This is a genomic window from Pseudoroseicyclus sp. CXY001 (assembly GCF_041714655.1).
Classification (GTDB): domain Bacteria; phylum Pseudomonadota; class Alphaproteobacteria; order Rhodobacterales; family Rhodobacteraceae; genus Pseudoroseicyclus_A.
On sequence record NZ_CP168219.1, the window covers coordinates 2145569 to 2255182 of the forward strand.

The following is a 109614-nucleotide window of genomic DNA, read 5'->3' on the forward strand; positions in this document are numbered from 1 at the left end:
CGATGCGCTGATGCTGCGCCCCTCGGTCATGGCGGTGCTCGACGGGGTGAAGGGCGACGTGATCCTCGTGGCGCCGGCCTGGGCGAATTCCGGGCTGAACGCCCGCGCCGCCTATGCCCAGGCGGCGGAGCGCGTGGCCGACGCCCGCGCCGCGCTGGACCGGCCGCTGCCGGCGGAGAGCCGCAGCCTTTCGGAAGGCAACCCGGCGCCGGAGCCGCACTCGAACTTCACGCCCGAGGGCTACAAGGCCGCGGTCGAGACGGCGAAGGACTACATCCGCGCCGGCGACATCTTCCAGGTCGTGCCCTCGCAGCGCTGGGCGCAGGAGTTCCGCGAGCCGCCCTTCGCGCTCTACCGTAGCCTGCGGCGCACCAACCCCTCGCCCTTCATGTTCTACTTCCATTTCGGCGGCTTCCAGGTGATCGGCGCCAGCCCCGAGATCCTCGTGCGCGTCTTCGGGCGCGAAATCACCATCCGCCCCATCGCCGGCACGCGGCCGCGCGGCGCCACGCCGGAGGCCGACAAGGCCAACGAGCTGTCGCTGATGGCCGACGAGAAGGAGCTGGCGGAGCATCTGATGCTCCTCGACCTCGGCCGCAACGACGTCGGCCGGGTGGCGAAGATCGGCAGCGTGCGGCCGACCGAGGAATTCATCGTCGAGCGCTACAGCCACGTGATGCACATCGTCTCGAATGTCGTCGGCGAGCTCGCCGAGGGCGAGGATGCGCTCTCGGCCTTCTTCGCGGGGATGCCGGCGGGCACCGTCTCGGGCGCGCCCAAGGTCCGCGCGATGGAGATCATCGACGAGCTGGAGCCCGAAAAGCGCGGCGTCTACGGCGGCGGCGTCGGCTACTTCAGCGCCAACGGCGACATGGACATGTGCATCGCGCTCCGCACCGCGATCCTGAAGGACGAGGTGCTCTATATCCAGGCCGGCGGCGGGGTGGTCTACGACAGCGACCCCGAGGCGGAGTTCATGGAGACGGTGCACAAGTCCAACGCCATCCGCCGCGCCGCCGAGGACGCCACCCGCTTCCGGCCAGACGGCAACCGCTAGGCGGTTGCACGCCCCCCCGGGGGGCGTCGATTTCCATATGGAAATCGAAGGCGGAAACCACATGGTTTCCGCCCCGGGCGGGTCCGTCAGTAGTGGTTCCCCGCCGCCTGCCAGCCGGTGACCTCGCCCGCCTCCTCCTTGCCGCCCGCGGCCCAGAGGAGCCCGCGGCGCAGCATCTCGAAGGCCGGGCCGTGCTCGATGACCGAAGCCTTGTGGCCGAGCGAGTTGTAATAGACCCGCCCGTGACCCCAGCGCCGCACCCAGGCGACGGGCATCTCCACCGGGCCGTTGGCGGCGTGATACCAGTTCACGGTCGGGAAATCGGTCACCGCCAGCACCTCGTTGGCGGGATCGACATGCAGGTAATATTGCTCCGACTCGACATCGAAATCCTCGATGCCCTCGGTCAGCTCGTGATCCTCGACCATCCGCACCCGGTAGCGCACCCCGTCGCCGCCCGGATGCGCCACCCAGTTGGCGCCGGTCATGAATTGCCACAGGACGTTGGAGCGGAAGGCATCGCACATCCCCCCGTGACAGCCGGCAAGCCCCGTGCCGCGGGCGACAGCTTCGGAGACGCTCTGCGCCGCCTCCTTCGAGAGCTCCGACATCGTCCAGACGGGGACGATCAGGTCGAGATCGCGCAGCGCCTCGGCATCGTCGAAACAGGCGAGGCTGTCGGTGACCTCCACCTCGGCGCCGGCCTCCGCGAGGATGCCGCGGAAGAGCTCCGCCACCTTGTCGGGCTCGTGACCCTCCCAGCCGCCCCAGGTGATCAGTGCTTTCATCTCAGGTCCCCCCTTTTCCGGCGCGAGATTAGCGAGGGGCGAGGGAGGTGCAAGGTCGGGTGCAGGATCAGGCGCGCATCCGGCGGGAGGACGACGCGCCGCGGGCGCGGCGGATCGGCCAAAGGATCAGCGTGACGAGCCCGGCGAGGATCAGCCAGCCGAGCGCATAGCCGATCCCGGCGGAGACGGCGCCGGCCGTCGTGGTGGGCACCGCGGGGGCGTAGTCGGCGAAGGTATCCTCGAGGAGGTCCCGGTCGGCGAAGCGATGCGGCATCGTCAGCCGCTCGAGCGGCGTCGCGGCGCGCAGGAGCGCAAGGTTGCCCGAGAGGCGCTCGTAGCGGGTGAAGGTCGCCTCCATGTCGTCATGGCGGCCGTCGAGGAAGGGCGTGCCCCGATACTCGGCCATCGCCTCGTCGCGGGTGAGGCCGGCCTCGGCGGCGCTCTCGTCGAAATCCGCGACGACAACGGAAAGCGCGTCGACCTGACCTGCCAGACGCTGCAGATATTGCTGCGAGAATTCGGGGAATTGCGACAGGGTCACCGCCCCGGCGAGGCCGCCCGCGAGATAGATCACCTTCAGCATCGGCCCGGCCCTCCCTCCCCCATTAGCTGGGCGCCGGCGCGCCGGCGTCAAGGGGGCTTCAGATCCCGGCGGCCTTGCGCAGCATGTTGGCCGCAACGAGGAAGAGGAAGACGCCGAAGATGCGCTTGAGGCGCGCCGCATCCGTCCGATGCGCGAGCGCGGCGCCCCAGGGCGTGGTGACGAAGGTCGTGGCGATGACGAGCACGAAGGCCGGCAGGTTGACGGCGCCCAACGTCCAGGGAGGCGGGGCGGCGATGTCGGTGAAGAGGAAGATGGCGACCGAGGGCAGCGCGATGGTCAGCCCGAAGCCGGAGGCGGTGGCGACGGCGCGATGGATCGGCAGGCCGTAGAGCGTCATCACCGGCACCCCGAAGGAGCCGCCGCCGATGCCCATGAGCACGGAGAGGAAGCCGATCAGCGGCGAGAGCACCAGCCGCGCCGGCCCGCGCGGCATGCCCTCCCCCAGCCGCCAGGAGCTGCGCCCGAAGACCATGTAGAGCGCCACGATCATGGCGAGCACGCCGAAGATCGCTTGCAGGATCTGCGTGCGCAGCGCCGTCGCCACCAGCCCGCCGAGTACGGCGCCGAGCGCGATGCCGATGGCCCAGCCCTTGAGGATATCCCAGTCCACCGCGCCGCGCTTGTGGTGGGAAAGGACGGAGCGGATGGAGGTGACGATGATCGTCGCCAGCGAGGTGCCGAGGCAGACCTGCATCAGCTCCTCCGAGCCGTAGCCGAGCGCCGTGAAGGCGTAGAAGAAGGCCGGCACCAGCACGATGCCGCCGCCCACCCCGAGCAGCCCCGCCAGCACGCCCGCGAAGGCGCCGATGACGAGGAGAAGCGCCCCCATGGCGAGGAGAAGACCGATGTCCATGTGCCTGTCATGACGGGAACGGCGGGTGCCGTCCAGATCGGGCGTGGAGGTGGGGTCGGTGGCGCGGTCTCGGCAGGCCCGCGCGGCACCCTAGTCAGGCGGCGCGCGCCGTGACCTCGGATAGCGCCGTCTCCACGAGCTCCGGCCCCGCCCCCTCGCGGGAGGCGCCTTCGGAGAGCATCCGCCGCCAGGCCCGCGCCCCCGGCCGGCCCTGAAAGAGGCCGAGCATGTGGCGCGTCACCTGGTGAAGCCGCCCGCCCGCCGCGAGATGGTCCTCGATATAGGGCAGCATGGCGAGCGCGGCCGCCACCGGGTCCACCCCCTCGCCCTCCCCCCAGATTGCCGGATCGGCGGGGGCGAGGACGCTGCCCGGGTCATGGTAGGCCGCCCTGCCGATCATGGCGCCGTCGAGCCCTCGGGCGAGCGCCGCCTTGGCGTCGGCCAAGGTGGCGAGCCCGCCGTTGAGCGAGATGTGGAGCCCCGGGAAGGCGCGCTTCATCTCGTCCACCAGATCGTAATCGAGCGGCGGGATGTCGCGGTTCTCCTTGGGGCTGAGGCCCTGAAGCCAGGCCTTGCGGGCATGGATCGCGAAGCGCGTGACCCCGGCGGCGGAGACCTTTTCAAGGAAGTCCGGCAGCACCTCCCGCGGCTCCTGCTCGTCGACGCCGACGCGGCATTTCACCGTGATCTCGGCGCCGGGGGCGGCGGCGATCATCGCGGCGGCGCAATCGGCGACGAGATCGGGCGAGAGCATCAGCACCGCCCCGAAGGCACCGGACTGGACCCGGTCCGACGGGCAGCCGCAGTTGAGGTTCACCTCCGGATAGCCCCGCTCGGCGCCGATCCGCACCGCCTCGGCGAGCTTGGCCGGCTCGGAGCCGCCGAGCTGCAGCGCCACCGGCATCTCGGCCGGGTGAAAGCCGATGAGCCGCTCCCGGTCACCGTGGATGACGGCATCGGCGGTCACCATCTCGGTATAGAGCAGCGCGCGGGCGGTGAGCTTGCGATGGAAGAACCGGCAATGCCGGTCCGTCCAGTCCATCATCGGCGCGACGGACAGGCGGGCGGCGTGGCTGAGGGGCGCGGCGGTCACAAAAGGCTCTTCCGGGGCTTTGGTAATCCCGGGGGATATAGGCGCAAGGACGCCGGCTGGCCAGCCGGAGCGCCCGGCCGAAAGCTCAGGGACGGGGCTCGTCGTCCCAGCGGTCGTCGAGGATCCGGGCGCGGGCGCCTTCGGGGTCGTCATATTGCCGGGCGCGGAGGCTCCAGACGAAGGCGGCCAGCCCGGCGAGGCCGAGCCCGACGGAGATCGGGATGAGGAGGACGAGCACGTTCATCGGCGCACCGCATTGAGAGAGACCGTCAGCGACGACGACGACATGGCGAGCGCCGCGAGGAGCGGCGTCGCCTGGCCCGCGAGCGCCAGCGGGATGGCGACCATGTTGTAGGCGAGAGCGAGGCCGATGTTCTGGCGCATCCGCGCCACCGCCCCCCGCGCCGCGCTCAGCATCGGCGCGATGGCGTCGAGCCGGCCGGAGAGGAGCACGACATCCGCCGCGCTCCGCGCCGCATCGAGCGCCGAGGCGGGCGCCAGCGAGGCATGGGCGACCGCGAGGGCGCCGGTGTCGTTGAGCCCGTCGCCGACCATCAGCGTGCGCAGCCCCTCGGCGGCGCGCGCCTCGAGCCAGGCGGCCTTGTCCTCCGGCGAGAGCGCCGCCTCGGCGGTCTCGATGCCGAGCGCCCCGGCGATGCGGGCGACGGAGGCCGGCGCGTCGCCGGAGAGGAGCGCGATGTCATGCCCGGCGGCGCGGAGCGCGGCGACGGCCTCCACCGCTTCGGGGCGAAGCGTCTCCTCGAAGGCGAAGAGGACGGGCGCGCCCTCCGCGCCCTCCCCCGCGAGCGCCACGCCGTCCCCCTCGAGCCCGAGCCAGGCGGGCCGGCCGAGGCGGAGGCGCTGTCCGCCCAGCCGTCCTTCAACGCCGGAGCCGGGGATCTCGGTGATCTCTTCCACCGGGGCGGGGGCGATGCCCCGCGCTTCGGCGGCGGCCACGATGGCGCGCGAATAGGGATGGGCGGAGCCCCGGGCGAGGCCGGCGGCCCTCGCCAGCGCCTCGGGCGCGGGCTCGCCCGTCAGCCGGGCGGCGCCGGTGGTGAGCGTGCCGGTCTTGTCGAAGACGACGAGGTCCACCTCCGCCAGGCGCTCCAGCGCCGTGCGCGACTTGACGAGCAGCCCCCGGCGGAAGAGCCGCGCCGTGGTGACGGTCGAGACGGCCGGCACGGCGAGCCCGAGCGCGCAGGGGCAGGTGATGACGAGAACGGAGATGGCGACGTCGAGCGCGCGCATCCCGTCGGCCGTCGCCCAGAACCAGGCGACGAAGGCCGCGGCCCCGAGGATATGGACGAGCGGCGCATAGATCGCCGCCGCCCGGTCGGCGAGGCCGGAATAGCGCGAGCGCTGCGTCTCGGCCGTGGCCACCAGCTCCGCCAGGCGGGCGAGAGCCGTGTCGCGCCCAGCGCGGGCGACGCGGACGAGGAGCTGGCCGGTCAGCGTCACCTCCCCCGCCGCGACGGCGCCGCCGGGGGCGACGGGCTCGGGCCGTGTCTCGCCGGTGAGCGCGGAGCGGTCGAGCTCGCTCACCCCCTCCTCCACCACGCCGTCGGCCGGCAGCCGGTCGCCGGGCCGGAGCCGGATGAGATCGCCCGCCGAGAGGGCGCGGGCCGCGACGATCTCTTCCCGGCCGTCGGCGCCGACCCGCAGCGCCTGCGGCGCCTCGAGCGCCGCGAGGTCGGCGGCGGCGGAGCGGGCGGCGCGGCGCCCGGCATGGTCGAGATAGCGGCCGATGAGCAGGAAGAAGGTCAGCGCCAGGGCGGCGTCGAACCACCCTGCCCGCTCTGCGCCGACGAGCGCGCCGAAGAACGAGGCGCCGGCGGCGAGGAGGATCGCCAGCGAGATCGGCACATCCATGTTGAGCCGGCGGGCCCTCAGCGCCCCGAGCGCCGAGCTGAAGAAGGGCCGCCCGGAGAAGGCCACGGCCGGTAGGGCGATGGCCGCCGAGATGAGGTGGAAGAGCCGCGCCGTCGTCGCCTCGGCGCCCGACCAGACGGCGACGGAGAGGAGCATGACGTTCATCATCGCGAACCCGGCCACGCCGATGCGCATCAGAAGGTCCCGCCCGGGCGCATCGCGCTCCGCCGCGCCATCGAGCCGCTGGGCGCGGTGGCCCGCGGCGGCTAGGGCCGCGATCAGCGTAGTCGTCAGCGCCTCGGGCTCCGGCCCGGCGGCGGTGACGAAGACCCGGCGGAGCGACAGGTTCACCCTTGCTGCACTGACCCCCGGCTCGGCGGCGAGCGTGCGCTCGACCGAGGCGATGCAGGCCGCGCAATGGATGTCGGGCAGGTGCAGCACCAGATCCGCCCGCGCCGGCGTCGGCGCCGCGGCGGCGCGCGCGGCGCTCTCCGGCAGCGGCGCGCAGGCCGGGCAGGCGGCGGTCACTCGGCCACCCGGATGACGAGATACCGCTCGAAGGGCGTGCCGTCCGGCGCCTCGGCGGTGATGTCGAGCCGCCAGCGACCGGGCGCGAGATCGAGCGCCAGGGGCTCGCCGGGGGTCACGTCATAGGCGTTATCGTCCTGCTGCTCCGTCGGGCGGCCGACGACCAGCGCCAGCGGCGTCGTCACGGGCTGGCCCTCGGCATCGGCGAGGTCGAGCCGGAGGCTGCCCGGCTCGTATGCGGCCGTCAGCTCCCAGCCGAGCGCCTCCTGTGCGGCGCGGCGGGCGTCGAAGCTCTGGCTCGCGACATAGCTGTTCGGCACCTCGAGCCCCGGGAAGGTGCGCACCGCATTGGTGGCGAGCGCGACATTCACGGCGATGATGATCGAGAAGCCGCCGGCGAAGATGGCGAAGACCTTGGGGCCGGTCAGCGGCCGGCCGGCGGCGGGGACGTCCTCAGTCATTGCAGGTCCTTCCCGTTGAAGGTGGTCTGGGTTTCGGCGCTGTCCCCGGTTGCGGGATCGCGCGCGATGATGGTGATGTCGGTGGCCCCGGCGTCGGCCGCGGCACTGCCCTGCGGCGCCGTGACATAGACGCGGTGGAGGCCCTGGGCATCCGTCGGCACGGTGACGAGGCGGCCCTCGGCCCCCTCGATGGTCAGCACGAGCCCGGGCGCATCCAGCGCCAGCTCGATCTCGCGCGGCGCCGAGGTCATGTTGCGCAGACGCACGTCATAGGTGTTGCGGACAGCGCCGTCGGAGAGCACGACATGCGTCGGGTTGCGGATCGGCGCCACGGTCATGTCCAGATCGTCGCGCATCAGAAGCGCCACGAGCATGGCCACGCCGAAGGCGACCCAGAGGCCCGTGTAGATGATGTTCCGCAGCCTCAGCGCATGGCGCCAGGGCGCCTTCGGCTCGGCGCCGGCGCGCTCGGCCGGGGCATCCGACAGCGCCACGTAATCGATCAGCCCGCGCGGCTGGCCGATCTTGCCCATCACCTCGTCGCAGGCGTCGATGCACAGCGCGCAGGTGATGCAGGCGAGCTGCTGGCCGTCGCGGATGTCGATGCCCATCGGGCAGACGTTCACGCAGGCATTGCAGTCGATGCAATCGCCGGCGACGCCGGGCAGCGGCGGCTCGGCCGTGCGCTCGGCGGGCTGCAGACGGGCGGTGACGCCGCGCAGCTGCATGGGGATCACCGGCGAGCGGCCGCCGATCTGCGGCCCGGCGGCGCGGACGGAGGCGACGGCCGCCTCGGCGCGGGCGCGGCGGCGCAGGCCCTTGCCGCGCGGCTCGCCCCGCCAGTCGCGATAGGCGACGGTCAGCGTCTCCTCGTCCATCATGGCGCCCTGGATGCGCGGCCAGGGGCAGGCATAGATGCAGATCTGCTCGCGCATGAAGCCGCCGAAGATGAAGGTCGTGGCGGTGAGGATGCCGATGGTCGTCCAGGCCACGGCCGGGGCGGAGAAGGTCACAAGATCGCGCAGCAGCGTCGGCGCATCGGTGAAGTAGAAGACCCAGGCGCCGCCGGTGCCGAGCGCGATGAGCAGCCACAGCGCCCATTTGGTGAAGCGCAGCCGCGCCTTGCGGGCGCCCCAGGGCGCCTCGTGCAGGCGCAGGCGCGCATTGCGGTCGCCCTCGACCCAGCGCTCGACGAGCAGGAAGAGATCGGTCCAGACCGTCTGCGGGCAGGCATAGCCGCACCAGACCCGCCCGAGCGCCGCCGTGAAGAGGAAGAGCCCGAGCCCCGCCATGACGAGCAGGCCGGCGACGAAGTAGAATTCATGCGGCCAGATCTCGATCCAGAAGAAGTAGAACCGCCGGTGCGCCAGATCGACGAGCACCGCCTGGTTCGGCATCTCGGGGCCCCTGTCCCAGCGGATCCAGGGGGTGAGGTAGTAGATGCCGAGGGTCAGCGCCATCAGCTGCCATTTCAGGCGCCGGTAGAAGCCGGAGACCCGGCGGGGAAAGATCGGCACGCGCGCGGCGTAGAGGGAGGAGGAGCTCATGGGTCATTGTCCTGTTCGCGGGGCCGTTCTGGCAGGCCGGCGCCCGCGCCGCCTTGAGATGGATCAAGACCGGCCCGAGGGCCGGCCCGAATGACGGTCGCGGGCGGCAGGAGGGAGGCCCCCGCCGCCCGCGCCTGGAGCGCGCCGCCCCGCCGGCCGGGAGTGGCCGACGGAGCGCCGGAGCGCGCGCTCAGTCCGCGGCCTCCTCCGCCGCGGGCTCTTCGGCCGGGGCGTCCTCGGCGGGGATTTCCTCCGCCGGAACGGCATCCTCGTCCGGAAGCTCCTCTGCCGCAGGGTCTTCTGCCGCCGGATCCTCTGCCGCCGGCTCTTCCGCGGCAGGCTCTTCGGCTGCGGGCTCCGCCGCCGGGGCGTCTTCGGCCACCGGCTCTTCAGCCATCGGCTCTTCAGCCACCTGCTCTTCCGCCGCGGTCTCGTCGGCCTCTGCGGCCGCCGTCACCGGGCCGATCTCCTCGATGGCGAAGTCGTAGGGGTCGCGGTCCGGGTCTTCCGGCTCGCCGCCGCCGAGCGCGTGGACATAGAGCGCCAGCGCCCGCACCTCCGGCTCGCCGAGCCGCTCGCCCCAGGCCGGCATGACGCCATAGGGCCCTTCGGAGATCGTCTTGGTCAGCCGCTCGGTGCTGCCCCCGTAGAGCCAGATGGCATCCGTGAGGTCCGGGGCCCCGAAGCTGCGGTCGCCCTTCGCGTCATCGCCGTGGCACGAGGCGCAATTGTCGGCGAAGAGCTGGCCGCCGTCCCCGCCGAGCGGGTCGGCCCCCTCCGGCAGCGATTGCACATGCGCGACCAGCGTCGCCACCTCGCCGCGGCTGAGGAAGTCGCCGAAGGCCGGCATCTGCGAGAAGCGGGCGTCGGGATCCTCTTCGTTGCGCACGCCGTGCCGGATCGAGAAGGCGATATCGGCAATCGAGCCGCCCCAGAGCCAGTCGTCGTCGAGGAGGTTGGGATAGCCCACCGCCCCCGCCGCGCCCGAGCCGTGGCAGGTCGAGCAATTGTTGCGGAAGAGCGCGCCGCCGGCATGGAGCGCGAAGGAGTTGAGCTCCTCGTTCTGCGGCACCTCACGGAGATCCGCCGCCAGAAGCTGCTCGTAGAAGGTCGCCTGGGCGGCATCCACCGCCGCGACCTCCTCGGCCACCTGGGCGCGGGTCGACCAGCCGAAGACCCCGGCCGTGGCGCCGGACACGAGCGGCCAGGCGGGGAAGAGGATCGTGTAGATCAGCCCCCAGACCACGGTCGCGTAGAAGGTCCAGAGCCACCAGCGCGGCAGGGGATTGTTCAGCTCCTCGATCCCGTCCCATTCATGGCCGGTCGTCTCGACGCCCGTGGCGTCGTCGATGCGTCGGTTGCTCATTCCTCGTCCTCCCGCTCGCGGAAGATCGAGGCGGCGGCGTCGGCGTGAAGCGTCCGCGCGCCGGGGCGCAGCGCCCAGAGGATGCAGCCGGCGAAGAAGCCGAACATGGCGATGAGGAACCAGCTGTCGGCGAAGTGCCTCAGGAAGGAATAGGTGTCGTGCATCTTGAGAACCTCAGCGGCTGGCATCGGCAGAGAAGGTCGAGAAATCGACCAGCGTGCCGAGCATCTGCAGATAGGCGATCAGCGCATCCATCTCGGTCAGCTCGGGCTGGCCGTCGAAATTGCGGACCTGGGCGCCCGGATAGCGCGCGAGCAACCCCTCCGTATCGCCGAAGGGATCGGTCTGGACCGTGAAGTCCGCCGCCGCCTCGGCGATCATCTCGTCGGTATAGGGCACGCCCACCAGCCGGTGGGTGGCCATCAGATCGGCGATGTGATCGGGCTGGATCTCGGCGCGCAGGAGCTGGTCGTAGCGCGGCATGATGCTTTCGGGCACGACGGCCTGCGGGTTGACCAGGTGGTCGACATGCCATTCGTCCGAATAGCGGCCGCCGACGCGGGCGAGGTCTGGCCCCGTCCGCTTCGAGCCCCATTGGAACGGATGGTCATACATCGATTCCGCCGCGAGGCTGTAATGGCCGTAGCGCTCCACCTCGTCGCGCATCGGGCGGATCATCTGGCTGTGGCAGACGTAGCAGCCCTCGCGCAGATAGATGTCGCGCCCCGCCAGTTCGAGCGGCGAATAGGGGCGGACGCCCTCCACCTCCTCGATCGTGTTCTCGAGCCAGAAGAGCGGCGCGATCTCGACGATGCCGCCGATGGTGACGACGAGGAACGAGGCGACGAGCAGCAGCGTGGCATTGCGTTCCAGCACGCCGTGCTTGTCGATCAGCGAGGTCTCGGGCGGCAGCTCGTTGGGGATCTCGCCGTCCTTGAGGTCGGCGAGGGTCTTCGTCTTGGGGTCGTCCTTCGGATCGGGGACGCTGTCATTGTGCTCGGTCATCGGATCACTCTGCGGGAATGGGGGCGCGCTGCCCGTTGCGGGCCGGGGCATGGCGGATGGTCATCCACATGTTCCAGACCATCAGCAGCGCACCGCCGAGGTAGAGCCCACCGCCCGCGGCGCGGACGACATACATCGGGAACTTGGCGGCAACGGTGTCGGCGAAGGAGTTCACGAGGAAGCCCTGCGCATCGACTTCGCGCCACATCAGGCCTTCCATGATCCCCGAGACCCACATCGAGGCCGCGTAGAGAACGATCCCGAGCGTGGCGAGCCAGAAGTGCCAGTTGATGGCGGCGACGGAATACATCCGCTCGCGGCCCCAGAGCTTCGGCGTCAGGAAGTAGAGGCAGCCGAAGGTGATCAGCCCGTTCCAGCCGAGCGCGCCCGAATGCACGTGGCCGATCGTCCAGTCCGTATAGTGGCTGAGCGAGTTGACGGCCCGGACCGACATCATCGGCCCCTCGAAGGTGGACATGCCGTAGAAGGCCAGCGAGGCCACGAACATGCGGATGATCGGGTCGGTGCGGATCTTGTCCCAGGCGCCCTCGAGCGTCATCAGGCCGTTGATCATTCCGCCCCAGCTCGGCATCCACAGGATGACCGAGAACACCATGCCGAGCGTCGAGGCCCAGTCGGGCAGCGCGGTATAGTGCAGGTGGTGCGGACCCGCCCAGATATAGAGGAAGATCAGCGCCCAGAAGTGGATGATCGAGAGCTTGTAGGAATAGATCGGCCGGCCGGCCTGCTTGGGCACGAAGTAGTACATCATGCCGAGGAAGCCCGCGGTCAGGAAGAAGCCCACGGCGTTGTGGCCGTACCACCATTGCGTCATCGCATCCTGGACGCCGGCGAAGACAATCACCGACTTAGAGCCGAAGAGCGACACCGGGATCGAGATGTTGTTGACGACGTGCAGGAGCGCGACGGTCACGATGAAGGCGAGGTAGAACCAGTTCGCCACATAGATGTGGGGTTCCTTCCGCTTCACGATCGTGCCGAGATAGACGGCCAGATAGGCGACCCAGACGATGGTCAGCCACCAGTCGACGTACCATTCCGGCTCGGCATATTCCTTCGACTGCGTGGCGCCGAGGAGGTAGCCGGTCGCCGCCAGCACGATGAAGAGCTGGTAGCCCCAGAAGACGAACCACACGAGGTTGCCGCCCCAGAGCCGCGTCGCGCCCGTGCGCTGCACGACGTAGAACGATGTGGCCAGAAGCGCGTTGCCCCCGAAGGCGAAGATGACCGCCGACGTGTGGAGCGGCCGCAGCCGGCCGAAGTTGGCATAGCCCTCCGCCCAGTCGAAGTTCAGCACCGGGAAGGCGAGCTGCAGGGCGATGAGCACGCCCACGAAAAAGCCGGCGATGCCCCAGAAGGCCGTGGCGATGACCCCGGCGCGGATCGGCCCGTCCATATAGACGGATGTGTCAATCGCCGGTCTGGGCTCGTCCGTGCGCCGCAGCGTCCACAGAAAGAGCCCGCCGGCGACCAGCATGATGATGATGGCGTGAACGGTGTAGGCGAGGTCTCGCCCGAAGTTCGCCGCCATCGCGGCCAGGAGCGTGATCGCCCCCAGAGCCGCCAGTTTGAGATAATCCATGTCGCTCCGCTCCGAATGGCAAGCCGGCCGTCAGATGCGGCCTTGCGCGGAGCTCTCGCGCATGCCCGCGCCGGGTGCCTTGATTTGGATCAAGACCCGGTGAACGGATGATTACCGCGACAGGAAATATCTGGAATTTCGGCGGGGGCGTTCCTAAGGGGCCGCCTGCCCCCTCAGATCGCGCCGTCAGATCGCCGTCAGATCGCGCCTCAGATGATGAGGCCGCCGTCGTCGTCCTCGCCCGCTTCGAGGGCGAGAAGCGCGAAATCGGGGATATGGACGGTGCGGGCCGAGGGCGTGTCGATCAGCCCGTCCTTCCGCAGCGCCGTGATCTGGCGGCTGGTCGTTTCGATCGTCAGGCCGAGGTGATCGGCGATGGCCTCGCGCGAGAGCGGCAGGTGCAGCGTCACCTCCCCCTCCTCTTGCGACCGCCCGCCGGTCACCGCGTCGCGCCGCGCCAGGCTGACGAGGAAGGTGGCGATCTTCTCGCGCGCCGTCATCCGGCCGAGCACCACGGCCCAGTCCCGCGCCGCGTCGAGCTCGTCGAGCGTCATCGTCAGAAGCCGCGTCGCCACATGCGGCGTGGTGCGCACCAGCTCCTCGAACTTCCGCCGGTCGAAACGGCAGAGCGTCACCTCGGCCACCGCCTCGATATCGTAGCCCGAGGTCGCCCGCCCGGGCCGGCCGATATAGTCGGACGGCAGGAGCAGCCCGACCGTCTGGCGCCGCCCGTCCTCCAGCGTGCGCGACAGCGTCGCGCAGCCCGAGACGATGGTCGAGAAATACTCGAGCGGCTCCCCCGCCTCCGCCAGACGCGCCCCGACCGGGAAGGTCTTGTAGGACTTGGCAGATTCGAGAATCGCCAGTTCCTCGGCGTCGCAATCGGCGCAGACGGCGTTGTGGCGGATCGGGCAATTGCCGCAGGCGATGATGGGGGTGAGCTTTACCATGCTCCCTCTCTAGACGGCGCCTTGATTTGCATCAATGCCGCCTGCCCGATTCCGCGGCAATGAGCGGACATGACCCAGGATGCCCTTCGCAGCGCGTTGCTCGACGCCCGTGTGCCCCGCTACACATCTTACCCGCCTGCCAACCGTTTTTCGGGCGCCGTCGGCCCCGAAACGGTCGAGGCCTGGATGGCGGACCTGCCGGCCTGCGCCGATGTGTCGCTCTATGTTCATGTCCCCTTCTGCCGCCGGCTCTGCTGGTTCTGCGCCTGCCGGACACAAGGCACGCGCACCGTCGCGCCGCTCGCCGCCTGGCTCGACACGCTCGAGGCAGAGGTCGCGCTGGTGGCCGAGCGGCTGCCGGCCGGGCTGCGGACCTCGGCGCTGCATCTCGGCGGCGGCACGCCCACGCTGCTGTCCTCGGAGCAGATCACCCGGCTCGGGTCGGTTCTGGCGCCGATCCTCAACGCCGATGCCGAGACCGAGGTCGCCGTCGAGATCGACCCCTGCGAGCTCGACGAGGCGCGGCTCGATGCGCTGAAAGCGCTCGGGCTCAGCCGCGCCTCCATCGGCGTGCAGGATTTCGACCCCGTCGTGCAGGCCGCCATCGGCCGCGAGCAGAGCGCCGAGGTCACCGGCCAGGCGGTGCGCTGGCTGCGCGAGCGCGGCATCGGCGGCATCAACTTCGACCTGCTCTACGGCCTGCCGCACCAGACAGAGGCGCGGCTCGCGGCGACGCTGGACGAGGCGCTCCGCCACCGCCCCGACCGGGTGGCGCTCTTCGGCTATGCGCATGTCCCTTGGGTCTCGCGCCGTCAGCGGCTGATCCCGGAAGAGGCGCTGCCGGGCGCCGAAGAGCGGCTGGCGCTGTCCGCCCTCGCCCGGGCGCGGCTGCTGGAGGCGGGCTATGTCGCCATCGGCATCGACCATTTCGCCCTGCCGGAGGATTCGCTCGCCGTGGCCGCCCGCGAACGGCGGCTGCACCGCAATTTCCAGGGCTACACGACCGACGGTGCCCTGGCGCTCATCGGGCTCGGCCCCTCGGCCATCTCGCGCTACCCGGGCGGCCATGCACAGAACGCCCCCGCCACCGGCGCCTGGACGGAGGCGATCCGCGCCGGCCGTCTGGCGACGCTGCGCGGCCATGCGATCAGCCCGCGCGAGGCCATGATCGGCGATGTGATCGAGCGGCTGATGTGCGACGGCCGCGTCGACCTCGCCGCGCTCGCCCGGCGGCACGACGCGCCGCTCGAGCGGCTGCTCCTGCCCGCCGAAGAGGCGATGGCCCGCCTGCCCGGCGTCGCCCGGATCGAGGGCACGGAGCTGGTGGTGGCGGATTTCGCCTATGCGCGGCTCCTCGCCGCCGCCTATGACGGCGGACTGCCGGGCGACAGCGGCCGCTTCAGCCTCGCGAGCTGAGCGCCCGCCGCGGCGCCCCTCAGACCTGGCGGAACCGGATGCGGATCCGCTGCCGCCAGGTCTCGCCAGGGGCAAGCCGCACCGAGGGATACTCCGCATGGTTCGGAGCATCGGGCCACATCTGCGGCTCGAGCGCCACCCCGGCGCGCGAGCCGTAGGGGGCGCCGGTCAGGCCGAGGTGCGGCGCCGTGTCGAGCAGGTAGCCGTCGTAGATCTGCAGGCCCGGCATGTCGGAGCTCATCTCCATCAGGAGCCCGCCCGCTTCCAGCGTGCAGACGGTCCGCAGCCCCTCGCCGTCGACGCAGAGGTTGTGATCGAGGATCGCATCCCCCGTCTCATGCACCGCCCGCCCCGCCCGGAAGTCGAAGCGCGTGCCCGCCACGGGCTCGGGCGGCCCGAGCGGGATCAGGTGATCGTCCACCGGCAGGTAGCGGTCTGCCGGCACTATCAGGATGTGCCCGGATAGGTCCGGCCCGCCGGTGAGGTTCCAGTAGCTGTGATGCGCGAAGGCGCAGAAGGTCTCGGCATCGCTCTCGGCCTCAAGGTCCAGCGACAGCCCGTCCGGCCCGAGCCGGTAATGCGCGCGCACCTCGAGCGTGCCGGGGAAGCCGCCCTCCCCGTCGGGCATCGTCAGAGCCAGCGTCACCGCATCCTGCGTGAGCGCCTCGATCCGCCAGTTCTTCTCGCCCGCCCCCTGCGGCCCGCCGTGCAGCGTCGCATGAGGCTCGTTCCGGTCGAGGAGGATCAGCTCGCCGCCGAGCTCCGCCTCGCCCCGGTCGATCCGGTTGGAGACGCGCCCGACCAGCGCGCCGAAATAGAGCATCGGGCCCAGATAGGCGGCGAGGTCCTCGCTGCCGAGGACGAGCGGGTGCTCCACGCCGTCCAGCCGCAGGTCCTGCAAGGTGGCGCCCCAGGTGAGGAAGCGCGCCGTCAGCCCGCCGCCCCGCAGAGTCACCCTCGTGACATCCTCGCCGGCCGGTCCCCGGCCGAAGTGCTCTTTCGTCATGCGCTGCCCCTGCTCTTCCCCTGCTTTGACCTTGCTCCCGCCGCCCGGCGACCTACGCTTCGGCAAAATCAGCAGAAGGATACCCCATGCTTGATCTGAAAATCGTTATCGGCAGCACCCGCCCCAGCCGCAAGGGCCCCGCCGTCGCCGACTGGGTCCACCGGATCGCGTCGAGCCATGCCGGCGTCACGGCCGAGCTGGTCGATCTCGCCAGCTTCGACCTGCCGCTCCTCGACGAGCCGAACCACCCGGCGATGCAGAAATACGAGCACGCCCATACCAAGGCCTGGTCGGCGAAGATGGCCGAGGGCGACGCCTATGTCTTCGTGACACCGGAATACGATTACTTCGCCCCAGCGAGCCTCGTAAACGCGCTGCAATGCCTGTCGAAGGAATGGGACCGCAAGGTCGCGGGCGTCGTCTGCTACGGCGGCGTCTCCGGCGGCCTCCGCTCGGCGCAGGAGCTGCGGCTCCTCATCGCCAATCAGGGGATGATGCCGCTGAAGCAGACCGTCCCCGTGCCGTTCTTCTCCGGCAAGATCGAGGAGGGCACGCTTGAGACCAACGAGGAGATGGAGAAGGGCCTGAACGGCATGCTGGACGAGCTCGTCCTCTGGGGCGAGGCGCTGAAGCCGCTGCGGGGCTGAGGCGCTAGGCGCGCCCGCCGTAGCTGGCTCGCGGGAACGAATCGCCCGCGCCGCGCCTTGCCTCTGCCCCTTTGCAAATACCTTCGGGGGGTGCGGGGAGCAGACAGCCCCCCGCACCTGCCCTCACGGCTCAGAGATACGAGTTGACCAGGTTCTCCAGCCGCTCCTGCCGGCCCGAGCGCGGCTCGGGGCTCAGCCCGTCTTCCGCGACCTTGGCGGCGATCGCTTCCAGATCCATGTCGAGCCAGGGAGCGCCCTTCCAGCCGGCGTAGCGGGCGGCGCGGGCCTCTTCGAGCTTGCCGTCCTCCAGCATCGCCGCGGCGGCCTTGAGGCCCCGGGCACAGACGTCCATCGCGCCGACATGGCCGAGGATCAGATCCTCGGGGTCGAGCGACTGGCGGCGGAGCTTCGCGTCGAAATTGGTGCCGCCGGTGGTGAAGCCGCCGTCCTTCAGCACCTCGTAATAGGCGAGCGCCACTTCGGGGACGTTGGTCGGGAACTGGTCGGTATCCCAGCCCGACTGGTAGTCGTTCTTGTTCATGTCGATCGAGCCGAGGATGCCGAGGCTAGCCGCCATGGCCAGCTCGTGCTCGAAGCTGTGCCCCGCGAGGATCGCATGGCCCTGCTCGATGTTCATCTTCACCTCGCCCTCGAGGCCGAATTCCTTGAGGAAGCCGTAGACCGTCGCCACGTCGTAATCGTACTGGTGCTTCGACGGCTCCTGCGGCTTCGGCTCGACGAGGATGGTCCCCTCAAAGCCGATCTTGTGCTTGTAGTCGACGACCTTCTGCAGCATCCGGCCGGCCTGCATCCGCTCCTGCGCGAGGTCGGTGTTGAGGAGGGTCTCATAGCCCTCGCGGCCGCCCCAGAGCACGTAGTTCTGCCCGCCGAGGCGGTGGGTCACGTCCATGCAGCCCTTGATGGTCGCGGCCGACCAGGCGAAGACCTCCGGGTCGGGGTTGGTCGCGGCGCCCGACATGAAGCGGCGGTGGGTGAAGAGATTGGCCGTGCCCCAGAGAAGCTTGGTGCCCGTCTCTTCCATCTTGCCGGCGAAGACATCGGCGATCTCGTCGAGGCGCGACTGGTTCTCGGCGAAGCTGTCGCCCTCGGGCCGCACGTCGAGGTCATGGAAGCAGTAGAACGGCGCGCCGAGGATGCGGAACATCTCGAAGGCGACCTCGGCCTTCATCTTCGCCGCATCCATCGAGGAGCCGAACCACGGCCGGTCGAAGGTGCGCCCGCCGAAGGGGTCGCCCCCCTCCCAGGCGAAGGAATGCCAGTAGGCGATGGAGAAGCGGAGGTGATCCTCCATCCGCTTGCCCATGACCACCTCGTCGGGGTCGTAATGCTTGAAGGCAAATTCGTTGCTGCTGTCCGGGCCCTCGAACTTGATCTCGGGGATGCCCTTGAAGAAATCGCTCATGTCGGTCCTCGTCACTCGGGATGGGGTCAGGCGCCGCGGATCGCGCCATAGGCGGCGCGGTAGCGGGCGTGGGAATCCTCGAAGGCGCGGGTCAGCCCGGCCTCGGGGTCGATGGTGCGGGCAATGGCGGGCGGGGTCGCGACTTCGGCCCCGGCGCCGGTGGCGGCCATGAGCCCGAGCCGCGCCGCGCCATAGGCGCCGCCGAAATCGCCGGCCTCCGGCAGCTCGATCGGCATGTTCAGCGCCGTGGCGATGGCCTTCAGCCAGTAGTCCGAGCGCGAGCCGCCGCCGACGGCGATCAGCCGCTCGATCTTGGTGCCCGTGCCGGTCAGCGCATCGAAGCAATCGGCGAGCGCGAAGGTCACGCCTTCCAGCACGGCGCGGGTCAGCGCGGCGCGGTCCGCCGCGTGATCGAGGCCGAGGAAGGCGCCGCGCACCTTGGCGTCGTTATGCGGCGTCCGCTCGCCGCCCAGATAGGGCAGGAAGAGCGTGCGGCCGGGCGCCTCGAGCGGCCCGAGCGCGCCGGTGAGCTCGGAGGCCGGGGCGCCGGCGATGCCGGCATACCAGTTGAGCGCATCGGCGGCGGCGAGGATCACCCCCATCTGGTGCCAGGTGCCCGGCAGGGCGTGGCAGAAGGTGTGCACGGCGCTCGCCGCATCGGGCTGATAGGCGTCGGAGGCGGCGAAGAGCACGCCGGAGGTGCCGAGCGAGACGAAGGCCTGCCCCGCCTTCACCACGCCGACGCCGACGGCCGAGGCCGCATTGTCACCGCCGCCGCCCGCGACCGGCACGCCGGCGGGGATGCCGTAGCGGCTCGCAAGCTCGGGGCGGAGCTGGCCGGAGACCTCCGAGCCCTCGACCAGTCGCGGCATGTGGGCGCGGCTGAGATCGGTGGCTGCGAGGAGCTCGTCGGCCCAGTCGCGCTTCGCCACGTCGAGCCAGGCGGTGCCGGCGGCGTCGGACATCTCGGCGACATGCTCGCCGGTCAGCCAGAGGCGGAGGTAATCCTTCGGCAGGAGCACCTTGGCGACCTTAGCGAAGATCTCCGGCTCGTGCCGCTTCACCCAGGCGAGCTTCGGCGCGGTGAAGCCGGGGAAGACGATGTTGCCGGTGAGCTTGCGGAAGGCGGGCTGGCCGTCGAGCGCCGCCGCCTCCTCCGCCGAGCGGGTGTCGTTCCACAGGATGCAGGGGCGGAGCACGGCATCGCCGGCATCGAGCAGCGTCGCGCCATGCATCTGGCCGGAGAGCCCGATGCCCTTCAGCCCACCGAGATCGGCCTTGGCGGCGAGCGCCGCGAAGACCTCCTCCGCCGCGAGGATCCAGCTTGCCGGGTCCTGCTCCGACCAGCCGTCATGCGGGCGCTGCACGGTGAGGGGCGCTGTGGCTTCGGCGATGACCTCCTGGCCCTCGCCGATGAGGATACCCTTGAGGCCGGACGTACCGAGATCGAGGCCGAGGAACATGGCAACCCTTCCTGAACTGTCGTTGCGATGGCTCTGGCGGCTCAGGCCGCCAGATGCTCCGGCTTCTTGCCGAGGATGATCATGGCGAGGAGATCGTCTTCCGACACCTTGTCGACATCGACGGTGCCGACGAGCTCGCCGTTCTTCATGACGCTCGCGCGGTCGCAGAGCTGCTTCACGGCATGGACGTCATGGTCGATGAGGAAGATGCCGAGCCCCTCCTTCTTGAGCTCCTGGATGAGCTCGGCGACCATCTGCGTCTCCTGCGGGCCGAGCGCGGCGGTCGGCTCGTCCATGATGAGGATGCGCGCGTTGAAATAGACGGCCCGGGCGATGGCGACCGACTGGCGCTGCCCGCCCGAGAGCGCCGAGACCGGGTCCTTGAACTTGCGGAAGTTCGGGTTGAGCCGGCCCATGATCTTGCGCGTCTCGGATTCCATCCGCGCATCGTCCACGAGGCCGAGCCCGGTGGTCAGCTCGCGGCCGAGGAAGAGGTTCGAGGCGGCATCGAGATTGTCGGCCAGCGCGAGGGTCTGGTAGATCGTCTCGATGTTGTAGCCGCGCGCGTCGCGCGGGTTGTTGATCACCGCCTTCTGGCCCTCCACGAACACGTCGCCGGAATCCTGCCGGTAGGCGCCCGAGAGGCATTTGATCAGCGTCGACTTGCCGGCGCCGTTGTGGCCGAGAAGGCCATGGACCTCGCCGGGGTAGAGATCGACGCTCACATCGTCGACGGCATGGATGCCGCCGAAGGAGATGCGGATGTTCTTCAGCTCGACGAGCGGGGTGCCGGAACGGTCGATCACGCGAGTCCCCTCCCTTGCCGGGAGCGCGCCATGGCCCGCTCCACGATGATTGCGACGATGGCAGCTAGGATGGCGGCGACGATCCCCGTCAGCAGGATGGACCAGAGCCCCCAGCCGACCATGAGGCCAAGCGAGACGGCCGTCTGCCGCAGGATCGTGTAGAGCACGATCAGAAGCGCAGCGCGGCTCAACGTCCGGATCAGCATGCCCGGTGCGGTGCGGTACTGGGTGTCGATCCAGACCGCGAAGACGAGCACCGCGCCGACGACGATGTTCTGGAAGGGCGCATCGACGCCCACCATGCCCATGCCCGATTGCAGCGACTGCATGATCAGCGCGCCGAGGATGGCGCCGTAGATCGTGCCGATGCCGCCGGCGAGCGCCGTGCCGCCGATGACGGCGGCGGCGATGACGCGCAGCTCGTCCAGCGTGCCGATGTCATTGGTGTGGAACGTGAGGCGCGCCGAGGCGACGACGGCCGAGAGGCCGCAGAGAAAGCCCATGATCGCGAAGACCTTCACGGTCAGCAGCTTGGTGTTGATGCCCGACAGCTCCGCCGCGTCCGGGTTGCCGCCGGTCGCGAAGATGTAGCGGCCGAGCCGCGTCTTGCGGGCGACCAGCGTCATGACGATGGCGACGAGGATAAGGACGAGCACCGAATAGGGCAGCCCGTGCCCCTCGACATAGCCCTCCGGCATCACCTCGCCCCGCGCCTCGAAGACCCGCTCCAGCCGGCCGGAGGGGATGAGATAGGCGTTGAGGATGGCGACGAAGCCGACGATGGCGCCCATGAAGATGAGCCCGAGCGCGATCTCGGCCCAGACTGGCTTCACCGGGAATTCGTGGGAGATCTTGTTCCGCCGCGCCGACCAGAGCGCCCAGGCGGTGGCGACGCAGGCAATCACGGCGGCGACCCAGCTCAGCGCCGTGCCCATCGTGCCCTCGGCGCCGCCGAAGATCAGGAAGGTCGGGTCGAGCGGCCCGATCGTCTGCCCGCCGGTGGTGTACCAGGCGACGTTGCGCCAGACGAGAAGGCCGCCGAGCGTGACGATGAAGGCCGGAATGCCCTGATAACCGACCAGCCAGCCGTTGAAGGCGCCGATCAGCGTGCCGACGGCGAGGCCGACGAGGATGGTGACCGGCGCGATCCAGAAGGAGCCGAAGCCCAGAAGCTCCGGCAGCCAGCGCGCCTGGGTCATCCCCATGACGGCCGAGCAGAGCGCGAGGAGCGCGCCGACCGACAGGTCGATGTGGCGGGTGACGATGATGAAGACCATGCCGGTCGCCATGATGGCGACGGAGACGGTCTGGATCGTCAGGTTGAAGATGTTCCGGGCCGAGAGGAACCGGCCGTCGGTGAAGATCGAGAAGGCGATGCAGATCAGGACGAAGGCCCCGATCATGCCGAGAAGCCGCGTGTCGATCTCGAGGGTCTGGATGAGGCTCCGCCGGCTCTTGGCGGGGGCGCTGGCGCCCGATGTCGTGTCGCTCATGGAAAGGCGGGCCCTGGCAGTGTGGGGGGCGCCCCGGCTTCAAGGCCGGAGCGCCCGGATCTTCGCGGGATCGTCAGATCAGTTGCAGGGCGACGGGCCGTCCGTCACGCCCTGGCAGAGCGCTTCCTGGGTGATCCAGCCGGCATCGACGACGACATCGAGGTTGTCGGCGGTGATCGGCACGGGCTCGAGGAACATGGCGGTCATCGTGGTGCCACCCGGGGAGGTCCACTCCTCGGAGCCCTCGACGGAGCCCATCTCGGTGCCACCGGCCAGCTCGACGGCGATCTCGGCAGCGGCGCGGCCGAGCTCACGGGCGTCTTTCCAGACGGAGACGGTCTGCGTGCCCTGGGCGATGCGGTTGAGGGCGGCGTGGTCGCCGTCCTGGCCCGAGACGGGGATGCCGTCCATGCCCTGCGCGGCCAGAGCCGCCACGGCGCCGCCGGCGGTGCCGTCGTTGGAGGCCACGACCGCGTCGACCATGTTGTCGTTCTCGGTCAGGATCTGCTCCATGTTGCGCTGGGCGTTCGCCGGGACCCAGCCATCGGTATAGGCTTCACCGACGATGGTGATGGCGCCGGAATCGATGGCCTCCTGCAGGACCTCCTGCTGACCGCCGCGGAGGAAGTCCGCGTTCGGGTCGGTCGGCGAGCCCTTGATCATGACGTAGTTGCCTTCCGGCTGGGCTTCCAGCACGGCGCGGGCCTGCATCCGGCCGACCTCGACGTTGTCGAAGGTCAGGTAGAAGGCGCGCGGGTCCTCGATCAGGCGGTCATAGGCGATGACCGGAATGCCCTCGTCGGCGGCGGCCTGCACGGCGGGGATGACCGCCTGCGTGTCCTGCGCCAGCACGATCAGCGCGTCAACGCCCTGGGCCATCAGGCTCTCGATGTCGGAGAGCTGCTTGGACGAGGACGATTGCGCGTCGGTGGAGACATAGGTGGCGCCGGCGGCTTCGAGCGCGGCGACGATCGCGGCCTCGTCCGTTTTCCAGCGCTCTTCCTGGAAGTTCGACCAGCTGACGCCGACCGTCAGATCCTGGGCAAGTGCGGACGTCGAGAAACCAACCGTCGCGGCGACGGCGGCGAGAAATGCGTTACGCATAGAATCCTCCCTTTCGTGCGCCCCTGCCGTTCTCAGCGGAGCGGCGAGCCTTGCGACTCTGCTCGCACAGCATGACTCTATTTGTTCGGCTGTCAAAGAATATTTCTCCGCTCAGCGAACAGATTTTGCCCCTTCACATCAGGGAGATGCCTTCTAAGATGCATCAAGGGTAGGAGACCGGCCCCCGGGGGCCATTAAATCACGCGAGTAAAGAATATGGAGGAGGTCATCGCCGCCGGCGAGGGGTCAGGGTCAGCCGTACCGGCGGGCTGCGGACCACTGGTCAGCATGTCCGGCCCGGCCGAGACCAAGGCGCTGCGCCAGCTCGTCTTCGAGCATGTGCGCGCCTCGGGCCGGGCGGCGCGGGCCGATGTCGTGCGCGCGCTCGGCATCTCCGCCGGCTCGGTGACGACCCTCACCTCGGACCTCATCGCCCAGGGCCATCTGCGCGAGGTGACGGACGCCCCCCGGGACCGGCTGGAGATCGGCCGTGGCCGCCCGCCGGTGGCGCTCGAGGTGGTGGGCGAGTCCCAGGCCGTCATCGGCATCAAGCTCTCCGACGAGCGGCATACGGCCGTGCTTGCCGATTTCGCCGGCACGATCCGCGCCCATGCCGCCGTCCCCGCCGAGACCGGCCGCAAGTCGATGACCGCGATGCTGGGCGAGATCGCCCGGCTCATCGAGCGGCTGCTGAAGGAGGCCAACCTGACGCTGGCCGATATCGCCGCCGCCGGCATCGGCATGCCGGGGATGATCGATCATCACGCCGGCACCGTGCCCTGGTCGCCCGTCCTCACCCGCCGCAACCTGGCGCTCGCCGAGGCCTTCGAGGAGCGCTTCGGCGTGCCGGCCTATCTCGACAATGATGCCAACATGCTGACCCTCGCCGAGCTCTGGTTCGGGGCCGGCCGCTCGACGGCCGATTTCCTCGTCGTGACCATCGAGGGCGGCGTCGGCATGGGCGCCGTCATCGGCGGCAAGCTCTGGCGCGGCACGCGCGGCATGGGGCTGGAACTCGGCCACACCAAGATCCAGATCGACGGCGCGCTCTGCCGCTGCGGAAAACGCGGCTGCCTCGAAGCCTATGTCGCCGATTACGCCCTCGCCCGCGAGGCGCGCACGGCGCTCGGCATGTCGACCCGCGATCCGGTGGATGTCCACCGGCTCCTCGCCGATCTCTTCGCCGAGGCCAAGGCGGGCAATGCCGCCGCCCGCTCGATCTTCGACCGGGCCGGCCGCATCCTGTCGCTGGGGCTCAGCAACATCGTTCAGATCTTCGATCCCGAGCTGCTGATCCTCTCCGGCGAGCGGATGCAATACGATTATCTCTATGCCGATGCAGTGCTGGCGGGGATGCACGAGCAGGTGCTCGATTCCGGCCGGTCGCCGGCGGATGTGCAGATCCACGCCTGGGGCGATCTCGTCTGGGCCCGCGGCGCCACCGCGCTCGCCCTCGACAAGGTGACCGACCGCGCGCTCGGCGCCGCCGCCGCGGCATGAGCCTGCCGCCACGCGCCGCGCGCCTCACAGGCCACCGCCGCGCCCCCCTCCTCGCTTTTCTCCTTGCCCTGGCCTCCCTTTCGCTGAGTTCCCCTGCCCTCGCGGACCCGCTCTTCGAGGACCGCTCCGCCACCATCCCCGAGCACATCTACGAAGGCGGCTGGGAGCATTTCGTCGGCGGCGGCGCCGCGGTCTTCGATTGCGACGGCGATGCGCGGCCCGAGATCCTCGCCGCCGGCGGCACCGCGCCGATGCTGCTCCTGCACAACGACGGCGATTTCCGCTTCTCGACCGCGAGCTTTCCGGAGGTCACCGGGGCAACGGGCGCCTATCCGCTCGACGTCGATGCCGACGGTCACATGGACCTCTTCATCCTCCGTGTCGGGCCCGATCACCTCTTCCTCGGCGACGGCGCCTGCGGCTTCACGCCGGCGGAGGGCGCACTGGCGATCCCGGAGGAAGACCGCTGGTCCACCGCGTTCAGCGCCTGGTGGGAGGACGAGACCGGCCCGCCCACCCTCGCCATCGGCCATTACGTCGACCGGGCGGATCCCGAAGGCCCCTTCGAGGCCTGCGACGGCAACGTGATCCTGCGCCCCTCGGCCGAGGGCTATGTCTCCGAGCCGCTGGAACCCGGCTTCTGCGCCCTCTCGATCCTCGCCGCCCGCGACGCACGGGGCCGGCTGGCGCTCCGCCTCTCCAACGACCGGCACTATTACGTGCGCGGCGGCTTCGAGCAGATGTGGGATATCGCCGAGCGGCGCTTCCTGGCGGAGGAGGACGGCTGGCCGCGGGTCTCCCTTTGGGGCATGGGCATCGCGTCGCGCGATCTCGACGGCGACGGGCGCGACGAGGTGATGCTCACCTCGATGGGCGACCAGCTCCTGCAGCTCGCCGGGCCTGATGGCGCCTATCGCGCCGCGCCCTTCGAGATCGGCACCTATGCCCAGCGCCCCTATATCGGCGACGACGGGCGGCCCTCGACCGGCTGGCATGCCGAATGGGGCGATGTCGACAATGACGGGCGCGACGATCTCTTCATCGCCAAGGGCAATGTCGACCAGATGCCGACCAACGCCATCCACGACCCCAACAACCTGCTGATGCAGGGGGTGGACGGCCGCTTCACCGAAGCCGGCCTCGGGGCCGGCCTCGCCACCACCGCCCGCTCCCGCGGCGCGGCGCTGGCGGATCTTGACGGCGACGGCCGGCTTGACCTCGTGGTCGTCAACCGCCGCGCGCCGATGGAGCTCTACCGGAACGTGACCGAGGGCACCGGCCACTGGCTGGGCCTCAGCCTCTCGCAGCCGGGCGGCAACCGCGCCACCATCGGCGCGGAGATCGTGGTGGAAACCGCCGACGGCCAGCGCCACACCCGCCAGCTCACCATCGGCGGTGGCCATGCCGGCGGCGAGGCCGGGCCGGAGCATTTCGGCCTTGGGCCGGCGGAGACGGCGACCGTCACGGTGACCTGGCCGGACGGGGTGGTGAGTGAGGCGGAGGTCGGGGTCGATCAGGTGGTGGAGCTGGCGCATCCGTGACGCGGACGGTGGGTTGAAAACCCACCCTACCCAAGAGGCCGACCGGTCGCCGCATCCGTAGGGTGGGTTTCCAACCCACCACTCCCCCTCAACCCTCCTGACCGTGCCGCGCAGGGCGAGCGCCGGCCCGTGGGTTGGCGCTCCTGCCGGTGAGGCGGCGCGCTTTATGGTGCAGCCGCTCCCCCGCTCACCGTCGTGCCCAGCCCCACCAGAGCGCCGACCCGCGGGACGGGCCGGCGCTCGCCCTGCGCTTGCAGCGCGCACCGGGCGGGGAAGACTTACAGACGTTGCGCAAACGGTGGGTTTAAAACCCACCATACGAGGGCGACCCGGCGTAGGGCGGGCTTCAGCCCGCCACCTCTGCCACCCCCGACCCGCGAGCCCGCCCGGCAGGGCGGGCCGAGCCCCTCAGCCGGCCCGGTAGTTCGGGCTCTCCCGGGTGATCTGCACGTCGTGCACATGGCTCTCCTTGAGCCCCGCCCCGGTGATCTTCACGAAGCTCGCGCCGCCGCGCATCTCCTCCACCGTCGCGCAGCCGGTGTAGCCCATAGCTGCCCGGAGACCGCCGACGAGCTGGTGCACCACCGCCGCCGCCGCGCCCTTGTAGGGCACCTGGCCCTCGATCCCCTCGGGGACGAGCTTGTCCGAGGCCGCGTCCTTCTGGAAATACCGGTCCGCCGAGCCGCGGGCCATGGCGCCGAGAGACCCCATGCCCCGGTAGCTCTTGAAGCTCCGGCCCTGGTAGAGGATCACCTCGCCCGGGCTCTCGTCCGTCCCCGCGATCATCGAGCCGATCATCGCGACGGAGGCGCCCGCCGCGATGGCCTTGGCGAAATCGCCGGAGAACTTGATGCCGCCATCGGCGATCACCGGGGTCTCCCCGGCCGCCCCGGCACAATCCATGATCGCGGTGAGCTGCGGCACGCCGACGCCGGCGACCATCCGCGTCGTGCAGATCGAGCCCGGCCCGATGCCGACCTTCACGGCATCCGCCCCCGCGCCGATCAGCGCCTTCGTGCCCTCGGCGGTCGCCACGTTCCCCGCGATCACCTGCACCTCGTTGGAGAGGCGCTTCAGCCGCTCCACTGCCTCGCCGACGCCCTTGGAATGCCCATGCGCCGTGTCGATCACCACGACATCGACGCCCGCGTCGATCAGCGCCTCGCTCCGCTCGAAGCCGGCATCGCCGACGGTCGAGGCCGCCGCGACGCGGAGCCGGCCGAGACCGTCCTTCGCCGCCGCGGGGTTGAGCACGGCCTGCTCGCTGTCCTTCAGCGTCAGAAGCCCGGTGAGCTTGCCCGCGCCATCGGTCACCAGAAGCTTCTCGATCCGCCGGGCCTTCATGAGGCTGCGCGCCTCGTCGAGATCGGCCGGCTCCTGCAGGATCGCCAGATCGTCGGAGGTCATCATGACGCTGACCGGCGTCGCATCGTCGGCCGCGAAGCGCATGTCGCGGTTGGTGACGATGCCGATCACCCGCCCGCCCTCGCCCACGACCGGAAAGCCGGTCACGGCATAGCGCGCCATCAGCGCCTTGGCATCGGCGAGCGTCTGGTCGGCGGTCAGCGTGATCGGATTGTAGACGATGCCGGAGACGAAGCGCTTCACCCGCGCCACCTCCGCCGCCTGCTCCTCGACGCCGAGGTTGCGATGGATGACCCCGAGGCCGCCCGCCTGGGCCATGGCGATGGCCATGCGGCTCTCGGTGACGGTATCCATCGCCGAGGAGACGAGCGGGATGTTGAGCGCGATGCTCTTGGTCAGCTTCGTGCGCGTATCCGCCGTCGACGGCAGGACGGAGCTCGCCGCCGGCACCAGAAGCACATCGTCAAAGGTGAGAGCCTCACGAATCTCCATGCTCGCCTCCTTGGAGTTCATCGTTTGGCGGCTCCCTATTGCACGGATGCGGCGGGGGGGAAAGGGGCCGCGGCGGCGCGCATCGCCGCATTGGCGCAAGGTGGGTTTGTAACCCACCACCCCCCCGCACCCTTTCCAAACGGTGCCGCGCAGGGGGAGCGCCGGCCCGTGGGTTGGCGCTCCGGCCGGTGGTGCGGCGCGCTTTATGGTGCAACCGATCCCCGCCCAGAGGCCGGGCCAGGCCCCACCGGAGCGCCGACCCGCGGGACGGGCCGGCGCTCGCCCTGCGCCGTGCCGGCGCGTACCGGGCGGGGAAAACAGCCCGACCGTCGGACAACCCTTAGGGTGGGTTTCCAACCCACCGCCCCCATGCCACCGGCCGCAACCATCTCCCGCAAGGCGCCCCGGCCACCCCCGCCCCCAACCGCGCCCCCGCGCCCCGATGACGCCTTCGGCGCAGGCGGCGCCGCTCCCAAGCGATTGCGCCCCGGCGGAGCCCTATTTAGTGAGGGCGCACCAGCCGCCCGAAGGACGCCCACCCGTGAGCCAGGATCCCCTTGTCGTCTTCATGCCCTCCGGCAAGCGCGGCCGCGTGCCCGCCGGCACCAAGGTGCTCGCCGCGGCGCGCCAGCTCGGGGTCGATCTCGATTCCGTCTGCGGCGGGCGGGGCATCTGCTCCAAATGCCAGGTCTCGCCCTCCTTCGGCGACTTCCCCAAGCTCGGGCTGACCGCCCGGCCGGACGGGCTCAGCGCCATCAACGCCGTCGAGGAGCGCTACGACCGCATCCGCGGCCTCAAGGAGGGCCGGCGGCTCGGCTGCCAGGCGGAGGTGCAGGGCGACATGGTGATCGACGTGCCGGCCGAGAGCCAGGTGCATCGCCAGGTCGTCCGCAAGGAGGCGGATGCGCGGCCCATCGTCATGGATCCCGCGACCAAGCTCGCCTATGTCGAGGTCGAAGAGCCCGACATGCACGAGCCCTCGGGCGATTTCCAGCGGCTGGTCGCGGCGCTGCAGGCCGAATGGGGCGTGGGCGCGGTCACCGCCCCCCTGCCCCTCATGGGCCGGCTGCAGACGGCGCTGCGCAAGGGCGAGTGGAAGGTCACCGTGGCGCTGCACAAGGGCCACCGCGACGAGGCGCACCGGATCATCGACATCTGGCCGGGCTTCCACGAGGGGCGGCTCTACGGGCTGGCCATCGACCTCGGCTCCACGACCATCGCCGCGCATCTGACCGACCTGCGGGAGGGCACAGTCAAGGCGTCGGCCGGGGTCATGAACCCGCAGATCCGCTTCGGCGAGGATCTGATGAGCCGCGTCAGCTACTCCATGATGACCCCCGGCGGCGCGGCGGAGATGACGCGCGTCGTGCGCGCCGCGCTCTCCGAGCTGGCGGCGGCTCTGGCGAAAGACGGCGGCGTCGCGCCCCGCGACATCGTCGAGGCGGTGATCGTCTGCAATCCGGTGATGCATCACCTGCTGCTGGGGATCGACCCGGTGGAGCTCGGTCAGGCGCCTTTTGCCCTCGCCACATCCGAGTCGCTCTCGCTCGATGCCGCCGAGCTCGGGCTGACCGGGCTTGCCGAGGCGGCGCGGCTCTTCCTCCTGCCCTGCATCGCCGGCCATGTCGGCGCCGATGCCGCGGGCGTGGCGCTGGCCGAGCGGCCGGACAGGGCCGAGGAGCTGACGCTGATCGTCGATGTCGGCACCAATGCCGAGATCCTCCTCGGCGACAGGACCGGCGTCCTCGCCTGCTCCTCCCCCACCGGGCCGGCCTTCGAGGGGGCGCAGATCTCCTCCGGCCAGCGGGCGGCGCCGGGGGCCATCGAGCGGGTCGAGATCGACGCCGAGACCAAGGAGCCGCGCTTCCGCGTCATCGGCTCCGACCTCTGGTCGGACGAGCCGGGCTTCGCCGAGGCCGTGGCGGCGACCGGCGTCACCGGCATCTGCGGCTCGGGGATCATCGAGGCGGTGGCGGAGATGCGCATGGCGGGCCTTCTGGATTCCCGGGGGCTGATCGGCTCGGCCGAGGCGACGGGCACGCCGCGGTCGGAGCCGACGGGGCGGACGCATGGCTACCTCCTCTACGACGGCTCGGCCGACGGCGGGGCGCGGGTCATGGTCACCCAGGGCGATATCCGCGCCATCCAGCTCGCGAAATCCGCGCTCTATGCTGGCGCGCGGCTCCTGATGGACGAGCGCGGGGTGGACGAGGTCGACAAGGTCGTGCTCGCCGGGGCCTTCGGGGCGCATATCTCGCCGAAACACGCGATGGTGCTGGGGATGATCCCCGACGTGCCGCTGGAAAAGGTCGTGAGCGCCGGCAACGCCGCCGGCACCGGCGCGCGGATCGCGCTCTGCAATGTCGGCGCGCGGGCCGAAATCGAGCTGCTGGCGCGGCAGATCGTGAAGGTCGAGACGGCCATCGCCCCGAGGTTCCAGGAGCATTTCGTCAATGCCAACGCCATCCCCCATGCGGTGGACCCCTTCGCGCGGCTCCGCGCCATCGCGCCCCTGCCGGACGTGAATTTCAACGCCGAGGGCGGCGGCGGCCGGCGCCGGGGCCGGCGGTAGGGCCTGCCATCGCCACCGGGCTCACGGAAATCGCGCGATTTCCGTGCACGATTTTCGCGCGAAGATCGTGGGTCCCTGCCTTTGAGGCCCGGCGCGGGGATGGTGGGTGAAGACCCCAGCCTGGACGCCGACCTACCGGCCCCACGCGCAATCTTGACGGCGCCCCGGTGGCGCTTTAGGTCGGCAGCCGCGGCGGGTATGATGTAATGGTAGCCTGTCAGCTTCCCAAGCTGAACGCGCGGGTTCGATTCCCGCTACCCGCTCCAGCGTCCTTTCTGATCCTTGCGACCGAAGCACGCGGGCGCCCCTGCCGGCGCCTTGGGGAATTGCATTTTCTGGCCGGCGTTGATTAACGTTTCCTGAACGGCCCCGAAGGACTCATGAAGATGACCGACGTTCAGGAAGCCCAGGAAAAGGCGCTGCGCGAGTTTACCCGGCTCTGGTGCAGGAAGGACAACCGCCTGGCGGCGCTGTCCTATTTCCTAACCTTCGGGATCTATCTGGCCACCTTTTTCGCCGCGCTCGCCGCCGTGAAGGCCGAGCTCTGGCTGCTCGCCGCGGTGATCGTCGTCGTCAATTCCTTCGCCGCCGTCCGCGCCTATGTGCTCGAGCACGATTGCGGGCATTACTCGCTCTTTCAGACGCGGCGGCAGAACGACTGGGCGGGCATCGCGCTCAGTTTCTTCACGCTGACGCCCTACCGGGCCATGCAGTACAACCATAACCGCCACCACGGCCATCTCGGCGATCTCGACATGCGGGACACCGGCGAGATCTACACGATGACCGTCGCGGAATGGGAGAAGGCCGGGCCGCTCAAGCGCACCGCCTACCGGATCCTGCGGAACCCGCTGTTCCTGCTGCCCATCGGCGGCACATTGACCTACGCGATCCGCTACCGCTGGCCGAAGAACACCATGAAGGTCGGCTGGAAGGGCGTGATGGTGCAGAACCTCGGGCTCGCCGTATGGCTTGGCGTCATCTGGCTGGCCGGCGGCTGGGCGGGGCTGGCGCTTTATGGGGTGACCATCGTCGTCTCCGCCATTCTCGGCGTCGCGCAGGTGTATCTGCAGCACAATTTCGAGCACACCTACTGGGATAGGAAGCCCACGCTGAAGCCGCGGATCGCGGCGCTCAAGGGCTCCTCGGCGCTCAACTTCGGCCATTGGTGGGATATCGCGACGGGCAATATCGCCTATCACGACCTCCACCATTTCAACGCCAACATCCCCTCCTACCGCCTGCGCAAATGCCATCAGGCGGCGCGCGAGCAGTTCCATCTGCCGATGATCGAGCCGCGGGAGGCGCTCTATTGCTTCTCGCTGAAGCTCTGGGACGAGGAGAAGAAGGCGCTGGTGCCCTTCCCCAATGCCGTCTGGGAGCGGGCGCGGCCCGTGGGCGGCGCGACCGCCTGAGGCGCCGTGACTTTTGGGGGGGTGGCCGCCTTTGGCGGCCAGTGGAGGCTCTGCCTCCACACCTCCGAGGTATTTTTGGCCAGATGAAAGGGGATCCGGGGAGGCTGGTCAGGCCCCGTTCGCCTTCAGGAAGGTGACGAGGGCGGCGGTGGAGCCGTCCTTGCCGGTGGCATCTTCCTTGCCCTCGACGATGGGTTGCAGGGCCGTGGCGAGCTCCTTGCCGAGCTCGACGCCCCATTGGTCGTAGGAATTGATGCCGAGAACGGCGCCTTCGACGAAGACCCGGTGCTCGTAGAGCGCCACGATCTGGCCGAGCATCTCGGGCGTGAGCTTCGGATAGGCGAGCGTGACAGAGGGGCGGTTGCCGGGGAAGACGCGGTGGGCGGCCTGGCGCTCGAGCTCGTCGCCCTCGAACTTGTCCGCGACCTTTTCGCGGGCCTCGTCCAGCGAGCGGCCCTTCATCAGCGCCTCGGACTGGGCGAGGCAATTGGCGATGAGGAGCTGGTGCTGGTGGTGGAGCTCGGGCTCATGCCCCTCCGCCGCGATCATGAACTCGCAAGGCACCACCCGGGTGCCCTGGTGGATGAGCTGGTAGAAGGCGTGCTGGCCGTTGGTGCCGGGCTCGCCCCAGACAACGGGGCCGGAGTCCTGCGTGAGCGCGTGGCCATCCATCGAAACGCGCTTGCCGTTCGATTCCATCTCGAGCTGCTGCAGGTAGGCCGGCAGGCGGCCGAGGCGGTTGTCGTAGGGCAGGACGGCGCGGGTGGCGTAGCCGCAGATCTGGTTGTGCCAGAGCCCGGTGAGGGCGAGGAGCGCCGGCATGTTCTCGGACCACTCCGCCGCGCGGAAGTGCCTGTCCATCGCCTGGCCGCCGCGGAGGAACGCCCGGAAGGCCTCCGGCCCGATGGCGATCATGAGCGAGAGGCCGATCGGCCCCCACATGGAGTAGCGCCCGCCGACCCAATCCTCGAAACCGAAGACCCGGTCCTCGGCGATGCCGAACGCGCCGGTCTTGTCGGTGGCGGAGGAGAGGGCGGCGAACTGGCGGGCCGGCTCGTCCACCGCCTCGCTCATCCAGGCCTTCGCGGTGCGGGCGTTCGTCATCGTCTCGATGGTGGTGAAGGTCTTGGAGGCGACGATCACCAGCGTCGTCTTGGGGTCGCAGGTGCGGAGCACCTCGGCAATGTCGCCGGGGTCGACGTTGGAGACGAAATGGCAGCGGGGGCCGTCGGCATAGGGGCTGAGCGCCCGGTAGCCCATGGCGGGGCCGAGGTCGGAGCCGCCGATGCCGATGTTGATGACATCGGTGATCGCGCCGCCCGCCCCCCGGAAGGCGCCGGAGCGGACATCGGCGGCGAAGGCCTCCATCCGCGAGAGGCCCTCGTGAACGCCGGGCATGACATCGGTGCCGGCCACATGGACCGGCCCGCCGTCGAGATTGCGGAGCGCGGTGTGGAGGACGGCGCGGCCCTCGGTCTCGTTGATCGGCTCGCCGGTGAACATCGCCTCGCGGCGGGCGGCGACGCCGGTCTCGTCCAGAAGCTCGATGAGGAGGCCGAGGCCAGCCGCGTCGATGTTGGTCTTGGAGAAGTCGAAGCGCATGGACAGCGCCTCGACGGAGAAGGCCTCGGCGCGGGTGTCATCGGCCTCAAAGAGGCTCTCGATCCGGCGGGTGGCCACCGCCTCGTGATGGGCCTTCAGCTTGTCCCACATGGCTCGTCTCTCCTCGGTTGCCGGTAGCCGGCCCTAGTCTTCGGCCCAGTGCACGATGGCGCCGCGGAGCACCGCGGCCACCGGCGCCTCGTCGGGCGACAGGTGCCGGGCCCGCTCCAGCGCCTCGCGCTTGGCGGCGCCCTTGATCAGGATGTGGCGGTTCATCGCGTCGTTCAGCACCCAGGCCGAGAGCGTGATCCGCGGCTCCGGCGCGCGGGGGGCCCGCATCGGCACCAGCACCTCGCGGCCGTGGAGCGCGTCGGCCAGCCGGTCGGCGCCGTGGAAGAGCGAGGCGGTGTGCATGTCCTCGCCCATGCCGAGGACGACGGAGGTGAGCGGCAGCGCCGCCTGCACGGCCTCGATGAGGGCCGGGAGCCCCTCCTCCGGCGTCTCTGTATCGGCGCGAAGCTGCACGAGGTTCGCCGCGGCCGCATGGCCCGTCAGCAGCCGCTCGCGGAGGAGCCGCGTGTTGGAGCGGGGGGAGTCTTCCGCCACCCAGCGCTCGTCGGTGAGCATCACGTCGACGCGCGCCCAGTCGAGCTGCGTGTCGGAGAGCGCATCGAAGGCCGGCCCGGGCGTGGTGCCGCCGGGGACGGCGATCGACACGCGGTCGTTCTGCTCGAGCGCCCGGCGCAGCTCGCTCGCGAGCCGGTCCGCCAGGTCGATCATCATGATCTCGGCGTCGGGATAGGTGACGAGTTCCATGGGTGCGTCCTCAGGCCTTGATGTCGCGCCAGCGGCGGTTGTCGCGATGCAGGAGCATAGCGGAATCGTCCGGGCCGGCGGTGCCGGGCTCGTAGAGCTTCGGCACGTCGCCGCGCGCCTCCCAGCCCGCGATGATCGGATCGGTCCAGGCCCAGGCGGCCTCGACCTCGTCGCCGCGCATGAAGAGCGTCTGGTTGCCGCGGAAGACATCCATGATCAGCCGCTCATAGGCGTCGGGCACGTCCTCCGCCTCGGGCCCCAGGGCATCCGCAAAGGTCATGTCGAGCGGCACGTCGATCAGCCGCATGCCGCCCGGGCCCGGCTCCTTGATCGTCACCTGCAGGTCGATCCCCTCGTTGGGCTGCAGGCGGATGGCGAGGATGTTGCGGTGCCGCTTCTCGTCGCCCTCGAAGATCGAATGGCCGAGGTCCTGAAAGACCACGGCGATCTCGGACGAGCGCGCCTTCAGCTTCTTGCCGGTGCGCAGGTAGAAGGGCACGCCGGCCCAGCGCCAGTTGGCGATATGGCAGCGCAGCGCAATGAAGCTCTCGGTGAAGCTGCGCGGATCCTCGGCATCCTCGCGGTAGCTCGGCTGGTCGCCCTCGGCATCGTACTGGCCGCGGACGAGGTGGTGGTAATCGACGGGCTGGAGCGCCCGGATCACCTTCAGCTTCTCGTCGCGGACGGCATCGGCGTCGAACTGGCTCGGCGCCTCCATGGCGATGAGGCAGAGAAGCTGCATCAGGTGGTTCTGCACCATGTCCCGCATGGCGCCCGACTTGTCGTAATAGGCGCCGCGCCCGCCCACGCCCACCGTCTCGGCGACGGTGATCTGGATGTGGTCGATGTAGTGGTTGTTCCACAGGGGCTCGAAGAGGACGTTGCCGAAGCGGATCGCCATCAGGTTCTGCACCGTCTCCTTCCCGAGGTAGTGGTCGATCCGGTAGATCTGATCCTCGCGGAAGTGGCTGCGCAGCGTGGCGTTGAGCTCCTTGGCGGACTGCAGGTCGCGGCCGAAGGGCTTTTCGACCACGATGCGGCTCTTGTCGTCGGCCACGTCGAAGCGGTTCAGCCGCTCGGCGATATCGCCGAAGAGCGAGGGCCCGACCGAGAAGTAGAAGGCGCGGATGATGCCGTCGCGCATCATGCCGGCGAGCTCTTTCCAGCCGTCGTCGCCCTTGGCATCGACGCGGACGTAGTGGAGCCGCTCGACGAAGGCGTCGATCCCGGCCTTGTCCTCCTTCTCGTCGCCGCCGAATTCGCCGATCGCGTCGCGGACGATCTGGCGGTATTCGGCATCGTCATGCTCGGAGCGGGCCGAGCCGATGATGCGCGATTCTTCCGGCATCGTGCCGGCGCGGAAGCGGCGGAAGAGGCCGGGGAGGATCTTGCGGCGGGCGAGATCGCCTGTGCCACCGAAGATGACGAGGTCGAACGGGTCGACGGGAATGACGCGCGATACCATGATCTCTCCATGTCTCGCCGCGGGGCCCCGGGGACGTCCCTGAGGCGGGCTGCGGCGCGTTAGCGCTAACTGCCCCGCACTTACCCACCGGGCGAGCGGGAGTCTAGCAGGCCAGCCTCTGGCCACAATCCCCCGGGCGCCTGGCCGCTGCCCGGGCCGTTGCGGCAGGGGGCGGTCGAAGGCTAGGCTGGGCGGGTCACGCCCAAGGAGCCCCGATGCACCGCCCTGCCCTCGCCCTTGTCCTAATGGCCAGCGCCGCCAACGCGCAGACGCCGGAGCTGATCTCCGCCGACGATCCGGAGGGGTTGGTCGCCTATCTCGAGGCGGAGGGGTATTCCGCCGAGATCCTGTCCGGCGTCGACGGCAACCCGAGGATCCTCACCGAGGCCCGGGGCCTTCGGTTCAACATCTTCCTGCGGCTGTGCGTGGATCACGCCAATTGCCAGGCGATGCAGTTCGACACCTCCTTCCATCTCTCCGCGCCCTTGCCGCTCGAGCAGCTCAACGAGTGGAACGGCAAGCAGATGATGGGCCTCGCGGCGGTGACGGACGACAATTGGGCCCTTCTGTCTCACCCGCTCATCACCACGGGCGGCCTTCCGGAGCCGATCTTCGCCGCGACCCTCGGCTGGTGGATGTACCAGATGGAGGAATACGGCCGCTATATCGGCTACATCACCGAGGACGAGGCCGGTCAGGCCTCCAGCTCGGCGTCCCAGTAGAGGAAGTCGAGCCAGCTCTCGTGCAGCCAGCCGGGCGGGAACTTCCGCCCCTGGTTCCGCAGCTCCTCCGCCCCGGGCTGGCGCGGCGGCTTGCGGAGCGCGAGGCCGGACTGGCGGAGGCTCTTGGAGCCCTTGCGCAGGTTGCACGAGCCGCAGGCGGCGACGACATTCTCCCAGCTCGTGACGCCGCCGCGGGCGCGCGGCACGACGTGATCGAAGGTCAGATCGCCGCGCGAGCCGCAGTACTGGCAGCGGAATTCGTCCCTCAGAAAAAGATTGAAGCGCGTGAAGGCCACGCGCTTCTGGGGTTTGACGAAGTCTTTCAGAACGACGACGGACGGCATCTTGAAGCTGGTCGAGGGACTTCGCACCCGCTCGTCATATTCGGCGACGATGTCGACCCGGTCGAGCCAGACCGCCTTCACCGCCTCCTGCCAGGGCCAGAGCGACAGCGGGTAGTAGGAGAGCGGGCGATAATCGGCATTGAGGACGAGCGCGGGGTTCTGGCGAAGCGCGCCGGGGCTGCGGACGAAACTGGTCCTGAACTCGGCTTCCATCACGGCACGTCTCCCCGCTGGTCTCACCACGGGCCGCCCGGATGCCCCGGGGGCATGAGCCAACTATATCTGGCGTCAGGGCCTCTGCAAGCCCAACATGTCGCGGGGCCCGCCCGTCTCTTGCCATGTGGATATGTCGCCGAAATGACAGGCGCCGGGCCGCCGGTCGAGGCGGCCGGTGGGGCGGCCGATCAGTTGCGGATCAGGCTGCCGGCACCGGGGATTCGGCGACGGCGAAGACGAGCCGGGCCCTGCCCTGCTCCTTGGCGCGGTAGAGCGCGCTGTCGGCGGCGCGCAGCACCTCGGCAATGGTGGCGCCCGGCCAGGCCTCGGCGGCGCCGGCAGAGGCGGTGAGCACGATCTGCGCGGCGAGATCCGTCTCGACCGGCAACTCGGCGACGACGCGGCGGCCGATGCTCTCGGCAAGGCCGAGGTTGGCGCCGTCGAGATAGACGGCGAATTCCTCGCCGCCGATCCGCGCGACCAGATCGTGCTCGCGCACGGTCGCGCGCAGATGCCGGCCGACGGCCAGAAGGCAGAGATCCCCCACCTCGTGGCCATAGGTGTCGTTGATGCGCTTGAAGTGATCGACATCGACGAGAATCAGCGTGCCGGGCCGCAATTCGCCCTCTCGCGCCGCCTGCTCGAAGAACTGCCGGCGATTGGCGAGCCCGGTGAGCATGTCGGTGCCGGCGAGATCGGATAGCCGGATCTGCAGCTTGTAGAGATGCTGCACCAGTGCCAGCGCGAAAATCGTGAAGGGCGTCGCCACCAGCGCCGTCAGGATGATGTCGTTGAAGAGCGAGAAGCTCTCGCCGCCCGAGAGCACCAGATCAAGGAACACGTTGAAAGAGACGATCGCGGCTACGAACGTCACGAACCTGCCTGCAAACCCGAGTCGACTTTGCGGCGCGAATACTCTTATCAACTTGTTCAACAGTGCACCCCTGCGCCCGAACGCTACACCATGGTCACGCGCCTGTGTAGCGCGAAGTCGCATGAGGGCCCTGCATTTTTGCGCGCGTGGTCAATGGCGCGCCCGGCAAGCGTCAGACCGCGATCGCGCTGGCGGCCGGCTGGGCCGTCTCGGCGTCGCCGTCGAGGACCATCTGCGCCCTGCCCCGCGCCTTGGCGCGGTAGAGCGCCCGGTCGGCATCGGCGACGAGCTCGCAGATCTTGCTGCTCCCCTTGGCGAAGGCGACACCGCAGGACAGCGTCAGCTCCAGAGCGATATCGTCCCGCCCGAGGTCGATGGCGAAGGGATGGACGAGCCGCGCCGCGATGGTCTCGAGCCGCTTCTGGGCGGCGGCGCGGCCGGAGCCGCCGGTCAGCGGCCCTCCGGCGGCCTTCGCCGTGATGACGATGCCGAATTCCTCGCCCCCGAGCCGCGCGGCGAATTCGCCGGGCCGCAGCGTCGTGCGGATCCGCTCGGCCACCTGCCGCAGGCTGCTGTCGCCGGCGGCATGGCCGTAGCTGTCGTTCACCCGCTTGAAATTGTCGATATCGGCGACGAGGACGGCGCTGACCTTCTGGTCCGCCGCCGCCGCCTCGAAGCCGCGCCGGTTGGGCAGGCCGGTGAGGACATCCGTCATCGCCAGCCGCGCGAGTCGCGCCTGCATGTGGCGCTGCCGCTGCAGAAGCGCGAGCGCGAGGATGACGAAGGGCAGGCTCACGGTCGTCGCGATCACGAATTCGACCGGGGGCACGGAATCCAGCCCCTTGATCCAGATATTCACGAAGACGTTGAAACTGTTGACGAAAATGACGATGCCGATGGCACGCAGGATGAAGTCCCACGCCCGGCGCGGGGCAACAAGATCGACCAGATCATCCATACTCATACCAACCTTTTCCCCAGCCCGGCATCATCACACCATCTGTGACCTGCTATCAGCGAAACAATGGCACGATCCGGCCCAATGCCGACAATTCGAACGGTCTGAAACCGGCCGGAGGCTGGGCGATCAACGTCTTGGTGGGGGAGCCCCGGAGGGCAGCGGCGGCGGGTCAGCCGCCGGCGGTGTAGCCCAACCGCTCGCGCAGGAAGGCGAGCGCGATGGACAGGCCCTGCGGCGCGATGCCATGGCCCATACCCTTGTCGACATGGGCATAGACCTCGCGCCAGCCGGCGCCCTGCAGCGCCTCGGCGGCGAGCTGCAGGTTTTCCGGCGCCACCACCTCGTCGGCATCGCCATGGACGAGCAGCACCGGCGGGCGGCTGACCACCTCGTCTTCCAGAAGATCAGGCTGCAGGAGCCGGCCGGAGAAGGCGGCGACGGCGGCCACGGGATCCTCCCGGCGGGGCAGGACATGAAGCGCCATCATCGCGCCCTGGCTGAAGCCGAGCACGGCCACCTGCTCGGGCAGGAGGTCTTCATCCACCATCAGCCCGTCGAGAAAGGCATCGAGATCGGCGGCGGCGCGGGCGAGGCCCTGGGCGGCCTCTTCCTCCGAGGAGCCGTCCATCCAGGGGATCGGGAACCATTGCAGGCCCATCGGCGCGGCGGCGCAGGCCTCGGGCGCGTCGGGGGCGAGGAAGAGCGTGTCGGGCATGTGCTCGGCCATGGGCTCGGCGAGGCCGATGAGGTCGGCGCCATTGGCCCCGTAGCCATGGAGGAAGACGAGCGCCGAGCGGAGGTCTCCGCTGAGGGGCTCCACCCGTTCGGCCTGCAACGCACGTGTCATGTCACCCCCGCCCGCTTCCTGAAGTGAGCGTAATAGGCCCAGAGCAGCCGTGCCGCAACCGCGCGCCAGGGCGACCAGGGGGCGGCGAGCTCGGTGAAGGCCCTGGGCGAAGGGCGAGAGGGCAGTTCGAAGAGCAGCCGCGCGCCCTCCTGCAGGGCGAGATCGCCGGCGGGCAGGATGTCGGGGCGGCCCTCAGCGGTGAGCGCATAGAGCTCCGCCGTCCAGCGGCCGATGCCGGGGAGCGCGGTGAGAGTCTTGAGGAGCTCTGCGTCCGGCAGGGCCTCAAGCGCGGCAAAGTCGAGATCGGCAGCGGCGAGAGCACGGGCCGTCCTCGCCTTGGCGCGGGAGAAGCCGAGGGCGCGGAGCGCCTCCTCCTCCACCCGGGCGATGGCGGCGGGATCGTGGAGCCCGGCGGCCTCGATCCGCGCCCAGATCGCCGCGGCGGCGGCGGTGGAGAGCATCTGGCCGTTGACGATGTGCAGGAGCGTCGCGAAGCCGCGCGGCCGGCAGCGGAGCGGCGGGTCGCCGGTGAGCGCATGGGCTGCCGCGAAGCGCGGCTCGAGGGCGACCAGAGCGCGGATGCCGGCGCGGAGGTCGTCTTCCGTGGCGAGAATCATCGCTCATCGCCCCCTTGCGGGAGCGCCTCGCGGGCCCAGGCGAGGGCGGCCTCCGGGGTCGTGACGAGATCGGAGGGGTAGCCCTGCGGCCGGCGCTGGAGCAGCACCGGCAGGCCGAGCGCCCGGGCGGCGGCGAGCTTGCCGTAGCCCGCCGCGCCGCCCGAGTCCTTGGCGATAACATGAGTCACGCCGTGGCGGGCCATGAGGGCGGCCTCCGCCTCTGGGTCCGCCGAGGGGCGGCCGATGACCCACTGGCCGTTCGGCCAGGGGAAGGGCTCGTCGGTCGGGTCGATGCGGCGGACAATGCAGCGGCGGGGGGCGAGCCCCTCGAAGCCGCCGAGGCTGCGCGGGCCGACGGCGAGCCAGATCGTGGCGTCGACGGGGAGGAGCGGCGCGGCCTCCTCCGGCCGGTCGAAGAACCGCCAGTCATCCCCTGGCCCCGGTCGCCAGCCGGGGCGGAGGAGGCGCAGGTAGGGCAGCCCGGCCTCGTCGCAGAGCGCCTTGCTGCGCGGCCCGATGCGGGCGGCGAAGGGGTGCGTCGCGTCGATGACGGCGGTGATGCCGTGCTCGGCGAGCGCGGCACGAAAGCCCTCCGCCCCGCTAAACCCGCCGCTTCGGGTCGGGAGCCCGAGGTCACGCGGCCGCGCCGTGGCGCCGGCGAAGGAGGCCATGGCGGGCAGCCCTGCGTCTGCGAGGAGACGCGCGAGGGCCAGCGCCTCCTCCGTGCCGGCGAGGAGGAGGATCATGCGATGGCCATGATGGCACCGTCGCGGCTGACCAGCACGACCTCAACCTCGACCGGCGCGCCGCCCAGGAGCGCCAGCGCGGCGTCGCGGGCGCGGGCGGCGATGGCATCGGCCAGATGCGGGGCGCGGGTGACGGCCTCGAGCACCGTGTTGGCGCTGGCGAGCGCGGGGTCGCCCGCCCAGTCGGCCAGCGCCGCCATATCGGCCTCGGAGCGCGAGGAATGCAGGTCCACCGCGCCCTGCGCCAGCTTGGCGAGCTTGCCGGGGCCGCCGCCGACGGTGAGGCGGGGCACCGGATGGCGCCGGAGGTACTTCAGCAGCCCGCCGGCGAAATCGCCCATGTCGAGCATGGCATGATCCGGCAGGCCATAATGCGCCTGCACCGCCCGCTCGCTCGTCGCCCCGGTGCAGCCGGCGACATGGGGCGTGCCGGTCGCCCGCGCCACATCGACGCCGCGGTGGATCGAGGCGATCCAGGCGGCGCAGGAGAAGGGGCGGACGACGCCGGTCGTGCCGAGGATCGACAGCCCGCCCTCGATGCCGAGCCGGCCGTTCCAGGTGCGTTTGGCGATCTCCGCCCCGCCGGGGATGGAGATGGTGATGGCCACGTCGGGGGCGCGGCCGTGATGGGCGGCGGTCTCCGCCACCGCCTCCTCCATCATCTTGCGGGGGACGGGGTTGATCGCCGGCTCTCCCGGCGGGATCGGCAGGCCGGGTTTGGTGACCATGCCCACCCCCTCGCCCGCCGCGAAGGTCACGCCGCCGGTGGAGGCCGCGACCCGGGCGACGATGAGGGCGCCGTGGGTGACATCAGGGTCGTCGCCGGCATCCTTGACGATGCCCGCCTCGGCCCAGCCCTCCCCCGCCGCGCAATGGGCGAGCGCGAAGCGAGGGGTCTCGCCGCGGGGCAGAACGAGGGAGACCTCCTCCGGGAAGGCGCCGCCCCAGAGCCGGGCAAGCGCCGCCTTGACCGCCGCCGTGGCGCAGGCGCCGGTCGTCCAGCCGCGGCGGAGGGGGGGCTCGCTCATGGGGCGGATCATATCGGGCGGCGCGGCGGGGCCAAGGGCGAAGGCGCGGGCCCGGGCGGCAGGCGACGTCGCGCCCGGGCACCGGGATGCCGCCCGGGGGGCTTTCACAAAGCGCCCGGAGGGGCGATATAGCGGCCCATGAAGCTGCCCGCGCATCACTGGCCGGAGTTCCAGCCCGGATGGGTCTGGCTCTGCGGCGCCGGGCCCGGCGATGCCGGGCTGCTGACACTCCATGCCCTCAACGGCCTCTCCCAGGCCGATGTGGTGGTGCATGACGCGCTGGTGGGGCCGGAGATCCTCGCCATGGCGCCGCAGGCCGAGCTGATCCATGCCGGCAAGCGGGGCGGCAAGCCCTCGGCCAAGCAGACCGACATCTCGCTGAAGCTCGTCGAGCTGGCGCGGGAGGGCAAGCGGGTGCTGCGGCTCAAGGGGGGGGATCCCTTCGTCTTCGGGCGGGGCGGCGAGGAGGGCGCGGCGCTGAAGGCGGCCGGCGTGCCGATGCGCATCATCCCCGGCATCTCTGCGGGAATCGGCGGGCTGGCCTATGCCGGCATCCCGGTCACGCATCGCGACGTCAACCAGTCGGTGACCTTCATCACCGGCCACGACCAGACGGCCGAGACGCCGCAGACACTGGATTGGCAGGCGATATCAAAGGCCTCCGAGGTGCTCGTCATCTACATGGGCATGAAGCATATCGGCCAGATCGCCGGGGCGCTGCTGGCGGCCGGGCGGCCCGCGGGCGAGCCGGTGGCCGTGGTGACCGACGCGACGCTCCCCAGCCAGCGGGTGCTGGAGACGACGCTCGGCGCGCTCGAGGCGGATATCGCCGCGGCCGGCATGACGCCGCCGGCGATCATCTGCATCGGCCGGGTGGTGGAGAAGCGGGCGGTGCTGAACTGGCTGGGGACGTGAAGGTTTCCGGCGTCGCGGGGGGCGCTGCCCCCCCCGGTCGCCCGAGGGGCGACTCCCCCCGCGGGTATTTGGAGAAAAGCGAGAGATGAGCCGGGGGCTCGTCATCGCGGCGCCCTCCTCCGGGGCCGGCAAGACCACGGTGACGCTAGGGCTCCTCCGGGCGCTGCGGCGGGCCGGAGTGGCCGTGAGGGGCGCGAAATCGGGCCCGGATTACATCGACCCGCGCTTCCATGAGGCGGCGACGGGGGTGCCCTGCGGCAATCTCGACGCCTGGGCGATGCGGCCGGAGCGGCTGCGGGCGCTGGCCGGGGGCGCGGGGCTGCTGATCGTCGAGGGGGCCATGGGGCTGTTCGACGGGGCGCCGCCGGACGGCGCCGGCTCGGCGGCGGAGCTCGCCAAGGTGCTGGGCGCGCCGGTGGTGCTGGTGGTCGATGCCGGGCGGATGGCCGGCTCGGTGGCGGCGCTGGTGGCGGGATTTGCGGGTTTCGACAAGGGGTTGCGGGTCGCCGGGGTGATCCTCAACCGGGTCGGGTCGGAGCGGCACGAGGCGATGCTGAGGCGGGCGCTGGCGCCGCTGGGCCTGCCGGTGCTGGGCGCCGTGCGGCGGGACGCCGGGCTCGCCCATCCATCGCGGCATCTGGGGCTCGTGCAGGCGGAGGAGCGGCAGGATCTGGAGGCCTTCTTGGACCGGGCCGCCGATGCCATGGCCGAGTTGGACCTCGCGGCGCTGGACGCGCTGGCGGCGGAGCTGACCCCAGGCGCGGCGCCGCTGCCCCGGCCCCCCGCCCAGCGGATCGCCGTGGCGCGTGATGCCGCCTTCGCCTTCGCCTATCCGCATCTGCTGGACGGCTGGCGAGCAGCGGGGGCGGAGGTGCGGCTCTTCTCGCCGCTCGCCGACGAACCGGCGCCGGCGGCGGATCTGATCTACCTGCCGGGCGGCTATCCGGAGCTGCATGCCGGGCGGCTGGCCGGGGCGGGCCGCTTCCTCCAGAGCCTGAGGAACGCGACGGAAGGCACGGAAATTCATGGAGAATGCGGCGGCTACATGGTGCTGGGGGACGGGCTGGTCGATGCTGACGGGCAGCGACATGCCATGGCCGGGCTCCTGCGGCTCGAGACCTCCTTCGCCAGCCGACGCCTGCATCTGGGCTACAGGGAGGTCACGGCCGAGGCCGGGCCCTTCGCCGGCCCATGGGCCGCACATGAATTCCACTACGCAACTACGCTTTCTGAAAGGGGAAATCCCCTCCTCACAGCGCGTGATGCCGAAGGCACCGCCCTGCCCGCCATGGGCCTCCGCGAGGGCCGCGTGCAGGGCTCCTTCGCGCATCTGATCGAGCCACGGTGATGCGCCGCCATGCGCTCCACCAACTGCGGCCTTCCGCGATCTTGCGGCGGCGGCGCGGCGGGGATACCGGAACGCCATGAGTATCGAGACCGAAAGCGCCCTCACCGACGACCGTGCCGCACGGCGCAATGTCGCCGTCCTCGTCGCCGCCCAGGCGGTGATCGGCTCGCAGATGCCGATGCTCTTCACCATCGGCGGGCTCGCCGGGCAGATGCTGGCGCCGAATGCCTGCCTCGCCACCCTGCCGATCTCGCTTATTGTCTTCGGCTCGATGACCACGGCACCCTGGATCTCGCCCTTCATGGCCCACTCGGGCCGCCGCGCCGGCTTCGTCGCCGGCTGCCTCGGCGGCGCCGCGGGCGCCCTGATCGGCGCCTGGGCCATTGCCATCGGCTCCTTCCCGCTCCTGCTCGTCGGCTCGTACCTCACCGGCATATACATGTCGGCGCAGGGCTTTTTCCGCTTCGCGGCGACCGACCGCGCCAGCGCCGAATTCCGCCCGCGCGCTATCTCTTACGTGATGGCCGGCGGGCTCGCCTCGGCGATCATCGGGCCGCAGCTCGTGAAGATCACGGCGGAGGCGACGGCGATTCCCTTCATCGGCACCTATCTGGCGGCCGCCGCGGTGAACCTCGTGGGGCTCGGGCTCGTCATGCTGCTCGACCTGCCGCCGCAGGCGCCGACGCCCGGCGCCCCGCGCGGGCGGAGCATCGGCCAGCTCCTCCGCTCGCCCCGCATCGCCGTCGCCATCATCTGCGCCATGGTGAGCTACGCGCTCATGAACCTCGTCATGACCTCGACGCCGCTCGCCGTCGTCGGCTGCGGCTTCACGCGCAACAATGCCGCCGATGTGGTGACCGCCCATGTGCTGGCGATGTTCGTCCCCTCCTTCTTCACCGGCCATCTGATCGCCCGCTTCGGGGTGCTGAAGATCATGGGCATAGGCCTCGCGATTCTCGCCGGCGCCGGCGTGGTCGGCCTCGCCGGGGTGGAGCTGACGAACTTCTTCGGGGCGCTCATCCTTCTCGGCCTCGGCTGGAACTTCGGCTTCATCGGCGCCACGACGCTTCTCGCCTCCAGCCACCGGCCGGAGGAGCGCGGGCGCGTGCAGGGCCTCAACGATGCGATCGTCTTCGGCTGCGTGACACTGGCGAGCCTCGCCTCGGGCGGGCTGATGAACTGCTCGGGCGGCGATGTCGTGCAGGGCTGGGACGCGGTGAACCTCGCGATGATCCCGCTGCTGGCACTGGCCGGCGCTTCGCTCATCTGGCTGGCGATGCGGCCGAAGGAGGCCTGAGCTACCAGCCGCCCGTGGCGGCCTTCACCAGAAGCGACAGCCGGCGCGCGAAGGGCGAGGCTTCGAGCCGCCCCTCCTCCACCAGCTCCGGCGCCTTTGTGGCGCGGGCGAGGATGCCGCCGGCCTGCCAATGGGCGCGGAGCGCCGGGGCGAGGCCGGTGAGGTCACGCTCCCGCGCCGTCTTCAGCCACGCAAGGCCGATGGGGGCGAGGATGCCGGCCCGCTCGGGCAGCGGCTCCATCCCCGCGGCGCGGAGGCGGGGAACGGCGAGGAACCAGTTGGCGAGGCCGCCGGCCCGCGCAGCGAGGCGGAGCGCCGGCTCCTGCCCGGGCGCCGCGCCAAGGCCGAGGGCGGCGGCCCAGGCGAGCGTGCCGGCGGTGGCGTCGAGATGCGCCTCGAGCGCGGCGCGGCTCTCCAGCGGGTCGCGGTTCGCCTCGGTCATCCGCGCGGCGATCATCGGGTCGAGCAGCGCCGCGGTGATCGGCGCCCGCCCCATCAGCTCGGCGAGCGGCTGGACGACCTCATGTTTGCGGACCTTGCCGGCCTCGATCTCACTCAGCGCCTCGCGCCACCAGGTCAGGCGGACGGCGGCGATCATGGGCTCGGAGGTGCCCCAGGCGGCGCGGGAAAGTTCGACATTCAGCGCATAGAGCGGGAAGAGCACGGCGCGCGCGGCGGGAGCCACCGACATGGCGGCGAGGAAGCGGGTCTCGTCGCCCGCCTTCACGATCTCGGCGCAGGCCTGCAGGCTCATGCGGGCCGCGCGGCGATGAAGAGATAGCCGGTCTGGCGCTTCACCTTCTCCCACACCGCCGCCTCGGCGCGGGCCTCGGCGACTGCGGCGAGGAGGGCCTCGCCCGCCCCCGGCTCCAGCGCGTCGCAGCGGGCGCGGAGGGGGCCGTAATAGGCCTGCCACGCGGCGTCGGAGAGGCGCCAGCTCTCCACCACCTGCCAGCCGGCGGCGGTGCACGCGGCATGCAGCGCGGCTTCGGAGAGCACCGGATCGCCGCCCCAGAAGGCGCGGGCCTCGGGGCTCTCCTCGAAGAGGCAGCCCTGCGAAAAGGCGAGCCCGCCGCCCGGGGCCACGAGCCTCCGCATGGCGGCGAGCGCCGCTTCGAGCCCCATCGTGTAGAGCGCGCCGGCCGACCAGATGAGGTCGAAGGGCCCGCCGGGGTTCGCCATCGGCGCCACCTCGGCGGCGACGCGAGGGTCATCCCCCCAGGCCTCGCTCACCCGCGCCACGAAGGGCGCATGGGTGTCGCGGGCGGTCACATGGCCCCCGGGCGCCGCCCCCAGCAGCGCCGCGATGTCGGCGCCGGGCCCGCAGCCGGCGTCGAGGATCCGGGCATCGGGCGCCACCCCGAGCACCGCCGTCGCCCGCGCCACATCGGCGGGCTCGCCCGGCCCCTCGCGGGGGATGCCGGCGTGGACGGTGAAGAACTCCGGGCTCACTTGCCCGCCGCCCTCAGCGTGCCGCCCGTCTTCTGCATCAGCTTCCAGCGGACGGCATCGACCAGCGCCTCCACCGAGGCGTCGACGATGTTGGCCGAGACGCCGACGGTCGACCAGCGCCGCTGCTCGCCATCCTCGCTGTCGATGATGACGCGGGTCACGGCCTCCGTCCCCGCCCCGGTGATGCGCACCTTGAAGTCGACGAGATGCATGTCGTCGACCTCCGCCTGGAAGCGGCCGAGGTCCTTCGCCAGCGCGTTCCAGAGCGCGTTGACGGGGCCGGCGTCGGGCGTTTCCTCACCATGGGCGTTCTCGTAGAAGGAGGTGATGCGCTCGCCGCCGATGGCGATGGTCACCACCGCCTCCGAGACGGTCACCACCTCGCCGCGGGCATTGCGCCGCCGCTCAGAGATCACCCGGTAGCGCTCCAGATCGAAGAAGCGGGGCAACTGGCCGAGCGCCTCCAGCGCCAGAAGCTCGAAGCTCGCCTGGGCGGTGTCGTAGGAATAGCCCTTCGATTCCCGCTCCTTGATGGTCTCGAGGATCAGCGGCAGCTCCGCCGCGCCCTTCTCCACCTCGATCCCCGCCTCGGCGAGCCGGGTGCGCAGGTTCGAGGTGCCCGCCTGGTTCGACATCGGCACGATGCGGGCATTGCCGACGAGTTCGGGCTCGATATGCTCGTAGGTGCGCGGATCCTTGGCGATGGCGGAGGCATGGAGCCCCGCCTTGTGCGCGAAGGCCGAGGCGCCGACATAGGGCGCCTGCTTCATCGGCACGCGGTTGAGGATGTCGTCGAGCATCCGGCTCACCCGGCGCAGGCCCTTCAGCGCCTCCAGTGTCACCCCGGTCTCGAAGCGGCTGGCGTAGGGCTCCTTCAGCAAGAGCGTCGGGATCAGCGTCGTCAGGTTGGCATTGCCGCAGCGCTCACCTAGCCCGTTGAGCGTGCCCTGCACCTGGCGGACCCCGGCCTCGACGGCGGCGAGCGAGCCGGCGACGGCCTGGCCGGTGTCGTCATGGCAATGGATGCCCAGGTGATCGCCCGGGATGCCGGCCTTGATGACCTCGCCCACGATCGCCGCGATCTCGCCCGGCAGCGTGCCGCCATTGGTGTCGCAGAGCACCACCCAGCAGGCCCCGGCGGCATAGGCGGACAGGACGCATCCGAGCGCGTAATCCCGGTTCGCCTTGAACCCGTCGAAGAAATGCTCGGCATCGAAGAGCGCCTCGCGCCCCTCGGCGACGAGATGCGCGATGGAGGCCGAGATGTTCTCGACATTCTCCTCCAACGTGATGCCGAGCGCCGTGGTGACGTGGAAGTCATGCGTCTTGCCGACGAGGCAGACCGCCTTCGTCCCCGCATTCATCACCGCCGCCAGCACGTCGTCATTGCCGGCCGAGCGCCCGGCGCGCTTGGTCATGCCGAAGGCGGTGATGGCGGCGCGCCCCGGCTCCACCTTCTCGAAGAAGCCCGAATCCGTCGGGTTGGCCCCCGGCCAGCCGCCCTCGATCTGGTCGATCCCCAGGCGGTCGAGCGCCCGGGCGATGCGCAGCTTCTCGTCGGTCGAGAACTGCACACCTTGCGTCTGCGCCCCGTCGCGCAGCGTCGTGTCATAGAGCCAGAGCCGCTCCGCCATCACAGCCTCCCGGACGCGCCGCGCCCCTCTCGCTTTTCTTCAGATACCCGCAGGGGGAATCGGCCCTCGGGTCGACGGGGGGCGGCGCCCCCCTCTCTTGCCGAAAGACTCATCCGAGCTTCCCCGCATCGAACCCCGGCCCGGGCCGCCAGTCGGCCCCGTCGGGCCTGTCCATCACCTCGACCCCGGCCGCCGTCAGCAGCGCCCGGATCTCGTCGGCCCGCGCGAAATCCTTCGCGCCGCGGGCCTCGTGCCGCTCCTGCAAGAGCGCCTCGATCTTCGCTCCGGCATCGCCCGCGCCCTCCCAGCCGCCAAGCTCGTCTGTCAGGAGGCCCAGAAGCCGCGCCGAGCCGAGAAGCGCCTCGGCCTCCCCCGCCCGCGCCAGCTCGTGCAGCCGCGCGAGCGCCCCGGCGGTATTCAGGTCATCGGCCAGCACCGCCAGCACCTCCGCATCCGGCGCCCCGGGCGCGGCCCCGGCGGTCAGCGCCCGCCAGTCGCGCAGCACGCCCTCGGCCTCGGCCCGCTTCACCTCCGTCCAGTCCATCGGCTTGCGGTAATGCGTGGAGAGCAGAACAAAGCGGATCACCTCGCCCGGCACGCCGCGGTCCAGCAGATCGCGGATCGTGAAGAAATTGCCGAGGGATTTCGACATCTTCCGCCCCTCGACCTGCAGCATCTCGTTGTGCAGCCAGACCTTGGCGAAGGCCCCCTCCGGATGCGCACACATGGACTGCGCCAGCTCGTTCTCGTGATGGGGGAAGGTCAGGTCCGTCCCGCCGCCATGGATGTCGAAGCTCGGCCCGAAGAGCGCATCCGTCATGGCGGAGCATTCGATATGCCAGCCCGGCCGGCCCCGGCCCCAGGGGCTCTCCCAGCCCGGCAGGCTGTCGTCGGACGGCTTCCAGAGCACGAAATCCATCGGGTCGCGCTTATAGGGCGCGACCTCCACCCGGGCGCCCGCGATCATGTCGTCGACCGACCGGCCCGAGAGCCGCCCGTAGTCCGGATAGCTCGCGACCGAGAAGAGCACATGGCCCTCCGCCTCATAGGCATGGCCCGAGGCCACCAGCCCCTCGATCATCGCCACCATGGCCCCGATATGCGCCGTCGCCCGCGGCTCCGACGTCGGACGGAGCGCGCCGAGGGCATCCATGTCGTCGTGATACCAGCCGATGGTCTCTTCCGTGATCCGCCCGATGGCCGCCTGCACGGACTCTCCCGTCTCCTCCGCCAGCGCCTGCGCGCGGGCGTTGATCTTGTCGTCGACGTCGGTGAAGTTGCGGGCATAGCGCACCGCGCCCTCGCCATAGACATGCCGGAGGAGCCGGAAGAGCAGATCGAAGGTCACCACCGGCCGGGCATTGCCCAGATGCGCCCGGTCATAGACCGTCGGCCCGCAGAGATAGATGCGCACGTCCCCCTCATCGAGGGGCGTGAACAGCTCCTTTTCGCGGCTCGCACTGTTCCAGAGCTTGATATCGGTCATGAGGCCTCACGCGCGGGGGTCGCGGGGGGGGGAGCTATCTCAGACGGAGGAGGTGTGAAAGAGCGGCCCGCGACGGATGTCAGCAGGGGATAATGCAGCAGATAATGATGCAGATGCTCTTCATGAGGCTGCGTTATCACGCCCCGGCGGCTGCGTCCACCATCTCGGCGAGCTTGCGGACGCTATTGAGATTGCGCGCCGTGACCTTGGTGCCGGTCACCACCTGCCCCAGCTTCTCGGCGAGCCTGCTGGTGCCGAAGCCCTCCGGGTGATGCATCCACACATGGCCGCCCACGACCTGCAGCGCCTCGCTCGGCGCCTTCAGCGCCTCGAGCAGGGCCTCGTCGATCCGGGGCGCGTCCCAGCAGAAGACGCAATGCGCCTGATTGCCTTTCTCGACCTCGAAGGGGCAGCTGTCCGCGATCTGCCGCATCTCCTGCGCCGTCAGCACCAGCACAGGGATCGCCCGCCCGACATCCGCCTCGATCTCCCGCTCCAGCGCCGCCGCCAGCGCCCCCGGCGCCCCCTCGGCGCAGAACACCATGTTCCCCGAGGCGATATAGGTCTTCGCCCCCTCCCAGCCGATGCCCCCGGCAAGGGCCTTCAGCCGCGCCATCTCCACCTTGACGCCGCCGACATTGACGCCGCGCAGCAGGGCCACGAAAGCCGGCATGTGCCTCTCCTTTTCCCTCGCCAGCCCCTGCCTAGCACGGCAGACTGCCCCCCATGAGCCCCTTTCGCGCCCGCGTCACCGCCATCTGCTCGGCCCTCCCCGGCGCCGAGGTCTCCGACCCCTGGGGCAGGCCGGAGGGCAGCCCCGGCCATGACGCGTGGAAGGTCGGCGGCAAGATGTTCGCCTGCATCGGCGCGGTGCAGCGGGGCGTGTCGCTGAAGACGGAGTCGATCGAGACGGCGCAGATGCTCATCGACACCGGCGTCGGGACCAAAGCCCCCTATTTCCACCGCTCCTGGATCCACCTGCCGGAGGATGTGGCGGAGGACGAGCTCCGCCACCGCCTCAGGACGGCCTATGGCATCATCCGTGCCGCCCTGCCGAAGAAGGTCCAGGCGACCCTCGCGCCCCTGCCCTGAGAGCCGGCCCCCCTGTCTTTGCTCCCGGGCATCCTCGTGGGGAGTCGCCAAAGGCGACGGGGGGCAGACAGCCCTCCGGGGCCCGCCCTCACCCCGCACACCGCCCGATGCAGCGCCCCCGGGGATCGCCCGGGCGGGCGGGCGATTGCCGAAGGCGAGGCCGCCTCGCCCGGCCTCTCAGCCCTTCCGGCCCTTGAGGTGCTTGGTGAGCGAGGTCGTGTTCGGCTTCTTCCGGCCCTTGTAGGGGTTCTTGTCGCCCTGCCCCCGCAGGTAGAGCCGGATCGGCGTGCCCGGCATGTCGAACTCCTCACGGAGGCCGTTCACCAGGTAGCGCGTGTAGCTCTCGGGCAGCGCATCGGGATGCGAGCACATGATGACGAAGCCCGGCGGCCGGGTCTTCGCCTGGGTCATGTAACGCAGCTTGATCCGCCGCCCGCCCGGCGCCGGCGGCGGGTGGGCGCTGAGCATGCCCTCCAGCCAGCGGTTCAGCCGCGCGGTCGAGACGCGGCGGTTCCAGGTTGCATGTGCCTTCACCACCGCCTCATGCAGCCGGTCGAGCCCCCGGCCGGTCTTGGCCGAGAGCGTCACCAGAGGCGCGCCGCGCAGCTTTGGCAGGAGCCGCTCGAACTCCTCCTTCAGCGCCTTCAGCCGCGCCTGCTTGTCGTCCTCGAGGTCCCATTTGTTGAGCCCCACGACCACCGCCCGCCCCTCGCGCTCGGCGAGATCGGCAATGCGCAAATCCTGCTGCTCGAAGGGGATCTGCGCGTCCAGAAGCACCACGACCACCTCGGCGAACTTGACGGCGCGGAGCCCGTCCGAGACGGAGAGCTTCTCGAGCTTGTCGTCGATCTTCGCCTTCTTGCGCATGCCGGCGGTGTCAAAGATCCGGGTCGGCACGCCGCCCCAATCCATCGTCAGCGCGATGGAATCGCGGGTGATGCCGGCTTCGGGGCCGGTCAGCAGGCGGTCCTCGCCGAGGATGGCGTTGATCAGCGTCGACTTGCCGGCATTCGGCCGGCCAACGACGGCGATCTTCAACGGGCGCTTGAGCGTTGGGACCCACGCGGCCTCCTCGGCCTCCTCCTCGCCCTCCTCGATATCGACATCGCCGATCTCGACATCCGCCTCGGCCGCCTCGGCCTCGGCGCGCTCGGCAAAGCCCTCGGCCAGCGGCGCGAGGACATGGGCGAGCTCGTCCATGCCCTGGCCATGCTCGGCCGAGATGGCGACGGGCTCGCCGAGCCCCAGCGAGAAGGCCTCAATGAGCCCCGCCTCGGCGGCGCGGCCCTCGGCCTTGTTGGCGGCGAGGATGACATGGCTCGCCTTCTTGCGCAGGATCTCGGCGAAGATCTCGTCCGCCGGCAGCACGCCGGCGCGGGCGTCGATCATGAAGAGGCAGATATCCGCCCCCTCCACCGCCCGCTCGGTCAGGCGGCGCATGCGGCCCTGCAGGCTCTCGTCGGTCGCCTCCTCGAGCCCGGCGGTGTCGATGACGGTGAAGCGCAGCCCCCCGAGCCGCGCCTCGCCCTCGCGCAGGTCGCGCGTGACGCCGGGCTGGTCGTCCACCAGCGCCAGCTTCCGGCCGACGAGCCGGTTGAACAGCGTCGACTTGCCGACATTCGGCCGGCCGACGATGGCGAGGGAAAAGGACATGGCGGCTACCTCAAGGGATCAAGCCGCCCCGATATAGCAGAGGTCAGCGGAAGGCCAGAAGCTCGCCATCGGTGTTGACGACATAGAGCGTCCCGCCGGCCACCACCGGATGGCTCGCCGCGCCGCCGGGCAGGGCCACATCGCCGAGAAGCGCGCCGGACACCGGGTCGAACTGATGCAGCGCCCCGTCGGAAGAGGCGACGATCAGCCGGCCGCCGGCGAGGACGGGCCCGAAATGCACATGGCGCCGGTTGCGGTTACGCCGGTCGGAGGTGAACTGCGGCAGCGTCACGCGCCAGAGCACCGTGCCATCCGCCGCCGAGAGCCGCACGAGCTCGCCGATGTCGTTGAGGAGGAACACCGAGCCGCCGGCGACGATCGCGGGCGAGGTCGCGCCCTCCGCCGCCGTCCAGAGCCGCGCGCCGGTGGTCAGATCCATGGCCGTGAAGCGGCCGGTGACATTGCCCACATAGACGGTATCGCCGACGATCACCGGGTCGGCGCCGATATCGACGGTGGCGACGCCCAGCGCCTCGCCCTCGCGGCCGCCGCCGATGACGCTCGACCAGCGGCGCACGCCGCCCTCGGGGAAGAGCCCCATCACCTCGCCGGAGGGATAGGGCATGACCAGCATCTGCCCCTGGATCGCCGGCCCGGCGCCGCCGGCGAAATTCGCCGTCGAATGCGTGCCGGTCTGCTGCCAGACGATGCGACCCGACGCCCGGTCGAGCGCCATGGCGAGCGAGCCGCGGGCGGCGACGAAGACGAGATCGCCCGAGACGAGCGGCGCGGAGCCGGCGGGAACGCCGAGGTCCTGCACCCAGAGCGTGGCGCCGGTGGCGGCATCCATGGCGACGAGCTCGCCGAAGCCAGTGGCGGCGAAGAGCTGGGCGCCGTTGGTGGCGAGCCCGCCGCCCGAGGCGTCGGAGGCATTCTCGCCGAAGGGCGTCAGGTCGCGCTGCCAGAGGAGCTGGCCGGCGGGCGTGAGCGCCGAGACGCGGCTCGAGACATCCATGGCGAAGACGCGGCCGGCGGCGATGACCGGATCGGCGGTGATGCGGCGCCGGCGGGAATTGCCGTCGCCGAGATCGGCGCGGAAGGCGAGGGCCAGCGCGCCGGGCAGCGCCGGATGCTGCAGCGCATGGGAGGTCGAGCCGCCCCGATGGGTCCAGTCCGCATTGGCGCGGATGGCGGGCAGGCTGATCGGCACGGCGATGTTGAGCGTCGCCGGCTCGGGCCGGATGTCCTGCCGCTCGCCGGGCAGGATGGTCTCGGGCCGCGCACAGGCGACGAGGCCGAGAAGGGCAAGAAGCGTCAGCGCCCGCATCGGCTCAGCCCTCCTCCGCCGGGGCGGCATCCGCTGCGTCCGCGCCGGGGGCGGTCGCATCCGGGGTCGCCTCTTCGGCCGGAGTACCGGCCTCATCGGGGCTCTCGGGGGCCTCTGCGGCCGGGGCCTCCTCTGCGGGGGCCTCGTCCGCCGGGGCCACCTCTTCGGCCGGAGTGCCGGCATCGGGGCTCGCAGGGGCCTCCGCGGCCGGGGCCTCCTCTGCGGCGGTCTCATCCGCCGGGGCCGCCTCTTCGGTCGGAGTGCCGGCCTCGTCGGTCGCCGGGGCCTCAGCCGCGGGGGCCTCTTCGGCCGGAGCCTCATCCACGAGGGGCTGCTCTGCGGGGGCCTCCTCCACGGCGGGCTCCTCCAAGGCGGGCTCCGCGACAGGCTCCTCCGCGAGGGTTTCTTCGGCGAGCACATCCTCGCTGTCGGCGCCGGCCTCTTCCTCGGCGGCGGTCGGGCCGGTGGCGCCGAGCGCGATCAGGAGCGCGTCGATCCGGTTCGTCATCGAGGGCAGCGCCTCGGCGTCTTCCTTGATGCGGCCGAGCCGGGCGCGGGCATCCTCGACCTGGCCGTCACGGAGTTCGGAGAGGGCGATCTGCTCCTCGGCGAGCAGCCGGAAGGGCGCGCCGGCGGTGGCGAGGGGTTCGAGCCGCTGGCGGATCTCGTGCTCGGGCAGCGTGCCGATGCGCAGCATGGCGGCCTTCAGCGCGGCGAGATCGCCATAGGGCGTCTCGAGCCCGGGCATGGCGGCGATGGCATCGAGCCGATCGGCGGCGGCCGCCGGGTCTTCGGCCACCATCTCCTCGGCGGCGGCGAGCATGGCCACCACGGGCGCGGCGGTGCCGTCGGCGGGGATGGCATCGAGCGCGGCCACGCGCTCGGCGGGTTCGGCGGCGTCCATCGCGTCGAGCATCGCGGCGCCGAGCGCCTCAGCGGCCGTGCGCGCGCGCAATTCGCGCCATTCGTAGAGCGCAGCGCCGCCCACGATGACGACGACGATCACGGCTCCGACCCACCACCAGCGCCGGAAGGCCCGGGCGAACTGGTCGCGGCGCAAGGCCTCGCTGACCTCGTCGATGAAGCTGTCCGGATTGCTCACTGCCACTCCCCCTGGCGCCGGACCTCCGCCCGGCTGCCGATCTGTCTTGCCTCCTTAGCCCGAAGCCCGGCTGGCCGGCAAGACCGGGAGGCGGAGGACGGCCAGTCAGGCGGCGCGCCGGTGGAGCGCGGGAGGGGGGCTGTCTGCCCCCCGCCGCCTGTCAGGCGGCTCCCCCCGAGGATGTTTCCGGAGCAAAGACGGGGGCGCCATGGGCGGGTGAAGGGGGGCGGACGGGAGGCGGGAATAGGGCGCGCCGGCTGAAGTCACCGGAGCGCCGGCTATTCGGCGGCGAGCGTGCCCTGATCCTCGGCCTGGCGGGTCCAGAGCGCGGCGTAGAGGCCGTTCTCGGAGAGGAGCTCGGCATGGCGGCCGCTCTCGGCGATCTCGCCGGCGTCGAGCACGATGATCCGGTCGGCATCGGCGATGGTGGAGAGCCGGTGGGCGATGGTGATCACCGTGCGGCCCCGGCCCATAGCCTTGAGCTCGCCCTGGATCTCGCGCTCCGTGCCGGTGTCGAGCGCCGAGGTCGCTTCGTCGAGGAGAAGGATCGGCGGGTTCTTCAGAAGCGTCCGCGCGATGCCGACGCGCTGCTTCTCGCCGCCCGAGAGCTTGAGACCCCGCTCGCCCACCTGCGTCTCGTAGCCCTGCGGCAGGCTGGCGATGAAGCGGTGGATGGAGGCAGCGCGCGCGACCGTCTCGATATCCTCCTGGCGCGCGCCCTCGCGGCCATAGGCGATGTTGTAGCGGATGCTGTCGTTGAAGAGCACCGTGTCCTGCGGCACCACGCCGATGGCGGCGTGGAGGCTCTCCTGGGAGACGCTCCTGATGTCCTGCCCGTCGATGGTGATCCGCCCGCCGGTCACGTCGTAGAAGCGGAAGAGCAGCCGGCCGATGGTGCTCTTGCCCGCGCCCGTCGCCCCGACGATGGCCAACGTCTCGCCCGCCGGAACCTCGAAGGAGACGCCCTTCAGGATCTGCCGCCCGTCGCCATAGCCGAAGGAGACGTTCTCGAAGGCGACCCGGCCCTGACGCACGGCGAGGGCGGGGGCGGAGGGCGCATCCTCCACCTCCGGCGGCTGGTCGAGCAGGCCGAACATGTCGGCCATGTCGATCAGCGCCTGCCGGATCTCGCGGTAGACGGTGCCGAGGAAATTGAGCGGCATGGTGATCTGCAGCATGTAGGCGTTGACGGCGACGAAATCGCCGACCGTCATCGTGCCCTGCTGCACGCCGATGGCGGCGAGCACCATGACCGAGATCAGCCCCGAGGTGATAATCAGCGACTGGCCGAAGTTGAGGAAGGCCAGCGACTGGCCCGTCGTCACCGCCGCATCGGCATAGGCGCGCATGGCGCCGTCGTAGCGGGCGGCCTCGCGGCCCTCGGCGCCGAAATACTTCACCGTCTCGAAGTTGAGGAGGGAATCGACGGCCTTCTGGTTCGCGTCGGTATCCTGGTCGTTCATGACCTTGCGGATCTTCACGCGCCATTCCGTCACCTTGAAGGTGAAGGCGGTATAGAGCGCAACCACCACGCCGACGACGACGAGGAACCACGCGTCGAAGAGGACAAAGAGCACGACGGAGATCATCAGGAGCTCGAGGACGAGCGGGCCGATGGAGAAGAGAACGAAGCGCAAGAGGAAGTCGACGCCCTTCACCCCCCGCTCGATGATGCGCGAGAGCCCGCCCGTCTTGCGGGTGATGTGGTAGCGCAGGCTCAGGCGGTGGATATGCTCGAAGGTCTCGAGCGCGAGGAGCCTGAGCGCCCGCTGGCCGACCTTGACGAAGACGACATCCCTGAGTTGCTGGAAGCCCGAGGTCGAGAGCCGCGCGATCCCGTAGGCAATCGTCAGCCCGATGGCGCCCCAGCCGACGAGCAGCCCGGTGGAGGGCGCCTCGCCCGAGAGCGTGTCGACGGCGTATTTGTAGACAAGCGGCGTCGCGACGCTGATCAGCTTGTAGAAGAGGATGAGGGCGAGGGAGGCGACGACGCGGACGCGCACCTCCGTCTCGCCCTTCGGCCAGAGATAAGGCACCGTGCGGCGGATCACCGACCAGCCGTCGACGGGCCGGCCGGAGAGGTTCGCCTCTGTTTTCTGGAGTCGGCCCATCCCGCGCATGGAAGGAAGGTAGGCTCACGGGAGCGAGAGTTCCAGATGGGCGGGCGAGATGGCGGCGGCGGGCGGGGCGGGGCAAAATTCTTCGAGGAAGGATTTTGGGGTGGCGGGGGGCTGCCGGGCGCCCTGAGGGGCCCGGCGCTGGCTGTCTGCCCCCGCGGGCTTCCCGGACCCAAGGGGGCATGACAAGAGCGAGGACCGCCGGCGCGGGCGCCTCAGGGGCTGGCGTTCTCGGGGAGCTCCGGCAGGGAAAAGATCTGGCCCGGATAGATGAGGTCGGGGTCGCGGATCTGGTCGCGGTTGGCCTCGTAGACATGCACGTAGAGGATGCCCTCGCCGTAGCGGTCGCGGGCGATGGCCCAGAGCGTGTTGCCGGGCTGGACGGTGCGCATGGCCACGGTGAAGGACGGGTCCGTCACCTCGTCGGCGAGCGCGGCGGCGAGGCGTGCGCGATCCTCGCGCAGGAACGGCGTCTCGATGCGGGAGAGGACGGCGCCGGTGTCGCCCACCTGATCCACGCGCATGCGGTAGACGCCGGGGTTGAGGCCCCGGAGCGGCAGGGTCCAGCCGCTGTCCGGCAGGATCGGCGCCTGCCCGGCGAGGGCATTGTCGAGATAGACGCGCACCTCGGCGCCGCCGTAGGCGCGGCCGGTGAGAACGACCTCGCCGGCCTCGTCATAGGCGATCGTGTCGAGCGCCACGGAGGCGGGCGTGTCGTGCTCGGCGCCGGGCGGCATGGCGGGCGCGGCGAGGCGGACGCCGGCCGCGTCGGAGACGAGCATCGCCGGGGCGCGCGGCGGCGTCCGGTCGGCGGCGGGCTCGGCGAGGGCCGGCGGGTCGAGGATCGGCGCAGGCTGCGGGGCGGCATCGGCCGGGGCGTCGCGGCCCGGGGCGGCGCCGTCCTGCGGCGGGGCGGCGGCGATGTCGATCGCGCCATCGGCGCCGGGTGCGGTGCCTGCTGAGGGGGCGGTGCTACCGGCCTCGGGCGCGCTGCCGGAGGCCGGCGCCGCGGCATCGGCCTCGGGGGCCGGCGTTGCGGTGCCGGCGGATGCGCCCGCATCGGGGGCCAGGGTGGCGAGTTCGGTCGGGGCGCCCTCGGATGGGGCGGCGCCTTCGGGCGGTGTGGCTTCGGAGGGGTCGGCGGTGGGGTCTTCGCCGGTGCCGGGCGCTGTGTCAGCCCCGGTTTCGCCCTCGGCGGTTTCGACTGCGCCACCGCTGGGGTCCGTTTCACCGTCAGCCGAGGCTCCGGATCTGGTCCCGGGGGCAGCGCCGGTCTCGTCCGCCGGGCCGCTGCCGTCAGCGTCCGTGGAGGGGGTAGCTCCCGAGGCATCGGCGGCAGATGCGCTGCCGGCCTCGCCGTCTGCCCCGCCATCGACTCCGGCATCGATGGCGTCAGCCAGGGCAATGCCGGGAGCCCCGGTGTCGGGAGCGTCGGTGGCGGGTGCGTCACCGGCTGCGCTGCCTGTGGAGGCATCCGGCGCGTCTGCGGCCGGGGCGCCGGAGGCATCACCCGCCGGGCTGGCCGGATCGGCCGCTTCGGCGCCTTCCGCCGGGGCCGTGCCGTTGCCGGGCGCCAACGGTGCGTCAGCCGTGGCCCCTTCTGTCTCGGCGGCACCCGTCTCCGGATCCTCTCCACCCGTGGCGGGGTCTGCCCCGCCGTCGCCCTCGGTCAGGGCGCCCGGGGGGGCGCTGTCCTGCGCGTCCAGCTCGGCGATGACGAGCGGGGTGGCGTCGGCATCGGAGGCGCCTGACGGGTCGGCCGGGTCCCCTGCCCCGCCATCCGCGCCGGCCTGAGGATCGGCGCCGGCTTCGGCGCCGGTCTCGGGCTCCGCCCTGATCCCGACGTCGGCCGCGGCGAGCTCGGTATCGGGCCCGGTGGCGAGGTCAATGGCGACCTCAGCATCGGGCCCGGCGATGGGGGCGACGAGGATCGTGGCGTCGGAGGCGAGCTCCTCCCCCGCCGGGCCGGCGAGCAGCGACAGGGCACGCGGGTCGGTCGAGGGGCTGAGCGAGAGGGCGACGAAGAAGTCTCCCGCAGCGTCGGCGACGGTCTCGGCGATCCGCGCCCCGTCGAGCAGCACCTGCACGGTGGCGCCGGCGGCGGCATGACCGGCGACGAGGCCCGTGCCGTCGGGCTCGATGAGCAGCGTGTCGATGGTCGGCGCGCCGGGTGTGCGAGCCCCCGGCTCTGCGCCCGCCTCTGCGGCCGCCGCGCTCTCGCCCGCCGCGCTCTCGGAGGCCGCGCTCCCGTAGGCGCCATCGCTCTCCGCCGCGGCCGCGGCTTCGGCCGCAGGCGCCCCGTCTCCGGACGCCGCCTCGGCAGGGGCAGATCCGTCAGCCGCCGGCTGACCGGCGGGCACATCGGCAGGGCTGCCGTCGCCGAAGCGCAGGTCACCCAAGCCGACGGTGACCGCGGCGATAATGACACCGGCCCCGAAGAGGCCCGCGAGAACCAGTCTGTTCGTGCCGGGCAAGGCCCGCATCCCCCGTGGCTATTCTCTGCGGTCTCGTGCCGCATGTGCAGTTGAGCGACAATAGCAATGCGGCTATTGGCGGTCAAAACCCTTCGCAGCCCCGCATCTTTTGCCCGAAACGGAGCAGACCATGCCCCAGACCGCCTCGATCTGCGTCTATTGCGGCGCGCGCGACGGCACCCGCCCCGCCTATGCCGAGGCGGCGGAGGCCGTCGGCACGCTGATCGCCCGGCGCGGCTGGCGGCTCGTCTACGGCGCCGGGGACGTCGGGCTGATGGGCCGGACCGCCAGCGCGGCGAAGGCGGCCGGGGGCAATGTCTTCGGGGTCATCCCGCTCCATCTCGTCCGCGCCGAGGTGGGCAAGCGCGATATCGACAGCTTCGTCGTCACCGAGACCATGCACGAGCGCAAGAAGGTCATGGTGATGAACGCCGATGCCATCGTCGTCCTGCCCGGCGGCGCCGGGACGCTCGACGAGTTCTTCGAGGTGCTGACCTGGGCGACGCTGGGCCTGCATGACAAGCCGATCTTCCTCTACGGGCCGGAGGACTATTGGGCGCCGCTGCTCGCCCTCCTCGGCCATATCGCCAACGAGGGCTTCGCCGATCCGGCGCTCGCCACCCGCGTGCCCGCCTTTACCGAGCTCGCCGCGCTGGAGGCGGCGCTGGCCGAGGCGCTCGGCTGAGCGTTTCGCCCCCGAAACCGCCCGCCGCGCCAAGATGGGGCCACAATCGCCTGTCAAACAAGGGGAACGCCCTGTTGCTTGCCGGAGTGCTCCCATGCGGTTGTCCTGCGCCCTTTGCCTTCTCGCCTCCCTGCCCGCCGCGGCCGCGGCCGAGGTGACCAACCATGCCGCCGCCGATACCTACGGCAGCCATGCGGCCGGGTTCGAGGAGGCGGCGCTGCCCGTGCTCGACACGACCGAATGGGAGGAAGGCGGCATCCGCATCAAGCAGGAAGGCGGCACCGGCGAGGGAATCCTGACCGAGATCCCGCTCGAGGGCCGCGAGGGCCTGCGCTCCTGGTATCCGAACGGCGCCGATTTCGGCTATACGGTCATCTCGCTGGCCGACGGCGCCGAGATGACGAGCGTCACGCTGCTCCTCGGCAACGGCAATTTCGAGACGCGGACGGGCATCTACCGGATGGTGCGCGCCGGGGCGACGGTGGCCGAGGGCTCCTTCGAGAACACCGGCCCCTTCACGCGCCTGCGCTTCGACGGCGAGACCTTCGATGCGCTCTGGCTCCGCAACCGGGCGACACCGGAAGATCCGGTGCCCGCCTTCGGCGACGGTACGGCGAACACGCTGGCCCTCGACGATATCGAGATCCGCCAGGTGCCGGCCGAGGGCTGACAGGCAGGCTTCTGCCGAGCCCGGCGCGGCGTCCCGCGCGGCTTTCCCCAAGGGCAGCGATCCGTGCTAGACTGCGGGCGAAGGCGGAATTTTCCCGCCGCCCGACCCTCAAGCCCTTTTCGCCGGAGCCTTTGATGACCCGCCTTTTCCCCGCTGCCCTCCTTGCCCTTCTCGCCGCCCTCGCCGCCCCGCTTGCCGCCCAGGATGCCGAGGGCCTCGCCGACCATCCCGCCATCGGCCGCTATGCCGGCGCGACGCTCGTGGAAGGCGAGATCGAGGAATACGGCATCCAGACGATGTATGTCTCCAACGACCCCGAAACCTACGAGGATTTCGAGGGCGGGGTGACGCGGCTGGTCTATGACCTGCCCGAGGGCGTCTCGATCCTGCAGGTGTTGCGGAGCTACGAAGAGGAGCTGGAGGCCGAGGGCTTCGAGACGCTGGTGAGCTGCCTCGAGCGTGCCTGCACCGGCGGCGTCGGGCGCCTGCGCGCCACCGCCTGGGGCCGGCTCCTCAACCTCGACCACGCCTTCCTGACCGTGGCGCGGGAGGAGGACGGGCGCGAGATCCACGCCCAGGTGATCGTCACCTCGACTTGGGTCAACGTGAACGTCGTCGAAAGCGGCACTTTCGAGAATGCGATGGTCGATGCCGAGGGGCTCTCCAGCACGCTGGCCGCCGAGGGGCGGATGGCCCTCTACGACATCCATTTCGCCACCGGATCGGCGGAGATCACCGAGGATTCGCTGCCCGTCATCGGCGTCATCGCCGAGGCGCTGGCCGGGGCGCCGGAGCTGTCGATCATTGTCGTCGGCCATACCGACAATGTCGGCGGGCTGGAAGACAACCTCGCCCTCAGCCGCAACCGCGCCCAGGCGGTGGTGGACCGGCTGGTGGCCGATTTCGGCGTGGCGGCGGAGCGGGTGACCGGCGCCGGCGTGGGCTACCTCGCGCCCGTCTCGACCAATGCCACCGCCGAGGGCCGCGCGCTCAACCGGCGGGTGGAGATCGTGGTGCGCTGAGGGGGGGGTCCGTCCGGGCGAGCCCTCCGCGCCGGGCGCGCACGGTCGGGGGTCCGCACACCAACCTAAAGGGCGACGGCCCCGTAGGGCGGGTTTCAACCCGCCACCCCGCCAGCCACACCTCCCAACCTCACCGCGCAGGGCGAGCGCCGGCCCGGGGGTTGGCGCTCCTGCCGGTGAGGCGGCGCGCTTTATGGTGCAACCGATCCCCCGCTCACCGTCGCGCCTGACCTCACCAGAGCGCCAGCCCGCGGGACGGGCCGGCGCTCGCCCTGCGCCGTTCCGGCGCGCACCGGGCGGGGGAACCGCACGACCGTCGGGATAGGGTGAAAAGCTCGTCGGGCGGACTTCACCCCCCCCACCCCCTCGCGCCCCCCCCACCCTCGCCGGTCGCCAAACTCCCGGCGGGGCATAGGTCACAACCGCTCCGCATCGCGCAGGGTGGGTTTCCAACCCACCACTCCCCAACGAAAAAGGGCGCCCCATCGGGGCGCCCTTTCCTGCCGAACCGGCGTGCCTCACATGCGCGAGGCGACGTTTTCCCAGTTCACCAGGTTATCGAGGAAGTTCTTCAGATAGGCCGGCCGCTTGTTGCGGAAGTCGATGTAGTAGGAATGCTCCCACACATCGCAGCCGAGCAGCGCCGTCTGGTCGAAGCAGAGCGGGTTCACGCCGTTCTCGGTCTTGGTGACCTTGAGCGCGCCGTCGGTGTCCTTCACCAGCCAGGCCCAGCCGGAGCCGAACTGACCGGCGCCGGCGGCGGCGAATTCGTCCTTGAAGGCATCGACGGAGCCGAAGCTCTCGGTCAGCGCGCTTTCCAGCTCGGAGGGCATGGAAGAGGCGCCCGGGCCCATCATCTGCCAGAACTGGCTGTGGTTCCAGTGCTGCGAGGCGTTGTTGAAGATGCCCGACTGGGCAACCGCGCCGGGCTGGTAGGTGCCCTTGACGATCTCTTCGACCGACTTGCCTTCCCACTCGGTGCCTTCGATCAGCTTGTTGCCGGTCGTGACATAGGCGTTGTGGTGCAGGTCGTGGTGATATTCGAGCGTTTCCTTCGACATGCCGTTCTCGGCGAGGGCGTCATGGGCGTAAGGAAGATCGGGGAGTTCGAAAGCCATGTTGAGGCTCCTTTCGGCAGTCGTGAACGTTGCCCCTAACATGGCCCCGAAGGGCGGAAGGTCAATGCCGCACGGAGCCGCAGCCTGTGTGATCTGACATATCTTCGCGCTGCGAAATCGGCAGCGTCAGAGCCAGGTGACGCGCTCGCGGAAGTCGGCTCTGTCGGGGAAGGCGGCGCTGTGCCGGTCCATCAGGGCGCGGGCCTCGTCGGGCCGGCGGAGCGGCCGGCAAAGGGTGATCATCCGCTCGAGCGCATCGGGGCGCGAGGGGTCGATCTCCGTCGCCTTGGCAAGCGCGGTCCAGGCCGTCTCCAGCGCATCGACGCGGCGGGCGGCCGTGGCCTCGAGGATCAGCGCCTCGGCGGAGGCATCGGCCAGCGCCCGGTTGCCCTCCATCAGCGCCAGGATATCCTGATATTTCTCCAGCCGGCTCAGCATCTTGGCCGACGAGATCAGCCCCTCGCCGGTCACGGCGCCCGGGTCCGCCCCCTCCTCCGCCGCGCCGGGCAGATAGCGGGTGAGGACGTTGGACATGATCCGGTCGACCAGTTCCGGCGCCACATGGCGGTAGTCGTTCCGCGTCCAGGCGACTTCGGGGGCCGAGAGCGTGACGAACTCGTAGGAGGGGAAGTAATCCACGCCCTCCTTGCCGATCAGGAACTCGTCGAGCGCCGCGCGCTGGACGGATTTGGAATAGGCGTTCGCCACCAGCACATCCATGTCACGGAACGTGGCGAGAAGCGGCACGGGACTGACCGTCACCAGCATTTTCAGCGGCTTCGTCCGGTAGCGGGTCAGGAGGGCATGCAGCGCCTCGAGCCCCTCGAGGACGTCGCGGTAGCTCAGCACGCGGAAGTCGAAGCGCTCCGGCTCGGCCTTGATGGCCTGCATGGGCGGCATGACATTGGTGTAGAGCCCGAGCTTCCGGTCATACCAGGTCTCGACATAGCCGAGGGTGAGGATCACCACATCCGCCTCCACCACCGCCTTCATCGCATCGAGATAGCGGTGGCGGAAGGCGAGGATCTCCTCGGGCGAGAAGTCGAGCCGCGCCATGCCGAGCTGCGCGTCGAACCAGGTGCCCTTGGGGCCCGGATAGAGGATCTCCTCGCCGGGGAACTTGTCGCGCTCCAGCGCCCAGGTGATCTCGTTCAGGACGGAGTGGATCGAGTATTTGTTGAAGAAATTCGCGGCGTCATCGAGGCTCTCGCCGATCTGCCCCAGGTCGAACTCCCGCGACAGCACCCGCATCCCCGCCCCGTCGAGCGCCCGCTCGATGTTGCGCGCGAAGCAGGAGCCGATGGCGAAGATCGTCTCGTCGCGGCTGATCTCGAACGTCGGCGAGCAGGAGGGCGAGGCGAGCGGATAGAGCCGCTCTCCATCCTTCTCCGGCGAGGGGAAGCGCCGCAGGGCATTGGTGCGCGCCCGGGCGAGGACGCTGGTGGCTGGGGTGCTCTCGATATTGCTCATGCCGGTCTCTTCGGTGTTTCGATCCCACCTTCCATTCTACAATGTCCAAATTAGGGCAAAATTCTATGGAATGTGAGGGCCCGAAGAGGGGGAATCTCCCCCCGGCAAGGACGAGCAGCATGGCAGAGACAAATCCCTTCACGGTGCCGGACATCTCCGGCTCCATCGCGGCGCATATCACCGAGCTCGAGCGCGCCTATGTGGTGCCGCCGCAAAAGGGCCTGCCCAACCAGTCGGTGCAGCGCTCCGGCGTGCTCACGGCCGACGGCGTGCCGGTGGAGAACGGCGTCACCTGGCGGGGGACGAATGCCGTCACCCTGCCGCCCGCCATGCCGGAGGGCGAGGTGGAGCAGCTCGCCGGGCGCTGGCTCTTCCTCGGGCCGCTCTTCGGGCATTTCGGGCATTTCCTGGTGGAGAGCATCTGCCGGATCTGGGCGGTGGAGGCGCTCAAAGGGCAGATCGACGGGGTGCTCTACGTGCCCAAGTTCCAGAACCGCCCCGAATATGTGGCCGAGACCTACAAGCCCTTCCTCAAGGCGCTCGGCGTCGACCTGCCGCTGCGCAATCTCGAGGATCCGGCGCAGGTGGAACGGCTCTTCGTGCCGCGCCAGGGCTTCGGCATGTTCCAGATGATCGAGGGCGCGCCGGAATTCCGCGACTTCATCCGCGCCCATGCGGGCAAGGAGGTGCCGCCCGAGGGGGACGAGAAGATCTACATCTCCCGCTCCGCCCTGCCCGGCGCCCGCGGCTCGGTGCTCTTCGAGGAGCGGCTGGAGGCCTGGCTGGCGGCGGAGGGTTTCACCGCCTACCATCCCCAGAAGCACAACCATCTCGAACAGATCGCCGCCTATCGCGCGGCGCGGGTCATCCTCGGCGTCGATTGCTCGCCCCTGCACCTTCTGGCGCTGGTCGGAGACGAGGCGCAGAAGGTGGGCGTCATCGCCCGGCGCGACGGCGATCTCGACCAGATCTTCGCCCGCCAGATCAAGGCCTTCCAGGGGTCGGAGGCGACGGCCTTCAACCATTTGAGGCGCAACTGGATCGAGGCGCATGGCAACCGGCCGAGCCGCACGAGCTGGGGTGAGCTGGACTTCCCGGCGCTGAAAGAGGCGCTGATGGCCGCGGGGCTTATCGAGGGCAAGGCCGACTGGGCCGAGCCGACCGAGGCGGAGCTGGAGGCCGAGATCGACCGGATCTCCGAGGCCGCCGGCCACCGCTTCAAGCCCTGGGAAGGCCCGAAGGGGGCGGCACCGGGCGACAGCGACTGAGGCCCCCCCGGAAGCGGAGGTGGGCGGAAACCCTGAGGTTTCCGCCTTCGCCGTCCTAGAAGTGGCCGACCGGCCCCGCCGCCGCCGAATGCTCCAGAAGCTCGCGCAGGTACCCCGCCACCGAGCGGAAGCAGATCACGTCGAAGCTGTCCGGCCCCGAGACCCAGAAGGCCGCCGGCACCTGCCCCAGCCGCGAGCGGCGGAATTCGCCCTCGGGCAACGCGCCCGGCGCCAGATCGGCCGGCGAGAGCTTCGCCAGCACCTCGCGGACGTAAGGCCCGGTGACGCGCAGCCGCACCCGCATGTCCGACACATCGAGCGCCAGGTGATGCACGCCCGTGAGCTTCTCGCCCAGGGCCCGCGCCATGCCCGGCCCGGCGCCCTCGGCGGCGAGGATCAGGATCTCGTCGGGAGACATCCAGGCCAAGGCCCGCTCCGCCCCGCCGGTGATCTGCCGCGTCTCCGGCATCGGCAGGCCGGCGACATGCGCCGCCGCTTCGCCGATTGCTTCATGGTCCCCCCGGAGGAGCACCATGGCGCCCGGCACCTCGAACACGCTCGTCTCAGCCATTGAGCCGCTCCCCTTGCGGGTCATAAAGGACGGTATCGCAGACCCTTGCACGGATCGCCCCGCCCGCGCCGTTGGTCACTTCCACCGTCTCGCCCATCCGCTCCGGCCCCCGGTGGAGGAGCGCCATGGCGATGCCCCGCCCGAAGGTCGGCGAATGGTAAGTGGAGGTGACGCGGCCCTGCGTGTTGCGCTGGCCATTGGCGTTGTCGCCGTCCGCGAGGATATAGGCGCCTTCGGGGAGGGTGGATCCGTCCTCCGCCTCCAGCCCGACCAGCCGCCAGCGGTCGGCGCCGGCCATGTGGCTCCGCTCCTGCGCTCGCTTGCCGATGTAGTCGTCCTTCTTCTTGCTGATCGCCCAGCCGAGGTTCAGATCCTGCGGAATCACAGTCCCGTCCGTCTCCTCGCCGATCATGACGTAGCCCTTCTCGGCGCGGAGCACATGCATCGCCTCGGTGCCATAGGGCGTGACGCCATGGGGGGCGCCCGCCTCCACCAGCGTTTCCCAGAGCTCAAGCCCCCGGGCGGCCGGCACGGCCACCTCATAGGAGAGCTCGCCCGAGAAGGAGATGCGGAAAATCCGCGCCGGGATGCCGGCGAGCTCGCCCTCGGCCCAGCCCATGAAGGGCAGCGCCTCCTTCGACACGTCCATGCCGCCTAAGGTCTCCAGCACCTCGCGGGCCTTCGGGCCGACGACGGCCACCTGCGCCCACGCCTCGGTGACATTGGCGGTGTAGACCTGCCAGTCCCACCATTCGCACTGCAGCCAGTCTTCCATATGGCCGTGGATGCTCTCGGCGCCGCCGGTGGTGGTGTGGCAGAGCCAGGTGTCCTCGCTCAGCCGCGCCGCGACGCCGTCGTCGATGAGGAAGCCGTTCTCGTTGCAGACGAGCCCGTAGCGGCACTTGCCGACCGGGATGGTCGAGGGCTTGCCGGTGTAGATCATGTCGAGGAAGCGCCCGGCGTCCGGACCCTTGACGATGATCTTGCCGAGCGTCGAGGCATCGAGGAGCCCGAGGCTCTGGCGCACGGCTTTCACCTCGCGGGTGACGGCGGCGTGGCGGTCTTCGCCGGGCTGCAGGTAGGCATAGGGCCGGCGCCACTGGCCGACCGGCTCCCAGATGGCGCCATGGGCCGCGTGCCAGCCGTGGATCGGCGTCTGCCGGATCGGCTGGAAGAGCGGGCCGCGCGCCGCGCCGGCGATGGAGCCCATCGAGATCGGCGTATAGGGCGGGCGGAACGTCGTCGTCCCGGTGGCCGGGATCGCGGCGTTCAGCGCGCCGGAGAGCACGGCCAGACCGTTGATGTTGCTCAGCTTGCCCTGATCGGTCGCCATGCCGAGCGTCGTGTAGCGCTTGGCATGCTCGACGCTCTCGTAGCCCTCGCGGGCGGCGAGTTGCACGTCGGAGACCTTCACGTCGTTCTGGTAGTCGAGGAACATCTTGCGCTTGAGCGCCGGGCCGGCGCCCTCGGGCATGATCCAGACCGGGGCGAGCGGCTGCTCCTCCGGCTCGCGCGCCTCCAGCGGCAGGCCGGCATCGGCGAGCGCCGCGCCCGTACCCAGATGGCCATTGGCGGCGCCGACGACGCTGGCGATGGGCTGGCCCTTGTCGCCGAGGGGCGGGCGGGCGGCGTCGGGGCGGAACATCGCCCCGGCCTCGTCCCATGTGAGCTTTCCGCCGGAATGGGACCAGAGATGCACGGCGGGCGACCAGCCGCCCGACATGGCGACGGCCTCGCAGGCGATGCGCTCCAGCGCCCCGCCCTCGCCGCGTTGCAACCCGATCTCGACGCCGGTGACCCGCTTGCCGCCCTCGACCTTGACGATGGCGCGGCCGGGCTCGACGCGGATGCCGGCATCGCGCGCCGCCTTCGGCAGGGCACCGGTGACCTCGGGGCGGGCGTCGACGATGACGGGGACGGAGAGCCCGGCGGTGTGCAGCGCCAGCGCCGTCCGGTAGGCATCGTCGTTGTTGGTGACGACGACGGTGCGGTCGCCCGGCGAGATCGCCCAGTTCACCAGATAGTCGCGCATGGCGGAGGCCAGCATCACCCCCGGCACGTCGTTGCCGGCGAAGGAGAGCGGCCGTTCCAGCGCGCCGGTTGCCAGCCGCGTCTCGGCGGCGCGGATGCGCCAGAGCCGGTGGCGGGGGCCGGGGGTGCCGGGCGCATGATCGGTCAGCCGCTCATAGGCGAGGAGGTAGCCGTGGTCGTAGAGCCCGGCGCCCATGCAGCGCAGGCGCATCCGCACATTGGGCGCGTTTCCAAGCTCTTCGATGGCATTCTTCACCCAGGTTTCGGCGGGCATCCCGTCGATCTCCGGTGCGTCCACCACGGCGCGGCCGCCCCAATGGGCGCTCTGCTCCATGAGCAGCACCTGCCGCCCCTCGCGCGCGGCGGCGAGCGCCGTGGCCAGCCCGGAGACGCCGCCGCCAATCACCACGAGATCGGCATGGGCGTGGAAATGCTCGTAGGTGGAGCCGTCGGGCTCCTTCGGCGGCCGCCCGAGCCCGGCGGAGGCGCGGATGAAGGGCTCGTAGACATGCTTCCAGAAGGCGCGCGGCCAGAGGAAGGTCTTGTAGTAGAAGCCCGCCGGCAGGAAGCGCGTGAGCAGGGAGTTCACCGCGCCGACGTCGGCCTCGAGGCTCGGCCAGCGGTTCTGGCTGATTGCGGTGAGGCCGTCGTGCAGCTCGGTTACCGTCGCGCGCTGGTTGGGCTCGAAGAAGGCCCCCTCGCCCAGGCCGACGAGCGCATTCGGCTCCTCGGCGCCGGAGGCCACGAGCCCGCGCGGGCGGTGATACTTGAACGAGCGGCCGAGCAGCATCTGCCCCTCGGCGAGCAGCGCCGAGGCGAGCGTGTCGCCGGCGAGGCCATGGAGGCGCTTGCCGTCGAAGGTGAAGTCCAGCGGCTGGCTCCGGTCGAGGAGCCGGCCGCCCTCGGGCAGGCGGGTGCTCATGAAAAGTCCCTCCAGCGCCAGCCGGGGTGGCGGGCGGTGATGGCATCGCGGATGTGCTGGGGCGGCTCGGTGGTCTGCGCCGGATAGGTGCCGTAGACCTCGAGCGTCGCGGTGTCGCGCGCGGCGAGGAACCACTTGCCGCAGCCGGCCGCATGGCGCCAGCGCTCGAAATGGGGGCCGCGCGGGTTCTCGCGCTCGAAGAGATAGGCCTCGAAGGCCTCGTCGCTCGCGCCGGGGCCGGCGCGTTTCACATGCGCCTCGCCGCCGGGGGCGAGCTCGGTTTCATCGGCGGCGATGCCGCAGCAGGGACAGGTGAGAGTCAGCATGCGCGGCCCCCTTGGATGGAGGCCGCGCGGCAGGTCCTCGCGTGAGGACCCAAGGGCAAGCCGTTGAACTTACTCGGTAACGGGCTCGTCAGCCGGCACGCCGGCATCCGTGTCATCGGCCGGCGGGGCATCTTCGAGCGCATCGCCGTCTTCGGTGACAGGCTCTTCGATGGTGGCGCCATCGGCGGAACCGGCGCTCGCGTCGACGTCGATATCGACATCACCGGCGGGCGCGGTCGCGGCGGCCGGGTCGCTCTCGAGCCCCTCCTCGATGGGCCCGCGATCGGGGATCGCCCAGGCGAGCAGCGCCACGATGACGACGATGGCGGCAACGGCCGCGGCGATGAGCCCGGCTGAGCCGCCGCGCCGGCTGGGCTCGACAACGACATTGGTGGATTCGTCACGCATCCCGGTACGGGTCTGCGGGTCGCGGTTGGGGTCGGACATTCTGGCCTCCGTGGGTCATTTGTCCGGCAAACGCAGCGACTTGCGTCCGGGTTCCACTCGCCCGCGGCAAGGATCCGCCGATGTGCCATCAATGCGCCACCCCGGCCGCGACGCTCTCGTCGATGAAGCGCCCCTCACGGAAGCGGTTCAGCCCGAAATCGGCAGCCAGAGGCGAGGCGCCCTTGGCCATCAGCTCCGCCATGGCCCAGCCGGAGCCGGGGATCGCCTTGAAGCCGCCCGTTCCCCAGCCGCAATTGACGAAGATGCCCTCCACCGGGGTCTTCGAGAGGATCGGCGAGCGGTCGCCCGTCATGTCGACGATGCCGCCCCACTGGCGCAGCATCTTGAGGCGCGAGATCATCGGGAAGGTCTCGATCAGCGCGCGCACCGTCTCTTCGATATGGTGGAAGCTGCCGCGCTGCGTGTAGTTGTTGAAGCCGTCGGTGCCGCCGCCGATCACCATCTCGCCCTTGTCGGACTGGCTCATGTAGCCGTGCACCGTGTTGGCCATGACCACCACGTCCATGCAGGGTTTCACCGGCTCCGAGACGAGCGCCTGCAGCGCCAGGCTCTCGATCGGCAGGCGGAAGCCGGCCTTCTGCGCCAGCACCCCCGAATGCCCGGCGACGACCAGCCCCAGCTTGTCGCAGCCGATGTCGCCGCGGGTGGTCTGCACGCCGGTGACGCGGCCGGCTTCGGAGGTGACGCCGGTCACCTCGCAATTCTGGATGATGTCCATCCCCATCGCCGAACAGGCGCGGGCATAGCCCCAGGCGACGGCATCGTGCCGCGCCGTGCCGCCCCGCGCCTGCCAGAGCGCGCCGAGCACCGGGTAGCGGGGCCCTTTCAGCTCGATGATCGGCACCAGCTCCTTCACCCGCTCGGGGCTGATGAACTCCGTCTGCACCCCCTGGATCGAGTTGGCATGGGCGGTGCGCCTGTAGCCGCGCACCTCGTGCTCGGTCTGCGCCAGCATCATGACGCCCCGGGGCGAGAACATGACGTTGTAGTTGAGATCCTGGCTCAGCGTCTCGTAGAGGCTCCGCGATTTTTCGTAGATCGCGGCGGAGGAATCCTGCAGGTAGTTCGACCGGATGATGGTCGTGTTCCGCCCGGTGTTGCCGCCGCCGAGCCAGCCCTTCTCGAGCACCGCCACGTTGCGGATGCCGAAATTCTTGCCGAGGTAATAGGCGGTGGCGAGCCCATGGCCGCCGGCGCCGACGATGATGACATCGTAGCGCGGCTTGGGGCTGGCCTTCGCCCAGGCCCGCTGCCAGCCGAGGTGATCTCTGAGCGCCTCCCGTGCGAGGGCGAAGGCGGAATATCGGCGCGTGGACATGCGAATCCCCGAAATGCTGGTGCTGTCTTCCTGCCGCGCTGCGGCGCTGTCCATCCTATCCGGAGCGGCGCATCTTTGCACGAATGCGACAGGGGGTCCCGGGGGCCTTTCGGCGCCCCTCCGCCGGCGCTAGAGAGGCAGCGATGTTCTGGGCTCTTGCACTCCTTATGGCGATCGGCGTCGGGCTGATCCTCTGCCTGCCGCTCCTGCGGCCCGGCACCGCCGTCGGTGACGATGACGCGGGCGGCGGCGGATCCGACCGGGCGCTCTACCGCGCGCAGCTCGCCGAGGTGGAGCGCGACCGCGCCCGCGGCCTTCTCGCCGAGGCGGAGGCGGAGCGCGTGCGCGCCGAGGTCGCCCGGCGGCTCCTTTCGGCGGAGGGCGAGGCGCGCGGCCGCGCCGCGCCGCGGCCGGCGGCGCTGGCCGGGGCGGCGCTGGTGGTGCTCGCCCTCGCCGGCGGCGGCGCCGGGCTCTACCTCGCGCTCGGGGCACCGGGCTATCCCGACCTGCCGCAGGGCATGCGCATCGACATGGCCGCCGAGGCGCGCGAGGGGCGGATCAGGCAGCCCCAGGCCGAGGCGCTGGCGGCAGAGGCCATGCCGGCCCCGCCCGAGGCGCCGGAGGAGTATCTGGCGATGATCGAGCAGCTCCGCGCCGCCGTGCCGACCCGGCCGGAGGATCCGCGCGGCTGGGAGCTTCTCGCCGAGCATGAATTCGCGCTCGGCAACTACGCCGCCGCCGCACGGGCGCAGGAGCAGCTCATCGTGCTGCGGGGCGAGAATGTCACCCCGGCCGACCGCGAGGGGCTCCTTGACCGGCTGGTGGCGGCGGCAGGCGGCTTCGTCTCGCCGGAGGCCGAGGCGCTGGCCCGGCAGCTCCTCGATGCCGATCCCGGCAATGCCGCGGGGCGCTATTACATGGGCCTCCTGCAAGCGCAGTTCGACCGGCCGGACCTCGCCTTCACGCTCTGGCGCCCGCTCGCCGAGGAGGGCACGGGCCCCTATGCCGAGCTGGCGCGCCTGCAGATCGGCGATGTCGCCTCCCGCATGGGCCTGCGCTACACCGCCCCCGAAGGCCGCGGCCCGAGCGCGGAGGACGTCGCCGCTGCGGAGGACATGACGCCCGAGGAGCGCGCGCAGATGGTCGAAGGCATGGTCTCCGGCCTCCTCACCCGGCTGGCGGAGGAGGGCGGCCCGGCGGAGGACTGGGCGCAGGCGATCCGCGCGCTCGGCGTACTCGGCCGGACGGAGCCGGCGGCGGAGATCTATGCCGAGGCGCAGGAGGCCTTCGCCGGCAATGCCCCGGCGCTGGCGCTGATCGACGAGGCCGCGGCGGGGCTCGGCCTCGTACCCGTGGCCCCGGGGGCCGGACCGGCCGAGCTCGGCACCCCGGACGAGGGGAGCGCCCCGTGATCTGCGAGAGCGCCGAGGCCTTCGCCGCCGCCCTGCCCCGCACCGGCGCGCTGATCGGCGGCGATCTCGGCACGGTGACGCTGGGCGTCGCGGTGTCGGACGGGCTGCGAGCCGTCGCCTCGCCGATCGAGACGATCAAGCGGAAGAAGTTCACGCTCGACGCGGCGCGCTTCCTCGAGATCGCCGCGGGCCGCGCCTGCGTCGGCATCGTCCTCGGCCTGCCGATCAACATGGACGGCTCCGAGGGCCCCCGCGCCCAGTCGACCCGCGCCTTCGGGCGCAACCTCTCCCGCCTGACCGAACTGCCGATCGCCTTCTGGGACGAGCGCTTGTCCACCATGGCGGCCGAGCGGGCGCTCCTGGAGGCCGATACCTCCCGGCGGCGCCGGGCGGAGGTGATCGACCATGTGGCGGCGGGCTACATCCTGCAGGGGCTGCTCGACCGGCTCCGGCATCTGGAGGGCGGGCGATGAGCGACGAGGTCTGGCGCCGCGCCGAGGTGGAGAGCCCCTGCGTGAAGGTCTGCGTGATCCATCCGCGCGCGCGGATCTGCACCGGCTGCTACCGGACGGTCGACGAGATCGCCGCCTGGTCGCGCCTCTCGGCGGAAGAGCGGGCGGCGGTGATGGCCGACCTGCCCTCCCGCGCCGGCCTCCTCCGCCAGCGCCGCGGCGGGCGCGCGGGGCGGAAGCAGGAGTAGGGTGGGTTTGTAGCTCACCTTCCGGTTTTCATACGGGTACAGCCGTGACGCGCGGGGCGGGGAGCAACTCGACGGGCCCGACATGGTAGGGTGGGTTTGCAACCCACCATCCCGCTCACAACCGGGCGCAACGGTGCCGCGCGGGGCGAGCGCCGGCCCGGGGTTGGCGCTCCAGCGTCTGAGCGGAGCAATTTATGGTGCAACCGATCTCGCGTTCACCGTCGCGCCTGCCCTCACCAGAGCGCCAGCCCGCGGGACGGGCCGGCGCTCGCCCTGCGCCGTGCCGGCGCGTACCGGGCGGGGGCGTCGTTCAACGGTCGGGACATGCGTAGGGTGGGTTTGTAACCCACCGCCCGCTCACAACCGGGCGCGACGATGCAGCGCGGGGTGAGCGCCGGCCCGGGGGTTGGTGCTCCCACCTGCTCCGCATGGCGCTTTATGGTGCAGCCAATCCCCCGCCCACCGTCGCGCCCGGCCTCACGAGAGCGCCAGCCCGCGGGACGGGCCGGCGCTCGCCCTGCGCCTTCGGCGCGCACCGGGCGGTGCACCGCACGAGCGTGGCGCGGGAGGTGGGTTGAAAACCCACCCTACGCGAGGCGCCCCACGGAGGGGTCGCCCCCTGCCCTCACACCCCCGCGTAGATCTCCGCCAGCCGGTCGGCCGCCGCCTCGGCGGACATCTCCTCGCTCTCGCCCGTCTTGCGGGAGGTGAGCTCGACGACGCCCTTCTCCAGCCCGCGCGGCCCCACCGTCACCCGCCAGGGCAGGCCGATGAGGTCCATCGTCGCGAACTTGCCGCCCGCCCGCTCGTCGCGGTCGTCGTAGAGCGGGTCGAGCCCTTTGGCCTTCAGAGCCGCATAGAGCGCCTCGCAGGCGGCATCCGTCGCCGCATCGCCCTGGCGCAGGTTCACGATCCCGGCGTGGAAGGGCGTCACGCCCTCCGGCCAGATGATGCCCTTGTCGTCATGGCTCGCCTCGATGATCGCGCCGAGAAGGCGCGAGACGCCGATGCCGTGGCTCCCCATGTGCAGCGGCACCTTCTGCCCTTCGGCATCGGTCACCACCGCCCCGAGCTTCTCGGAATACTCCGTGCCGAAATAGAAGATCTGCCCGACCTCGATGCCGCGCGCCACGCGGCGGCGCTCTTCGGGGATCTCGGCGAAGATCGCCTCGTCATGCGTCTCGTCGGTGCGGGCGTAGCGCGAGGTGAACTCGTCCAGCACCGCCTGGCAGGCCTCCTTCGAATCGAAATCGACCTCGCGGTCGCCGAAGGTCAGGTCGGTGATCTCGCTGTCGTAGAAGACCTCGCTCTCGCCCGTCTCGGCCAGCACGAGGAATTCATGCGTGTAATCGCCGCCGATGGGGCCGGAATCCGCCCGCATCGGGATCGCCTGCAGCCCCATGCGCTCGTAGGTGCGCAGATAGGTCACGAGGTGACGGTTGTAGGCGTGCAGCGCGTCTTCCTTCGTCAGGTCGAAATTGTAACCGTCCTTCATCAGGAACTCGCGGCCCCGCATCACGCCGAAGCGCGGGCGCACCTCGTCGCGGAACTTCCACTGGATCTGGTAGAGCGTCAGCGGCAGCGCCTTGTAGGACGACACATAGGCGGCGACGATGTCGGTGATCATCTCCTCGTTCGTCGGCCCGAAGAGCATCTCGCGGTCATGCCGGTCGGTGATGCGCAGCATCTCCGGCCCGTAGGCGTCGTAGCGCCCCGAACGCTGCCAGAGCTCCGCCGATTGCATCGTCGGCATCAGGAGCGGCAGATGCCCGGCGCGCTGCTGCTCTTCATGGACGATCGTCTCGATGCGCTTCAGCACCTTGTAGCCGAGCGGCAGCCAGGAATAGATCCCCGCGGCCTGCTGGCGGATCATCCCGGCGCGCAGCATCAGGCGATGCGAGACGATCTGCGCCTCGGCCGGCGTCTCCTTGAGCACGGGCAGGAAATAACGGCTGAGACGCATCGGGGGATCCCTCCTGGGGCAAGCAAATGGCCAAGGCGGTGTAGCGGGGCTTGCCCGGGAAGGGCAAGCCTCCCTGGGCCTCCCCGGGCGGACGGCGCGCGCCCTGTGGCGGCGGCCCGGCCCGGCGGTCGGATCGGGGCGCGGCGCGGATCACGCCGGGCCGCACCCGCTGTCCCTCCGTCACGGGCCGTCACGGGGCCGCCGCCCCGCCGTTTCCCCCTGCCCCGCCCTTGATCGGCGGGCCGCTTTCCGCCAAGGCTGGCGGGATGGCCCCGGCGGGGCCAAAGCAAGGGGAGGTGCGCCCGTGGCGCTGCCGGTGCGCAATCAGCTGGTCTACTGGGGGATCGCCGCATTGGCGCTCTTCTTCATTCTCTGGGCCGTGGGCAATGTCATCCTGCCCTTCGTGCTGGCGGGCGCCATCGCTTATGTGCTCGACCCTATCGCCGACCGGCTGCAGCGGCTGGGCTTCAGCCGCATCCTCGCCGTCATCACCATCACCGTCCTTGCGGTCCTGATCTTCGCCGCCGTGATCCTCCTTCTCGTGCCGACGCTGGTGCGGCAGACGAGCGACCTGATCGAGGCGGCGCCAGAGATGATTGACCGGCTGCGCTCCTGGGCCTCGGCGCATTTCCCGGCGCTGATCGACAGCGACTCGGCGCTTCGCGAGCAGATCCAGAAGCTCGGGCAGGCGATCTCCGACCGCTCGGCCGAGCTGGCGCAGAGCGTCCTGTCCTCCGCCGCGGGGGTGGTGAACGTCCTCGTCCTCATCGTGATCGTGCCGGTGGTGACCTTCTACCTCCTCCTCGATTGGGACAGGATGGTCGGCCGGGTGAACGAGCTCCTGCCGCTCGATTATGCCCCGACCGTCCGCCAGCTCGCGAAGGACATCGACAAGACGCTCGCCTCCTTCATCCGGGGTCAGGGCACGGTCTGCCTGATCCTGGGGACCTTCTATGCCGTCGCCCTCGCGCTCATCGGGCTCAACTTCGGCATCGCCATCGGCGCCTTTGCCGGCTTCGTGACCTTCATACCTTACGTCGGCGCGGTCGTCGGCGGCGGGCTTTCCATCGGCGTAGCGCTCTTCCAGTTCTGGGGAGAATGGTGGTGGATCGCCGCCGTCGCCGGGGTCTTCGTCTTCGGGCAGTTCGTCGAGGGCAACATCCTGACGCCGAACCTCGTCGGCTCCTCCGTCGGGCTGCACCCCGTCTGGCTCCTCTTCGCCCTGTCGGTCTTCGGCGCGCTCTTCGGCTTCGTCGGGCTCCTCGTCGCGGTGCCGGTGGCGGCGATGCTGGGCGTGATCGTGCGCTTCGCCGTCGATCAATATCAGCGCTCGCTTCTCTACATGGGCGTCTCGGCCAATCCGAAGGTCACACCGGGCGAGGTCGTGCCGGCCGCGCGGGAGAACGAGGTCCTGGCCGGCGAGCTGCCAGTCGATCCGCGCGTGACGCCAGAGACCGATCCGGAGCCCGACCCGCAATCCGATCCCCAGGCCGATCCGGAGCCCGATCGCTCGTGAGCGACGGCCAGCTCAGCTTTCACCTCCCCGGGCTCGTCTCGCAGGGGGCGGAGAACTTCTTTCTCTCCGACGGCAATGCCGCGCTCTGGGAGATGGTGACCGACCCCGCCCGCTGGCCCGCCGGCAAGCTCGCCCTCGTCGGCCCCGCCGCCTCCGGCAAGAGCCACCTGGCTCGGGTGCTGGAGCAGACGGAGGCGGCGCAGGTCGTGCCCGCGGCGCGCTTCGCCCTGCCCGTCCTGCCGCCGCCCGGGCGGCTGGTGGTGGTGGAGGATATGGAGGCGCTGCCGGAGGCCGCCGAGGAGCCCCTCTTTCACCTCCACAACCACCTCGCCGCGACGGGCGGGCGGCTGATGATGACGGCCCGCACCCCGCCCCGCGACTGGCCTTTGCGGCTGAACGACCTCGCCACCCGCGTGCAGGCGGCGCTGGTGATGCGTATCCCCGAGCCCGACGACGCGCTGCTCTTCGGGCTTCTCCTCAAGCATTTCGCCGATCGCCAGCTCCGCCCGGCGCCCGACGTGATCCCCTGGCTCGCGGGCCGGCTGGAACGGAGCCACGCGGCGGTGGCGGAGGCCGTGGCGGCGCTGGACGACGCCGGGCTCAGGGAGGGCCGTAACCTGACGGTGCCCTTCGCGCGGGATGTGCTGGGGGAGTGAGGGGGAGCTCCGCCCGAGGACGGCCGGTTGCCCGGAACCCTTCCAACACGGCGTAGGGTGGGTTTGTAACCCACCGCCCACATCTCAACCGGGAGAAACGGTGCCGCGCAGGGCGAGCGCCGGCCCGGGGGTGGCGCTCCAACGGTCGAGCGGCGCGCTTTATGGTGCAAGCCACCTCCCTGCTCTGAGGCCGGGCCCAGCTTCACCAGAGCGCCAGCCCGCGGGACGGGCCGGCGCTCGCCCTGCGCCGTTCCGGCGCGCACCGGGCGTGGGAATAGCTGGAACCTTGCTCCCGTGGCGTAGGGTGGGTTTGTAACCCACCTTCCCCCTCACAATCTGGCACACCATCGCCGCGCACGGCGAGCGCCGGCTCGGGGGTTGGCGCTCCAACGGTCGAGCGGCGCGCTTTATGGGACAAGCCACCTCCCCGCCCACCGTTGTGCCTGCCCCCACCAGAGCGCCAGCCCGCGGGACGGGCCGGCGCTCGCCCTGCGCCGTGCCGGCGCGTACCGGGCGGGGGAATGGCTCGGAGGTTGCGCGATCGGTGGGTTGAAAACCCACCTTACGCGAGAAGACGGGCGCACCTGTAGGGTGGGTTTGTAACCCACCATTCCCGCACCCCGCCCCCCGGCCTCACCCCTTGACGATCACCTCATGGCTCGCGCCGAGCGAGCTGGCGAGGGACGACAGCCGCGACGCGGCCACTTCGCCGAAGAGCGGCTCGGCACGGGGCGCGAGGCGGAGCGTCAGCTCCTTCTTCTGCGGGCGGAACTTCAGCTCTCCCGGCACCTCGCCGGCGCCGAGCCAGAGCATCGCGCCGAGGCGGAGCGCCTTGCCCAGCACCTCCGCCTCCTGCACCTCCTTCGGCTCCAGAAGCGCGAAGAGCCGCTCGTAGGGCGAGCCGTCGCGCTTGTTCTGGTAGCGGTGGAGCAGCGCCAGCCCCATGAAGATCCGCTCTTCATGCTTGAGGCCCCCGAGGTTGGCCCGCGTCGCATTGTCGAAGCAGACCTCGGCCCGGTAATCGGGATGCGCCCGCCAGCTCACGTCGTGGAGCAGGCAAGCCGCCTCGATGATGCGCTTCTTCTGCCAGTCGGCGCGCGGGAAGAGCGGCATGACGAAATCGAAGAGGAGATCGCCGAAGCCCGGCACCCGCGCGTCCTTCGCCTCGGCGAAGCGCGCCGCCTCGATCAGCGGGTCGCGGTCGCGCAAGCTCTGCGGCATCTGCTCGTAAAGCAGCCCCTCGCGGATCCCGTAGGAGGAGATGGCGATATCCTTCGGCTTGAAGACCTTCACCAGCTCCTTTAGCACCTGGGAGGCATAGGGCACGAGGCTCATCCGCTCCGACGAGATCGAGAGCTTGCCGCGCAAGGCCTCGAGATCCGAGGCGGCGATGTGCTTCTCGGTGGCGCGCACATCGGGGCTGGTCATCCGGTATTCGTGCAGGACGGTCAGCGGATAGCCGCGCCTGTCCATGTCGACCCGGGCGAAGGCCCGCCAGGAGCCGCCGACGAGGAAGAGCCGCTTGCCGGTCTCCTTCTGCATCTTCTCGTGCAGATCGGCGACGATCGCCTTGATATGTGCCTTCAGCGCCTTGCGGCCGCCCTGCACCTCGCGGAGCTTCAGCGGCCCGAGCGGCGAGGTCAGCCGCAGCCCCACCTCGCCATCGGCGAGGTTGGCGAGCTCCATCGACGAGCCGCCGATGTCGCAGACGAGGCCATAAGCACCCGGCCAGCCGAGAAGAACGCCCTGGGCGGAGAGCCGAGCCTCCTCCTCGCCGTCGATGACATAGAGCTCGATGCCGGTCTGGCGCTTGACCTCCTCCTGAAAGGCCGGCCCGTCCTCCGCCTCGCGCACCGCGGCGGTGGCGACGGCCGTGAGCGGCGCGATGCCCATGCCCTCGGCGAGGGCATTGAAGCGGCGGAGCGCCGAAAGCGCCCGCTCCTTGCCGGGGGCCGAGAGGCGCCCGGTGTCGGAGAGGCCGGCGCCGAGGGCGCACATGACCTTTTCGTTGTAGAAATAGGCCGGCGAGCGGCCGGCGCCGTCGAAGACCACGAAGCGGACGGAGTTGGATCCGACGTCCACCACGCCGACCCGACTGAGCGAGCGCGCCTCCTCGCCGAGGAAGATGGGCCGGGTGAACGGCCCGGGCCGCGGGGACCCGGACGGCGGTGGCGCGGTGATCGGTGCGTCGTCCATGCGCCCTGCTTGCCCGATTGCAGGGCCCCTGCGCAAGCATCGCGCAAGGGCCGGCAGCCTGGCCGGTCGCCCTCAGGGCGTCGACCTCGGGTCACATTGGCCCGCGGGGGCGGGAGTCAGGAGAGCCGGTCTGGGGCCCCGGGGCGTCCCCGGGGGTCGTGAGTGACAAGCGCCTCCTTAAGAGGCGGGTGCCCAGACACCGCGGGGGGAGCCGGCCTCTAGAGGCCAACCGGAGAACAGCCCCCCGGCCCCGCCCGGGATCAGAGCTCGGCTTCGTCGGGGTCCGCGGGCGCGTCCGTCTCGTCATCCTCGCGCGGCACATAAGGCGGGGCGTCGGGCTTGCGGCGGATGATGATATCGCCGTTCTCCATCACCTCGGGCACCTCGTAATAGCGCACGGAATCGACGGTTTCGAGCACGCGGGCGAGGCCGGCGGCCATCTCGGCGGTCATCTCGCGCATCGCGGGCTCCAGATCCTCCGCGAAGTCGCGCAGCTCCTGCAGCGCCGGGTCCATCTCGTCCATGAGGCCCTGCATGAAGAGCCGGGCGCCCTCTTCCATGAGGTTGAAGCCGTCGCCCTCGTCCTCCTGCGCGGCGACGGGGCCGGCGGGGAGAAGCGCGAGCGCAGCAGCGAAGGCGGGGGCCGCGAGGGCCTGGGTCATGTGTTTCATGGAAGGAAAGATAGGGTTGCGCGGCCCGGCTTCAAAGGCGGAGGCCGGATGGGGGGTGCAGAGGGGGGTTGCGACCCGTCCCCCTCGCCAACTTTCCCGACGCTGCCGCGCAGGGCGAGCGCCGGCCCGGGGGTTGGCGCTCCTCCCGGCTGAACGGTGCGCTTTATGGCGCAACTATCCTCCCCGCTCTGAGCGCGAGCCCAGCCCCAACCAGAGCGCCAGCCCGCGGGAGGGGCCGGCGCTCGCCCTGCGCGTACCGAGCGGGGGCAAAGCTCAACCGGTCCGACACGCCGTAGGGTGGGTTTGCAACCCACCACCCCATCCCCCTCAAAGGTCCAGCGTCACCGGAAAGTGGTCCGACGCCGCCACCAGCGCGGCGGCGAGCCCGGCATCCCCGGCCAGCGCCTCGTCCTCGAACGGGTTCCAGACACGCCAGCGGGGGCCGGTGGCGCGCAGATCTTCCGAGACCAGGATGAAGTCGAGGAGCGCCTCCACCGGGCCGAAGGCCGGCCCCTCCCCCGGGCCCGCCCCAGGTCCGGCCGGGCCGCTGCGGAACCGTGCCGTGGTCGCGGGGTGGAGGCCGGCGGCATGGGGGTCGAAGAGCGGCCCCGGCTCCCCGGCCCCCATCAGGACCTCGACGCCGGAGCGGCCGAAGAGCGCCTCATAGGCGTCGAGCCCCGGCCCGTCGTTGAAATCCCCCGCCACCACCAGGCTCTCCCCCTCCGCCAGATGCGCGCTGACGCGGGCACGCAGCCAGAGGCATTGCGCGAGCTGCTTGCGGCGGTTCTCGATGGCGATGCGGGTGGCATCGGCGGGGCCCGCGGCGCCGTAGGGCGCCTTCGACTTGGCGTGCACGCCGATGAACCTCAGGCTTCGCCCGAAGCCGCTCAGCACCGCCTCCAGCGGCGGCTTGGAGAAGGTGACCGGCTCCGGCAGCCCGTCGAGATCGAGATCGATCCGCCAGCGCCCGTCGAAGCGCGGCGCGCCAAGCCGGCTCGGCGCGTGTTCGGCCTTCAGCACCGCCGGGTCATGGAGGAGCAGGATCTCCTGCTGCGTCTCGGAGGGAAAGCCCGCCAGCGCCGAGCAGGCGCGGATCCCCGCGCGGGAGGCGAAGCGGGCCAGCGCCGCCCGCCCGTCGCGGTGGCGCGAGATATCGGGCGCCTCGATGATCAGCACCGCATCGGCATCGAGGGCGCGGAGCACCTCGGCGATGGCGCCGAGCTGTTCTTCGCGAGTCACGCCGAACCGGCCGGAGGGCGCGGCATCGGCGAGCGGATGGCCCGCGTCGTCGAAGAGCGCGTCGAACCATTCGACATTCCAGGTGGCGAGCCGCATGGGCTCAGGCAGCGCCCCGGGTGCCCTGGATCTGCTCCCAGGCCCGGTTGAGGGCCATCAGGCGCGCCTCGGCGAGGGCCAGAGCCTCCTCCGGCAGGCCGCGGGCGCGGAGCGCATCGGGATGGCTCTCCTTCACGCCCTCGCGCCAGAGCCGGCGGATCTCGGGAAGGGCCATCCCCGGCTCGGCGCCGAGGACGTCATAGGGGTCGCGCTCGGCATCGGGGACGAAGCGGGCGCGGAGCCGCTGGAAGGCGCGCTCGGACATCCCGAAGATCCCGGCGACGCGGGCGAGGAAGGCATCCTCCGCAGGATGGTAATCGCCGTCGGCCATCGCGATATGGAAGAGCCCCTCGAGCACGTCGGCCAGCGGCCCGTCTGGCGCATCGAACATGGCGGCAACCTTGGCGGCGTAATCCTCGAAGCCGGCGATGTCCTGCCGGGCGAGGTTGTAGACCCGCGCCGCCGCCGCCTCGTCCTCCTGCGCGATGGTGAAGACCTCGCGGAAGGCCGTCACCTCGTCGCGCGTGACCTGCCCGTCGGCCTTGGCCATCTTCGCGCCGAGCGCGATCACCGCGATGGTGAAGGCCACCGATCGGTCCGGCGGCGCCCGCAGCCGGTCGAAGACCGCCGAGAGCGGCTCGCCCTGGCGAAGCGCCGCGAGCGCGTCGGAGATGCGGGTCCAGATCGACATGGGCGCGAGTCTAGGCCGGGCGGGATGGGGGCGGAAGGGGGAAGGTGGGGCAGGTTTGTACAGCTTTCGGTGAGCAACACTCCGGGAAGACTGCGGGTTTGGGCGCGCGTGCGAGGGCTGCGGCACATCGCCGTTGTTGCTCGAACTCATGGCGCCCCCCGAGCCCCGCCCTGAGGCTTTTCGGGAGCTAAGACCGCGGGGTTAGAGGATCTTCTGCAGCACCACTGCGTCGAGCCAGCGGCCGAACTTCTGGCCGGTCTCGGTCAGCCGGCCGGTCTCGCGGTAGCCAACCGCCCGGTGGAAGGCGATGCCGGCGGCGTTCTCGTGGCTGACGACGCCGAGCATGACATGAAAGCCCCTTCCCTTCGCATCGGCCTCGATCGCCGCCATCAGCGCCCGGCCGAGGCCGCGGGCCTTGGCCTCGGGCGCGATCAGCACCGTATGCTCCATCGCCGCGCGGTAGCCGTTCGACGGACGGAACTGCCCGTAGGTGGCAAGGCCGGCGACAGTGCCCTCCACCTCGGCCACGAGGAAGGCCGGGCGGGAGGCGATCATGGCGGCGATGTCATCCGGCGTCTTCTCCTCGTCGGAGAAGATGATCGTCGTGTCGCGGATGATCGGGTTCCAGATCGCGGCGAGGGCCGGGATGTCGGCCTCGCTCGCCGGGCGGATGGTGATGCTCATGAGGGGGATCTCATCGGGAGGACTCAGGCCAGATGCCGCGGTCCGTGGGGCGTGTCGATCTCGGCGGAGAGGCGGAAGCGCTCGGCGCCGGTCAGGGTGATCGCGGGGTCGGGAAGCGCCCCGCCGAGCGCCTCCAGCGCCTCGCCGGCATGGGGCGCCTGGATCGCCAGCGACCGCAGGCGGAGCCCGGCATCGGGCAGCGTCTCGCCGGGGGGCGGGCTCTGCCATTCCAGGAGCGTCGGGAAGGCGCCGCCCATCGGCAGGGCGCCATCCGCCGGCACGGCGATCCGCCAGCGAAGCGCGCCGCGGGCGAGGTCGAGCGGCTCGCCGGCGAAGGGCGCGGCATCGAGCGCGGCGTCGAGGTCGTCCACGGCGCAGGCCCAGTTGGCGAGACGGGGCGGGCCCTCGAACAGATCGAGCCCGAACCAGCGGGGCCGCTCCGGCACCGGCGCCTCGGGGTCGGGCGCCAGCACCTCCAGATAGGTGCCGCCGCCGAGCGAGACGACGGCATTATGGGTGCCGAAAAGCGCGTGCCGCCCGCCAGGCGCGGGCGTGACGCCGAGCGCCGCCGCGACATGGGAGATGCCGTCTGCCAGATCGGCGCAGAGGATGACGAGGTGATCGAGCCGCATGATGCCACTCTGGCGGACGCGCGGGCGGGGTCAATGGGCGCCAACGAGCGGGCGAGCATTGACGGCGGGTCCGCCCCCGGGCAGTCCTCCCCCATGCTGATCTCGACCGCGCATCGCCTCATCTTCATCCATGTGCCGAAGACCGGAGGCACCTCCGTCGCCGAGGCGCTGGCGCCTGTCGGGACGGGCGCGGGCTTCGGCGCCGGGGCGGCCCTCAGGCGGGCGCTGCCGGGGCGTCTCGACCCCGGGACCGCCTGGTTCCAGATGCACGACCCGGCGCGGCTGGTGCGGGCGAAGCTCGGGCCGGAGGTCTGGCAGAGCTACCGGAGCTTCGCCTTCGTCCGCCATCCCTACGCCCATGCCCGCTCGCATTACGCCTATATCCAGACCTATCGATACCGCCGCTGGCAGCAGATCGCCAAGGCGCTGTCGTTCGAGAGCTTCCTGCGCTGGCGGCTCGCAGGCCCGCCCCATTGGGCGAAGAGCCGGACGGGGCTCTTCGCGCGGCTGCCGGATCAGGCGTGGTTCCTGACCGACGGGGAGGGCCGGGTGATCGTGGACAGGGTCGGCCGGTTCGAGCGGCTGGCGGAGGACCTGGCGGAGATCTGCGCCGATGCCGGGCTGCCGGCCCCCGCCCTGCCGCATCTGCGCGCCGGATCCGGCGCGGGCCCCGAGATCAGCGACGAGGCGAAGGCGCTGGTACAGCGGCTCTATGCGCGGGATTTCGAGCTCTTCGGCTACGAGCGCTGAGCGCCGCCGGGGCGCGCGGAAACCATGCGGTGCCCGCCGCCTAGCGGTTGGGGATCGCGCCCCTCAGAAGCCCGAGGATCTTCCGCGCCGCCTCGGGGATGTTCGTCCCCGGCCCGAAGATCGCGGCCACGCCGGCCTCCTTCAGGAAGGCGTAATCCTGCTGCGGGATCACCCCGCCACAGACGACGAGCACATCCCCTGCCCCCCGCGCCTTCAGCGCTGCGATGAGCTGGGGCGCCAGCGTCCGGTGCCCGGCCGCGAGGGAGGAGATGCCGACGACTTGCGCCCCGGCCTCCACGGCGCTCTCCGCCGCCTCCTCGGGCGTCTGGAAGAGCGGGCCCATGGCGACCTCGAAGCCGAGATCGCCGAAGGCCGAGGCGATGACCTTGGCGCCGCGGTCGTGGCCGTCCTGGCCCATCTTGACGACCATCATCTTCGGCGGTGCGCCCTCCTCCGCCGCATAGGTGGCGACGTCCTGCATGAGCGCCGCGAAGCCGGCGTCCCCCTCCCAGGCGCCGCCATAGACGCCGGAAAGGACCTTGGGCTCCGCCCTGTGGCGGCCGAAGACCGCCTCCATCGCCGCGCTGATCTCGCCCAAGGTGGCGCGGGCGCGGGCCGCCTCCACCGCCGCGGCGAGGAGGTTGCCGCCGCCCTGCGCCGCCGCCGTAAGCCCGGCGAGCGCCGTCTCGACCGCGGCGGGGTCGCGGGCCGCCTTCAGCGCGGCGAGCCGGGCGATCTGGCCGGCGCGGACGCCTTCATTGTCGACGCCGAGAAGCTCGATGGGCGCCTCCTCGTCCTGCCGGTACTTGTTCACCCCGACGATCACCGTCTCGCCCCGGTCGATCAGCGCCTGCCGCTCGGCGGCCGCCGCCTCGATCCGCGCCTTGGGCATGCCTTCGGCGACGGCCTTCGTCATGCCGCCCAGAGCCTCCACCTCCTCCATCAGCGCCCAGGCCTTCTCGGCCAGCTCGGCGGTGAGGCTCTCGACGTAGTAGGAGCCGGCGAGCGGGTCGGCGACCTTCGTGACCCCCGTCTCCTCCTGCAGGATGAGCTGGGTGTTCCGGGCGATGCGGGCGGAATGGTCCGACGGCAGCGCCATGGCCTCGTCGAGCGCGTTGGTGTGCAGCGACTGGGTGCCGCCGAGCACCGCCGAGAGCGCCTCGTAGGCGGTGCGCACGACGTTGTTGTAGGGGTCCTGCTCCTGCAGCGACACGCCGGAGGTCTGGCAATGGGTGCGGAGCATCGAGCTGCGCGGGTCCTCAGGCGCGAACTCCGCCATCACCCGGTGCCACAGGAGGCGGGCGGCGCGGAGCTTCGCCGCCTCCATGAAGAAGTTCATGCCGATGGCGAAAAAGAAGCTGAGGCGCGGCGCGAAGCTGTCGACTTCCATACCCCGCGCCAGCGCGGCGCGGACGTATTCGCGCCCGTCGGCGAGGGTGAAGGCAAGCTCCTGCACCAGCGTCGCCCCCGCCTCCTGCATGTGGTAGCCGGAGATGGAGATGGAGTTGAACCGCGGCATCTCTTTCGATGTGTATTCAATGATGTCGGCGACGATCCTCATGCTGGGTTCCGGCGGATACACATAGGTGTTCCGCACCATGAACTCCTTGAGGATGTCGTTCTGGATCGTCCCCGACAGCGCTGCCCGGTCCACCCCCTGCTCCTCCCCCGCGACGATGAAGCTCGCGAGGATCGGGATCACCGCGCCGTTCATCGTCATCGAGACGGAGGTCTGGCCGAGCGGGATGCCGGCGAAGAGCTCGATCATGTCCTCGACGCTGTCGATCGCCACGCCGGCCATGCCGACATCGCCCTCCACCCTTGGGTGGTCGCTGTCGTAGCCGCGATGGGTGGCGAGGTCGAAGGCGACGGAGATGCCCTGCTGCCCGCCCGCCAGCGCCCGCCGGTAGAAGGCATTGCTCTCGGCGGCGGTGGAGAAGCCGGCATATTGCCGGATCGTCCAGGGCCGGCCGGCATACATCGTGGCGCGGGGGCCGCGGGTATAGGGCGCCTCGCCAGGGGTGGAGCTGAGGTCGAGCCCGGCCACATCCTCCGCCGTGTAGAGCGGCGCGATCTCGATGCCCTCGAGCGTCGTCCAGGTGAGGGTCTCGGGGTCTTTGCCCTTCAGCTCCTTGGAGGCGCGGGCGCGCCAGTCGGCCTTGCTCATTGGGGCTCCTCCTCAAGATCCGTGATCGCCGATTCGGGTGGCCCGGGGCAAGGATCGGGGCAAGGATCGGGGTCCTCCACGAACCGCCCGAGCCCGCCGGCGCCGGCGCGCAGCCAGGCGAGGTCGGTCTCGGTCTGCTCCGCGAGGGCGCCCGCCTCGTCTTCGGTGAAGAGCGCCGCGCCCTCTGGCCGGGCGTTGTGCACGGGTGCGGGCTCGGCTGGCGCGTCAGGATCCTCTGCGACGCCGAGGAGCGCCGCCGCCGCCGCCGGCCGGGCGGCGAAGGCCTCGGACCAGATCGTCAGCGGGGCGCCGGGGAAGGCGGCGGCGATCTCCGTCACCACCTCGCGCCAGCCGCGCGGGGCAATGGCGATCTCCATCAGCGCCTGGCGGTCGGGCATCGGCGCGCCGCGGGTGGCGAGCACGGCAAGGGCCGAGGGCCACCAGTCCTCCAGCGGCCGGATGGCGAGCCCGAGGCGCAGCGCCCGCCCCTCGAGCGCCGGCGCGAGGCGGCCGAGCCAGTCGCCCGGCGCCGGATAGAGCGCCCGGGAGCGCAGGCAGTGGCGCATGGTGCCGAGGAGGTTCTCTTCCGACAGGATCAGGCGGGTGATCCCGCGATCCTCCAGCCGCGCAAGCTCCTCGCCGATCCGCCGGTGCGCGGCACTAACGACCTCGGGCGGCGCCTTGCCCGGCGTGCCGTCGAGACCGAGGAGCCAGCCGCCGCGGCGCGTGTCGTCCGGCAGCCAGAGCGCGGTGCCCTCGGCGAGAAGGCCCGCGCGGCGGGCAGCGAGGTGGCGCTGCAGCGTGGTGCTGCCCGTCCGGTGCGCGCCGAGATGCAGGATGATCTCCAGCCGTGCGTCCTCCCTGCCCTCAGGCGGCCCGGCGATGCCGCGGGCCCGGTAAATTTCTCTCTAGCGGCGGAGAGATACCCTTCGCAAGCGCCCCCCCGCCCCCTATATCATGAGCATGAGAGCAGCCCTCCGCCTGATTTCGGCCGCCGTCCTGGCGCTGGCGCCCCTGGCCGCGCAGGCGCAAGACGAGGATGTGATCGCGATCTGGCGGGAGGATCCGCTGCGCGTCTTCTCCGGCGAAGAGATCGACATGGACGCGCTGCAATATCGCGCCCGGCCGCTCATCATCTTCGCCGACAGCCCGTTCGACCCGAATTTCGCCGAGCAGATGGAGCTGATCGAGGCGGGGTGGAATGATCTCGTCGCCCGCGACGTGATCGTCATCACCGATACCGACCCCGATGCGGAAACCGAGGTGCGCCAGACCTTCCGGCCGCGCGGCTTCGTGATGATCCTCATCGGCAAGGACGGCCGCATCGCCCAGCGCAAGCCCGCGCCCTGGGCCACCCGCGAGATCGCCCATGCGATCGACAAGCTGCCCCTGAGGCAGCAGGAGATCCGCGAGACGGGGACCTTGGGCGGGCGCTGAGCGGGCTGGGGTGCACCCCCCGCGCCTGACGCGTTCCGCCCCCCGTAGGGTGGGTCTCCCACCCACCGCCCGCGCAACGCCCGTTCTGTGCCCCCGCCCGGTGCGCGCCGCAGGCGCAGGGCGAGCGCCGGCCCGGCCCGCGGGCTGGCGCTCTGGTGAGGCTGGGCGATCGCTCGGAGCGGGGAGGCTTGTTGCACCATAAAGCACGCTGTCCAGCCGTTGGAGCGCCACCCCCCGGGCCGGCGCTCGCCCTGCGCGGCACCGGTGGGATCGGCTGAGAGGGGCGCGGGTGGCGCCCGCCAGCTCCCGTAGTCGCATAGCGGCCTCCGACGGCGGCGCCCCACGCAATCGGGAGGCCTGCCCTCAGGCCCCCCCCCCTCACTCGAACTCCAGGATCACCGCATCCACCGCGAGGCTGTCGCCCTCCGCGACGTTGACCTTGGCCACCACGCCCTGCCGCTCGGCGCGCAGGATGTTCTCCATCTTCATCGCCTCGACGGTGCAGAGCGGCTGGCCCTCCTCCACCGTGTCGCCCGGCCCCACGTTCAGCTTCACCATCAGCCCCGGCATCGGGCAGAGGAGCAGCTTCGAGGTGTCGGGCGGCAGCTTCTTTGGCATCAGCGCCGCCAGCTCCGCCTGGCGGGGCGGCATGACGCGGGTCTTGAGGTCGGCCCCGCCCGTTCGCAGGCGGAAGCCGAGCGGCATCGGCTCGACCTTGAGGAGGAGCGGCAGGCCGCCGACCTCCAGCCGCGCAAGGCTCTGCCCCGGCGCCCAGGCGCCGGTGACGCGGAGCGTCTCGCCCCCCTCGAAGGTGACATCCGTCCCCTCCGGCTCGGCCGCGAGGCTCACCTCGAAGCGGGCATCCTGAAGCGTCACGACGAAATCGTCGCCCAGCGTCCGCCGGTGGTTGTCGAGCCGGCCCGAGATGCGGGTGCGGCGGATCTCGGCGATGCGGTGCATGGCCGCCGCCGCCGCCGCCACGCGGCGGAGCTCCGCCTCCGGCAGCTCCACCCCGGCGAAGCCCTCCGGCCATTCCTTGGCGATAAAGGCCGTGGTCATCTCGCCGGCCTGGAACTTCGGATGCGCCATCACGGCGGAGAGGAACGGCAGGTTGTGGCCGATGCCCTCCAGCTCGAAGCCGTCGAGCGCCTCGGCCATCGCGGCCACGGCCTTCTCGCGCGTCGGCGCCCAGGTGCAGAGCTTGGCGATCATGGGGTCGTAGAACATCGAGATCTCGCCCCCCTCGGTCACGCCGGTGTCGTTGCGCACCGCAAGCTCCGGCCCCGCCTCCGCCGCCGGGGGGCGATAGCGGGTGAGCCGGCCGATGGAGGGCAGGAAGTTGCGATAGGGATCCTCGGCATAGAGCCGCGATTCGATAGCCCAGCCGTTGATCTTGAGATCGCCTTGCGAGAACCCGAGCGGCTCGCCCCGCGCCACGCGGATCATCTGCTCGACGAGGTCCACGCCGGTGATGAGCTCCGTCACCGGATGCTCCACCTGAAGCCGCGTGTTCATCTCGAGGAAGTAGAAGTTACGCTCGCCATCGACGATGAACTCCACCGTCCCGGCGCTCTGGTAGCCGACGGCCTGCGCCAGGGCGACGGCCTCGGCGCCCATGGCGGCCCGCGTCGCCTCGTCGAGGAAGGGCGAGGGCGCCTCTTCCACCACTTTCTGGTTGCGCCGCTGGATCGAGCATTCCCGCTCGTGCAGGTAGACGGCATTGCCGTGGCTGTCCGCCAGCACCTGGATCTCGATATGCCGCGGCTGGGTCACGAATTTCTCGATGAAGATGCGGTCGTCCCCGAAGCTCGCCGCCGCTTCGCGCCGGCTGCTCTCGAAGCCCTCGCGCGCCTCGGCCTCGTCCCAGGCGATGCGCATCCCCTTGCCGCCGCCGCCCGCCGAGGCCTTGATCATCACCGGATAGCCGATCTCGCCGGCAATCTTCGCCGCCTCCTCCGCATCCGCAATGAGCCCCATGTAGCCGGGCACGGTCGAGACCCCCGCCTCGGCGGCGATCTTCTTGGAGGTGATCTTGTCGCCCATCGCCTCGATGGCCCCGGGCGGCGGGCCGACGAAGGTGACGCCCGCCTCGGCGAGCGCCTTGGCGAACTTCGGGTTCTCGGAGAGGAAGCCGTAACCCGGATGCACCGCGTCGGCGCCGGAGGCGCGCACGGCCTCCATCACCCGCGCGATGTCGATATAGCTCTCCGCCGCCGGCGAGGGGCCGATATGGATCGCCTCGTCCGCCTCGGCCACATGCAGGGCGCGCCGGTCGGCATCGGAATAGATGGCGACGGTCGGGATGCCCATGGCGCGGGCGGTGCGGATGATCCGGCAGGCGATCTCGCCCCGGTTGGCGATCAGGAGCTTCTTCACCCTTTTGGTCCCCTTACATGACGAAACCGCCGAGGCCCGAGGGCCCCGGCGGCTTCCATGGTCTTCAACGAGGGGCGGCGACGCCCCCTGCCTTGGTCGGCCTCAGCAGGCGCCGAAGCTGTTGGCGACGGCGCCAGCGCCGGCACCGATGAGGCCCGCGCCCACGGCTTCGCGCGCGTCGGCGCCGTTGAGCATCTGCGAGCCGGCGTAGAGCGCGGCGCCGGTGGCGGCGCAGTCAGCAGCCGAGGTCTGGTTCGGGTCATAGGCGCAGCCGGCAACACCGCCGGCCAGAGCCACGAGCAGAACGGAAGTCTTGAACATCTTGGGCATGGGTCTTCTCCTGTCGATATGGCCTCAAGCTGGGGCGATCCTGCCACGCGGCAAGTCGCCCGCCAAGTCACCACCGCAATTCCGTGCTGACATGCAATAACAACGCCCGGATTCCTCTGAAAAGTCCGGGTTTCGGCGGCGGATTGCCACCCCCTGCCGGGCGGAATGCAATGCCCCCGCGTCACGGAATCACAGGCCCGGCGGCGGCGCCCCGCCCCAACAGGGCAAGGGAATCGCTGCCGCTCGCCCCTCCGACCCTCGCCAGCAGACGCCCGGCCGCGACGGCTCGGCGCCGGGGCCGGCCGCGCAGCGGCGAAATCGCGCCGCTCCGCCCGTCTCACTCGAAGGCCTCGGGGAAGGCGATCTCCGCCTTCTGCCGGTCGATGCGCAGGAGTGCATCGTAGCTCTCGGGGTCGAAATCCTCCTCCGCCGGCACGACCTCGCGCCCAAAGAGCCAGGAGAGCCGCCCCGCATCGAGATTGCCGCGCACGAAGGGCTCCTCGCCGAAATGCGCCCAGAGCGCGGCCATGAAGGTGAGATCCGCCAGCCGGTCGGCGTGGCGCCGGTCGGCATAGCGCTCGCGGGCGATGAGCTTGGTGGCGCCGGCCTTGTTGGCGCGGCGGATGGTGAACTGGAAATCCGTCCCCGTCAGGCGGCCGGGAAAGCCGCGGTGCTTTTCCATCAGAACAGCTCCCAGATGCAGGCGCCGTCCTCGACGCGGTAGGCTTCGAAGAACTGCACGGCCTCGGGCACGATGGCGCCGAAGGGCAGCTCGCGGTCGGAGAGCGAGATGACGATCTCGCTCGGGGTGATCTCGCTGCCCTCGAGCGCCGGCAGGGCGAGGTTGTCGCAGAGCCACTGGAAGTCGCCCGCGATCGCCTCGAAATCATCGGCGGTGAGGTCTTCGGAGACGAAGCGCAGCCGCGCCGTCCCCTCCTCGAGCACCACGTCGAAGATGCGCCAGGGATGGCCGGAGGGGGCGGTGACATCCTGCGCGGCAGCGGGGAGCGCGGCGAGAAGGAGGAGAGGCAGAAGGCGTTTCATGACAACGACCTAGAGGGGGATGTTGCCATGCTTCTTCCAGGGCGATTGCTGCTGCTTGCCCCGAAGGCCCGCGAAGGCCCGGCAGAGCCGGCGCCGCGTGGAATGCGGCATGATCACCTCGTCGATGAAGCCCTTCTCGGCCGCGACGAAGGGGTTGGCGAAGCGGTCCTCGTAATCCTTCGTGCGGGCGGCGATCTGCTCGGGGTCGCCGAGCTCGCTCCGGTAGAGGATCTCGACCGCGCCCTTCGCGCCCATCACCGCAATCTCCGCCGTCGGCCAGGCGTAATTCACATCGCCCCGCAAGTGCTTGGAAGACATGACGTCATAGGCGCCGCCATAGGCCTTGCGGGTGATGAGCGTCACCTTCGGCACCGTCGCCTCGCCATAGGCGAAAAGGAGCTTCGCCCCGTGCTTGATGACGCCGCCATATTCCTGCGCCGTCCCCGGCATGAAGCCCGGCACGTCGACCAGCGTCAGAAGCGGGATCTCGAAGGCATCGCAGAAGCGCACGAACCGCGCCGCCTTGCGGGAGGCGTCGATGTCGAGGCAGCCGGCGAGCACCATCGGCTGGTTGGCCACCACGCCGACGGGCCGCCCCTCCATGCGGATGAAACCGGTGACGATGTTGCGGGCGAACTCCTCCTGGATCTCGAAGAAATCGCCCTCGTCGGCCAGTTTGTGGATCAGCTCCTTCATGTCGTAGGGCTGGTTGGGGTTCTCGGGGATCAGGCTGTCGAGGCTGGGCTCCAGCCGCTCCACATCATCGTGGAAGGGGCGGAGGGGGGGCTTCTCGCGGTTAGAGAGCGGCAGGAAATCGACCAGCCGCCGCACCTCGGCCAGCGCCTCGACGTCGTTGTCATAGGCGCCATCGGCGACGGAGGAGCGGCGGGTATGCGTCGTGGCGCCGCCGAGCTCCTCGGCGGTGACCACCTCGTTCGTGACCGTCTTCACCACGTCGGGGCCGGTGACGAACATGTAGGAGCTGTCCTTCACCATGAAGATGAAATCCGTCATCGCCGGGGAATAGACGGCGCCCCCGGCGCAGGGCCCCATGATGACCGAGATCTGCGGCACGACCCCGCTCGCCATGATGTTCCGCTGGAAGACCTCGGCATAGCCGGCGAGGCTCGCCACGCCCTCCTGGATGCGGGCGCCGCCCGAATCGTTCAACCCGATGACCGGCGCGCCGTTCTGCATGGCCATGTCCATGACCTTGCAGATCTTCTGGGCATGGGTCTCGGAGAGCGAGCCGCCGAAGACGGTGAAATCCTGGGAATAGACATAGACCTGCCGGCCGTTGACGGTGCCCCAGCCGGTCACCACGCCGTCGCCCGCGGGCCGCTGCCCGGCCATGCCGAAATCGGTGGCCCGGTGAGCCACGAACATGTCCCATTCCTCGAAGGAGCCCTCGTCGAGCAGAAGCTCGATCCGCTCCCGCGCGGTGAGCTTGCCCTTGCCGTGCTGCGCCGCCACCCGCGCCGCGCCGCCCCCGGCCCGCGCCTCTGCGCGCCGCGCCTCCAGTTCCGCCAGAATGTCCTGCATGCACCGGCCTCCCTGCCGCCCGATCCCCCGGTCTTAGCCTCTCGGGGCCCCTGCCCCAACCGGAAATCGCTGCAGGCGGCGGCCCGGCCGGCGCGGCGCGCGCCCGGCAACCGTCCGGCTGCGCCCCGCCCCCCGCCCACCGCAGGGATGCACCCCTGCCCGCCGGCGCCCGCGCCCGCCAGCGATCGAACAGTCAATGCCAGTGCGCCGCCCCCGACCTCCTCCTCGCCCTCGCTTTCTTCCAAGTACTCCGGGGGGAGTCGCCGTTCAGGCGACGGGGGGCAGCGCCCCCCGGCCCCGCCGGCCAACGGGCGCCACCTGGCCCCGGCGACAGGCAGCGCCGGGCGGGCCGGGGTGGGTGGGCGGGAGGCCTGCCCGGCGCTGCCTGTCGCCGCCCCGCACTAAACCCCCGACCCGCCTTTGACCCCACCCTTGAGCCCGCCTCCGCCCGGCCCTATCGTCGCGCGCCGGCGCCGCGCCGGCGTCAGCTCCGGCCCTGCCATGACCCTCCCCGTTCCCCTCGTCACCATCGGGCTTCTGGCCCTGTCCAACGTCTTCATGACCTTCGCCTGGTACGGGCATCTGAAGTTCAAGGCGGCGCCGCTCCTCGTCGTCATCTTCGTCGCATGGGGCATCGCGCTCTTCGAATACATGCTGCAGGTGCCCGCCAACCGCATCGGCCACGGCCGCTTCTCGGCGGCGGAGCTGAAGACGATCCAGGAGGTCCTCTCCCTCACCATCTTCTGCGCTTTCTCGGCGCTCTGGCTGGGCGAGCCGATCCGGCCCGCGCATATCCTCGGCTTCAGCCTCATTGCGCTCGGCGCCGGGGTGATCTTCCTCGCCCCCGGGCTCCCGGCGGGCGATTGACCCCGGCCCCGCCAGACCCTAGGCCTCGTACATGACAGCCTCCCCGCCCGCTGCCCGCGAGACCCCGGCCGCCCGCCCGACCGTGCGCTTTCTCGACCGGCAGACGCCGCCCCATATCCTGACGCTGACGCTCATCGCCTCGATGTCGGCGCTCTCCATGTCGATCTTCCTGCCCTCGCTCGCTGCCATGGCGAACGAGTTCGGGGCGGATTACGGGGTGATGCAGCTCGCCGTCTCGGGCTATCTGGGCACGACCGCGGTTGTGCAGCTCTTCATCGGCCCGATCTCGGACCGCGTCGGGCGGCGGCCGGTGGTGATCGCCGCGCTCGGGATCTTCGTCATCGCGACCATCGGCTGCGCCCTCGCGCCCACGACGGGTACCTTCCTCGCCTGCCGGATGCTGCAGGCCGTCGTCGCCTCCTGCATGGCGCTCTCCCGCGCCATCGTGCGCGACATGGTGCCGGCCGAGCAGGCCGCCTCGATGCTGGGCTATGTGACGATGGGCATGGCGCTGGTGCCGATGATCGCGCCGACCCTTGGCGGCACGGTCGATGAGTTCTTCGGCTGGCGCGCCGTCTTCTGGCTTCTTGCCCTCTTCGGCGTCGGGATGATCGCGCTCTGCTGGCGCGACCAGGGCGAGACGCTGGCCGGCGGCCGCGGCCTGACGTTCCGCGCCCAGGTGCGCAACTATCCCGAGCTCCTCGGCTCCCGCCGGTTCTGGGGCTATGTGGTCTGCGCCGCTGCCGGCTCCGGCGCCTTCTTCGCGCTCCTCGGCGGGGCGAGCTATGTGGCGCATGACCTCTTCGGCCTCTCGCCGATGATGACCGGCATCGCCGTCGGCTCGCCGGCGCTCGGCTATGCGGCGGGGAATTTCCTCACCGGCCGCTTCGCCACCCGCGCCGGGATCAACGCCATGTGCCTCGCCGGCACGCTGACCTCGACGCTCGGCCTCGCCGCGGCGCTGATAGCCGCCTATCTCTTCGAGCCCTCGCCGCTCCTCTTCTTCGGCTTCATGCCGCTCCTCGGCCTCGGCAACGGCATGATGATGCCCTCCGCCACCGCCGGCTCGCTTTCGGTGCGGCCGGAGCTCGCCGGCACCGCCTCCGGCCTCGGCATGGCCATCGCCATCGGCGGCGGCGCGGTGCTCTCGGCGCTGGCGGGGGCGCTCCTCTCCGGCGCCGGCAATGCGCTGCCGCTGCAATGGATCATGGAGCTCTCGAGCATCGTCTCGCTCCTCTCGATCCTCCTCGTCATCCGCCGCGAGCGCGCCCTCGCGGCCGCCTGACCGGCTTGCCATTCCCGGCGCGCCGCCCCAGTCTCGCGCCGGAGCGCATCAGGAAGGGAGCCCCATGGAACTCGACGGCAAGGTGACGATCGCGGCCCCCCGCGCCGCGGTCTGGGCGCGGCTCAACGATGCCGAGACGCTGAAGGCCTGCATCTCCGGCTGTCAGGAGCTGACGGGCTCGCCGGAGGAGGGGTTCGAGGCCGTCGTCGTGCAGAAGGTCGGCCCGGTGAAGGCCACCTTCAAGGGCGCGGTGACGCTGGAGGACATCGTGCCCGAGGTCAGCTACCGGCTGGTCGGAGAGGGCAAGGGCGGCGTCGCCGGCTTCGCCAAGGGCGCGGCCGATGTGGTGCTGGCCGATGTGCCCGAGGGCACCGAGCTCGCCTACGAGGTCGAGGCCAAGGTCGGCGGCAAGCTGGCGCAGCTCGGCGGCCGGGTGGTCGGCGGTTTCGCCCGCAAGATGGCGGACGAGTTCTTCACCCGCTTCAAGGAGCAGGTGGAGGGCTGAGGGGCTGGCCCGGCCTTTCCCAACGGACCCATCCGTAGGGTGGGTTTTCAACCCACGGCCCCCTGCCAAATAGTCCCACCTCGCCGCGCAGGGCGGGCGCCGGCCCGGGGGTTGGCGCTCCTGCCATCGCCGCACCGCGCTTTATGGTGCCACACACCTCCCACCCGCCGTTGCGCCCAGCCTCACCAGAGCGCCAGCCCGCGGGCCGGGCCGGCGCTCGCCCTGCGCCGTGCCGGCGCGCACCGGGCGGGGCACCGCTCGACCGGCGGACAAGCGCAAGAGGCTGTAGGGCGGGCTTCAGCCCGCCACCCCCCGCGACCACCCCGCTCAGAGCGTAATGAGGTGGTTGTCCCAGATCTCGTCATGCCGGGCGAGCGGGCGGGCGTTGTCCCCCTCGATGGCGAGGATGCCGCCCTGCTCGTCTGTGGTGAGGAACCCCTCCCCCAGCGGCGCCACGCCCATGAGCCGCGCCCGGGCGACGCTGCCGAGGAAGGTGCCGTCCAGCCCGTAGCGGTGGAGCACCCCGCCCGGCGTCGACGAGATCGCGACCTCCCGGCCATTGCCGGAGACGCCGACCGTGCCGGTGTAGTTTTGCAGCGCATATTGCTCCGCCCCGGGCGCGGCGCAGAGCACCGGCGCCGCCCCCCTCCGGTGGAGGCCGAGGAGCGGCGGTGCTTCGGCCCCCTCGCCCACCCATTGCATCGCGAAGGCGGTGACGCCGCCGGCCGCGAAGGCGAGGTGGCGGATGGAGTTCTGGCGGAGCTGCGGCAGCTCCACCTGCTCCTCCACCCCGCCCGCAAGGGTCAGGTAGGTGAGGTTGGGCTCCATCGTGGCGATGTTCAGCATCTCACGCCCGTCTTCGGTGTTGATACCGCCGTTCGCCACCGCGATCGTCACGCCGTCGGGCATCACCCGCGCCTCGTGGGGGCCGAGGCCGCCGCTGTCGACCTCGCCGAGCCGGGCATAGCCGTCGGAGGCGTCCCAGATGCCCAGCCGGCCGGCGGAATCCGCCGTGCGCTGCTCGGTGGTGACGAGGAGCCGCCCGCCGTCCAGGAAACTGCCGTGGCCGTTGAAGACCGAGCCCTCGGGCGGCGCCAGCTCGGCCGTCACGGCGCCAAGCGCGCAGTCGACGACCAGCGCGTAATGCCCCGGGCGGCGGCCGAAGACGACGGCCTCGGCGCGGATCGGATGGCCGGCGCCGGCATGGCCGCGGGCGGGGAGCGGCACGCGGAAGGCGGCCTCGCCCGAGCCCCGCAGCCCGACGAGATCGAAGGAGCCGTCCGCCAGCCGGGCGGCCGCGAGGTAGGCCGGCGCGCCGGCCGCGGCCCAGCCGAGGCGGGCGCCGGAGGCGCTGGCGGCGAGCGTGGCGAGGAAGGCGCGGCGGCTCGGCATGGCCTCAGTCTCCGTCGAAGCCGACGACGCCCATGGTGACGCCGAGTTCTTCGGAGAGGAGCCGGTTCAGCTTGGTCCAGAGCGCAGTATAGGCGGTGGCGGCGACATCCGCCTGGAAGCGCCCGCCCGGCTCGGCGAGGCTGGCGAGCGTCTGATCCTCGATGGCCGCGAGGCGCGCGCGCAGGTCGTCGAAATCCGCCATGAGCTCGGTGCGGGTCTCGGCATTCTCCGTCAGCGCCAGCGCCAGCGCCTCATGGCCGAAGGTCGACTGGATGAGGTTGGCGAGTGCACGTTCTGACAGACGCCCCTCAGCGAGCTCAGGCCGGGGCGCGCCGCCGGTGCCGAGCGGCAGGCCGAGCCGCTCCATCATGTCGAACTGCATCGAGACGACGAGCCCGGTGAAAAGCGCCTGACGCGCCTCGGCAGCGGTGAAATAGGTGGCGTTGCCCTCTTCGGCGCCGCGCATCACCGGGCCGAACGCCTGCCAGTCCGCCGCGAGCGCGGCGGCATTGGCGGCCAGATCCTCGGCCATGAGCTGCACCAGGGTGCAGCCCGGGCTGACATCCGGATAGTCGTTGAATCGCGTATCGTAGAGCATCGCCTCGATCGCATAGAGCCCGCGGAGCGAGATCGGCGCCTCGGCCATCTCCGCCGCCGTCTCGGGGTGCACGGAGGTGCTCAGCGCCCGGTTCAGGGCCCGCGGGCGGAAGCCGCGCTCGTCGGGCCAGAAGGCGATGGCTTCGCGGAGGCCGGTGCTCTCGAGCGGCCCGAAGCGGAAGTCCTGCACGCCGAGCCAGCCGTCCATCGCCTCCGCCCAGAGCGCCTGGAGGATCGGGCTCGACGCCCGGCAATCGAGCCGGGTCGCCTCCGCCAGCGCCTCGGTGCGCCGAGCGAAGGTCTCCACCGCCGGCTGGATCACCGTCTCGACCGCGCGGTCGAGGACGGGGTCGGCGGCGAGCGGGGTGGAGAGGAGCGAGATGGCAAGAACAAGGGCGCGCATGTCAGAGCGACTCCAGGAAAGCGATGAGGGCGGCGCGGTCTTCTGGGGTGAGCTCGACGACGCGGGTCCGCGCAGCCTCCGCCTCTCCGCCATGCCAGAGGACCGCCTCGAGCAGCGTCCGCGCCCTGCCGTCATGCAGATAGCTCTGCTGCCCGGTGACCAGCTCGGTGAGGCCGATGCCCCAGAGCGGCGCCGTCCGCCATTCGCTGCCGGTGGCGACGCCCTCGGGCCGGTTGTCGGCCAGCCCCGGCCCCATGTCATGGAGGAGGAGGTCGGTATAAGGCCAGATGAGCTGGAAGCTCTGGGCACTCTCGCCCTCCATCCGGCCGGTGACGAACTTCGGCACATGGCAGGCGGGGCAGCCGGCGGCGTAGAAGACTTCCTTGCCCACGAGCACCTCCGCGTCATCCGCGCCGCGCCGGGCGGGGACGCCGAGGTTGCGCGAGTAATGGGTCACGAGCTCCAGCGCCTCGTCGGAGACCTCGATGCCCAGAGGGATCGCCGGCTCTTCGGCGAGCGGGCTGGCGAGCGCTTCGGCCTCGTCTTCCGCCCCCGGGGCGGTGGCATCCACACCGTGGGGGGCAGCGAGGCAGAGCGCCTCGGCCAGCGTGCATTCGCCGGCGGGCTGGGGGAGGAGCGAGGTGGACAGGCCCACATCGCCGAGGAAGGCGCGGGCCGATTGCTCGCGGATCGTCGGCGTGCCGGCCTTGTAGCCGAAGCGGCCGAGCATGGGCGCGTCATGCTCCAGCGACCAGACGACGGAGGGCCGGCCCGAGATGCCGTCGCCATCCGCGTCGTCCGGGTCGGCATGGGCGAGGATGTCTTCGGCCGGGATCGCCTCGAGGAGGCCGAGGCCGATCATCTGCGGCGCGACGCGGGGGGAGAGCATGGTGGCCGGGTCCGGCGCGCCATAGGCGAGGTCGGCGAGCGCATAGGTGGGCGCGCGGAGCGTGGCGCTCTCACCGCCGGCCAGCGGCACGAGAATCTCCTCGTAGCTCACCGAAAGCCGCCCCTCCGCCGGGATGCCGGGGAGCGCGAAGTTCTGGAGCTGCCCGCCGTAGACGGGCTCGGGCGCGGTGCCGATCCAGCCGGCGATCTCCGCGATGGCGGCTTCGGGATCGGGCACGGAGAGGCGCAGGAACAGCGCCACCTCCGCCTCGCCCTCCGCCGCCGGATGGCCGCGCGCGTCCTTCACATGGCAGAGCTGGCAGGCGCGGGCGTTGTAGAGCGGCCCCAGCCCGTCGGAGGCCTGGGTCGAGGCGGGCGCCGAGACCCAGACCTTGCGGAAGATGCCGTTGCCGAGCGCGAAGTCCATCCGCCCCTCGCCATCGAGATTCGCCGACGGGTCCGAGAAGGCATCCGAGGTCGGCGAGGCGCGCACGGTGGCGGCGCCGGCCGGCAGCTCCTCGAAGGATTCGAGGGCGGAGAAATCGGTGGCGGGCGCGGTGACGGCGGCGATGCGCGCCGCCTCCTCCGCCGTCCGGGGCAGGAGCGGCAGATGCAGGTCCTGCAGCGCCGGCTCCTCGGCGCTCGCCGCCCCGGCCAGGGCGACGAGCAGGCTGATGATCCCGATGCGGCGCATGGTATTCCCCGCGGGTTACTCGAAGACGGCGGCCTCGTTGTCGAGGGCGTCGCTGCCTTCCATCACCACGCCTTCGGCGTCAAGCGCGGCGGACATGCGCTCGATGCTGCCGGCCATGGTGACGAGGTCTTCGACGAGCTGGGCGATGACCGCATTGCCGTCTTCGTCGACCTTCACGAGCATCATGTCATAGGCGCTGTCGCCGGCCGCGCGGGCGACGAGATCGTCGGCGGTGGCGAGGGCGGCCTCGAGCTCCGCCGTGAAGGTGGCTGCCAGATCGGCATCGGCGGCGGTCACGAGATCCTGAAGGCCGGCGCCTTCGGTGATCTCGCCGTCGGGGCCGGTGTAGCTGCCGTACCAGACATTGGCGATGCCGCGGATGTCGCCGTAATGGCTCGCCGGCGTATTGTCGGAGAAGCAGTCATGCTCTTCCTCGGGGTCCTGCAGCAGGAGGCCGAGCTTGATCCGCTCGCCGGCCATCTCGCCATAGGCGAGCGAGCCCATACCGGTGAGGATGCGCACCGCCGGGTCGGGATCGGCCAGCACCTCGCCGCGCGCTTCGCCGCCCTCGGCCCACTGGCCGGCCATCCACTCAAGGTCGGAGAGGAGGAGGTCGGTCGCCGTCACCAGATAGGCGGCGCGCCGGTCGCAATTGCCGCCGGTGCAGTCCGCTCCGGTGACGAAGTCGGTATAGGGCCGGTCGCCGGCCGCATCGGTATCGGCGGCGAGGTCCTGCCCCCAGAGGAGGAATTCGACGGCATGGTAGCCGGTCGCCACATTGGCCTCGTTGCCGCCGGCCTCCTGCAGCGTCTCCTCGAGAAGCGCCGGGGTGATCTCGGCCGCGTCGACATCCTCGCCGTTCAGCGTGAACGCGGGGGAGGCGATGACGTTGAGATCGGCAAAGGCGTTTTCGGCCCCGCCGAAATAGGAGGCGTCGACATAGTCGATGAGCCCCTCGTCGAGCGGCCAGGCGTTCACCTTGCCCTCCCAGTCATCGACGATCGGGTTGCCGAAGCGGAAGACCTCGGTCTGCATATAGGCGGGGCGGGAGGCGAGCCAGGCCTCGCGGGCGGCGGCGAGCGTCTCTTCGGAGGGCTCGGCGACCAGCGCGTCCACGGCGGCCTTCAGCCCCTCGGCGCCCTCCACGGCATCGGCATAGGCGGCGGCGGCGATGCCGGCATAGGTCTCGGCGACGTCCGAGGCCGTCTGCGCGGCGGCGCCGGTGGCAGCGAGGGCGAGGGCGGAGGTGGCGATGATGAGGCGCATGGGCGAGGTCCTTCCTGCGATGGCTGCCGCCCGCCCGGGGGGGTGCGCGGCCTGTCGGGGGTAAGTCCTAGCGTTTCAGTCAGGTTTGTAAAGGGCGGGATTGCGGGTGGCGGGATTGTGGGTTGAAAACCCACCCTACGCCCGGGATCGCCCGTCGGCGGCTTTCGCCCCGTAGGGTGGGTTTGTAACCCACCGCCCGTCTCCTCCCTGCACCACGCCCGCATGCCGGCCCGTGGGTTGGCGCTCCGACGCCCGGAGCGGCGCGCTTTATGGCGCAACATGCCTCCCCGCTCCGAGCGAAGCACCCAGCCCCACGAGAGCGCCAGCCCGCGGGGACGGGCCGGCGCTCGCGCGGCGGCCTGCGGCCTTGATTCCGCGCGGGGGGACAGGGGGCGACGCTTGGCTCCGGGCGACTCGGCCCCGCCCCGCCCCTACCCCCGGCGGTCGGGCTTCGGGGGGGCGGGCTCCTCGGAGGCATCCGCCTCGTCCTCGGCGGCCTGCTCTTCGGCGGCGCTGCCCTCGGGGAGCGGCTCGCGCTCGCCGGCCTCGGCCTCGTCCTCCTCGCCGCCGCCCGCGGGGGCGGCGTCGGGGGGCACGAGGGCGACGACGCGGGTGTCGGCGCCGGCCTTGGCCTCGTCCTCAGGGCCGAGGATCTGCAGGCCGGCGGGGCCGATCACCGCGAAGAGCAGCCCCTCGGGATGGCGCTCGCGCCATTCGTCATAGGTGAATTCCTCGGTCAGCCGGGTGACCCGCACCCGCCAGCCCTCGCCCATCATCTGCTCGAGCTCGCCGAGGCTCTTCTCGCCGAGCGGCGTCTGCCCGCCGAGGGTCGCCGGCAGGGCGTGGCGCGGGCTGTCCTCCTTCGAGCGGCGGAGCTGCCAGACGTTCTCCCGGCCGAATTCGGGCGCGAGGTCGGTGGCCACCAGCGTGTTGTGCGCATCGTTGTCGGAGGCGGCGAGGAGCGTGTTGTAGCGGATGAGCTCCACCCGGTGATCGGCGGCCTCGGACAGGATGTCGCCCGACCATGTCTCCACCCCCGCCTGCCGCGCGGGGGAGAGGCGGTAGTGGTTGGTGTCGGTCAGGATCACCGGCACCTCCGCCTTGGTCAGCGCCTCGGCCAGCGCCAGCGTGAAGCGGTTGGCGCCGAGAATCATCAGCCCCGGCACGGCGCGGCTGAGACCGAGCGCCCGGGCGAGCGGCTTCAGCCCGAAGCCGTGGATCACCACTGTGGCGGCGACGAGGAGGAAGGCGAGCGGCACGATCTCGGCGCCGTCCGGCACGCCCGCCGCCGCCAGCCGCTGGCCGAAGAGCCCGGCGACGGCGAGGAGCACGACCCCCCGGGGCGCCGTCAGGGCCACCAGCAGCCGGTCGGCCCGCGGAATGTCCGTGCCGATGAGCGACAGGAACACCGCCGCCGGCCGCACCAGAAGGATGACGACGGCGATGAAGACCGGCGCCCGCCAGTCGAGCGCCCCGAGCTCCGCGATGTCGAAATCCGCCGCGAGCAGCAGGAAGACGCCGGAGACGAGCAGGACCGAGGCATGCTCCTTGAAGCGGCGCACCTCCGCCAGCGAGGCGAGCCGCGAATTGGCGAGGACGAGGCCCATGATGGTGACGGCGAGAAGCCCGGACTCGTGCAGGAGCGCGTCGGCCCCGGCGAAGACGCCTATGACGGCGACGAAGATCACGGGCACCTTCATGTATTCCGGCACCCGCGCATTGCGGAAGGCGAGCGCCAGCCCGCGCCCGGCGAGGAAGCCGGCGATGGCGGCGACGACGATGCCGAGGACGAGGTCGAGCATCGCGTCTCCAGCACTCTCGGCGGCGCGGAGGACGAGCACGATCTCGAAGGCGAGCACGGCGGCGAGCGCGCCGAGCGGGTCGTTGGCGATCGCCTCCCATTGCAGCAGCGCCGCCGGCCGCCGCTCCAGCCGGGCCTGGCGGAGGAGCGGCGCGATGACCGTCGGGCCGGTGACGATCATCAGGCCGCCGAAGACGGAGGCACTCTCCCAGCTCAGCCCGGCGACGTAGTGCAGCGCCAGCACCGAGAACCCCCAGCCGAGCAGCGCCCCGGGGATGATGAGCCTTCGGACCCCCGAGGCGGCATCTCGGAGCCCGCGCAGGTTGAGCGTGAGCCCGCCCTCGAAGAGGATGATCGCGACGGCGAGCGCGATGAGCGGCTCGGTCAGCTCGCCGATCTGCTCCTCCGGCCGCAGGATGCCGAAGCCAGGGCCGAGCGCGAGCCCCGCCGCCAGCATGAGCACGATGGCGGGAAGTTGCAGCCGCCACGCCAGCCATTGCGCGCCGACCCCGGCGAGGCCGACGAGCGCGATGGCCCCGATGGCGGTGATTTCAGCGTGCATCCATCACACCCGGCGCCACGACGGTGGGCCGGCCGGTCAGGCGCTGGTGTTCCTGGATTGCGAATCTGTCTGTCATGCCAGCGATATAATCACAGACGAGCCGTGCGAGTTCCGTCTCGCCCGTGGCTTCCGCAACGTCCTTCCGCCACTGCTTCGGCAGATTTTCCGGCGCGGCCATGTAGAGCGGGAAGAGTTCGTTCACGACCTGCGTCACCTGTGTGCGCATCTCGACCACCGCCGGGGCGCGGTACATCCGGTGGAAGAGGAACTTGCGGATCACCTTCAGATCCGCCCAGAGCCCGTCGGAGAAGCGGATGACCATCCGACCCGCATGGCGGATGTCGGCGACGTTCTGCGGCTCCAGCTCCTTCAGCGTGGCGAGCGCGAGGTCGATCACATCCTCGACGAGGATGCCGAAGAACCGCCTGAGCGCCTCGTGGCGGCGGCGGTAATAGTTGAGATCGGGGTAGCGCCGGTCGACCTCTGCAAAGCAATCGTGAAGCACTGGAAGCTCCGCCAGCTCGTCGGTCGAGAAGAGCTCGGCCCGGAGCCCGTCATGCAGGTCGTGATGCGAATAGGCGATGTCGTCGCTGAGCGCGGCCGCCTGCGCCTCGGCGCTGGCATGGGTGTGCAATTCGAGGCTCTGGAGCCCGTCATAGGCCTCGAGCGCCCAGGGCAGCGGCGGCAGGACGGGGCCGTTGTGCTTGGCGATGCCTTCCAGCGTCTCCCAGGTGAGGTTGAGCCCGTCCCATTCGGCATAGTGGCGCTCGAGATGGGTGACGATCCGCAGCGCCTGGGCATTGTGGTCGAAGCCGCCATAGGGGGCCATGAGCGCGTCGAGCGCCTCCTCGCCGGTATGGCCGAAGGGCGGATGGCCGAGGTCATGGGCCAGCGCCACCGCCTCCGCCAGCTCGGTATCGAGCCCGAGCGCGGCGGCGATGGTGCGGGCGACCTGCGCCACCTCGATGGAATGCGTCAGGCGCGTGCGGAAGTAATCGCCCTCATGCTCGATGAAGACCTGCGTCTTGTGCTTGAGGCGCCGGAAGGCCGAGGCATGGATGATCCGGTCGCGGTCGCGCTGGAAGGGCGAGCGGAAGCGGCTCTCCTCCTCGGGGTAGAGACGGCCCCGGCTCTGCCTGGGGTCGGTCGCATAGATCGCTGCCATGATGGCGCTGCCTCGCCGATCTTGGATGTTGCTGTCCCGGGGCTTATATGCAGCCTTGCAGTCGAGACAAGCAGACCCGTCAGGCGAGAGGCCCTATCCATGCTCACGCTCCCCCCAGAAGTGACGCCGCGCGCCTACGAGCGGCTGACCGAAATCGGCGCCGGCGCCTCCGGCAAGGCGCTCCGCGTGGCGGTCGAGGGCGGCGGCTGCTCGGGCTTTCAATACGAGATCACGCTGGACGAGCCCGCCGAGGACGATTTCGTGCTCGAGGGCTCGGGCGAGAAGGTCGTCGTCGATTCGGTGTCGCTGCCGTTCCTCGCAGGGGCGAAGATCGACTTCTCCGACGAGCTGATCGGCGCGCGCTTCGTCATCGACAACCCGAATGCCACCTCGTCCTGCGGTTGCGGGACCTCCTTCTCGATGTGAGCCGGGGGGCCGGGGCGCCGGGCTGAAGCCCGGCCTACGTTCGTCTTGCCGCGCGCACTTTCAGAGCACACCTAACCCAACCGCCCCCGCGCGGAATCAAGGCGGCAGGCCGCCGCGCGAGCGCCGGCCCGTCCCGCGGGCTGGCGTTCTGCACCCTCGTGCATCGCTCGACGGTCAGGAGAGGCTGACCCATAAAGCGCGCCGTCTCACCCTCAGGAGCGCCATCCCCCGGGCCGGGGGGCAACCGGGCACCCGGTTGAGACCGGGCTTGGCATAGGCCCCCGCCCCTTCCCGCCCATGGCCTCCCCCGCCCGGCCCCGCTAGACTGCCCCCGAACGGAGGGCCCCATGCGTCTGGCAACCTACAACATCAACGGCATCCGTGCCCGGTTCGAGACGGTGAAGACCTGGCTCGAGGAGCAGAAACCCGACGTCGCCATGCTGCAGGAGATCAAGTCGGTCGACGAGACCTTCCCCCGCGAGCTCTTCGAGGACATGGGCTATGCCGTCGCCACCCATGGCCAGAAGAGCTTCAACGGCGTCGCCATCCTCTCGCGCCTGCCTCTGGAGGACGTCACGCGCGGCCTGCCGGCCGGCCCGGGCCCGGGCGGCGAGGCCGATGACCATGCCCGCTGGATCGAGGCGACGGTGATCGGCGAGGAACAGGCCGTCCGCCTCTGCTGCCTCTACCTGCCGAACGGCAACCCGGCGCCGGGGCCGAAGTTCGATTACAAGCTCTCGTGGATGGCGCGGATGCGCGCGCGGGCGGAGGCGCTTCTCACCCTCGAGGCGCCCGTCGTTTTCGCCGGCGATTACAACGTCATCCCCCAGATGGAAGACGCCGCCCGCCCCGACGCCTGGCGCGACGACGCGCTCTTCCGCCCCGAGACCCGCGCCGCCTTCCGCCGGCTTCAGGCGCTCGGGCTGACGGAGGCCTTCCGCACCCTGGAGCCGCGGCCCGGCTTCTATTCCTTCTGGGATTTCCAGCGCGGCGCCTGGCAGCGGGACGACGGCATCCGCATCGACCATTTCCTCCTATCCCCCGAGGCGGCCGACCTGATGACGGCCTCCTGGATCGAGAAGGAGGCGCGCGCGAAGGAGAAACCCTCCGACCACGTGCCCGTCTGGCTGGAGCTCGCCGCCTAGCAGGGCACCGAGGCGTGCGGCAGGCCGGCGCGGGCGGCTTCGGCCGCCTTCCACGCATCGAGCCAGCCGAGCCCCGGCGCCGCCGGCGCCTCGCAAAGGCCCGGCGCCTCCGGCGGCAGGACCCAGCCGTCCGGCGGCAGCGGCGGCGCCTCTGCCGCCATCAGCTCCAGCGCATCCGGGGCGGCCTCGGGCAGGGCCGCGGCGGAAGAGCCGAGGGCGATCAGCAGAAGACAAGGCAGGCGCGGTGACATGGCCGCCCGATCCCCCGCAATCGCGGCAGCGCCGGGGCGGAAACCGGGGCGGGCGCAAGGCGAATAGCGCCAATCCGACGGGCCGGCCCTGCCCCTCAGGTCGCCCTCAGCAGGACTTGCCGATCACCAGCACATAGACCTCGCCCGAGCTCGCGAGCCCATAGGCATCGGCCTCGGGGCGCAAAAGGTTGGTGCGGTGGCCGGGCGAGGCGAGCCAGCCCGCGACCGCGGCACTGAGCGTCGGATGGCCCGAGGCGAGGTTCTCGCCCATGCGCCCGCCCTGGCAGAAGCCCGCCGCCCGCGCCCGATCCGTGAAGCGGGAGCCGCCCGGCCCCGCGTGGGTGAGATCGCCTGTTGCGAGGATATGGCGGAGCTGCACCTCCGCCGCCCGCTCCAGCGCCGCATTGCGCGTCACCGGCCCGAGCCCCGCGGCACGGCGCGCGTCCTGGATCGGCCTGTCGGAGGCGGGAGTCGCGGCCTCCACCACCGGGGCGGCGGGAGCCGTGGGGGCAGTCGCGGGCGCGGCAGGCATTTCGCAGGCGGCGAGCAGCGCGAGAGCGGCGGCGGCGAGACAACGGTAGGACATGGCAGATTCTCGTTCTGTTGCGCGCCCCCTCCCCTCGCCCAAGCTAGGGCGGCGCGCCGCCGGGGCCAACCCCGCGAGCGGTCAGCCGGCAAGCGCTTGCGCAAGAGCCCGCTGCCGCTCCAGCACGCGGGGCAGGTCCAGCGTCAGGAGGGCCCCGTCCCGCACCACCGGCCGCCCCTCGACGATCAGGTGCCGCACCCGGCGCGGCCCGGCGAGGAGCAGCGCCGCCGGATCCCACGACCCGGCGGAGGCGGGGCCGGTCACGTCCCAGAGCGCCAGATCGGCGCGGAAGCCGGGAGCGATCTGCCCGAGCTCGCCGCCGCGGCCCAGCACCTCCGCCCCGCCCCGCGTCGCGATGAAAAGCGCCGCCCGCGCGCTCATCGCATCGGCGCCGGAGCGGACGCGCTGGAGGAGCATCGCCATGCGCGCCTCGCCTATCATCTCCCCCTCGTCGTTGGAGGCGGAGCCGTCGACGCCGAGGCCCACCTTGACGCCGGCATCCCGCATCGCCCGCACCGGCGCGATGCCCGAGCCCAGCCGGCAATTGGAGCAGGGGCAATGCGCGACGCCGGTGCCGGAGCGGGCGAAGAGCGAGATCTCCTCCCCGTCCAGCTTCACGCAATGGGCGTGCCAGACGTCGGGGCCCGTCCAGCCGAGATCCTCGGCGTACTGGCCAGGGCGGCAGCCGAAATTGGCGAGCGAATAGGCAATGTCCTCGTCGTTCTCGGCGAGGTGGGTGTGGAGCATCACCCCCTTGTCGCGGGCGAGGAGCGCGGCATCGCGCATCAGCTCGCGGCTGACCGAGAAGGGCGAGCAGGGCGCGAGGCCGATGCGCAGCATCGAGCCGGGGGAAGCGTCGTGGTAGCGGTCGATCAAGCGTATGGCATCGTTCAGGATGTCCGCCTCCCGCTCCACCAGGCTGTCCGGCGGCAGGCCACCGGCGCTCTCGCCTATGGACATGGCGCCGCGCGTCGGGTGAAAGCGCAGGCCCACCTCGGCGGCGGCCTCGATCGTGTCGTCGAGCCTTGCGCCGTTCGGGTAGAGATAGAGGTGATCGGCACTCATCGTGCAGCCCGAGAGCGCCAGCTCGGCGAGCCCGGTGAGCGCGGAGACGCGCATCTCCTCCGGCCCGAAGCGCGCCCAGATCGGGTAGAGTGTCTGGAGCCAGCCGAAGAGCAGCGCATCCTGCGCGGCGGGAACGGCGCGGGTCAGCGACTGGTAGAGATGGTGATGCGTGTTGACGAGCCCGGGGGTGACGACGCAGCCCCGCGCCTCGATGACCTCGGCACCGGGGGCGTGGAGGTCGGGCCCGACCGCGGCGATGACGCCCTCGCGGATCAGGATGTCACCGGGCGCCTCGGTGCCGGCATCGTCCATGGTGACGATGGTCTCGGCGCCGCGGATCAGGAGGTCGGGCATGGGCGGGCTCCGGTCGGGGGGCGGTCAGGGCGTCAGGGCGTCAGGGCGTCAGGGCGTCAGGGCGTCAGGGCGTCAGGGCGTCAGGGCGTCAGGGCGTCAGGGAAAGGCTCTCACCGGCGCGCGCCTTCGACAAGGGTTCGCGCCCCGCCCTCCACGACTGGCGGCCCGATTGCGGGACCCCCTGCCCCCGCGGCTCAGTCCCCCGCCTCCCGCAGGATCGCCAGCGCATCAGCATGGATCGCGGCATTCGCGGCGGCCAGCACCCGGCCGCCCTCATGCGCCGGGC

At 70.8% G+C, this 109614-nt stretch carries 99 protein-coding genes and 1 tRNA gene (2 of these 100 only partly in view); 29 read left to right on the plus strand and 71 right to left on the minus strand.

Annotation, left to right across the window (positions count from 1 at the left end):
* A protein-coding gene (gene trpE, locus ACAZ03_RS10470) for an anthranilate synthase component I (RefSeq protein ID WP_373353365.1) crosses the window boundary here: on the plus strand, positions 1–1057 show its 3' portion. 452 nt of this gene lie to the left of the window's left edge; the window shows 1057 of its 1509 coding nt (coding positions 453–1509); its start codon lies off the left edge, out of view; it ends in the stop codon at positions 1055–1057.
* An 86-nt stretch (positions 1058–1143) separates the two neighbouring features.
* Here the strand turns inward: trpE and ACAZ03_RS10475 are convergent, their stop codons facing one another.
* From ACAZ03_RS10475 to fnrL, 13 genes are all read right to left on the minus strand, one after another.
* A complete protein-coding gene (locus tag ACAZ03_RS10475; RefSeq protein ID WP_373353367.1) occupies positions 1144–1845 on the minus strand; it encodes a ThuA domain-containing protein in 702 nt (233 codons plus the stop codon).
* A 67-nt stretch (positions 1846–1912) separates the two neighbouring features.
* The gene (locus ACAZ03_RS10480) at positions 1913–2428 is read right to left on the minus strand and encodes a DUF2937 family protein (protein ID WP_373353368.1); all 516 of its coding nucleotides are present in this window, start codon (positions 2426–2428) and stop codon (positions 1913–1915) included.
* A gap of 58 nt (positions 2429–2486) precedes the next feature.
* Positions 2487–3302 (minus strand): sulfite exporter TauE/SafE family protein, encoded by an 816-nt coding sequence (locus ACAZ03_RS10485; RefSeq protein WP_373353369.1) that lies wholly within the window; start codon positions 3300–3302, stop codon positions 2487–2489.
* Between the two features lie 94 nt (positions 3303–3396).
* Positions 3397–4395, minus strand: coding sequence for a tRNA dihydrouridine(20/20a) synthase DusA (dusA, locus tag ACAZ03_RS10490; protein WP_373353371.1), 999 nt, complete (start codon positions 4393–4395; stop codon positions 3397–3399).
* An 85-nt stretch (positions 4396–4480) separates the two neighbouring features.
* Positions 4481–4639, minus strand: coding sequence for a cbb3-type cytochrome oxidase assembly protein CcoS (gene ccoS / locus ACAZ03_RS10495; protein ID WP_373353372.1), 159 nt, complete (start codon positions 4637–4639; stop codon positions 4481–4483).
* Positions 4636–6795 (minus strand): heavy metal translocating P-type ATPase, encoded by a 2160-nt coding sequence (locus ACAZ03_RS10500; protein ID WP_373353373.1) that lies wholly within the window; start codon positions 6793–6795, stop codon positions 4636–4638. The genes ccoS and ACAZ03_RS10500 overlap by 4 nt, the downstream gene beginning before the upstream one ends.
* Positions 6792–7256 carry a FixH family protein gene (locus ACAZ03_RS10505; RefSeq protein WP_373353375.1) on the minus strand — a complete coding sequence of 155 codons (465 nt, stop codon included), beginning with the start codon at positions 7254–7256 and terminating at the stop codon, positions 6792–6794. The genes ACAZ03_RS10500 and ACAZ03_RS10505 overlap by 4 nt, the downstream gene beginning before the upstream one ends.
* A complete protein-coding gene (locus tag ACAZ03_RS10510) occupies positions 7253–8803 on the minus strand; it encodes a cytochrome c oxidase accessory protein CcoG (RefSeq protein WP_373353377.1) in 1551 nt (516 codons plus the stop codon). The genes ACAZ03_RS10505 and ACAZ03_RS10510 overlap by 4 nt, the downstream gene beginning before the upstream one ends.
* A 190-nt stretch (positions 8804–8993) precedes the next feature.
* Positions 8994–10169: a cytochrome-c oxidase, cbb3-type subunit III gene (gene ccoP / locus ACAZ03_RS10515; protein WP_373353379.1), complete on the minus strand. Its 1176-nt coding sequence runs from the start codon at positions 10167–10169 to the stop codon at positions 8994–8996.
* Positions 10166–10333 (minus strand): cbb3-type cytochrome c oxidase subunit 3, encoded by a 168-nt coding sequence (locus tag ACAZ03_RS10520; RefSeq protein WP_373353381.1) that lies wholly within the window; start codon positions 10331–10333, stop codon positions 10166–10168. Before ACAZ03_RS10520 ends, ccoP begins: the two co-directional genes overlap by 4 nt.
* A 10-nt stretch (positions 10334–10343) precedes the next feature.
* A complete protein-coding gene (gene ccoO, locus ACAZ03_RS10525; protein WP_373353383.1) occupies positions 10344–11174 on the minus strand; it encodes a cytochrome-c oxidase, cbb3-type subunit II in 831 nt (276 codons plus the stop codon).
* A gap of 4 nt (positions 11175–11178) precedes the next feature.
* Positions 11179–12777 (minus strand): cytochrome-c oxidase, cbb3-type subunit I, encoded by a 1599-nt coding sequence (ccoN, locus tag ACAZ03_RS10530; protein ID WP_373353385.1) that lies wholly within the window; start codon positions 12775–12777, stop codon positions 11179–11181.
* Positions 12778–12986: 209 nt separating this feature from the next.
* On the minus strand, positions 12987–13727 hold the full coding sequence (gene fnrL, locus ACAZ03_RS10535) for a transcriptional regulator FnrL (protein ID WP_373353386.1): 741 nt from the start codon (positions 13725–13727) through the stop codon (positions 12987–12989).
* 69 nt (positions 13728–13796) lie between these two features.
* On the opposite strand from fnrL, the gene hemN reads away from it, so the two are divergent.
* Entirely contained in the window at positions 13797–15143 is a 1347-nt protein-coding gene (gene hemN, locus ACAZ03_RS10540) for an oxygen-independent coproporphyrinogen III oxidase (RefSeq protein WP_373353387.1), read from the plus strand.
* Between the two features lie 19 nt (positions 15144–15162).
* Here hemN and ACAZ03_RS10545 read toward each other — a convergent pair whose 3' ends face one another.
* Complete coding sequence (locus ACAZ03_RS10545) at positions 15163–16149, minus strand: aldose epimerase family protein (protein ID WP_373353389.1); 987 nt, start codon at positions 16147–16149, stop codon at positions 15163–15165.
* Between the two features lie 86 nt (positions 16150–16235).
* On the opposite strand from ACAZ03_RS10545, the gene ACAZ03_RS10550 reads away from it, so the two are divergent.
* Entirely contained in the window at positions 16236–16796 is a 561-nt protein-coding gene (locus tag ACAZ03_RS10550; RefSeq protein WP_373353391.1) for an NADPH-dependent FMN reductase, read from the plus strand.
* 130 nt (positions 16797–16926) lie between these two features.
* Here ACAZ03_RS10550 and xylA read toward each other — a convergent pair whose 3' ends face one another.
* The 5 genes from xylA to xylF form a co-directional block, all read right to left on the minus strand.
* On the minus strand, positions 16927–18219 hold the full coding sequence (gene xylA / locus ACAZ03_RS10555) for a xylose isomerase (protein WP_373353392.1): 1293 nt from the start codon (positions 18217–18219) through the stop codon (positions 16927–16929).
* Between the two features lie 26 nt (positions 18220–18245).
* Positions 18246–19682: a xylulokinase gene (gene xylB, locus ACAZ03_RS10560; protein WP_373353394.1), complete on the minus strand. Its 1437-nt coding sequence runs from the start codon at positions 19680–19682 to the stop codon at positions 18246–18248.
* 41 nt (positions 19683–19723) lie between these two features.
* Positions 19724–20488 (minus strand): ATP-binding cassette domain-containing protein, encoded by a 765-nt coding sequence (locus tag ACAZ03_RS10565; protein ID WP_373353396.1) that lies wholly within the window; start codon positions 20486–20488, stop codon positions 19724–19726.
* Positions 20485–21981: a sugar ABC transporter permease gene (locus ACAZ03_RS10570; protein WP_373353398.1), complete on the minus strand. Its 1497-nt coding sequence runs from the start codon at positions 21979–21981 to the stop codon at positions 20485–20487. The genes ACAZ03_RS10565 and ACAZ03_RS10570 overlap by 4 nt, the downstream gene beginning before the upstream one ends.
* Positions 21982–22059: 78 nt before the next feature.
* Positions 22060–23085, minus strand: coding sequence for a D-xylose ABC transporter substrate-binding protein (xylF, locus tag ACAZ03_RS10575; RefSeq protein WP_373353400.1), 1026 nt, complete (start codon positions 23083–23085; stop codon positions 22060–22062).
* Between the two features lie 288 nt (positions 23086–23373).
* Between xylF and ACAZ03_RS10580 the strand changes: the two genes are divergently transcribed.
* The gene (locus tag ACAZ03_RS10580) at positions 23374–24585 is read left to right on the plus strand and encodes an ROK family protein (RefSeq protein ID WP_373353402.1); all 1212 of its coding nucleotides are present in this window, start codon (positions 23374–23376) and stop codon (positions 24583–24585) included.
* A complete protein-coding gene (locus ACAZ03_RS10585) occupies positions 24582–26126 on the plus strand; it encodes a CRTAC1 family protein (RefSeq protein WP_373353404.1) in 1545 nt (514 codons plus the stop codon). Before ACAZ03_RS10580 ends, ACAZ03_RS10585 begins: the two co-directional genes overlap by 4 nt.
* 408 nt (positions 26127–26534) lie before the next feature.
* Here ACAZ03_RS10585 and guaB read toward each other — a convergent pair whose 3' ends face one another.
* The gene (gene guaB, locus ACAZ03_RS10590) at positions 26535–27983 is read right to left on the minus strand and encodes an IMP dehydrogenase (protein WP_373353406.1); all 1449 of its coding nucleotides are present in this window, start codon (positions 27981–27983) and stop codon (positions 26535–26537) included.
* A 541-nt stretch (positions 27984–28524) separates the two neighbouring features.
* Here guaB and ACAZ03_RS10595 point away from each other — a divergent pair.
* The 3 genes from ACAZ03_RS10595 (at position 28525) to ACAZ03_RS10605 (ending at position 31970) form a co-directional block, all read left to right on the plus strand.
* Positions 28525–30555: an ASKHA domain-containing protein gene (locus ACAZ03_RS10595; RefSeq protein ID WP_373353408.1), complete on the plus strand. Its 2031-nt coding sequence runs from the start codon at positions 28525–28527 to the stop codon at positions 30553–30555.
* 192 nt (positions 30556–30747) lie between these two features.
* Positions 30748–30821 (plus strand) — tRNA-Gly (locus tag ACAZ03_RS10600).
* A 120-nt stretch (positions 30822–30941) separates the two neighbouring features.
* Positions 30942–31970, plus strand: a complete 1029-nt coding sequence (locus tag ACAZ03_RS10605) for a fatty acid desaturase (protein ID WP_373353409.1) — start codon at positions 30942–30944, stop codon at positions 31968–31970.
* A gap of 108 nt (positions 31971–32078) precedes the next feature.
* Here the strand turns inward: ACAZ03_RS10605 and pgi are convergent, their stop codons facing one another.
* Genes pgi through zwf form a run of 3 tightly spaced genes read right to left on the minus strand, consistent with a single transcriptional unit; the run spans position 32079 to position 35853 of the window.
* Positions 32079–33683, minus strand: a complete 1605-nt coding sequence (gene pgi / locus ACAZ03_RS10610; RefSeq protein WP_373353410.1) for a glucose-6-phosphate isomerase — start codon at positions 33681–33683, stop codon at positions 32079–32081.
* A gap of 33 nt (positions 33684–33716) precedes the next feature.
* Positions 33717–34388: a 6-phosphogluconolactonase gene (pgl, locus tag ACAZ03_RS10615; RefSeq protein ID WP_373353412.1), complete on the minus strand. Its 672-nt coding sequence runs from the start codon at positions 34386–34388 to the stop codon at positions 33717–33719.
* Between the two features lie 10 nt (positions 34389–34398).
* Positions 34399–35853, minus strand: coding sequence for a glucose-6-phosphate dehydrogenase (gene zwf, locus ACAZ03_RS10620; protein WP_373353414.1), 1455 nt, complete (start codon positions 35851–35853; stop codon positions 34399–34401).
* A gap of 215 nt (positions 35854–36068) precedes the next feature.
* On the opposite strand from zwf, the gene ACAZ03_RS10625 reads away from it, so the two are divergent.
* Positions 36069–36575, plus strand: coding sequence for a YbjN domain-containing protein (locus tag ACAZ03_RS10625; protein ID WP_373353416.1), 507 nt, complete (start codon positions 36069–36071; stop codon positions 36573–36575).
* Here the strand turns inward: ACAZ03_RS10625 and ACAZ03_RS10630 are convergent.
* The 7 genes from ACAZ03_RS10630 to ACAZ03_RS10660 all read right to left on the minus strand — a co-directional run bounded on the left by ACAZ03_RS10630 (position 36548) and on the right by ACAZ03_RS10660 (position 42208).
* On the minus strand, positions 36548–37132 hold the full coding sequence (locus ACAZ03_RS10630; RefSeq protein ID WP_373353418.1) for an HNH endonuclease: 585 nt from the start codon (positions 37130–37132) through the stop codon (positions 36548–36550). The genes ACAZ03_RS10625 and ACAZ03_RS10630 overlap by 28 nt on opposite strands.
* Before the next feature lie 202 nt (positions 37133–37334).
* Entirely contained in the window at positions 37335–38009 is a 675-nt protein-coding gene (locus ACAZ03_RS10635; RefSeq protein WP_373353420.1) for a GGDEF domain-containing protein, read from the minus strand.
* A gap of 172 nt (positions 38010–38181) precedes the next feature.
* Positions 38182–38967, minus strand: a complete 786-nt coding sequence (locus tag ACAZ03_RS10640; protein ID WP_373353422.1) for a GGDEF domain-containing protein — start codon at positions 38965–38967, stop codon at positions 38182–38184.
* Positions 38968–39139: 172 nt separating this feature from the next.
* A complete protein-coding gene (locus tag ACAZ03_RS10645; protein ID WP_373353424.1) occupies positions 39140–39817 on the minus strand; it encodes an alpha/beta hydrolase in 678 nt (225 codons plus the stop codon).
* Complete coding sequence (locus ACAZ03_RS10650) at positions 39814–40434, minus strand: DNA-3-methyladenine glycosylase (protein ID WP_373353425.1); 621 nt, start codon at positions 40432–40434, stop codon at positions 39814–39816. Before ACAZ03_RS10650 ends, ACAZ03_RS10645 begins: the two co-directional genes overlap by 4 nt.
* Positions 40431–41180 (minus strand): precorrin-6A/cobalt-precorrin-6A reductase, encoded by a 750-nt coding sequence (locus ACAZ03_RS10655; protein WP_373353427.1) that lies wholly within the window; start codon positions 41178–41180, stop codon positions 40431–40433. The genes ACAZ03_RS10650 and ACAZ03_RS10655 overlap by 4 nt, the downstream gene beginning before the upstream one ends.
* A complete protein-coding gene (locus ACAZ03_RS10660) occupies positions 41177–42208 on the minus strand; it encodes a cobalt-precorrin-5B (C(1))-methyltransferase (protein ID WP_373353429.1) in 1032 nt (343 codons plus the stop codon). Before ACAZ03_RS10660 ends, ACAZ03_RS10655 begins: the two co-directional genes overlap by 4 nt.
* A 138-nt stretch (positions 42209–42346) precedes the next feature.
* On the opposite strand from ACAZ03_RS10660, the gene cobA reads away from it, so the two are divergent.
* From cobA to ACAZ03_RS10675, 3 genes are all read left to right on the plus strand, one after another.
* Entirely contained in the window at positions 42347–43123 is a 777-nt protein-coding gene (cobA, locus tag ACAZ03_RS10665; RefSeq protein WP_373353430.1) for a uroporphyrinogen-III C-methyltransferase, read from the plus strand.
* An 85-nt stretch (positions 43124–43208) separates the two neighbouring features.
* Positions 43209–44471 carry a cobyrinate a,c-diamide synthase gene (locus ACAZ03_RS10670; RefSeq protein ID WP_373353432.1) on the plus strand — a complete coding sequence of 421 codons (1263 nt, stop codon included), beginning with the start codon at positions 43209–43211 and terminating at the stop codon, positions 44469–44471.
* A 76-nt stretch (positions 44472–44547) separates the two neighbouring features.
* Positions 44548–45768, plus strand: a complete 1221-nt coding sequence (locus ACAZ03_RS10675) for an MFS transporter (RefSeq protein ID WP_373353433.1) — start codon at positions 44548–44550, stop codon at positions 45766–45768.
* Between the two features lies 1 nt (position 45769).
* On the opposite strand, the gene ACAZ03_RS10680 is transcribed toward ACAZ03_RS10675, so the two are convergent.
* The 5 genes from ACAZ03_RS10680 to ACAZ03_RS10700 all read right to left on the minus strand — a co-directional run bounded on the left by ACAZ03_RS10680 (position 45770) and on the right by ACAZ03_RS10700 (position 51013).
* On the minus strand, positions 45770–46522 hold the full coding sequence (locus ACAZ03_RS10680) for a squalene/phytoene synthase family protein (RefSeq protein WP_373353434.1): 753 nt from the start codon (positions 46520–46522) through the stop codon (positions 45770–45772).
* Positions 46519–47220 carry a trans-aconitate 2-methyltransferase gene (locus ACAZ03_RS10685; protein ID WP_373353436.1) on the minus strand — a complete coding sequence of 234 codons (702 nt, stop codon included), beginning with the start codon at positions 47218–47220 and terminating at the stop codon, positions 46519–46521. Before ACAZ03_RS10685 ends, ACAZ03_RS10680 begins: the two co-directional genes overlap by 4 nt.
* Complete coding sequence (gene cimA / locus ACAZ03_RS10690) at positions 47217–48854, minus strand: citramalate synthase (RefSeq protein WP_373353437.1); 1638 nt, start codon at positions 48852–48854, stop codon at positions 47217–47219. The genes ACAZ03_RS10685 and cimA overlap by 4 nt, the downstream gene beginning before the upstream one ends.
* A gap of 109 nt (positions 48855–48963) precedes the next feature.
* Entirely contained in the window at positions 48964–50340 is a 1377-nt protein-coding gene (gene cysS / locus ACAZ03_RS10695) for a cysteine--tRNA ligase (protein WP_373353439.1), read from the minus strand.
* A 136-nt stretch (positions 50341–50476) separates the two neighbouring features.
* Entirely contained in the window at positions 50477–51013 is a 537-nt protein-coding gene (locus tag ACAZ03_RS10700; RefSeq protein WP_373353441.1) for a DUF1697 domain-containing protein, read from the minus strand.
* A 53-nt stretch (positions 51014–51066) separates the two neighbouring features.
* On the opposite strand from ACAZ03_RS10700, the gene ACAZ03_RS10705 reads away from it, so the two are divergent.
* On the plus strand, positions 51067–51432 hold the full coding sequence (locus ACAZ03_RS10705) for an MmcQ/YjbR family DNA-binding protein (protein ID WP_373353443.1): 366 nt from the start codon (positions 51067–51069) through the stop codon (positions 51430–51432).
* A 177-nt stretch (positions 51433–51609) separates the two neighbouring features.
* Here the strand turns inward: ACAZ03_RS10705 and der are convergent, their stop codons facing one another.
* The 5 genes from der to ACAZ03_RS10730 form a co-directional block, all read right to left on the minus strand.
* On the minus strand, positions 51610–53085 hold the full coding sequence (gene der, locus ACAZ03_RS10710; protein WP_373353445.1) for a ribosome biogenesis GTPase Der: 1476 nt from the start codon (positions 53083–53085) through the stop codon (positions 51610–51612).
* A gap of 43 nt (positions 53086–53128) precedes the next feature.
* On the minus strand, positions 53129–54412 hold the full coding sequence (locus tag ACAZ03_RS10715) for a PQQ-binding-like beta-propeller repeat protein (RefSeq protein ID WP_373353447.1): 1284 nt from the start codon (positions 54410–54412) through the stop codon (positions 53129–53131).
* Between the two features lie 4 nt (positions 54413–54416).
* Positions 54417–55514 carry a hypothetical protein gene (locus ACAZ03_RS10720; protein ID WP_373353449.1) on the minus strand — a complete coding sequence of 366 codons (1098 nt, stop codon included), beginning with the start codon at positions 55512–55514 and terminating at the stop codon, positions 54417–54419.
* 278 nt (positions 55515–55792) lie between these two features.
* Positions 55793–57625 (minus strand): ABC transporter ATP-binding protein/permease, encoded by a 1833-nt coding sequence (locus ACAZ03_RS10725; RefSeq protein WP_373357070.1) that lies wholly within the window; start codon positions 57623–57625, stop codon positions 55793–55795.
* A 221-nt stretch (positions 57626–57846) separates the two neighbouring features.
* A complete protein-coding gene (locus ACAZ03_RS10730) occupies positions 57847–60114 on the minus strand; it encodes a LysM peptidoglycan-binding domain-containing protein (RefSeq protein WP_373353450.1) in 2268 nt (755 codons plus the stop codon).
* Positions 60115–60235: 121 nt separating this feature from the next.
* Here ACAZ03_RS10730 and ACAZ03_RS10735 point away from each other — a divergent pair, with 121 nt between their 5' ends.
* From ACAZ03_RS10735 to ACAZ03_RS10745, 3 genes are all read left to right on the plus strand, one after another.
* Positions 60236–60790: a TIGR00730 family Rossman fold protein gene (locus tag ACAZ03_RS10735; RefSeq protein WP_373353452.1), complete on the plus strand. Its 555-nt coding sequence runs from the start codon at positions 60236–60238 to the stop codon at positions 60788–60790.
* A gap of 94 nt (positions 60791–60884) precedes the next feature.
* Positions 60885–61460, plus strand: a complete 576-nt coding sequence (locus ACAZ03_RS10740; protein WP_373353454.1) for a hypothetical protein — start codon at positions 60885–60887, stop codon at positions 61458–61460.
* A 134-nt stretch (positions 61461–61594) separates the two neighbouring features.
* The gene (locus ACAZ03_RS10745) at positions 61595–62482 is read left to right on the plus strand and encodes an OmpA family protein (protein WP_373353456.1); all 888 of its coding nucleotides are present in this window, start codon (positions 61595–61597) and stop codon (positions 62480–62482) included.
* Between the two features lie 518 nt (positions 62483–63000).
* Here the strand turns inward: ACAZ03_RS10745 and ACAZ03_RS10750 are convergent.
* Together ACAZ03_RS10750 and ACAZ03_RS10755 are read right to left on the minus strand one after the other, a co-directional pair.
* On the minus strand, positions 63001–63600 hold the full coding sequence (locus ACAZ03_RS10750) for a superoxide dismutase (protein ID WP_373353458.1): 600 nt from the start codon (positions 63598–63600) through the stop codon (positions 63001–63003).
* A 126-nt stretch (positions 63601–63726) separates the two neighbouring features.
* On the minus strand, positions 63727–65070 hold the full coding sequence (locus ACAZ03_RS10755; RefSeq protein ID WP_373353460.1) for a GSCFA domain-containing protein: 1344 nt from the start codon (positions 65068–65070) through the stop codon (positions 63727–63729).
* Between the two features lie 119 nt (positions 65071–65189).
* On the opposite strand from ACAZ03_RS10755, the gene ACAZ03_RS10760 reads away from it, so the two are divergent.
* Positions 65190–66338, plus strand: a complete 1149-nt coding sequence (locus ACAZ03_RS10760; protein WP_373353462.1) for a DUF563 domain-containing protein — start codon at positions 65190–65192, stop codon at positions 66336–66338.
* 55 nt (positions 66339–66393) lie between these two features.
* On the opposite strand, the gene ACAZ03_RS10765 is transcribed toward ACAZ03_RS10760, so the two are convergent.
* The 5 genes from ACAZ03_RS10765 to ACAZ03_RS10785 form a co-directional block, all read right to left on the minus strand.
* On the minus strand, positions 66394–66909 hold the full coding sequence (locus ACAZ03_RS10765; RefSeq protein WP_373353463.1) for a sarcosine oxidase subunit gamma: 516 nt from the start codon (positions 66907–66909) through the stop codon (positions 66394–66396).
* A complete protein-coding gene (locus tag ACAZ03_RS10770) occupies positions 66902–69862 on the minus strand; it encodes a sarcosine oxidase subunit alpha family protein (RefSeq protein ID WP_373353465.1) in 2961 nt (986 codons plus the stop codon). Before ACAZ03_RS10770 ends, ACAZ03_RS10765 begins: the two co-directional genes overlap by 8 nt.
* Positions 69859–70188 (minus strand): sarcosine oxidase subunit delta, encoded by a 330-nt coding sequence (locus ACAZ03_RS10775; protein ID WP_373353467.1) that lies wholly within the window; start codon positions 70186–70188, stop codon positions 69859–69861. Before ACAZ03_RS10775 ends, ACAZ03_RS10770 begins: the two co-directional genes overlap by 4 nt.
* A 69-nt stretch (positions 70189–70257) precedes the next feature.
* Positions 70258–70635: a hypothetical protein gene (locus tag ACAZ03_RS10780; RefSeq protein WP_373353469.1), complete on the minus strand. Its 378-nt coding sequence runs from the start codon at positions 70633–70635 to the stop codon at positions 70258–70260.
* An 88-nt stretch (positions 70636–70723) separates the two neighbouring features.
* Positions 70724–71974 (minus strand): sarcosine oxidase subunit beta family protein, encoded by a 1251-nt coding sequence (locus ACAZ03_RS10785; RefSeq protein ID WP_373353471.1) that lies wholly within the window; start codon positions 71972–71974, stop codon positions 70724–70726.
* A 143-nt stretch (positions 71975–72117) separates the two neighbouring features.
* Between ACAZ03_RS10785 and ccmI the strand changes: the two genes are divergently transcribed.
* From ccmI to ACAZ03_RS10800, 3 genes are read left to right on the plus strand one after another with little or no spacing between them, the layout of a single operon-like run.
* A complete protein-coding gene (ccmI, locus tag ACAZ03_RS10790) occupies positions 72118–73386 on the plus strand; it encodes a c-type cytochrome biogenesis protein CcmI (RefSeq protein WP_373353473.1) in 1269 nt (422 codons plus the stop codon).
* The gene (ruvX, locus tag ACAZ03_RS10795) at positions 73383–73859 is read left to right on the plus strand and encodes a Holliday junction resolvase RuvX (protein ID WP_373353475.1); all 477 of its coding nucleotides are present in this window, start codon (positions 73383–73385) and stop codon (positions 73857–73859) included. Before ccmI ends, ruvX begins: the two co-directional genes overlap by 4 nt.
* Positions 73856–74086 (plus strand): DUF1289 domain-containing protein, encoded by a 231-nt coding sequence (locus ACAZ03_RS10800; protein WP_373353477.1) that lies wholly within the window; start codon positions 73856–73858, stop codon positions 74084–74086. The genes ruvX and ACAZ03_RS10800 overlap by 4 nt, the downstream gene beginning before the upstream one ends.
* A 625-nt stretch (positions 74087–74711) precedes the next feature.
* Here the strand turns inward: ACAZ03_RS10800 and proS are convergent.
* Positions 74712–76049: a proline--tRNA ligase gene (proS, locus tag ACAZ03_RS10805; RefSeq protein WP_373353479.1), complete on the minus strand. Its 1338-nt coding sequence runs from the start codon at positions 76047–76049 to the stop codon at positions 74712–74714.
* Positions 76050–76353: 304 nt separating this feature from the next.
* On the opposite strand from proS, the gene ACAZ03_RS10810 reads away from it, so the two are divergent.
* Positions 76354–77565, plus strand: a complete 1212-nt coding sequence (locus ACAZ03_RS10810; RefSeq protein ID WP_373353480.1) for an AI-2E family transporter — start codon at positions 76354–76356, stop codon at positions 77563–77565.
* Positions 77562–78221, plus strand: coding sequence for an HdaA/DnaA family protein (locus ACAZ03_RS10815; protein ID WP_373353482.1), 660 nt, complete (start codon positions 77562–77564; stop codon positions 78219–78221). The genes ACAZ03_RS10810 and ACAZ03_RS10815 overlap by 4 nt, the downstream gene beginning before the upstream one ends.
* Before the next feature lie 633 nt (positions 78222–78854).
* Here the strand turns inward: ACAZ03_RS10815 and ACAZ03_RS10820 are convergent.
* The 6 genes from ACAZ03_RS10820 to ACAZ03_RS10845 form a co-directional block, all read right to left on the minus strand.
* The gene (locus ACAZ03_RS10820) at positions 78855–80417 is read right to left on the minus strand and encodes a Ppx/GppA family phosphatase (protein ID WP_373353484.1); all 1563 of its coding nucleotides are present in this window, start codon (positions 80415–80417) and stop codon (positions 78855–78857) included.
* Positions 80418–80677: 260 nt separating this feature from the next.
* Complete coding sequence (locus ACAZ03_RS10825) at positions 80678–81088, minus strand: AAA+ family ATPase (RefSeq protein WP_373353486.1); 411 nt, start codon at positions 81086–81088, stop codon at positions 80678–80680.
* Positions 81089–81415: 327 nt separating this feature from the next.
* Positions 81416–82423 carry an endonuclease/exonuclease/phosphatase family protein gene (locus ACAZ03_RS10830; RefSeq protein ID WP_373353488.1) on the minus strand — a complete coding sequence of 336 codons (1008 nt, stop codon included), beginning with the start codon at positions 82421–82423 and terminating at the stop codon, positions 81416–81418.
* 4 nt (positions 82424–82427) lie between these two features.
* Positions 82428–83114, minus strand: a complete 687-nt coding sequence (locus ACAZ03_RS10835) for a TerB family tellurite resistance protein (protein WP_373353490.1) — start codon at positions 83112–83114, stop codon at positions 82428–82430.
* Between the two features lie 201 nt (positions 83115–83315).
* Positions 83316–83798 carry an N-acetyltransferase family protein gene (locus ACAZ03_RS10840; RefSeq protein ID WP_373353491.1) on the minus strand — a complete coding sequence of 161 codons (483 nt, stop codon included), beginning with the start codon at positions 83796–83798 and terminating at the stop codon, positions 83316–83318.
* 23 nt (positions 83799–83821) lie between these two features.
* The gene (locus ACAZ03_RS10845; RefSeq protein ID WP_373353493.1) at positions 83822–84430 is read right to left on the minus strand and encodes a VOC family protein; all 609 of its coding nucleotides are present in this window, start codon (positions 84428–84430) and stop codon (positions 83822–83824) included.
* Between the two features lie 93 nt (positions 84431–84523).
* Between ACAZ03_RS10845 and ACAZ03_RS10850 the strand changes: the two genes are divergently transcribed.
* Positions 84524–85180: a sulfotransferase family 2 domain-containing protein gene (locus tag ACAZ03_RS10850; protein WP_373353495.1), complete on the plus strand. Its 657-nt coding sequence runs from the start codon at positions 84524–84526 to the stop codon at positions 85178–85180.
* Positions 85181–85220: 40 nt separating this feature from the next.
* Here the strand turns inward: ACAZ03_RS10850 and scpA are convergent, their stop codons facing one another.
* Both scpA and ACAZ03_RS10860 read right to left on the minus strand, forming a co-directional pair.
* Positions 85221–87347, minus strand: a complete 2127-nt coding sequence (gene scpA / locus ACAZ03_RS10855; RefSeq protein WP_373353496.1) for a methylmalonyl-CoA mutase — start codon at positions 87345–87347, stop codon at positions 85221–85223.
* Positions 87344–87913, minus strand: coding sequence for a hypothetical protein (locus tag ACAZ03_RS10860; RefSeq protein ID WP_373353498.1), 570 nt, complete (start codon positions 87911–87913; stop codon positions 87344–87346). The genes scpA and ACAZ03_RS10860 overlap by 4 nt, the downstream gene beginning before the upstream one ends.
* A 391-nt stretch (positions 87914–88304) precedes the next feature.
* Here ACAZ03_RS10860 and ACAZ03_RS10865 point away from each other — a divergent pair, with 391 nt between their 5' ends.
* Positions 88305–88784: a DUF4174 domain-containing protein gene (locus ACAZ03_RS10865; protein ID WP_373353500.1), complete on the plus strand. Its 480-nt coding sequence runs from the start codon at positions 88305–88307 to the stop codon at positions 88782–88784.
* 378 nt (positions 88785–89162) lie between these two features.
* Here ACAZ03_RS10865 and ACAZ03_RS10870 read toward each other — a convergent pair whose 3' ends face one another.
* From ACAZ03_RS10870 to ACAZ03_RS10890, 5 genes are all read right to left on the minus strand, one after another.
* A complete protein-coding gene (locus ACAZ03_RS10870; protein WP_373353502.1) occupies positions 89163–91160 on the minus strand; it encodes an acetyl-CoA carboxylase biotin carboxylase subunit in 1998 nt (665 codons plus the stop codon).
* 102 nt (positions 91161–91262) lie between these two features.
* A complete protein-coding gene (locus ACAZ03_RS10875; RefSeq protein ID WP_373353504.1) occupies positions 91263–91490 on the minus strand; it encodes a hypothetical protein in 228 nt (75 codons plus the stop codon).
* A 337-nt stretch (positions 91491–91827) separates the two neighbouring features.
* Positions 91828–92172 (minus strand): hypothetical protein, encoded by a 345-nt coding sequence (locus tag ACAZ03_RS10880; RefSeq protein ID WP_373353505.1) that lies wholly within the window; start codon positions 92170–92172, stop codon positions 91828–91830.
* Positions 92172–92534: a DUF6497 family protein gene (locus ACAZ03_RS10885; protein ID WP_373353507.1), complete on the minus strand. Its 363-nt coding sequence runs from the start codon at positions 92532–92534 to the stop codon at positions 92172–92174. Before ACAZ03_RS10885 ends, ACAZ03_RS10880 begins: the two co-directional genes overlap by 1 nt.
* A gap of 9 nt (positions 92535–92543) precedes the next feature.
* Entirely contained in the window at positions 92544–94076 is a 1533-nt protein-coding gene (locus ACAZ03_RS10890; RefSeq protein WP_373353508.1) for an acyl-CoA carboxylase subunit beta, read from the minus strand.
* Positions 94077–94577: 501 nt separating this feature from the next.
* On the opposite strand from ACAZ03_RS10890, the gene ACAZ03_RS10895 reads away from it, so the two are divergent.
* The 3 genes from ACAZ03_RS10895 (at position 94578) to ACAZ03_RS10905 (ending at position 96733) form a co-directional block, all read left to right on the plus strand.
* Positions 94578–94943, plus strand: a complete 366-nt coding sequence (locus tag ACAZ03_RS10895; protein WP_373353510.1) for a DMT family protein — start codon at positions 94578–94580, stop codon at positions 94941–94943.
* A 31-nt stretch (positions 94944–94974) separates the two neighbouring features.
* Positions 94975–96228, plus strand: a complete 1254-nt coding sequence (locus tag ACAZ03_RS10900) for a multidrug effflux MFS transporter (RefSeq protein ID WP_373353512.1) — start codon at positions 94975–94977, stop codon at positions 96226–96228.
* A gap of 64 nt (positions 96229–96292) precedes the next feature.
* Positions 96293–96733 carry a CoxG family protein gene (locus ACAZ03_RS10905; protein WP_373353514.1) on the plus strand — a complete coding sequence of 147 codons (441 nt, stop codon included), beginning with the start codon at positions 96293–96295 and terminating at the stop codon, positions 96731–96733.
* 327 nt (positions 96734–97060) lie between these two features.
* Here ACAZ03_RS10905 and ACAZ03_RS10910 read toward each other — a convergent pair whose 3' ends face one another.
* From ACAZ03_RS10910 to ACAZ03_RS10935, 6 genes are all read right to left on the minus strand, one after another.
* Positions 97061–98125, minus strand: a complete 1065-nt coding sequence (locus ACAZ03_RS10910) for a DUF1513 domain-containing protein (RefSeq protein WP_373353515.1) — start codon at positions 98123–98125, stop codon at positions 97061–97063.
* Between the two features lie 4 nt (positions 98126–98129).
* Positions 98130–99125: an imelysin family protein gene (locus ACAZ03_RS10915; RefSeq protein WP_373353517.1), complete on the minus strand. Its 996-nt coding sequence runs from the start codon at positions 99123–99125 to the stop codon at positions 98130–98132.
* Between the two features lies 1 nt (position 99126).
* On the minus strand, positions 99127–100707 hold the full coding sequence (locus tag ACAZ03_RS10920) for a di-heme oxidoredictase family protein (RefSeq protein WP_373353519.1): 1581 nt from the start codon (positions 100705–100707) through the stop codon (positions 99127–99129).
* A 15-nt stretch (positions 100708–100722) separates the two neighbouring features.
* The gene (locus tag ACAZ03_RS10925) at positions 100723–101973 is read right to left on the minus strand and encodes an imelysin family protein (RefSeq protein WP_373353521.1); all 1251 of its coding nucleotides are present in this window, start codon (positions 101971–101973) and stop codon (positions 100723–100725) included.
* A 431-nt stretch (positions 101974–102404) separates the two neighbouring features.
* Complete coding sequence (locus tag ACAZ03_RS10930) at positions 102405–104336, minus strand: cation:proton antiporter (RefSeq protein ID WP_373353523.1); 1932 nt, start codon at positions 104334–104336, stop codon at positions 102405–102407.
* Positions 104326–105501, minus strand: coding sequence for a deoxyguanosinetriphosphate triphosphohydrolase (locus ACAZ03_RS10935; RefSeq protein WP_373353524.1), 1176 nt, complete (start codon positions 105499–105501; stop codon positions 104326–104328). The genes ACAZ03_RS10930 and ACAZ03_RS10935 overlap by 11 nt, the downstream gene beginning before the upstream one ends.
* A gap of 99 nt (positions 105502–105600) precedes the next feature.
* On the opposite strand from ACAZ03_RS10935, the gene ACAZ03_RS10940 reads away from it, so the two are divergent.
* Together ACAZ03_RS10940 and xth are read left to right on the plus strand one after the other, a co-directional pair.
* A complete protein-coding gene (locus ACAZ03_RS10940) occupies positions 105601–105927 on the plus strand; it encodes a HesB/IscA family protein (RefSeq protein WP_373353526.1) in 327 nt (108 codons plus the stop codon).
* 347 nt (positions 105928–106274) lie between these two features.
* Entirely contained in the window at positions 106275–107072 is a 798-nt protein-coding gene (gene xth, locus ACAZ03_RS10945) for an exodeoxyribonuclease III (protein WP_373353528.1), read from the plus strand.
* Here xth and ACAZ03_RS10950 read toward each other — a convergent pair.
* The 4 genes from ACAZ03_RS10950 to hisN all read right to left on the minus strand — a co-directional run.
* Complete coding sequence (locus ACAZ03_RS10950) at positions 107069–107323, minus strand: hypothetical protein (protein WP_373353530.1); 255 nt, start codon at positions 107321–107323, stop codon at positions 107069–107071. The two genes, xth and ACAZ03_RS10950, sit on opposite strands and share 4 nt — an antisense overlap.
* 106 nt (positions 107324–107429) lie before the next feature.
* The gene (locus ACAZ03_RS10955) at positions 107430–107909 is read right to left on the minus strand and encodes a CAP domain-containing protein (protein WP_373353531.1); all 480 of its coding nucleotides are present in this window, start codon (positions 107907–107909) and stop codon (positions 107430–107432) included.
* 81 nt (positions 107910–107990) lie between these two features.
* Entirely contained in the window at positions 107991–109328 is a 1338-nt protein-coding gene (locus tag ACAZ03_RS10960; protein WP_373353532.1) for an 8-oxoguanine deaminase, read from the minus strand.
* Positions 109329–109522: 194 nt separating this feature from the next.
* Positions 109523–109614, minus strand: partial view of a histidinol-phosphatase gene (gene hisN / locus ACAZ03_RS10965; protein WP_373353533.1) — the end only. Its footprint extends 715 nt past the window's final position; the window shows 92 of its 807 coding nt (coding positions 716–807); its start codon lies off the right edge, out of view; the stop codon is at positions 109523–109525.

What these genes read in the sequence shown, in the direction of transcription:
- ACAZ03_RS10765 (WP_373353463.1), bottom strand. Translation starts at nt 66,909, where the DNA reads ATGGCTGAGACGAGCGTGTTCGAGGTGCCGGGCGCCATGGTGCTCCTC.
- ACAZ03_RS10580 (WP_373353402.1), top strand. Translation starts at nt 23,374, where the DNA reads ATGTCCGGCCCGGCCGAGACCAAGGCGCTGCGCCAGCTCGTCTTCGAG.
- ACAZ03_RS10675 (WP_373353433.1), top strand. Translation starts at nt 44,548, where the DNA reads ATGAGTATCGAGACCGAAAGCGCCCTCACCGACGACCGTGCCGCACGG.
- xth (WP_373353528.1), top strand. Translation starts at nt 106,275, where the DNA reads ATGCGTCTGGCAACCTACAACATCAACGGCATCCGTGCCCGGTTCGAG.
- ACAZ03_RS10730 (WP_373353450.1), bottom strand. Translation starts at nt 60,114, where the DNA reads ATGCGGGCCTTGCCCGGCACGAACAGACTGGTTCTCGCGGGCCTCTTC.
- ACAZ03_RS10570 (WP_373353398.1), bottom strand. Translation starts at nt 21,981, where the DNA reads ATGAGCGACACGACATCGGGCGCCAGCGCCCCCGCCAAGAGCCGGCGG.
- ACAZ03_RS10875 (WP_373353504.1), bottom strand. Translation starts at nt 91,490, where the DNA reads ATGCCCAAGATGTTCAAGACTTCCGTTCTGCTCGTGGCTCTGGCCGGC.
- guaB (WP_373353406.1), bottom strand. Translation starts at nt 27,983, where the DNA reads ATGGAGATTCGTGAGGCTCTCACCTTTGACGATGTGCTTCTGGTGCCG.
- cobA (WP_373353430.1), top strand. Translation starts at nt 42,347, where the DNA reads ATGAAGCTGCCCGCGCATCACTGGCCGGAGTTCCAGCCCGGATGGGTC.
- ACAZ03_RS10825 (WP_373353486.1), bottom strand. Translation starts at nt 81,088, where the DNA reads ATGAAACACATGACCCAGGCCCTCGCGGCCCCCGCCTTCGCTGCTGCG.
- ACAZ03_RS10630 (WP_373353418.1), bottom strand. Translation starts at nt 37,132, where the DNA reads ATGGAAGCCGAGTTCAGGACCAGTTTCGTCCGCAGCCCCGGCGCGCTT.
- ACAZ03_RS10850 (WP_373353495.1), top strand. Translation starts at nt 84,524, where the DNA reads ATGCTGATCTCGACCGCGCATCGCCTCATCTTCATCCATGTGCCGAAG.
- ACAZ03_RS10770 (WP_373353465.1), bottom strand. Translation starts at nt 69,862, where the DNA reads ATGAGCACCCGCCTGCCCGAGGGCGGCCGGCTCCTCGACCGGAGCCAG.
- ACAZ03_RS10585 (WP_373353404.1), top strand. Translation starts at nt 24,582, where the DNA reads ATGAGCCTGCCGCCACGCGCCGCGCGCCTCACAGGCCACCGCCGCGCC.
- ACAZ03_RS10750 (WP_373353458.1), bottom strand. Translation starts at nt 63,600, where the DNA reads ATGGCTTTCGAACTCCCCGATCTTCCTTACGCCCATGACGCCCTCGCC.
- ACAZ03_RS10920 (WP_373353519.1), bottom strand. Translation starts at nt 100,707, where the DNA reads ATGCGCCGCATCGGGATCATCAGCCTGCTCGTCGCCCTGGCCGGGGCG.
- ccoO (WP_373353383.1), bottom strand. Translation starts at nt 11,174, where the DNA reads ATGACCGAGCACAATGACAGCGTCCCCGATCCGAAGGACGACCCCAAG.
- ACAZ03_RS10545 (WP_373353389.1), bottom strand. Translation starts at nt 16,149, where the DNA reads ATGACGAAAGAGCACTTCGGCCGGGGACCGGCCGGCGAGGATGTCACG.
- ACAZ03_RS10900 (WP_373353512.1), top strand. Translation starts at nt 94,975, where the DNA reads ATGACAGCCTCCCCGCCCGCTGCCCGCGAGACCCCGGCCGCCCGCCCG.
- ccoP (WP_373353379.1), bottom strand. Translation starts at nt 10,169, where the DNA reads ATGAGCAACCGACGCATCGACGACGCCACGGGCGTCGAGACGACCGGC.
- ACAZ03_RS10670 (WP_373353432.1), top strand. Translation starts at nt 43,209, where the DNA reads ATGAGCCGGGGGCTCGTCATCGCGGCGCCCTCCTCCGGGGCCGGCAAG.
- pgl (WP_373353412.1), bottom strand. Translation starts at nt 34,388, where the DNA reads ATGGAACTCGTCACCTATCCCGACGCCGAGATCATGATGATCGACCTG.
- cimA (WP_373353437.1), bottom strand. Translation starts at nt 48,854, where the DNA reads ATGGCGGAGCGGCTCTGGCTCTATGACACGACGCTGCGCGACGGGGCG.
- ACAZ03_RS10475 (WP_373353367.1), bottom strand. Translation starts at nt 1,845, where the DNA reads ATGAAAGCACTGATCACCTGGGGCGGCTGGGAGGGTCACGAGCCCGAC.
- ccoS (WP_373353372.1), bottom strand. Translation starts at nt 4,639, where the DNA reads ATGAACGTGCTCGTCCTCCTCATCCCGATCTCCGTCGGGCTCGGCCTC.
- ACAZ03_RS10485 (WP_373353369.1), bottom strand. Translation starts at nt 3,302, where the DNA reads ATGGACATCGGTCTTCTCCTCGCCATGGGGGCGCTTCTCCTCGTCATC.
- ACAZ03_RS10940 (WP_373353526.1), top strand. Translation starts at nt 105,601, where the DNA reads ATGCTCACGCTCCCCCCAGAAGTGACGCCGCGCGCCTACGAGCGGCTG.
- ACAZ03_RS10505 (WP_373353375.1), bottom strand. Translation starts at nt 7,256, where the DNA reads ATGACTGAGGACGTCCCCGCCGCCGGCCGGCCGCTGACCGGCCCCAAG.
- ACAZ03_RS10865 (WP_373353500.1), top strand. Translation starts at nt 88,305, where the DNA reads ATGAGCATGAGAGCAGCCCTCCGCCTGATTTCGGCCGCCGTCCTGGCG.
- der (WP_373353445.1), bottom strand. Translation starts at nt 53,085, where the DNA reads ATGTCCTTTTCCCTCGCCATCGTCGGCCGGCCGAATGTCGGCAAGTCG.
- xylA (WP_373353392.1), bottom strand. Translation starts at nt 18,219, where the DNA reads ATGAGCGATTTCTTCAAGGGCATCCCCGAGATCAAGTTCGAGGGCCCG.
- zwf (WP_373353414.1), bottom strand. Translation starts at nt 35,853, where the DNA reads ATGGTATCGCGCGTCATTCCCGTCGACCCGTTCGACCTCGTCATCTTC.
- xylF (WP_373353400.1), bottom strand. Translation starts at nt 23,085, where the DNA reads ATGCGTAACGCATTTCTCGCCGCCGTCGCCGCGACGGTTGGTTTCTCG.
- scpA (WP_373353496.1), bottom strand. Translation starts at nt 87,347, where the DNA reads ATGAGCAAGGCCGACTGGCGCGCCCGCGCCTCCAAGGAGCTGAAGGGC.
- ACAZ03_RS10905 (WP_373353514.1), top strand. Translation starts at nt 96,293, where the DNA reads ATGGAACTCGACGGCAAGGTGACGATCGCGGCCCCCCGCGCCGCGGTC.
- ACAZ03_RS10935 (WP_373353524.1), bottom strand. Translation starts at nt 105,501, where the DNA reads ATGGCAGCGATCTATGCGACCGACCCCAGGCAGAGCCGGGGCCGTCTC.
- ACAZ03_RS10845 (WP_373353493.1), bottom strand. Translation starts at nt 84,430, where the DNA reads ATGCGGCTCGATCACCTCGTCATCCTCTGCGCCGATCTGGCAGACGGC.
- ACAZ03_RS10510 (WP_373353377.1), bottom strand. Translation starts at nt 8,803, where the DNA reads ATGAGCTCCTCCTCCCTCTACGCCGCGCGCGTGCCGATCTTTCCCCGC.
- ACAZ03_RS10820 (WP_373353484.1), bottom strand. Translation starts at nt 80,417, where the DNA reads ATGGACGACGCACCGATCACCGCGCCACCGCCGTCCGGGTCCCCGCGG.
- ACAZ03_RS10785 (WP_373353471.1), bottom strand. Translation starts at nt 71,974, where the DNA reads ATGTCCACGCGCCGATATTCCGCCTTCGCCCTCGCACGGGAGGCGCTC.
- ACAZ03_RS10735 (WP_373353452.1), top strand. Translation starts at nt 60,236, where the DNA reads ATGCCCCAGACCGCCTCGATCTGCGTCTATTGCGGCGCGCGCGACGGC.
- ACAZ03_RS10755 (WP_373353460.1), bottom strand. Translation starts at nt 65,070, where the DNA reads ATGAGCAATATCGAGAGCACCCCAGCCACCAGCGTCCTCGCCCGGGCG.
- ACAZ03_RS10950 (WP_373353530.1), bottom strand. Translation starts at nt 107,323, where the DNA reads ATGTCACCGCGCCTGCCTTGTCTTCTGCTGATCGCCCTCGGCTCTTCC.
- proS (WP_373353479.1), bottom strand. Translation starts at nt 76,049, where the DNA reads ATGCGTCTCAGCCGTTATTTCCTGCCCGTGCTCAAGGAGACGCCGGCC.
- ACAZ03_RS10655 (WP_373353427.1), bottom strand. Translation starts at nt 41,180, where the DNA reads ATGATCCTCCTCCTCGCCGGCACGGAGGAGGCGCTGGCCCTCGCGCGT.
- ACAZ03_RS10625 (WP_373353416.1), top strand. Translation starts at nt 36,069, where the DNA reads ATGCACCGCCCTGCCCTCGCCCTTGTCCTAATGGCCAGCGCCGCCAAC.
- ACAZ03_RS10885 (WP_373353507.1), bottom strand. Translation starts at nt 92,534, where the DNA reads ATGAAACGCCTTCTGCCTCTCCTCCTTCTCGCCGCGCTCCCCGCTGCC.
- ACAZ03_RS10520 (WP_373353381.1), bottom strand. Translation starts at nt 10,333, where the DNA reads ATGCACGACACCTATTCCTTCCTGAGGCACTTCGCCGACAGCTGGTTC.
- ACAZ03_RS10640 (WP_373353422.1), bottom strand. Translation starts at nt 38,967, where the DNA reads ATGGATGATCTGGTCGATCTTGTTGCCCCGCGCCGGGCGTGGGACTTC.
- ACAZ03_RS10780 (WP_373353469.1), bottom strand. Translation starts at nt 70,635, where the DNA reads ATGTCCGACCCCAACCGCGACCCGCAGACCCGTACCGGGATGCGTGAC.
- ACAZ03_RS10840 (WP_373353491.1), bottom strand. Translation starts at nt 83,798, where the DNA reads ATGAGCATCACCATCCGCCCGGCGAGCGAGGCCGACATCCCGGCCCTC.
- pgi (WP_373353410.1), bottom strand. Translation starts at nt 33,683, where the DNA reads ATGTGGGACAAGCTGAAGGCCCATCACGAGGCGGTGGCCACCCGCCGG.
- ACAZ03_RS10835 (WP_373353490.1), bottom strand. Translation starts at nt 83,114, where the DNA reads ATGTCGATCTGGACCCGCATCTCCGACGCGCTCGCGGCGCTTCGCCAG.
- ACAZ03_RS10700 (WP_373353441.1), bottom strand. Translation starts at nt 51,013, where the DNA reads ATGCCGGCTTTCGTGGCCCTGCTGCGCGGCGTCAATGTCGGCGGCGTC.
- ACAZ03_RS10645 (WP_373353424.1), bottom strand. Translation starts at nt 39,817, where the DNA reads ATGACACGTGCGTTGCAGGCCGAACGGGTGGAGCCCCTCAGCGGAGAC.
- ACAZ03_RS10910 (WP_373353515.1), bottom strand. Translation starts at nt 98,125, where the DNA reads ATGCCGAGCCGCCGCGCCTTCCTCGCCACGCTCGCCGCCAGCGCCTCC.
- ACAZ03_RS10660 (WP_373353429.1), bottom strand. Translation starts at nt 42,208, where the DNA reads ATGAGCGAGCCCCCCCTCCGCCGCGGCTGGACGACCGGCGCCTGCGCC.
- hemN (WP_373353387.1), top strand. Translation starts at nt 13,797, where the DNA reads ATGACCCAGGATGCCCTTCGCAGCGCGTTGCTCGACGCCCGTGTGCCC.
- ACAZ03_RS10960 (WP_373353532.1), bottom strand. Translation starts at nt 109,328, where the DNA reads ATGCCCGACCTCCTGATCCGCGGCGCCGAGACCATCGTCACCATGGAC.
- ACAZ03_RS10715 (WP_373353447.1), bottom strand. Translation starts at nt 54,412, where the DNA reads ATGCGGGCGCTGACGCTTCTTGCCCTTCTCGGCCTCGTCGCCTGTGCG.
- cysS (WP_373353439.1), bottom strand. Translation starts at nt 50,340, where the DNA reads ATGACCGATATCAAGCTCTGGAACAGTGCGAGCCGCGAAAAGGAGCTG.
- ACAZ03_RS10930 (WP_373353523.1), bottom strand. Translation starts at nt 104,336, where the DNA reads ATGCACGCTGAAATCACCGCCATCGGGGCCATCGCGCTCGTCGGCCTC.
- ACAZ03_RS10895 (WP_373353510.1), top strand. Translation starts at nt 94,578, where the DNA reads ATGACCCTCCCCGTTCCCCTCGTCACCATCGGGCTTCTGGCCCTGTCC.
- ACAZ03_RS10680 (WP_373353434.1), bottom strand. Translation starts at nt 46,522, where the DNA reads ATGAGCCTGCAGGCCTGCGCCGAGATCGTGAAGGCGGGCGACGAGACC.
- ACAZ03_RS10925 (WP_373353521.1), bottom strand. Translation starts at nt 101,973, where the DNA reads ATGCGCCTCATCATCGCCACCTCCGCCCTCGCCCTCGCTGCCACCGGC.
- ACAZ03_RS10830 (WP_373353488.1), bottom strand. Translation starts at nt 82,423, where the DNA reads ATGCGGCTCGCCACCTGGAATGTCGAATGGTTCGACGCGCTCTTCGAC.
- ACAZ03_RS10860 (WP_373353498.1), bottom strand. Translation starts at nt 87,913, where the DNA reads ATGCGCCACTGCCTGCGCTCCCGGGCGCTCTATCCGGCGCCGGGCGAC.
- ACAZ03_RS10725 (WP_373357070.1), bottom strand. Translation starts at nt 57,625, where the DNA reads ATGGGCCGACTCCAGAAAACAGAGGCGAACCTCTCCGGCCGGCCCGTC.
- fnrL (WP_373353386.1), bottom strand. Translation starts at nt 13,727, where the DNA reads ATGGTAAAGCTCACCCCCATCATCGCCTGCGGCAATTGCCCGATCCGC.
- ACAZ03_RS10550 (WP_373353391.1), top strand. Translation starts at nt 16,236, where the DNA reads ATGCTTGATCTGAAAATCGTTATCGGCAGCACCCGCCCCAGCCGCAAG.
- ACAZ03_RS10740 (WP_373353454.1), top strand. Translation starts at nt 60,885, where the DNA reads ATGCGGTTGTCCTGCGCCCTTTGCCTTCTCGCCTCCCTGCCCGCCGCG.
- ACAZ03_RS10480 (WP_373353368.1), bottom strand. Translation starts at nt 2,428, where the DNA reads ATGCTGAAGGTGATCTATCTCGCGGGCGGCCTCGCCGGGGCGGTGACC.
- ACAZ03_RS10800 (WP_373353477.1), top strand. Translation starts at nt 73,856, where the DNA reads ATGAGCGACGAGGTCTGGCGCCGCGCCGAGGTGGAGAGCCCCTGCGTG.
- ACAZ03_RS10760 (WP_373353462.1), top strand. Translation starts at nt 65,190, where the DNA reads ATGGCAGAGACAAATCCCTTCACGGTGCCGGACATCTCCGGCTCCATC.
- ACAZ03_RS10880 (WP_373353505.1), bottom strand. Translation starts at nt 92,172, where the DNA reads ATGGAAAAGCACCGCGGCTTTCCCGGCCGCCTGACGGGGACGGATTTC.
- ACAZ03_RS10650 (WP_373353425.1), bottom strand. Translation starts at nt 40,434, where the DNA reads ATGATTCTCGCCACGGAAGACGACCTCCGCGCCGGCATCCGCGCTCTG.
- xylB (WP_373353394.1), bottom strand. Translation starts at nt 19,682, where the DNA reads ATGTTCCTCGGCCTCGATCTCGGTACGTCCGGCCTCAAGGGTATCCTC.
- ccmI (WP_373353473.1), top strand. Translation starts at nt 72,118, where the DNA reads ATGTTCTGGGCTCTTGCACTCCTTATGGCGATCGGCGTCGGGCTGATC.
- ACAZ03_RS10890 (WP_373353508.1), bottom strand. Translation starts at nt 94,076, where the DNA reads ATGCAGGACATTCTGGCGGAACTGGAGGCGCGGCGCGCAGAGGCGCGG.
- ACAZ03_RS10915 (WP_373353517.1), bottom strand. Translation starts at nt 99,125, where the DNA reads ATGCGCGCCCTTGTTCTTGCCATCTCGCTCCTCTCCACCCCGCTCGCC.
- ACAZ03_RS10775 (WP_373353467.1), bottom strand. Translation starts at nt 70,188, where the DNA reads ATGCTGACTCTCACCTGTCCCTGCTGCGGCATCGCCGCCGATGAAACC.
- ccoN (WP_373353385.1), bottom strand. Translation starts at nt 12,777, where the DNA reads ATGGATTATCTCAAACTGGCGGCTCTGGGGGCGATCACGCTCCTGGCC.
- ACAZ03_RS10745 (WP_373353456.1), top strand. Translation starts at nt 61,595, where the DNA reads ATGACCCGCCTTTTCCCCGCTGCCCTCCTTGCCCTTCTCGCCGCCCTC.
- ACAZ03_RS10605 (WP_373353409.1), top strand. Translation starts at nt 30,942, where the DNA reads ATGACCGACGTTCAGGAAGCCCAGGAAAAGGCGCTGCGCGAGTTTACC.
- ACAZ03_RS10705 (WP_373353443.1), top strand. Translation starts at nt 51,067, where the DNA reads ATGAGCCCCTTTCGCGCCCGCGTCACCGCCATCTGCTCGGCCCTCCCC.
- ACAZ03_RS10955 (WP_373353531.1), bottom strand. Translation starts at nt 107,909, where the DNA reads ATGTCCTACCGTTGTCTCGCCGCCGCCGCTCTCGCGCTGCTCGCCGCC.